The organism is Arthrobacter sp. CAU 1506 (assembly GCF_005047635.1).
In the GTDB taxonomy this organism is placed as follows: domain Bacteria; phylum Actinomycetota; class Actinomycetes; order Actinomycetales; family Micrococcaceae; genus Crystallibacter.
On the sequence record NZ_SUKC01000004.1, the window covers coordinates 56,842 to 172,184 of the forward strand.

At 65.7% G+C, this 115,343-nt stretch carries 100 protein-coding genes (2 of these 100 only partly in view); 28 read left to right on the forward strand and 72 right to left on the reverse strand.

What is annotated here, in order from left to right; translation table 11 throughout:
* Together leuS and glpK are read right to left on the reverse strand one after the other, a co-directional pair.
* Positions 1-2,019, reverse strand: partial view of a leucine--tRNA ligase gene (gene leuS, locus E4J89_RS06595; protein WP_276606336.1) — the 5' portion only. The gene continues 471 nt to the left of window position 1, outside the view; 2,019 of the gene's 2,490 nt are visible here — the first part of the coding sequence; it begins with the start codon at positions 2,017-2,019; the stop codon falls past the left edge of the window.
* Between the two features lie 164 nt (positions 2,020-2,183).
* Positions 2,184-3,698, reverse strand: coding sequence for a glycerol kinase GlpK (glpK, locus tag E4J89_RS06600; RefSeq protein ID WP_136785348.1), 1,515 nt, complete (start codon positions 3,696-3,698; stop codon positions 2,184-2,186).
* A gap of 345 nt (positions 3,699-4,043) precedes the next feature.
* On the opposite strand from glpK, the gene E4J89_RS06605 reads away from it, so the two are divergent.
* Both E4J89_RS06605 and E4J89_RS06610 read left to right on the forward strand, forming a co-directional pair.
* A complete protein-coding gene (locus E4J89_RS06605) occupies positions 4,044-4,922 on the forward strand; it encodes an alpha/beta hydrolase (protein ID WP_240691757.1) in 879 nt (292 codons plus the stop codon).
* Positions 4,919-6,016: a glycosyltransferase family 1 protein gene (locus E4J89_RS06610; protein WP_136785349.1), complete on the forward strand. Its 1,098-nt coding sequence runs from the start codon at positions 4,919-4,921 to the stop codon at positions 6,014-6,016. Before E4J89_RS06605 ends, E4J89_RS06610 begins: the two co-directional genes overlap by 4 nt.
* 143 nt (positions 6,017-6,159) lie before the next feature.
* Here E4J89_RS06610 and E4J89_RS06615 read toward each other — a convergent pair whose 3' ends face one another.
* From E4J89_RS06615 to rpsD, 26 genes are all read right to left on the reverse strand, one after another.
* Entirely contained in the window at positions 6,160-8,115 is a 1,956-nt protein-coding gene (locus tag E4J89_RS06615) for an HNH endonuclease signature motif containing protein (protein ID WP_136785350.1), read from the reverse strand.
* Between the two features lie 286 nt (positions 8,116-8,401).
* Positions 8,402-10,702 carry a primosomal protein N' gene (locus E4J89_RS19695; protein WP_136785351.1) on the reverse strand — a complete coding sequence of 767 codons (2,301 nt, stop codon included), beginning with the start codon at positions 10,700-10,702 and terminating at the stop codon, positions 8,402-8,404.
* Between the two features lie 5 nt (positions 10,703-10,707).
* The gene (metK, locus tag E4J89_RS06625; protein WP_240691758.1) at positions 10,708-11,913 is read right to left on the reverse strand and encodes a methionine adenosyltransferase; all 1,206 of its coding nucleotides are present in this window, start codon (positions 11,911-11,913) and stop codon (positions 10,708-10,710) included.
* A 215-nt stretch (positions 11,914-12,128) separates the two neighbouring features.
* Positions 12,129-13,484, reverse strand: coding sequence for a bifunctional phosphopantothenoylcysteine decarboxylase/phosphopantothenate synthase (locus E4J89_RS06630; protein ID WP_136785353.1), 1,356 nt, complete (start codon positions 13,482-13,484; stop codon positions 12,129-12,131).
* A gap of 29 nt (positions 13,485-13,513) precedes the next feature.
* The gene (gene rpoZ / locus E4J89_RS06635) at positions 13,514-13,777 is read right to left on the reverse strand and encodes a DNA-directed RNA polymerase subunit omega (RefSeq protein WP_136785354.1); all 264 of its coding nucleotides are present in this window, start codon (positions 13,775-13,777) and stop codon (positions 13,514-13,516) included.
* 43 nt (positions 13,778-13,820) lie between these two features.
* On the reverse strand, positions 13,821-14,393 hold the full coding sequence (gene gmk / locus E4J89_RS06640) for a guanylate kinase (protein ID WP_136785355.1): 573 nt from the start codon (positions 14,391-14,393) through the stop codon (positions 13,821-13,823).
* A 12-nt stretch (positions 14,394-14,405) separates the two neighbouring features.
* Positions 14,406-14,723 carry an integration host factor, actinobacterial type gene (mihF, locus tag E4J89_RS06645; protein WP_136785356.1) on the reverse strand — a complete coding sequence of 106 codons (318 nt, stop codon included), beginning with the start codon at positions 14,721-14,723 and terminating at the stop codon, positions 14,406-14,408.
* A 223-nt stretch (positions 14,724-14,946) separates the two neighbouring features.
* On the reverse strand, positions 14,947-15,819 hold the full coding sequence (gene pyrF / locus E4J89_RS06650) for an orotidine-5'-phosphate decarboxylase (protein ID WP_136785357.1): 873 nt from the start codon (positions 15,817-15,819) through the stop codon (positions 14,947-14,949).
* Complete coding sequence (gene carB / locus E4J89_RS06655; protein WP_136785358.1) at positions 15,812-19,111, reverse strand: carbamoyl-phosphate synthase large subunit; 3,300 nt, start codon at positions 19,109-19,111, stop codon at positions 15,812-15,814. The genes pyrF and carB overlap by 8 nt, the downstream gene beginning before the upstream one ends.
* Positions 19,111-20,400 carry a glutamine-hydrolyzing carbamoyl-phosphate synthase small subunit gene (carA, locus tag E4J89_RS06660; protein WP_136785359.1) on the reverse strand — a complete coding sequence of 430 codons (1,290 nt, stop codon included), beginning with the start codon at positions 20,398-20,400 and terminating at the stop codon, positions 19,111-19,113. The genes carB and carA overlap by 1 nt, the downstream gene beginning before the upstream one ends.
* A gap of 8 nt (positions 20,401-20,408) precedes the next feature.
* Positions 20,409-20,909: a hypothetical protein gene (locus tag E4J89_RS06665; protein ID WP_136785360.1), complete on the reverse strand. Its 501-nt coding sequence runs from the start codon at positions 20,907-20,909 to the stop codon at positions 20,409-20,411.
* A gap of 1 nt (position 20,910) precedes the next feature.
* Entirely contained in the window at positions 20,911-22,242 is a 1,332-nt protein-coding gene (locus E4J89_RS06670) for a dihydroorotase (RefSeq protein WP_136785361.1), read from the reverse strand.
* Positions 22,239-23,243, reverse strand: coding sequence for an aspartate carbamoyltransferase catalytic subunit (locus E4J89_RS06675; protein WP_136785362.1), 1,005 nt, complete (start codon positions 23,241-23,243; stop codon positions 22,239-22,241). Before E4J89_RS06675 ends, E4J89_RS06670 begins: the two co-directional genes overlap by 4 nt.
* Entirely contained in the window at positions 23,240-23,836 is a 597-nt protein-coding gene (gene pyrR / locus E4J89_RS06680; protein WP_136785363.1) for a bifunctional pyr operon transcriptional regulator/uracil phosphoribosyltransferase PyrR, read from the reverse strand. Before pyrR ends, E4J89_RS06675 begins: the two co-directional genes overlap by 4 nt.
* Before the next feature lie 335 nt (positions 23,837-24,171).
* A complete protein-coding gene (gene nusB / locus E4J89_RS06685; RefSeq protein ID WP_127512662.1) occupies positions 24,172-24,591 on the reverse strand; it encodes a transcription antitermination factor NusB in 420 nt (139 codons plus the stop codon).
* On the reverse strand, positions 24,591-25,154 hold the full coding sequence (gene efp, locus E4J89_RS06690; RefSeq protein ID WP_136785364.1) for an elongation factor P: 564 nt from the start codon (positions 25,152-25,154) through the stop codon (positions 24,591-24,593). Before efp ends, nusB begins: the two co-directional genes overlap by 1 nt.
* Positions 25,155-25,400: 246 nt before the next feature.
* Positions 25,401-26,498: a 3-dehydroquinate synthase gene (gene aroB / locus E4J89_RS06695; protein ID WP_136785365.1), complete on the reverse strand. Its 1,098-nt coding sequence runs from the start codon at positions 26,496-26,498 to the stop codon at positions 25,401-25,403.
* A complete protein-coding gene (locus E4J89_RS06700; protein ID WP_136785483.1) occupies positions 26,495-27,019 on the reverse strand; it encodes a shikimate kinase in 525 nt (174 codons plus the stop codon). The genes aroB and E4J89_RS06700 overlap by 4 nt, the downstream gene beginning before the upstream one ends.
* 17 nt (positions 27,020-27,036) lie before the next feature.
* Positions 27,037-28,236 (reverse strand): chorismate synthase, encoded by a 1,200-nt coding sequence (gene aroC / locus E4J89_RS06705; RefSeq protein WP_136785366.1) that lies wholly within the window; start codon positions 28,234-28,236, stop codon positions 27,037-27,039.
* Between the two features lie 32 nt (positions 28,237-28,268).
* A complete protein-coding gene (locus E4J89_RS06710) occupies positions 28,269-29,189 on the reverse strand; it encodes a shikimate dehydrogenase (protein WP_346763375.1) in 921 nt (306 codons plus the stop codon).
* The gene (gene mltG / locus E4J89_RS19700) at positions 29,180-30,838 is read right to left on the reverse strand and encodes an endolytic transglycosylase MltG (RefSeq protein ID WP_240691759.1); all 1,659 of its coding nucleotides are present in this window, start codon (positions 30,836-30,838) and stop codon (positions 29,180-29,182) included. Before mltG ends, E4J89_RS06710 begins: the two co-directional genes overlap by 10 nt.
* A complete protein-coding gene (gene ruvX, locus E4J89_RS06720) occupies positions 30,835-31,407 on the reverse strand; it encodes a Holliday junction resolvase RuvX (RefSeq protein WP_205754428.1) in 573 nt (190 codons plus the stop codon). The genes mltG and ruvX overlap by 4 nt, the downstream gene beginning before the upstream one ends.
* A gap of 12 nt (positions 31,408-31,419) precedes the next feature.
* Positions 31,420-34,098, reverse strand: coding sequence for an alanine--tRNA ligase (gene alaS / locus E4J89_RS06725; protein ID WP_136785367.1), 2,679 nt, complete (start codon positions 34,096-34,098; stop codon positions 31,420-31,422).
* A 75-nt stretch (positions 34,099-34,173) separates the two neighbouring features.
* A complete protein-coding gene (locus E4J89_RS06730) occupies positions 34,174-34,407 on the reverse strand; it encodes a DUF6167 family protein (protein ID WP_205754429.1) in 234 nt (77 codons plus the stop codon).
* 18 nt (positions 34,408-34,425) lie between these two features.
* On the reverse strand, positions 34,426-34,809 hold the full coding sequence (locus E4J89_RS06735) for a DUF948 domain-containing protein (RefSeq protein ID WP_136785368.1): 384 nt from the start codon (positions 34,807-34,809) through the stop codon (positions 34,426-34,428).
* A 254-nt stretch (positions 34,810-35,063) separates the two neighbouring features.
* A complete protein-coding gene (gene rpsD / locus E4J89_RS06740) occupies positions 35,064-35,690 on the reverse strand; it encodes a 30S ribosomal protein S4 (protein WP_136785369.1) in 627 nt (208 codons plus the stop codon).
* 234 nt (positions 35,691-35,924) lie between these two features.
* Here rpsD and dtd point away from each other — a divergent pair, with 234 nt between their 5' ends.
* On the forward strand, positions 35,925-36,377 hold the full coding sequence (gene dtd / locus E4J89_RS06745) for a D-aminoacyl-tRNA deacylase (protein ID WP_136785370.1): 453 nt from the start codon (positions 35,925-35,927) through the stop codon (positions 36,375-36,377).
* A gap of 74 nt (positions 36,378-36,451) precedes the next feature.
* Here the strand turns inward: dtd and E4J89_RS06750 are convergent, their stop codons facing one another.
* The 3 genes from E4J89_RS06750 to aspS all read right to left on the reverse strand — a co-directional run bounded on the left by E4J89_RS06750 (position 36,452) and on the right by aspS (position 40,566).
* Positions 36,452-37,870, reverse strand: coding sequence for a replication-associated recombination protein A (locus E4J89_RS06750; RefSeq protein WP_136785371.1), 1,419 nt, complete (start codon positions 37,868-37,870; stop codon positions 36,452-36,454).
* A 180-nt stretch (positions 37,871-38,050) separates the two neighbouring features.
* Positions 38,051-38,668 carry a GNAT family N-acetyltransferase gene (locus E4J89_RS06755; RefSeq protein WP_136785372.1) on the reverse strand — a complete coding sequence of 206 codons (618 nt, stop codon included), beginning with the start codon at positions 38,666-38,668 and terminating at the stop codon, positions 38,051-38,053.
* Between the two features lie 92 nt (positions 38,669-38,760).
* The gene (aspS, locus tag E4J89_RS06760) at positions 38,761-40,566 is read right to left on the reverse strand and encodes an aspartate--tRNA ligase (RefSeq protein WP_136785373.1); all 1,806 of its coding nucleotides are present in this window, start codon (positions 40,564-40,566) and stop codon (positions 38,761-38,763) included.
* A gap of 208 nt (positions 40,567-40,774) precedes the next feature.
* Between aspS and E4J89_RS06765 the strand changes: the two genes are divergently transcribed.
* On the forward strand, positions 40,775-42,025 hold the full coding sequence (locus tag E4J89_RS06765; protein WP_240691760.1) for an APC family permease: 1,251 nt from the start codon (positions 40,775-40,777) through the stop codon (positions 42,023-42,025).
* A gap of 80 nt (positions 42,026-42,105) precedes the next feature.
* Here the strand turns inward: E4J89_RS06765 and hisS are convergent, their stop codons facing one another.
* A complete protein-coding gene (gene hisS, locus E4J89_RS06770) occupies positions 42,106-43,455 on the reverse strand; it encodes a histidine--tRNA ligase (RefSeq protein ID WP_136785375.1) in 1,350 nt (449 codons plus the stop codon).
* A 207-nt stretch (positions 43,456-43,662) separates the two neighbouring features.
* Between hisS and E4J89_RS06775 the strand changes: the two genes are divergently transcribed.
* From E4J89_RS06775 to E4J89_RS06785, 3 genes are all read left to right on the forward strand, one after another.
* Positions 43,663-44,454, forward strand: coding sequence for a peptidylprolyl isomerase (locus E4J89_RS06775; RefSeq protein ID WP_240691761.1), 792 nt, complete (start codon positions 43,663-43,665; stop codon positions 44,452-44,454).
* Positions 44,455-44,518: 64 nt separating this feature from the next.
* A complete protein-coding gene (locus E4J89_RS06780; protein ID WP_240691762.1) occupies positions 44,519-46,321 on the forward strand; it encodes a DUF349 domain-containing protein in 1,803 nt (600 codons plus the stop codon).
* Between the two features lie 96 nt (positions 46,322-46,417).
* A complete protein-coding gene (locus E4J89_RS06785; protein WP_169303933.1) occupies positions 46,418-47,035 on the forward strand; it encodes a type IV toxin-antitoxin system AbiEi family antitoxin in 618 nt (205 codons plus the stop codon).
* Positions 47,036-47,103: 68 nt separating this feature from the next.
* Here E4J89_RS06785 and E4J89_RS06790 read toward each other — a convergent pair whose 3' ends face one another.
* The 9 genes from E4J89_RS06790 to pdxT all read right to left on the reverse strand — a co-directional run bounded on the left by E4J89_RS06790 (position 47,104) and on the right by pdxT (position 57,093).
* Complete coding sequence (locus tag E4J89_RS06790; protein ID WP_136785488.1) at positions 47,104-49,314, reverse strand: bifunctional (p)ppGpp synthetase/guanosine-3',5'-bis(diphosphate) 3'-pyrophosphohydrolase; 2,211 nt, start codon at positions 49,312-49,314, stop codon at positions 47,104-47,106.
* Between the two features lie 399 nt (positions 49,315-49,713).
* Entirely contained in the window at positions 49,714-50,706 is a 993-nt protein-coding gene (gene secF / locus E4J89_RS06795; protein ID WP_136785378.1) for a protein translocase subunit SecF, read from the reverse strand.
* Complete coding sequence (gene secD / locus E4J89_RS06800; RefSeq protein ID WP_136785379.1) at positions 50,706-52,433, reverse strand: protein translocase subunit SecD; 1,728 nt, start codon at positions 52,431-52,433, stop codon at positions 50,706-50,708. The genes secF and secD overlap by 1 nt, the downstream gene beginning before the upstream one ends.
* A 112-nt stretch (positions 52,434-52,545) precedes the next feature.
* The gene (gene yajC, locus E4J89_RS06805; RefSeq protein ID WP_346763376.1) at positions 52,546-52,989 is read right to left on the reverse strand and encodes a preprotein translocase subunit YajC; all 444 of its coding nucleotides are present in this window, start codon (positions 52,987-52,989) and stop codon (positions 52,546-52,548) included.
* Positions 52,990-53,128: 139 nt separating this feature from the next.
* Entirely contained in the window at positions 53,129-54,187 is a 1,059-nt protein-coding gene (gene ruvB / locus E4J89_RS06810; RefSeq protein ID WP_136785490.1) for a Holliday junction branch migration DNA helicase RuvB, read from the reverse strand.
* Positions 54,188-54,215: 28 nt separating this feature from the next.
* The gene (gene ruvA / locus E4J89_RS06815) at positions 54,216-54,851 is read right to left on the reverse strand and encodes a Holliday junction branch migration protein RuvA (protein ID WP_136785380.1); all 636 of its coding nucleotides are present in this window, start codon (positions 54,849-54,851) and stop codon (positions 54,216-54,218) included.
* A gap of 213 nt (positions 54,852-55,064) precedes the next feature.
* Positions 55,065-55,625 carry a crossover junction endodeoxyribonuclease RuvC gene (gene ruvC / locus E4J89_RS06820; RefSeq protein WP_136785381.1) on the reverse strand — a complete coding sequence of 187 codons (561 nt, stop codon included), beginning with the start codon at positions 55,623-55,625 and terminating at the stop codon, positions 55,065-55,067.
* A 26-nt stretch (positions 55,626-55,651) separates the two neighbouring features.
* Positions 55,652-56,407: a YebC/PmpR family DNA-binding transcriptional regulator gene (locus E4J89_RS06825; protein WP_136785382.1), complete on the reverse strand. Its 756-nt coding sequence runs from the start codon at positions 56,405-56,407 to the stop codon at positions 55,652-55,654.
* 2 nt (positions 56,408-56,409) lie between these two features.
* Positions 56,410-57,093, reverse strand: a complete 684-nt coding sequence (gene pdxT, locus E4J89_RS06830) for a pyridoxal 5'-phosphate synthase glutaminase subunit PdxT (RefSeq protein WP_136785383.1) — start codon at positions 57,091-57,093, stop codon at positions 56,410-56,412.
* 156 nt (positions 57,094-57,249) lie between these two features.
* Between pdxT and E4J89_RS06835 the strand changes: the two genes are divergently transcribed.
* Positions 57,250-58,557, forward strand: a complete 1,308-nt coding sequence (locus E4J89_RS06835) for a Mur ligase family protein (protein WP_136785384.1) — start codon at positions 57,250-57,252, stop codon at positions 58,555-58,557.
* Positions 58,557-59,279: a glutamine amidotransferase gene (locus E4J89_RS06840; protein ID WP_136785385.1), complete on the forward strand. Its 723-nt coding sequence runs from the start codon at positions 58,557-58,559 to the stop codon at positions 59,277-59,279. The genes E4J89_RS06835 and E4J89_RS06840 overlap by 1 nt, the downstream gene beginning before the upstream one ends.
* Before the next feature lie 39 nt (positions 59,280-59,318).
* Here E4J89_RS06840 and E4J89_RS06845 read toward each other — a convergent pair whose 3' ends face one another.
* Entirely contained in the window at positions 59,319-60,719 is a 1,401-nt protein-coding gene (locus tag E4J89_RS06845; RefSeq protein ID WP_136785386.1) for an MFS transporter, read from the reverse strand.
* Positions 60,720-60,906: 187 nt separating this feature from the next.
* Between E4J89_RS06845 and E4J89_RS06850 the strand changes: the two genes are divergently transcribed.
* The 3 genes from E4J89_RS06850 (at position 60,907) to E4J89_RS06860 (ending at position 62,348) form a co-directional block, all read left to right on the forward strand.
* On the forward strand, positions 60,907-61,356 hold the full coding sequence (locus tag E4J89_RS06850; protein ID WP_205754431.1) for a hypothetical protein: 450 nt from the start codon (positions 60,907-60,909) through the stop codon (positions 61,354-61,356).
* 175 nt (positions 61,357-61,531) lie between these two features.
* Complete coding sequence (locus E4J89_RS06855; RefSeq protein WP_240691764.1) at positions 61,532-61,981, forward strand: DUF6325 family protein; 450 nt, start codon at positions 61,532-61,534, stop codon at positions 61,979-61,981.
* 13 nt (positions 61,982-61,994) lie between these two features.
* Positions 61,995-62,348, forward strand: coding sequence for an SHOCT domain-containing protein (locus E4J89_RS06860; protein ID WP_136785387.1), 354 nt, complete (start codon positions 61,995-61,997; stop codon positions 62,346-62,348).
* A 489-nt stretch (positions 62,349-62,837) separates the two neighbouring features.
* Here E4J89_RS06860 and E4J89_RS06865 read toward each other — a convergent pair whose 3' ends face one another.
* The 10 genes from E4J89_RS06865 to E4J89_RS06910 form a co-directional block, all read right to left on the reverse strand.
* Positions 62,838-64,223, reverse strand: coding sequence for a hypothetical protein (locus E4J89_RS06865; protein WP_136785388.1), 1,386 nt, complete (start codon positions 64,221-64,223; stop codon positions 62,838-62,840).
* 191 nt (positions 64,224-64,414) lie between these two features.
* Positions 64,415-65,329, reverse strand: coding sequence for a pyridoxal 5'-phosphate synthase lyase subunit PdxS (gene pdxS, locus E4J89_RS06870; protein ID WP_136785389.1), 915 nt, complete (start codon positions 65,327-65,329; stop codon positions 64,415-64,417).
* 131 nt (positions 65,330-65,460) lie between these two features.
* On the reverse strand, positions 65,461-66,072 hold the full coding sequence (pgsA, locus tag E4J89_RS06875; protein ID WP_136785390.1) for a phosphatidylinositol phosphate synthase: 612 nt from the start codon (positions 66,070-66,072) through the stop codon (positions 65,461-65,463).
* 7 nt (positions 66,073-66,079) lie between these two features.
* The gene (locus E4J89_RS06880) at positions 66,080-66,634 is read right to left on the reverse strand and encodes an HIT domain-containing protein (protein ID WP_136785391.1); all 555 of its coding nucleotides are present in this window, start codon (positions 66,632-66,634) and stop codon (positions 66,080-66,082) included.
* Positions 66,635-66,663: 29 nt separating this feature from the next.
* Positions 66,664-68,676: a threonine--tRNA ligase gene (gene thrS / locus E4J89_RS06885; RefSeq protein ID WP_136785392.1), complete on the reverse strand. Its 2,013-nt coding sequence runs from the start codon at positions 68,674-68,676 to the stop codon at positions 66,664-66,666.
* A 211-nt stretch (positions 68,677-68,887) separates the two neighbouring features.
* Positions 68,888-70,708 carry an HNH endonuclease signature motif containing protein gene (locus tag E4J89_RS06890; protein WP_136785393.1) on the reverse strand — a complete coding sequence of 607 codons (1,821 nt, stop codon included), beginning with the start codon at positions 70,706-70,708 and terminating at the stop codon, positions 68,888-68,890.
* Positions 70,709-71,038: 330 nt separating this feature from the next.
* Entirely contained in the window at positions 71,039-74,596 is a 3,558-nt protein-coding gene (gene dnaE / locus E4J89_RS06895; RefSeq protein WP_136785394.1) for a DNA polymerase III subunit alpha, read from the reverse strand.
* A gap of 98 nt (positions 74,597-74,694) precedes the next feature.
* Positions 74,695-75,009: a DUF6504 family protein gene (locus E4J89_RS06900; protein ID WP_136785395.1), complete on the reverse strand. Its 315-nt coding sequence runs from the start codon at positions 75,007-75,009 to the stop codon at positions 74,695-74,697.
* A 285-nt stretch (positions 75,010-75,294) separates the two neighbouring features.
* A complete protein-coding gene (locus E4J89_RS06905) occupies positions 75,295-75,726 on the reverse strand; it encodes an SRPBCC domain-containing protein (protein WP_136785396.1) in 432 nt (143 codons plus the stop codon).
* A gap of 247 nt (positions 75,727-75,973) precedes the next feature.
* Positions 75,974-76,681 carry an SOS response-associated peptidase gene (locus tag E4J89_RS06910; protein WP_136785397.1) on the reverse strand — a complete coding sequence of 236 codons (708 nt, stop codon included), beginning with the start codon at positions 76,679-76,681 and terminating at the stop codon, positions 75,974-75,976.
* A gap of 183 nt (positions 76,682-76,864) precedes the next feature.
* On the opposite strand from E4J89_RS06910, the gene E4J89_RS06915 reads away from it, so the two are divergent.
* The 3 genes from E4J89_RS06915 to E4J89_RS06925 all read left to right on the forward strand — a co-directional run bounded on the left by E4J89_RS06915 (position 76,865) and on the right by E4J89_RS06925 (position 79,000).
* Entirely contained in the window at positions 76,865-77,122 is a 258-nt protein-coding gene (locus E4J89_RS06915) for a glutaredoxin domain-containing protein (protein WP_127512700.1), read from the forward strand.
* A 163-nt stretch (positions 77,123-77,285) separates the two neighbouring features.
* A complete protein-coding gene (locus E4J89_RS06920) occupies positions 77,286-78,374 on the forward strand; it encodes an S-(hydroxymethyl)mycothiol dehydrogenase (protein WP_136785398.1) in 1,089 nt (362 codons plus the stop codon).
* Positions 78,371-79,000, forward strand: a complete 630-nt coding sequence (locus E4J89_RS06925; protein WP_136785399.1) for an MBL fold metallo-hydrolase — start codon at positions 78,371-78,373, stop codon at positions 78,998-79,000. The genes E4J89_RS06920 and E4J89_RS06925 overlap by 4 nt, the downstream gene beginning before the upstream one ends.
* A 33-nt stretch (positions 79,001-79,033) precedes the next feature.
* Here the strand turns inward: E4J89_RS06925 and E4J89_RS06930 are convergent, their stop codons facing one another.
* The 3 genes from E4J89_RS06930 to E4J89_RS06940 form a co-directional block, all read right to left on the reverse strand.
* Positions 79,034-79,459: a DUF4262 domain-containing protein gene (locus E4J89_RS06930; protein WP_169303934.1), complete on the reverse strand. Its 426-nt coding sequence runs from the start codon at positions 79,457-79,459 to the stop codon at positions 79,034-79,036.
* A gap of 159 nt (positions 79,460-79,618) precedes the next feature.
* On the reverse strand, positions 79,619-80,728 hold the full coding sequence (gene moaA / locus E4J89_RS06935; RefSeq protein WP_136785401.1) for a GTP 3',8-cyclase MoaA: 1,110 nt from the start codon (positions 80,726-80,728) through the stop codon (positions 79,619-79,621).
* 40 nt (positions 80,729-80,768) lie between these two features.
* A complete protein-coding gene (locus tag E4J89_RS06940; protein ID WP_136785402.1) occupies positions 80,769-81,563 on the reverse strand; it encodes a lipoate--protein ligase family protein in 795 nt (264 codons plus the stop codon).
* Between the two features lie 147 nt (positions 81,564-81,710).
* Here E4J89_RS06940 and E4J89_RS06945 point away from each other — a divergent pair, with 147 nt between their 5' ends.
* A complete protein-coding gene (locus E4J89_RS06945; protein ID WP_136785403.1) occupies positions 81,711-82,334 on the forward strand; it encodes a uridine kinase in 624 nt (207 codons plus the stop codon).
* 10 nt (positions 82,335-82,344) lie between these two features.
* On the opposite strand, the gene E4J89_RS06950 is transcribed toward E4J89_RS06945, so the two are convergent.
* Positions 82,345-82,947: a DUF1992 domain-containing protein gene (locus tag E4J89_RS06950; protein ID WP_136785404.1), complete on the reverse strand. Its 603-nt coding sequence runs from the start codon at positions 82,945-82,947 to the stop codon at positions 82,345-82,347.
* 113 nt (positions 82,948-83,060) lie between these two features.
* Between E4J89_RS06950 and E4J89_RS06955 the strand changes: the two genes are divergently transcribed.
* On the forward strand, positions 83,061-83,957 hold the full coding sequence (locus tag E4J89_RS06955) for a ribonuclease Z (protein ID WP_136785405.1): 897 nt from the start codon (positions 83,061-83,063) through the stop codon (positions 83,955-83,957).
* 110 nt (positions 83,958-84,067) lie between these two features.
* Here E4J89_RS06955 and E4J89_RS06960 read toward each other — a convergent pair whose 3' ends face one another.
* Positions 84,068-84,709, reverse strand: a complete 642-nt coding sequence (locus E4J89_RS06960) for an NAD(P)-binding domain-containing protein (RefSeq protein ID WP_136785406.1) — start codon at positions 84,707-84,709, stop codon at positions 84,068-84,070.
* A gap of 22 nt (positions 84,710-84,731) precedes the next feature.
* The gene (locus tag E4J89_RS06965; RefSeq protein ID WP_136785407.1) at positions 84,732-85,160 is read right to left on the reverse strand and encodes an Hsp20/alpha crystallin family protein; all 429 of its coding nucleotides are present in this window, start codon (positions 85,158-85,160) and stop codon (positions 84,732-84,734) included.
* A gap of 341 nt (positions 85,161-85,501) precedes the next feature.
* On the opposite strand from E4J89_RS06965, the gene E4J89_RS06970 reads away from it, so the two are divergent.
* Together E4J89_RS06970 and E4J89_RS06975 are read left to right on the forward strand one after the other, a co-directional pair.
* Positions 85,502-86,533, forward strand: coding sequence for a zinc-dependent alcohol dehydrogenase family protein (locus E4J89_RS06970; protein ID WP_136785408.1), 1,032 nt, complete (start codon positions 85,502-85,504; stop codon positions 86,531-86,533).
* A complete protein-coding gene (locus E4J89_RS06975) occupies positions 86,517-89,786 on the forward strand; it encodes an HAD-IA family hydrolase (RefSeq protein WP_240691767.1) in 3,270 nt (1,089 codons plus the stop codon). Before E4J89_RS06970 ends, E4J89_RS06975 begins: the two co-directional genes overlap by 17 nt.
* Here E4J89_RS06975 and E4J89_RS06980 read toward each other — a convergent pair.
* Positions 89,755-92,349, reverse strand: a complete 2,595-nt coding sequence (locus E4J89_RS06980) for a cation-transporting P-type ATPase (RefSeq protein WP_136785409.1) — start codon at positions 92,347-92,349, stop codon at positions 89,755-89,757. The two genes, E4J89_RS06975 and E4J89_RS06980, sit on opposite strands and share 32 nt — an antisense overlap.
* A 4-nt stretch (positions 92,350-92,353) precedes the next feature.
* Positions 92,354-94,234 (reverse strand): heavy metal translocating P-type ATPase, encoded by a 1,881-nt coding sequence (locus E4J89_RS06985; RefSeq protein ID WP_136785410.1) that lies wholly within the window; start codon positions 94,232-94,234, stop codon positions 92,354-92,356.
* Between the two features lie 505 nt (positions 94,235-94,739).
* Here E4J89_RS06985 and ppsA point away from each other — a divergent pair.
* The 4 genes from ppsA (at position 94,740) to E4J89_RS07005 (ending at position 100,591) form a co-directional block, all read left to right on the forward strand.
* Complete coding sequence (ppsA, locus tag E4J89_RS06990) at positions 94,740-97,130, forward strand: phosphoenolpyruvate synthase (RefSeq protein ID WP_136785411.1); 2,391 nt, start codon at positions 94,740-94,742, stop codon at positions 97,128-97,130.
* 75 nt (positions 97,131-97,205) lie between these two features.
* Positions 97,206-97,676, forward strand: coding sequence for a pyridoxamine 5'-phosphate oxidase family protein (locus E4J89_RS06995; RefSeq protein ID WP_136785412.1), 471 nt, complete (start codon positions 97,206-97,208; stop codon positions 97,674-97,676).
* A 236-nt stretch (positions 97,677-97,912) separates the two neighbouring features.
* Positions 97,913-98,281, forward strand: a complete 369-nt coding sequence (locus E4J89_RS07000) for a cupin domain-containing protein (RefSeq protein WP_136785413.1) — start codon at positions 97,913-97,915, stop codon at positions 98,279-98,281.
* 453 nt (positions 98,282-98,734) lie between these two features.
* Positions 98,735-100,591: a glycoside hydrolase family 15 protein gene (locus E4J89_RS07005; protein WP_136785414.1), complete on the forward strand. Its 1,857-nt coding sequence runs from the start codon at positions 98,735-98,737 to the stop codon at positions 100,589-100,591.
* 440 nt (positions 100,592-101,031) lie between these two features.
* Here the strand turns inward: E4J89_RS07005 and E4J89_RS07015 are convergent, their stop codons facing one another.
* Complete coding sequence (locus E4J89_RS07015; protein ID WP_136785416.1) at positions 101,032-101,460, reverse strand: DUF6325 family protein; 429 nt, start codon at positions 101,458-101,460, stop codon at positions 101,032-101,034.
* 494 nt (positions 101,461-101,954) lie between these two features.
* On the opposite strand from E4J89_RS07015, the gene E4J89_RS07020 reads away from it, so the two are divergent.
* A complete protein-coding gene (locus tag E4J89_RS07020; protein WP_205754433.1) occupies positions 101,955-104,276 on the forward strand; it encodes a LuxR C-terminal-related transcriptional regulator in 2,322 nt (773 codons plus the stop codon).
* A 121-nt stretch (positions 104,277-104,397) separates the two neighbouring features.
* On the opposite strand, the gene E4J89_RS07025 is transcribed toward E4J89_RS07020, so the two are convergent.
* The 11 genes from E4J89_RS07025 to E4J89_RS07075 all read right to left on the reverse strand — a co-directional run bounded on the left by E4J89_RS07025 (position 104,398) and on the right by E4J89_RS07075 (position 113,335).
* A complete protein-coding gene (locus tag E4J89_RS07025; RefSeq protein ID WP_136785418.1) occupies positions 104,398-104,631 on the reverse strand; it encodes a ferredoxin in 234 nt (77 codons plus the stop codon).
* Positions 104,628-105,881 carry an NADH-ubiquinone oxidoreductase-F iron-sulfur binding region domain-containing protein gene (locus E4J89_RS07030; RefSeq protein ID WP_136785419.1) on the reverse strand — a complete coding sequence of 418 codons (1,254 nt, stop codon included), beginning with the start codon at positions 105,879-105,881 and terminating at the stop codon, positions 104,628-104,630. Before E4J89_RS07030 ends, E4J89_RS07025 begins: the two co-directional genes overlap by 4 nt.
* The gene (locus E4J89_RS07035; protein WP_136785420.1) at positions 105,878-106,450 is read right to left on the reverse strand and encodes a ferric reductase-like transmembrane domain-containing protein; all 573 of its coding nucleotides are present in this window, start codon (positions 106,448-106,450) and stop codon (positions 105,878-105,880) included. The genes E4J89_RS07030 and E4J89_RS07035 overlap by 4 nt, the downstream gene beginning before the upstream one ends.
* A complete protein-coding gene (locus E4J89_RS07040) occupies positions 106,447-107,436 on the reverse strand; it encodes an FAD:protein FMN transferase (protein ID WP_136785421.1) in 990 nt (329 codons plus the stop codon). The genes E4J89_RS07035 and E4J89_RS07040 overlap by 4 nt, the downstream gene beginning before the upstream one ends.
* Positions 107,437-107,438: 2 nt before the next feature.
* On the reverse strand, positions 107,439-107,732 hold the full coding sequence (locus E4J89_RS07045; protein WP_136785422.1) for a hypothetical protein: 294 nt from the start codon (positions 107,730-107,732) through the stop codon (positions 107,439-107,441).
* A 239-nt stretch (positions 107,733-107,971) separates the two neighbouring features.
* The gene (locus E4J89_RS07050; protein ID WP_136785423.1) at positions 107,972-109,027 is read right to left on the reverse strand and encodes a zinc-dependent alcohol dehydrogenase family protein; all 1,056 of its coding nucleotides are present in this window, start codon (positions 109,025-109,027) and stop codon (positions 107,972-107,974) included.
* 71 nt (positions 109,028-109,098) lie between these two features.
* The gene (locus tag E4J89_RS07055; protein ID WP_136785424.1) at positions 109,099-109,500 is read right to left on the reverse strand and encodes a hypothetical protein; all 402 of its coding nucleotides are present in this window, start codon (positions 109,498-109,500) and stop codon (positions 109,099-109,101) included.
* Positions 109,501-109,656: 156 nt separating this feature from the next.
* Positions 109,657-110,925 carry a wax ester/triacylglycerol synthase domain-containing protein gene (locus tag E4J89_RS07060; RefSeq protein ID WP_240691768.1) on the reverse strand — a complete coding sequence of 423 codons (1,269 nt, stop codon included), beginning with the start codon at positions 110,923-110,925 and terminating at the stop codon, positions 109,657-109,659.
* 75 nt (positions 110,926-111,000) lie between these two features.
* Positions 111,001-112,455: a multicopper oxidase family protein gene (locus E4J89_RS07065; RefSeq protein WP_136785425.1), complete on the reverse strand. Its 1,455-nt coding sequence runs from the start codon at positions 112,453-112,455 to the stop codon at positions 111,001-111,003.
* Positions 112,452-112,730 (reverse strand): SHOCT domain-containing protein, encoded by a 279-nt coding sequence (locus E4J89_RS07070; RefSeq protein ID WP_136785426.1) that lies wholly within the window; start codon positions 112,728-112,730, stop codon positions 112,452-112,454. The genes E4J89_RS07065 and E4J89_RS07070 overlap by 4 nt, the downstream gene beginning before the upstream one ends.
* Before the next feature lie 143 nt (positions 112,731-112,873).
* On the reverse strand, positions 112,874-113,335 hold the full coding sequence (locus E4J89_RS07075) for an ArsI/CadI family heavy metal resistance metalloenzyme (protein ID WP_136785427.1): 462 nt from the start codon (positions 113,333-113,335) through the stop codon (positions 112,874-112,876).
* A gap of 133 nt (positions 113,336-113,468) precedes the next feature.
* On the opposite strand from E4J89_RS07075, the gene E4J89_RS07080 reads away from it, so the two are divergent.
* The 4 genes from E4J89_RS07080 to E4J89_RS07095 all read left to right on the forward strand — a co-directional run.
* On the forward strand, positions 113,469-113,771 hold the full coding sequence (locus E4J89_RS07080) for a metalloregulator ArsR/SmtB family transcription factor (RefSeq protein ID WP_136785495.1): 303 nt from the start codon (positions 113,469-113,471) through the stop codon (positions 113,769-113,771).
* Positions 113,768-114,472, forward strand: a complete 705-nt coding sequence (locus E4J89_RS07085) for an aquaporin (protein WP_136785428.1) — start codon at positions 113,768-113,770, stop codon at positions 114,470-114,472. Before E4J89_RS07080 ends, E4J89_RS07085 begins: the two co-directional genes overlap by 4 nt.
* On the forward strand, positions 114,469-114,867 hold the full coding sequence (locus E4J89_RS07090) for an arsenate reductase ArsC (protein WP_136785429.1): 399 nt from the start codon (positions 114,469-114,471) through the stop codon (positions 114,865-114,867). The genes E4J89_RS07085 and E4J89_RS07090 overlap by 4 nt, the downstream gene beginning before the upstream one ends.
* A 141-nt stretch (positions 114,868-115,008) precedes the next feature.
* Positions 115,009-115,343, forward strand: partial view of a metalloregulator ArsR/SmtB family transcription factor gene (locus tag E4J89_RS07095; protein WP_169303936.1) — the 5' portion only. The gene runs 31 nt beyond the window's last position; 335 of the gene's 366 nt are visible here — the first part of the coding sequence; it begins with the start codon at positions 115,009-115,011; its stop codon lies off the right edge, out of view.

Genomic DNA, 115,343 nt, shown 5'->3' on the forward strand with positions numbered 1-115,343 from the left:
CACCGCACGCAGGGCGCGGTCGCCGCCGTCGTACTCCGTGCCCGGAGCCGAGGCGACGTCCTGGCCCAGCCGCCAGGCCCGGGCCAGGAACTTGGCCGAGCCGGACGGCGATACGTCGGCCCAGTCCACGTCGTCCTCCGGCGGCGAGGCGAAGACCATGGTCAGCCGGACCGCGTCCACGCCGAACTTGTCCAGCTGCTCGCTCAGGTCCACGCCGTTGCCCAGCGACTTGCTCATCGCCTTGCCGCCGTTGAGCACCTGGCCCTGGTTCAGCAGTGCCCGGAACGGCTCGTCGAAATCGATCAGGCCCATGTCCTTGAGCACCTTGGTGAAGAACCGGCTGTAGAGCAGGTGCAGGATGGCGTGCTCCACGCCGCCCACGTACTGGTCCACCGGCAGCCAGCGTGCCGCCGCTTCCTTCTCGAACGGGCCCTCGGTGTAGTCGGGTGAGGCGAAACGCAGGTAGTACCAGGACGAATCCACGAACGTATCCATGGTGTCGGTATCGCGCCGCGCGGCCTTGCCGCAGTTGGGGCAGTCGGTGTTGACCCAGTCCGCGGCTGCGGCCAGCGGAGAGGTGCCCTTCGGCGACAACGCCTCGCCGCGCAGGTCGTCGGGCAGCCGGACCGGCAGCTGGTTGTCGGGCACGGGCACCTCGCCGCATTCGTCGCAGTGGACGATCGGGATAGGTGCGCCCCAGAACCGCTGGCGGGACAGCAGCCAGTCGCGCAGCCGGAAGTTCACTGTCTTCTCGCCGGTGCCGGCAGCCTGCACCAGTTCGATGGCTCGGCTGATGGCCTCCGTCTTGGACAGGCCGTCCAGCTCGCCGGAATTGATCAGGGTGCCCTCGCCGTTGGTGGCGACGCCGGTGACCGCCGGGTCCTCTTCACCGGTGTCGACGACGGCGCGCACGGGCAGGTCGAAGGTCTTGGCGAAGTCCAGGTCGCGCTGGTCGTGCGCCGGGACGGCCATGATCGCGCCGGTGCCGTAGTCGGCCAGCACGTAGTCTGCCGCCCAGACCGGCAGCTTTTCGCCGTTCAGCGGGTTCACCGCGTAGCGGCCCAGGAACACGCCGGTCTTTTCGCGTTCGGTGGACTGGCGTTCGATGTCGGAGAGCGCCTTGATCTTTTCCCGGTAGTCCATCAGCGCATCGTGGTGCTCCGGCGTGACCAGGTCCAATGCCAGGTGGGCGTCGGCGGCCACCACGAAGAACGTGGCGCCGTGCAGGGTGTCCGGCCGGGTGGTGAAAACGGTGACGTCCTTCGCCGGGCGGCCGGCGGCTTCCTCGACGGTGAAGCGGACGTGGGCACCTTCGGACCGGCCGATCCAGTTGCGCTGCATGGCCAGCACGCGCTCCGGCCAGTGGCCCTTGAGCTCGTCCATGTCGTCGAGCAGGCGGTCGGCGTACTCGGTGATCTTGAAGTACCACTGGTTGAGGCTCTTCTTGGTCACCGGGGTGCCGCAACGCTCGCACGCGCCGTTGACCACCTGTTCGTTGGCCAGCACGGTCAGGTCCTTCGGGCACCAGTTGACCGGCGAGTTCTTCCGGTAGGCCAGGCCGCGCTCGTAGAACCGCAGGAACAGCCACTGGGTCCAGCGGTAGTACTCGGGGTCCGAGGTGTGCAGCCGGCGGGACCAGTCGGCACTGATGGCGTAGCGCTTGAACGAGGCGGCCTGGGTGTCGATATTGGCGTAGGTCCACTCGCTGGGGTGGGCATTGCGCTTGATCGCGGCGTTCTCGGCCGGCAGGCCAAAGGAGTCCCAGCCGATCGGGTGCAGGACGTCGTAGCCCTTCAGCCGCCAGTAACGGGCCACCACATCACCCATGGCGAAGGCCTCCGCGTGGCCCATGTGCAGGTCGCCCGAGGGGTACGGGAACATATCCAGCACGTAGCGGCGCTCGCGCGAACCGTCGTCGGCGGGTGCGAAGACATCAAGTTCCTCCCACACGGCCGGCCATTTGGCCTCCATGGTGGAGAAACTGTACTCGTGCTGTTCCGTACCCGACTGCGTACTCACTGTGCTTGCCTCGTCCTCTTGTCTGTACTGCGCACTGGCCTGACTCCCCTAGACACACAAAAGCCCCTCAACATCGGAGGGGCGGGCCGCTGAAGCAGGGCGTGGACCCCGCGGCAGCGGCTAGCTAAGGAGCAGTGCGAACATGGCACCACTTTACCGCACGTTCACAACACATCGTCGTCGATCCAGTCGAAGGTCCGGGTGACCGCCTTCTTCCACAAGCGCAGCCGGCGCTCCCGCTCTTCCGCCGGCATCTGCGGTTCCCACACCTTGTCCTGCGCCCAGTTGCAAGCCAGTTGCTCCGTCCCTTCCCAGAACCCGACGGCGAGGCCCGCCGCGTAGGCTGCACCGAGCGCCGTTGTCTCGGTGACCTGCGGCCGCATCACCGGCACGCCGAGGATGTCCGCCTGGAATTGCATCAGGGCGTCATTGGCGACCATCCCGCCGTCGACCTTGAGGCCGGTCAGCGGCACCGCGGCGTCCGCATTGATCGCATCCAGCACCTCCCGGGTCTGGAATGCCGTGGCTTCCAGTGCCGCACGGGCAATGTGTGCCTTGGTGACAAACCGGGTCAGCCCGACCAGGGCACCGCGGGCATCTTGCCGCCAGTACGGCGCGAAAAGCCCGGAGAACGCGGGCACAAAATAGCAGCCGCCCGTGTCCGCGACGGTGCCGGCCAGCTCCTCCGCCTCCCGTGCCGACGAGACCATGCCCAGGTTGTCGCGCAGCCACTGGATCAGTGACCCGGCGACGGCGATGGAACCCTCCAGCACATACTGCGGTGCCGCGGTGCCGAGCTGGTACCCGACGCTGGTCAGCAGTCCGTGCGAGGACCGGACGATCTCCTGGCCGGTGTTGACCAGCACGAAGCACCCGGTGCCGTAGGTGTTCTTGGCCTCGCCGGGGTTGAACGCCACCTGCCCGAATGTGGCCGCCTGCTGGTCGCCGAGGATGCCGGCTACCGGAACATGGCGCAGCAACTGTGAACCGTGAACGTCCGCGTAGACCTCGGACGACGAGCGGATCTGCGGCAGCATCGCCGTCGGGATGTCGAAGACGTCCAGGATCTCCTTGTCCCATTGCAGGGTGCGGAGATCCATGAACAGCGTGCGGGAGGCGTTGGTGACGTCGGTTGCGTGCGTGCCGCCATCCGGGCCGCCGGTGAGGTTCCAGAGCACCCAGCTGTCGGTGGTCCCGAATAGCAGCTCGCCCGCCTCGGCCCGTTCACGGACTCCGTCCACATGGCGGAGGATCCAGGCCAGCTTGGTGCCGGCGAAGTAGGGCGAGAGCGGCAGGCCGGTCTGCTCGCGGAAGCGGTCAACTCCGCCGTCGGCGGCCAATTCGTCGCAGATCTGCTGCGTGCGCACGTCCTGCCAGACAATCGCGTTGTATACCGGCTTGCCGGTGCTTTTCTCCCACACCACCGTGGTTTCGCGCTGGTTGGTGATGCCGACGGCAGCGATGTCATGGCGGGTCAAGCTGGCCCGGGACAGCGCCGTGCCCACTACTTCGCGGGTGTTGTCCCAGATTTCCAGCGGGTCGTGTTCCACCCAGCCCGGCTGCGGGAAGATCTGCCGGTGCTCGCGCTGGCCGGTGGAGACCGGCGTGCCGCCGTGGTCGAAAATGATCGCGCGCGTGGAGGTGGTTCCCTGGTCGATCGCCAGTACGAAGTCCGCCATCTAAGCCCTCCACCGATTGTCCCGGGCAACTGTGCCCGGCTGCTGTTGAACCTAACCGGCGGCACAGGGCACCGTCAATTGCGTACCGCCACTTGCGTACCGACAGTTGTGGGCTGGCACTTGCGGACCGCCGCTGATGCCGCCGCGTCGCCGGACCTTGCGCGGCCGACCGTCCCACGCCGGGCCTTCCGTGGTCGGACCGTATGCCGCCGGACAGTCCCACGCCGGACCCTCCGCCGTCGACCCTCCGCGTGGCCCGACCCACGCGCCGACATGTCCCGGCTGCACTCTGCCCCGCCGTCGTGTCGGTAAAGTCGAAGTCATGGAACCTGCAGGAAGCCGGACGTGACCACCGTGGCCGAACGCGCACTTCGGCGCGAGATACTGCTCGACGGCGCGTGGGTGCGTTATTGGGAGTATCCCGGGCACGACGACGGCGCGCCCACCCTGCTGATGGTCCACGGCTTCCGCGGTGATCACCATGGGCTGGAACTGGTGGTTGACCAGCTGCCCGGATACCGCGTGATCGCCCCGGACCTTCCCGGCTTCGGCGAGTCCGAACCGCTGGCCGCCGGCAGCCACGACGTCGACGGTTACATCCGGTTCCTGGACCGTCTGGCCGGGGAGCTTGGCTTGGGCCCGCAGACCTACCTCTTGGGCCACTCCTTCGGGTCCATCGTGGTCAGCCATTATCTGGCGGCGCATCCGGGGCGTTTCCGGGCCGCGATCCTGGTCAATCCGATCAGCGAACCGGCGCTCCAGGGGCCGAAGGCCGTCGCCTCCCGGCTGGCCGGGTTCTACTATTGGGCCGGCGCCAAGCTGCCCGAACGGTTGGGCTTTGGGCTGCTGCGCAATCGCATCATTGTCCGGGCGATGAGCATCATGATGGCCAAGACCCGGGACCCGCAACTGCGCTCCTACATCCATGCCCAGCACGATGCCTACTTCAGCGCCTTCGCGAACCGCCGAGTGGTGCTCGAAGCGTTTCGCGCCTCCATCTCCGCCGACGTCGCCCAGGTTGCCGACCGACTGGACCTGCCGGTGCTCCTGATTGCCGGGGAACGCGACGACATCGGCTCCGTGCCGAGCCAGCGCAAGCTGGCCGCGGCGATACCGGACGCCCGGCTGGAAGTGATCCCCGCCGTCGGGCATTTGATTCACTACGAAACCCCGGCCCCGGCCGCCGCCTACATCCGGAACTTCATCGACGGAATGAGTGCATGAAACTCCTGATTGACGCCAGGTTCACCCGTACGGACCAGCTGGACGGCATCAGCCGCTACGGGGCGAGCCTGATTGAAGCGGCCGCCCGGCTGGTGGATGTGGGCATGCTGATCAGCGACGAGCGGCAGCTGCAGTTTTTGCCGGACGTGCCGTGGACCAAGATCAACAGTCCGCTCTCCCCTGCCGAACTTTTCGTGGCACGGCGCGTCAACAAGCTGGGCGCCGACGTGGTTGTCTGCCCCATGCAGACCATGGGCAGCTTCGGCCGCGACTACGGCCTGATCCTGACCCTCCACGACCTGATCTACTACTCGCATCCGAAGCCTCCCGGTTTCCTGCCGAAACCGGTGCAGCTGCTGTGGCGGCTTTACCACAAGGCCTACTGGCCGCAGCGCCTCCTGTTGAACCGTGCGGACACGGTCGCCACGATCAGCCGGACCACGCAGTCTTTGATGGAACGCCACCGGCTCACCCGCAAGCCCATCCGGATTGTTTCCAACGCTGCCCAGCCGCATGGTGCGCCGCGTGACCCGGCCGGCGCCCGCGACAAGACCCTTCTCTACATGGGCTCATTCATGCCGTACAAGAACGTCGAAACCATCATCGACGCCATGGTCTTGCTGCCGGATTACCAACTTCATCTGCTCAGTCCCATCCGGCCGGATCGGCAGGCTGAATTGGAGGCGCGAGCAGCGGATTCCGGCCGCTTGGTATTCCACAACGGCATTTCCGACGCCGGATACCAGCAACTGCTCCAGCGCACCACCGCGCTGGTCACCCTCTCCCGCGACGAAGGCTTCGGCCTCCCGCTGATCGAGGCCATGGCTGCCGGGACGCCGGTGATCGCCAGCGACATCCCCATCTTCCGCGAGGTAGGCGGCGGTGCGGTCACGCTGGTCGATCCGGACCAACCGGCCGACTTTGCCGCCGCGGTGGCAGCACTGGACCAGCCCGGCACCTTCCGTTCCGTCTCCGAAGCCAGCATCGCGCGGGCTGCCGGCTACGACTGGGACGAATCGGCGCGGCAACTGGTGGCAGCAGCCGAGGAAGTCATCGAGCGACGCCGCCGGGTGGGTGTGAAGAACGCGAGGTAAGGCGCAAGCCGTCAGGCCGCCGCGATGAACGCCCGGTGAAGCGCGCACGGTGTCCCTGAGCGGTGAAGCTCGGGCCGTGAAGCAATAGTCTGGCCGTCCAGCCAATCACGTACTCAACGGGTGCACGCTGTGAAGGATGGCGGCTAGAACGGTGGCGGTGTGAGGTCCGTGGCGATTCCGTTGTGGACGGCGTGTGGTGTGGGCGGATGGGCAGCTTGGTGCTTTCGCCAAGCGTCTTTGAGCCGTTCGTTCAGGTCGCTGATTTCGTGCCGTTCGAGGATGTCGGCGAGCTCCCCCGGCGGGGTGACCGTGAGCGGATCTGCCGAAGTGCTGTAGGTAAGGCCGGCTGCAGTAGTCCACTCGATAGTGCCCGGGACCGGTTGGCCTGCCTTCGCGAAGCCCGCAGTCTTCAAGCCGTGGTGGACCTTGCAGAAACAACACATGCAGTCGACATCAGTCTTCCCGCCCTTCGAGTAGGCGTGGACATGATCTATTTCGCAGTGTTCAGCCGCCCTGTTGCAGCCGGGCGCCCGACACGTCCGGTCTCTGGTGCGCAGGAACCGGCGCTGCGCCCTGGTGGGCCGGTACTGTTTGCGGTCGAGCGCGAGCACGGCACCATTGATCGGATCGGTCAGGATTCGTGTGAAGGATGTCCCATCGCCTACAAGCCGGCGTGCCACATCGGGGGCAATCGGACCGTACCCGTCGAGCTCGGCAGGCTCCTCACCGAGTCCCAGCAGCGTCAGCGCCGGGACGGTGAGGCTGGCATGTGCGGCGATCCTAGGTCCCGGTTTACCCATCCTCGGCCCCGGTGAAATGCCGGTCAGCAGTAGGTCGGAGAGAACATCCGCCCGCAACTGGGTCAGTGTCCGGGACTCCTCGGCGTCCTGTAATGAAATGGCGGTGGACTGGATCCGGTTGAACGCCGCGACCGCTTCCTCTGCCGGCAGATATGCATTCAGCCAGGCCATGCCGTCCTCGTCCGGATGTAGCTCGATCCGACGGTCCCGGCGCGCTTTGGAATGGCGGACGGTGATCGATTCGGGGTGTTCCCGCTCGCGCCGCGTCCGGGCGCGGGCTGCAAACTTGGACCGGGTCATAGCGTCCTCGGTCGCGGCCGGCAGCATGACGGCTTCGAAGTCGGTGCGGGCACCCTCAGGCAATGAACCGGCTTGTTCCACCAGTGCCTCGGCAATTCCGGCACTCGTATCCCCGGCAGACAGGGCCGCCAGCGTGTTGCGAAAAGGTCCGTGGAGCTTGAGTGCCAACGCGATCTTGTCCTGTGCTGTCCTCCGCGGAAGCCGCAGCGCGTGGGCGGCCTCATCCACCACTGAGGATTCCGCGTCGTGGCCGCTCGGACGACGCCCTTCCGGTTCGTAGGGCGTGGCCCAGGCGTCTTCCTGACTGTCCAGCGCCTGCAGGTAGAGGGCATTGAGCAGGCTGAACTTGTGCGCCTCTAGCCACGCCAACGCCTGCCCGGTTTGGACCAGCGCGAAGGCAGCCTCCTCGTAAACCATCAGGGCAGGCTCCTGCCGGCCCACTACGTCTAGCAACTCCTGACCGGACAACCGCAACCCGGCACCAGTCCCGCCCGGGCTGGCGTCGGCTGCTGCACCGGAGTCGGCCGCGGCACCGGAGGGAAGACCGGCGCCGCCAGCCGAGACATGCGCGCCAGCCAAGTCTCGTACGCGGATCAGTTCAGGAAAATTCGCGTCAGTGGGCCGATCGCAAGATTCGTCGTCAAAGAACTCCCTCGGCAGCAATCCATTCAGTGGATCCACGCACTGCTGATCCAACGAAGTATTGAGCGACGCTTCCAGCTCCGCCCAGTAGGAATCGGCTTCTGGCGAGGCATCCCAGCGACCCGACAACCAGTCAGGATCTGGATCCAGGGGAATCCCGTCCACATCAAACGCCTGCACCGCTGCATACCGGCGCGCCAACCCCACATGTGGCTCGCCTACGGCGTCGCGTCCGGAACCAGCTTGCGACTGCTCCGCCTGCGACTCGCTGGCAGCCCCCAGGCCGCGGGACGCGCATGGCATACTGCCCTGGCCGGGAGTGTCCGGCTCGCGGGATTCCAGCGGTGCGGGTGCCATGCACCTATTTTAGTAGAATGTGACTTCGAACACAATAGGTGTGGTATAGATACTACGTTCGAAAAGAAGGTGGGTATCCACTTTAACTGAAGGTGGGCTTCACCCGTCAAAGGTAAGCAACGACTTCATCGAAAGGTGGGCAATGGAGATTACGAAGGGTGGGCGACGTCCGTCCAAGAGTGCGCGTGATCGTCATACCAAAAGTGGGCGAGGAACTCGGGAGCAAGCCCGAGTCCGAAAGTAGGCCCCCCATCACGCCCATCTGCACGGGTCCGGGACAAAGCAACTAGAGCAAGTCAACGCCGTCGCAGCGCACCTGCACAGGGTCTGGGACGCGCTTGGCCGCCAGCGCTGCCTTGCGATGGCGCAACGCCGCCGTCACGGTGGGCCCGTCCTGATAGCTGAAGAACAACAGCAACCGGTGCTCGCCGCCCTCCCCCGGCCGCGCTTGAAGCTCGCGCAACTGATGCTCACGCAACTGCCCCTCACGCGCCTGCCCCTCACGCGACGGTAGCTCAACCGGGCCGACGGTGCGCAGACTGCCTGCGAGTTCAAAGTCCGCCATAAACGCTTCGATCCCTGACGCCTTGCCGGTCAGGGCGGCAATCCGGACCGCGGGCGGCAGCTGGAGTTCGCGGCGCAACTGCATCTCCCGGGCCGCGGCGCCCGCGGGGTCCCAGCGGACCAATGGAGCCACCACCGTGTCCTGGTCGGCCGTGACCACCACCAGCCCTCCTTCCGAGGAAGGCTGGACAAGTGATGCGGCACGGAACCAGCGCCGCAGCACGTCTTCCGGCGTCCGCAGGGACTCGCGACTGAGCATCGAGTTTCCGTCCAGCAGCAGCGCCGCGGCGTAGCCGCCGGGGGCTACCGGCTCAGCACCCGGCGTGGCCACGACCAGGGCCTTCTTCGACTCCACAACGGACTTGATGTGATCCCCGGACGACGACACCACGGTGGCGCCGGGAAACGCCCGCCCAAGCTCCTCCGCCGTCCGCAGGGCACCGATCGCCGAGGCGCGGAGCCGCTGCGATCCGCATTCCGGGCAGGAGCAGTGCGTGGCGAGCCTGCCACACCAGCGGCATGCCGGCACCGCGCTGCGGCCCGATTGCGCCAGCGGCCCGTTGCAGTCAGTGCACCGCGCCGGCGTGCGGCAGTCTTGGCAGGACAACGCCGGTGAAAACCCGGTCCGCGCCACCTGCACCAGCACGGGCCCGCGTTCCAGCCCTTCCTTGGCTGCCAGCCACGCGGCGTGCGGCAAACGCGCCTGCCGAAGCATCGGATCGCGTTCCTGTTGGAACGAATCAGCTGTGTTCAGGATGCGTGGAGCGGCTTTCCGCAGGAAAGGCCGGGAGGACGTGAGCGCCGATGCCCAACCGCTCTCGACCAGCCGCTGCGCTTCGCCGCTGCGCGAGACCCCGGCAAACAGTGCCGCACAGCCGATCTGGGCCGTCCGCAGCAGCAACACTTCGCGCGCATGCTGGTAGGGGGCTCGTTGCTCGATCAGGAGGTCATCGCCGTCGTCCCACAGAGCAACCAGGCCAAGATCCTGCACCGGTGCATAGGCCGCTGAGCGAGTCCCGACCGCCACGGAAACCTCGCCGTGCAGCAGCCGCAGGTAGTTGCGGTAGCGGGGCGTCGGGCCGTCCTCGGCGGTCAACCGCACGTACTGGTCTGCGCCCAGTACCTGTTGCAGTTCTGCTTCCAGGCTCGCCAGGTCCTTTGCGTCTGGAACAACGACGACGGCGCCGCGCCCGCTCTGCCGAACGCTGGCGACGGCGTGGGCTACTTGTGCGGACCACGACGCCGGGCCGTAGGACTTATGGCTGGCCAGGACCGCGCGCGGCGCTGCACCAGCTGCCAGCTGGGCCAGGAAGTTCCCCGCCCCTTCGTAGCCGGCATAGGCGTCGGCCGCCCCCGGTGACGGCTCGGGCGAACCGGTGCCATCGGCAGGCTGTGGATGGGGTCCGGCGGTCTCCCATTCCGAGGCGTAGGGATCCGGGCTTGCGACGGTCGGCGCACCGTCGGCTTCCGAAGGCTCAGCCGGAGCTCCGGCCAGGGCCGCGTCTGGCTCCCGAGCGGCGAATTCCTTGTCGGCCTTCGCCTCCGGAGCCCCCGCCGGCGCCGTGCCCAAGGCCGCTTCAGGTTCCCTGGTGGCGAATTCCTTCTCCACTTTCGCCACGCGGGCGGGGATGGCTGCGCGCAGCACGTCGCTGACGTTGCCGGCGTAGCGCTCCGCCACCGCGGTGGCCAACTGCAGCAGTTCGTCGCTGAGCACCGGCTGTGCCGAGACGACTTTGGCCAAGGGGGCCAGCTTGACCCCTTCCGGCGCTTCCGACGTCCGGCGGGTGATGAACCCGCTCATCTCCTGGCCGCCGAAGCGGGCTTTGACCCGCGCGCCGGGAACGGCCTCGGCGTCAAGAGTTTCCGGCACCAGGTAGTCGAAGATGCGGTCGAGATGCGGCAGCGACGTTTCGATCAGCACCCGGGCCACCGGGTTGGTGGCGGCCGCCGGCGACGTACCGGGAGCCTTCTTCGGCGCGCCGAAGCCTTGCAGCAGGCTCAGCTGATGCGGATCAGAGCCCATCGGGCTCAGGCGTTGAAGTAGCTGCGCAGTGCGTCGGCGCGGTCGGTCCGCTCCCAGGTGAAGTCCGGAATTTCGCGGCCGAAGTGGCCGTGCGCTGCCGTCTGCTTGTAGATCGGCCGCTTGAGCTGCAGGTCGCTGATGATGCCCAGCGGGCGCAGGTCGAACACTTCGTTGATGGCCTGGCCAATACGCGCGGGATCCACCGTCTCGGTCCCGAAGGTCTCCACGTAGATGCCCACCGGCCGGGCCATGCCGATGGCGTAGGCAATCTGGATCTCGGCGCGCCGCGCCAGACCGGCGGCCACCACGTTCTTGGCTACCCAGCGCATGGCATAGGCGGCCGAGCGGTCCACCTTCGACGGGTCCTTGCCCGAGAAGGCACCGCCGCCGTGCCGGGCCATACCGCCGTAGGTGTCCACGATGATCTTGCGTCCGGTCAGTCCGGCGTCGCCCACCGGTCCCCCGATCACGAAGTCGCCGCCCGGGTTGAGGATGTGGCGAACGTCGGTGGTGTCCAGGGAACTGGCCGCGAGCACGGGGTCGATCACATGCGTAGCCAGATCGGCACGCAGGTGGCCCAGGTCCACGCCGGCTTCGTGCTGGCTGGAGATCACCACGGAGTTGACGGAGATGGGCTTATCGCCGTCGTAGCCGACGGTCACCTGGGTCTTGCCGTCCGGACGCAGGTACGGCATGGTCCCGTTCTTCCGGACCTCGGTCAGCCGCTCGGACAGTCTGTGGGCCAGCCAGATCGGGGCGGGCATCAGCACGTCTGTCTCATCGCTGGCATAGCCGAACATGATGCCCTGGTCGCCGGCGCCCTGGGCGTCGCGCTCGTCCAGTCCGGTGCCCTCGCGGCTTTCGAAGGAGTTGAAGACACCGGAGGCGATCTCCGGCGACTGCTGGCCGATGGAGACGGAGACGCCGCAGCGGGCGCCGTCGAAGCCCTTGTCCGAGGAGTTGTAGCCGATCTCCAGGATGGTGTCCCGGACGATCTGCGGAATTTCCACGTAGCCCTGGGTGGTGACCTCGCCGGCCACGTGCACCAGGCCGGTGGTCGTCAGTGTCTCGACCGCCACCCGGGAATCGGGGTCCACACGCAGCAGCGCGTCGAGGATGGCGTCGGAAATCTGGTCGCAGATCTTATCCGGATGGCCTTCAGTCACCGACTCGGACGTGAAGAGCCGCAGATTGCTGTCAGAAGAAGTCACAGACATACCTTACTTGCTGGCGGGGACCGCCACGGAACTGTTGACACGGCCCGAGCGCGCCGGTCATGGGACGAAACAGTGGGACATCAGGTGCACGGACGTCGGGGCTGGCAACCTCAGGACTGGTGCGCTGTGTTGGCTCTGGCCGCGCGGGCGTCGGCAGACGTCAGGACTGGCGCTGCCGTGTTGCCCCTGCCCGCGGGCGTCGGCAGACGTCAGCTCGAGAGTTCGGTGACGATGCGCTTGATGACCACGGCGGCGGCGCTGTCCTTGCTGCCGCGGTGCGTCTGCGGTTCGGCGCCGCTGCGTGCCAGCACGGTGATCTCGGTATCGTCCTGGCCGAACACCAGGTCGCGGCCCACGCGGTTGAGCACCAGGAGGTCACAACCCTTGCGTTCCAGCTTGCTGCGCGCGTAGTCCAGCACGTTTCCGCGGTCGTCGCCGGTCTCGGCCGCGAAGCCAATAATCAGCGGCGTGCCGGCGGTGCCGCGCTGCTGCACGATCTCCACCAGGATGTCCGGGTTCCGGACCAGCGTGATGACCGGGTCCTCGGCGTCGTCGCGTTTCTTGATCTTGCTGTCAGTCACTTCGGACGGCCGGAAGTCGGCCACTGCCGCGGCCATAATCACGACGTCGGAGCGCGCCGCTGCTTCAAGCGTCGCCTCGCGGAGGTCCAGCGCGGTCTCCACCGTGCTGGACTTGATCCCGTCGGGGATGGCGACTTCAAGGTGGGCGGCAATCAGTTCGACCTCGGCCCCGGCGGCGGCTGCGGCCCGTGCCAGCGCGACGCCCTGTTTGCCGGACGACCGGTTGCCCAGGAAACGCACCGGGTCCAGCGGCTCGCGGGTGCCGCCCACGGTGATGAGCACCCGTTTGCCGGCCAGCGGGCCCGGTTCCGCAGCGGCGGCGTCCGAAACCGCCTCGGCAGCGCCCTCAGCAGAGCCGGAAGCAGCTGCCTCAGGCGCGGTTACCGCTGACGTTCCCCGCTGGGTGGCGAGGGACGCTGCGGGATCTGGCACCGCCGTCGGACGCTGTTTCAAGGTTCCGTCAGCGAGTCCGCCGGTAATGAACGCGTAGATGTCCGCCGGTTCGGGCAGTCGTCCGGGGCCGGTGTCCTTGCCGGTCAGCCGGCCGACGGCCGGGTCCATGACGGTGCTGCCGCGGCTGCGCAAAGTGGCCACGTTCGCCACGGTGGCCGGGTGCTGCCACATCTCGGTGTGCATGGCCGGCACAAAGACCACCGGTGCGGTGGCCACCAGCAGCGTGTTGGTCAGCAGGTCGCCGGCCAACCCGGCCGCGGCGCGGGCGAGCAGATCCGCGGTGGCCGGACAGACCACCACCAGATCGGCTTCCTGGCCCAGCCGGACATGATTCACCGACTCCACGTCGTCGAACACGCTGTTGCTGACCGGGTTCCCGGAAAGGGCTTCCCAGGTGGCGCGGCCTACGAACTTCTCGGCGGCGTCGGTCGGCATCACAGTGACGTCGTGGCCGGCTTCCTTAAAGAGCCGGAGCAGGGATGCCGATTTGTAGGCGGCGATCCCGCCGCCTACGCCCAAAATGATCCGCATGCCTGCCCCGGTGTTAGACGCTGGTGAAGTTACTCTGCGACCTTCTCAACGGGCTTGCTGACCAGCAGGCCCTCGTTGATCTCGCGCAGTGCGATGGACAGCGGCTTCTCGTTCAGCTTGGTGTCCACCAGCGGGCCGACGTACTCGAACAGGCCTTCGTGCAGCTGCGAGTAGTAGGCGTTGATCTGGCGGGCACGCTTGGCACCGTAAATCACCAGCGCGTACTTCGAATCCGCAGCTTCCAGCAGGGAGTCGATCGGCGGGTTGATGATGCCTTCGAGGTTGGTCGACACAAAATCTCCAATTTGTTCCGGAACAATTTCTTCCAAGACCTGCTCAGCGCGGGTGCGGAAGAAGTCCCATCAGTGAAACGATCTCGTCTGCCGCCCGCTGGACATCGTCGTTAACGACGGTGAAATCGAACTCGGGCTCGGCAGCAAGTTCTAGTTTAGCGGTTTCCAGCCGTTGCTGCTGTTCCTCGGGTGTTTCGGTGCCGCGGCCCACCAGCCGGCGGACCATTTCGTCCCAGCTGGGCGGGGCCAGGAACACGAAGGTGGCGTCCGGCATGGATTCTTTGACCTGCCGGGCTCCCTGCAGATCGATCTCCAGCAGCACCGACTTGCCGTCGGCCATCGCACGCTCCACGGTGCGGCGCAGCGTGCCGTAACGGTTCCGCCCGTGTACCACGGCCCATTCCAGCATGTCGCCGGTGGACACCAGCCGGTCGAACTCGTCCGAGCTGACAAAAAAGTAGTGGACGCCGTCCTGCTCACCGGGGCGCGGCTCGCGGGTGGTGGCGGAGACGGAGAGCCAGACCTCAGGGTAATGGTCGCGGATATAGGTGGAAACGGTACCCTTGCCGACGGCGGTGGGGCCGGCGAGAACGGTCAGGCGGGGTTTGTCGGACATATCTTCCATCTGTTACTGGGATTCCAAGTGGTCAATCAAGGCACGGCGCTGGTGGACGCCGAGGCCGCGCAGCCGGCGGCTGCGCGCAATGCCGACCGTCTCCATGATGGCGGCGGCTCGGACCTCACCGATGCCCGGCAACGACTCGAGCAGTTCGGCGACCCGCAGACGGCCGATCGACTCCATCGAAGCGGCCGCCTCGATCACCTCGGCGACGGTCATGGCACCGGACTTCACCTTGGCCTTGATCTCCGCGCGGTCAGCGCGGGCTGCCGTCGCCTTCAGCCGGGCGGCCGTGCGCTCGCTCTCCGTCAGCGGTCGAAGACCCACAGCTCCTCCAGACAATCCGGCCCTCGGACATGCGGGCCCGGCGGGCACATTTGGGCGTTAACTGAACTTACCAGAAGCGCACCGCTCCGGCTCGGGCCCGAGCGGGACCCGGAGCCGGAGCGGTAGCCAAGGCCGTTGGACGGGATCTGCGCCGCCGGCCGAGTGCCCGGGCCGAAAAGTGGTAGCCAGGTCCGGTTCAGGACCTGGCTACAGGGCCGACCGTTCAGCCTGAGAAGGCTGCCAGGCCGGCCAGCGTCCGTTCGGTCGCTGCCCGCAGGGCGGCGGTGTCCGGGCCGGCTTTGAGGATGTCCCTGCTGGAGGTCGCCAAGACATTCCCGACGGCGGTGCCGAAGGCTGCCGCTATGTCGGCGCCGGTGGCTCCCTGGGCGCCCAGGCCGGGAGCCAGCAGCGGCCCGTTGACCGCCGCCAGGTCCAGTCCCAGCCGTTCCATCACCTCGGCCCGGACCGTGGCGCCGACCACCAGGCCGACCGAGCCCAGCTCGCCAGCCAGGCCGGCGCCCGCGTTGTCGGCAGCGGCCGCTTCCGCGATCCGCCGGGCCACCGACTCGGCTCCGCCCACGTGCTGCACGCTGGCACCTTCCGGGTTGGAGGTCAGGGCCAGCACGAACACGCCGCGGCCCGTCGCCGCCGCCAGGTCCAGTGCCGGCCGCAGCGATCCGTAGCCCAGGTACGGGCTGAGGGTGACCGCGTCGGCTGCCAGCGGCGAACCGTCGCGCAGCCAGGCGTCGGCGTACGCGGCCATGGTGGAGCCGATGTCGCCCCGCTTGGCGTCCGCGATGCTCAGCACCCCAGCCTCGGCCGAGGCCGCCAGCAGCTTCTCCAGTACCGCCATTCCGGCGGAACCATGCCGCTCGTAGAGCGCCACCTGCGGCTTCAAGGCCGCGGCCTGCTCCCCCACCGCGTCCAGCACGGTGAGGGAAAAGCGTTCCAGACCACCGGCGTCGTCGTTCAAACCCCAGGCGGAGAGCAGCGACGGGTGCGGGTCGATTCCCACGCACAGCGGCCCGCGGGCCGCCATCGCCGTCCGCAGCCGCTGACCGAAGCTGGGCAGCGGCCGGGCGTCAGGCTCAGGCATGGATGGCGGCCTTCAGATTCTCGGCATGCTCCTGCAGGCTGGTCACGTCCCACTCGTACTGGCGCATCGCTTCGATGGCCTGGATGGCGGCGCTGAACTCGGACACCGTGGTGATGATCGGCGTGCCGACCGAGGTCGCGGCGGCGCGGATCTCGTAGCCGTCGCCGCGTGCCTGACCACCGGACGGGGTGTTCAGGATCAGCCCGACGTGGCCCTCGGTGATCAGGTCAACGATGGTGCCTTCACCGTCGTCGGAACGCCCCTCGGCAATCTTCCGCACCGTGGTGGACTGGATGCCGTTGCGGCGCAGCACGTCCGCGGTGCCTCCGGTGGAGAGGATTTCGAAGCCCAGGTCCACCAGCAGCTTGACCGGCATGATGATGGAGCGCTTGTCCCGGTTGGCCACCGAGACAAAGACCTTGCCGGACGTGGGCAGCGCGCTGCCGGCCGCGGCCTGGCTCTTGGCGAAGGCGGTGTCGAAGTACTTGTCGATGCCCATCACCTCGCCGGTGGAGCGCATCTCCGGGCCGAGCAGCGAGTCCACCACGGTGCCTTCCGGGGTGCGGAACCGGCTGAACGGTAGCACGGCCTCCTTGACCGCCACCGGGGCTTCCAGCGGCAGCCGGGAGCCGTCGCCGCTTTCCGGCAGCAGCTTGTAGACGCTGCGCAGCATGTCGATGGACACGCCGGTGCCGATCAGCGCCGCGGCCTTGGCCAGCTGCACACCGGTGGCCTTGGAGACGAACGGAACGGTGCGGGAAGCGCGCGGGTTGGCTTCGATCACGTAGAGCACGTCGGCGGCCAGCGCGAACTGGATGTTGATCAGCCCGCGCACGCCCACGCCCTCGGCAATGGCGGCGGTGGCGTTGCGCACCCGTTCCAGCACCTCGGCGCCCAGGGTGATCGGCGGCAGCACACAGGCAGAGTCGCCCGAGTGGATGCCGGCTTCCTCGATGTGTTCCATGATGCCGCCGACGTAGAGGTCCTTGCCGTCGAAGAGCGCATCGACGTCGATCTCGATGGCGTCTTCCAGGAAGCGGTCCACCAGTACCGGATGGTCGGGGGTGATCTCGGTGGCGTTGGCGATGTAGCGGGACAGGTTGGCTTCGTCGTAGACGATCTCCATGCCGCGGCCACCCAGCACGTACGACGGGCGGACCAGCACCGGGTAGCCGATCTCGTCGGCGATCTTCTTGGCCTCGTCGAAGGAGACGGCGGTGCCGTTCTTCGGTGCGATCAGCCCGGCCGAATCCAGCACCCGCTGGAACGCGCCGCGGTGCTCGGCCAGGTCGATCGCCTCCGGCGAGGTGCCCAGGATCGGGATGCCGGCGTCGGCCAGCGCCTGGGCCAGCTTCAGCGGCGTCTGGCCGCCCAACTGCACAAACACGCCCAGCACGCCGCCGGTACGCTCTTCGGCTGCGATGACTTCCAGCACGTCCTCGAGCGTGAGCGGCTCGAAGTACAGGCGGTTGGAGATGTCGTAGTCGGTGGAGACGGTCTCCGGGTTGCAGTTGATCATCACGGTCTCGTGTCCGGCCTTGCGCAGCGCCATGGTGGCGTGCACGCAGGAGTAATCGAACTCGATGCCCTGGCCAATCCGGTTGGGGCCGGAGCCGAGGATGATCACGGACGGCTTGGCGTGCAGCTCAACCTCGTCCTCCTCGTCGTAGGACGAGTAGTGGTACGGGGTGTAGGCGGCGAATTCCGCGGCGCAGGTGTCCACGGTCTTGAACACCGGGCGGATGCCCAGCGCGTGCCGGACGCCCCGGACCACTGCCTCAGTGGTGTTGGTCAGCTTGCCGATCTGCTGGTCGGAGAAGCCGTGCCGCTTGGCCAGCCGCAGGATGTCCTCGGTCAGTGCCGGGGCCTTGCGAATCTGGGTGGCGACTTCGTTGATCAGCTGCAGCTGGTCCAGGAACCACGGGTCGATCGAGGTGGCTTCGAAGACCTGCTCGATGGTCGCGCCGCCCAGCAGCGCACGCTGCACCAGCGAGAGCCGCTCGGTGGACCCGAACTTGGCCTTCTCCAGCAGTTCGGGCACGTCGAAGTCGTTGACCGGGGCGAACTCCAGCTGGGCGCCCTTTTGCTCCAGCGACCGCAGCGCCTTCTGCAGCGCTTCGGTGAAGTTGCGGCCGATAGCCATTGCCTCGCCCACCGACTTCATGGTGGTGGTCAGCGTCGGGTCCGCGGCCGGGAACTTCTCGAACGCAAACCGCGGAACCTTGACGACGACGTAGTCCAGCGTCGGTTCGAACGCAGCCGGGGTCTGCTGCGTGATGTCGTTGGGAATCTCGTCCAGCGTGTAACCGAGCGAGAGCTTGGTGGCGATCTTGGCGATGGCAAAGCCGGTGGCCTTGGACGCCAGCGCCGAGGAGCGCGAGACACGCGGGTTCATTTCAATCACGACAACCCGGCCGGTGTCCGGTTCGATGGCGAACTGGATGTTGCAGCCGCCGGTGTCCACGCCCACTTCGCGGATCACTGCGATGGAGATATCGCGGAGCTTCTGGAACTCGCGGTCGGTCAGCGTCATGGCCGGCGCCACCGTGATGGAGTCGCCGGTGTGCACGCCCACCGGATCGAAGTTTTCGATCGAGCACACGACGACGACGTTGTCGTTCTTGTCGCGCATCATCTCGAGCTCGTATTCCTTCCAGCCCAGGATGCTCTCTTCGAGCAGCACCTCGCTGGTGGGGCTGTACTGGATGCCGGCACCGGCGATGCGGCGCAGGTCTTCCGGGTTGTAGGCCATGCCCGAGCCCAGGCCGCCCATGGTGAAGGACGGGCGGACCACCATCGGGTAGCCCAGTTCCTCGGCGGCGGCGAAGGCTTCGTCCATCGAGTGCACGATCACGGACTTGGCGGATTCGGCGCCGCAGCGTTCGACGACGCCCTTGAACTTCTCCCGGTCTTCGCCGAGTTCGATGGCGTCGATATTCGCGCCGATGAGCTCCACGTTGTACTTCTCCAGCACGCCGTTCTTGTCCAGCGCGATGGCGGTATTCAACGCGGTCTGGCCGCCCAGCGTGGGCAGCAGGGCGTCCGGGCGCTCCTTGGCGATGATCTTTTCAACCACCTCGGGCGTGATCGGTTCAACGTAGGTCGCATCGGCGAACTCCGGGTCCGTCATGATGGTCGCCGGGTTGGAATTGACCAGGATGACCCGCAGGCCTTCCTCCTTCAGCACGCGCAGTGCCTGGGTGCCGGAGTAGTCGAATTCGGCCGCCTGGCCGATCACGATGGGGCCGGAACCGATGACCAGGACGGACTTCAGATCTTCTCTCTTGGGCATTACTTGCTTTCCTTCGTGGTCTCGGAAGCGGGCTCGGCAGCCGTCTCGGTGGCGGTCTCAGCGGGGCTCTCAGCAGGGCTCTCGGCGGCGGTCTCAGCGGGGCTCTCGGCGGCGGCCCCGGTTTGGGAGCCGCGGGCATCCATCAGCTCGGAAAAACGGTCGAACAGGGTCGCCGCGTCGTGCGGCCCGGCGGCCGCCTCCGGATGGAACTGAACGGAAAAGGCGGGGATGTCCAGGCAGGCGAGGCCCTCCACGACGTCGTCGTTCAGGCAGACGTGGCTGACCTCGACCCGGCCGAAGCGCTCCTCAGGGGCCAGCGTCGGCCCGTCCAGGGGTGCGTCGACGGCGAAACCGTGGTTCTGCGAGGTGATCTCCACCTTGCCGGTGCGGCGGTCCATCACCGGCACGTTGATGCCGCGGTGGCCGTAGCGCAGTTTGTAGGTGCCAAAGCCCAGCGCGCGGCCCAGGATCTGGTTGCCGAAGCAGATGCCGAAGAACGGCAGGCCGGCGTCGAGCACCTTGCGCAGCAGCAGCACCTGGCGGTCCGCGGTGGCGGGGTCGCCGGGCCCATTGGACATGAACATGCCGTCGGGCGAAACAGCTTGGACGTCCTCGAAGGTGGCGGTGGCGGGCAGCACGTGCACCCGGATCCCACGCTCGGCGAAGCGGACCGGGGTCATCGCCTTGATGCCCAGATCGAGGGCCGCGACGGTGAACCGCGGCTCGCCCTCCCAGCCGTGGTCTGCCGGTTCGACGACGTAGGCTTCGGTGACGCTGACCTCTTCGGCCAGCCGGGAGCCTTCCATCGACGGCTGCGCGGTGACCTCGGCTACCAGCTCAGCGGCGGGGCGGGCCGCAGCCTCGCCGGAGAAGATGCCGGCCTTCATCGCGCCGCGCTCGCGCAGGTGGCGGGTCAGCGCGCGGGTATCCACGCCCTGGATGCCCACGATGCCCTGGTTGACCAGTTCGTCGTCCAGGCTGCGCTCGGAGCGCCAGTTGGACGCACGCCGGGCAGGATCGCGGACCACGTAACCGGCCACCCAGATCTTGCGCGACTCTGCGTCGTCGTCGTTCACTCCGGTGTTGCCGATGTGCGGTGCGGTCTGCACTACCAGCTGGCGGGCGTAGGACGGGTCGGTGATGGTCTCCTGGTAGCCGGTCATACCGGTGGCGAAGACCGCCTCGCCCAGTGCGGTCCCGCGGGCGCCGTAGCTGCGGCCGCGGAAGGTCCGGCCGTCTTCGAGCACCAGCAGCGCCGGTGCGGTTGCGGAGGTTGTTTCTGCACTCACGATGTTTCCTAGTCTTCCTGTACGGCGGGTAGGTATGTCTGCAGCTGCGCCAGCAGCGGTTGTTTTTCGGCGGCCTGCCGGGTGCGGAAGGCGGTGTCGACGTCGCGCTCCCCCAGTTTCCACGTGATCACGGCGAGCCCTTCGGATTCCACGAACTTGCCCACCATGCCGCTCTCGGTCCGCACGGCGGAGATGGCTTCGGCCGGGATGTAGACGTCGGTGGAGCCGGGACGTTCGATCAGCACGCCGTGTGGATAGGTCCGCAGCGTGGCCTTGGTCCGGATGCCCAGGCCGTGGACGGCCACACGGTCCAGCCAGTCCCCCGCCGTGGTGGTGACCACGTACATGCCTTCGTAGTAGCCGAAAGGGTTGGCGGTGTCCGCCGGGATCTGCGGCAGCGGCGCGATGTCCTGCTGGCGTTTGAGCCGGTTCCGCCAGCCCACCGCCACCAGCACAATCAGCACGACGGCGACGGCGAGCATCACCATGCCGGCTTGGAGTTGGGTCATCTCATCCCTCCTCTGCCGGGCGTGCAGGCGTGTTCAGAGTGCCGTCCAGCACGGTGGGGTGTCCATTGAGGAACGTGGCCACCACGCGGCCGGGCAGCTGCCGGCCGGCGAACGGAGAGTTCCTGCCTTTGGTGGCCATGGCCGACGGGTCCACGGTCCATCGGGCCGCCGGATCCACCAAGGTGATGTTGGCGGCCGAGCCGGTTGCCAGCGGCTGGCCCTGTCCGGTCAACCGGCCGATCCGGGCCGGCATCGCTGAGGTGATCCGGGCGAAGTCGGCCCAGCCGATCAGCCCGGATTCGATCATGGTGTGCTGCACCACGGACAGCGCGGTTTCCAGGCCGGTCATGCCCATCGCGGCCTGCGCCCACTCGCACTCCTTGGCTTCGGACGGGTGCGGCGCGTGGTCGGTGCCGATCACGTCGATGGTGCCGTCGGCCAGGCCGGCCCGCAGCGCCTGCACGTCCTCGTCGGTGCGCAGCGGCGGGTTGACCTTGTAGACCGGATCGTAGCTGCGTACCAGCTCGTCGGTCAGCCACAGGTGGTGCGGCGTGACCTCGGCGGTGACCTTGATGCCGCGGGCCTTGGCCCAGCGAATGATCTCCACCGATCCGGCCGTCGAGACGTGGCAGACGTGCAGCCGCGAATCCACGTGCTGGGCCAGCAGCACGTCGCGGGCGATGATGCTCTCCTCGGCCACGGCCGGCCAGCCGGTCATCCCCAGCACCGCCGAAACGGTGCCTTCGTTCATCTGGGCCCCGTCGGTCAGCCGCGGCTCCTGCGCATGCTGGGCGATCACGCCGTCGAACGCCTTGACGTATTCCAGCGCACGGCGCATCAGCACCGGATCGGAAACGCAGATGCCGTCGTCGGAGAACACCCGGACCCGGGCGCGGGAATCGGCCATGGCGCCCAGTTCGGCCAGCCGTTCGCCGGCCAGCCCCACGGTCACTGCGCCCACCGGGCGGACGTCGGCCCAGCCGGCGGTGCGGCCCAGGGTGTACACCTGCTCGACGACGCCGGCGGTGTCCGCCACCGGCGACGAGTTCGCCATCGCGTGCACCGCGGTGAAGCCACCCAGGGCTGCGGCGCGCGTGCCGGTCTCCACCGTCTCCGCATCCTCGCGCCCCGGCTCGCGCAGGTGGGTGTGCAGGTCCACCATGCCGGGCAGCGCAATCAGCCCGTCGGCGTCCACCACGACGGCGCCTGCCGCGCTGAGCGCGCTGCCGACCTCGGCGATCTTGCCGTCGCGGACCAGCAGATCGGCATGGTCCCCGCCGGTCAGCGAGGCTCCCCGGATCAGGTAGCTGGGCTGGGTGCTGAACTCGGTCACTTGGCCTCCTGGGCGGCGGTCGGTGCGGGGGCGGCGGACGCGGTGCCGCCGGAAAGCAGAAGGTAGAGGGTGGCCATCCGGACGGCCACGCCGTTCCGGACCTGGTCCAGCACGGTGGAGCGCGGCGAGTCGGCTGCCGCCGAGGAGATTTCCAGTCCGCGGTTCATCGGGCCGGGGTGCATGATGATGGTGCCGTCGCGGCCGGAGGCGTCCAGCGCTGCCAGCCGGAGGTCGTTGAAGCCCCAGCGGCTGGAGTACTCCTGCGTGGACGGGAAGTAGGCGGCGTTCATCCGCTCGCCCTGCACCCGCAGCATCATCACGGCGTCGGTTCCCGCGGCCAGCGTGGCGTCCAGGTCGTAGCTGATGGTGCACGGCCAGTCGCGGCTGCCCACCGGCAGCAGCGTGGGCGGCGCCACCATGGTCACGTCGGCGCCCAGCGTACGCAGCAGCCACAGGTTGGAGCGGGCCACCCGGGAGTGCAGGATGTCGCCGACAATGGCCACCTTCATGCCGGCCAGGTCGGTCCCGGTGGAGGCGGTGCCGTTGAGCTTGGCCCAGGTGCGCCGGAGCGTGAACGCGTCCAGCAGCGCCTGGGTGGGGTGCTCGTGCGTGCCGTCGCCGGCATTGACCACGGCGGCGTCGATCCAGCCGGAGCCGGCCAGCCGCGCCGGCGCCCCGGAGGCCCAGTGCCTGATCACGACGGCGTCGGCGCCCATCGCCTCCAGGGTCTGGGCGGTGTCCTTGAGCGATTCGCCCTTGGACACCGAGGATCCCTTGGCGGCGAAGTTGATCACGTCGGCCGAGAGCCGCTTGGCGGCAGCCTCAAAGGAGATCCGGGTGCGGGTGGAGTCCTCAAAGAAGAGGTTGACCACGGTACGGCCGCGAAGCACCGGGAGTTTCTTGACCTCGCGCAGCGACACGGCGGACATTTCCTCGGCAGTGTCCAGGATCTGCACCGCGTCCGACTTGGCCAGGTCCGCGGTGGACAGCAGATGTTTCATGCGCTGAAATCCTCGATGACTACCTCGTCGGCGGCCGGGCTGCCGTTGTTCGTATCGATTTCGGCGAGCCGGACCCGGACCTTCTCCACCGAGGACGTGGGCAGGTTCTTGCCCACGTGGTCGGCCCGGATCGGCAGCTCGCGGTGCCCGCGGTCCACCAGGACGGCCAGCCGGACAATCCGCGGCCTGCCCAGGTCCACCAGGGCGTCCAGCGCCGCGCGGATGGTGCGGCCGGAGTAGAGCACGTCGTCCACCAGCACCACGACCTTGTCGTCAATTCCGGCTGCCGGCAGCTGGGTGGGCAGCGGCGTACGCGTGGGGTGACGGCGGAGGTCGTCGCGGAACATAGTCACGTCCAGCTGGCCGATGATGTCTTCGGCAGCGACGGAAGGATCGGCGGCGGCGATCTTGTCGGCCAGCCGGCGGGCCAGCGGGTAACCGCGGCGCGGAATGCCCAACAGGACCAAATCTTGGGACCCCTTGTTCGCCTCGAGGATCTCGTGGGCGATGCGGGTCAATGCGCGGTTAATGTCCGCTTCGGCAAGTACAACTCGCGACGATGCCGGCTGTTGCGCCGGTGAGTCGGTGTTCATATTTTGCCGCCTCCTTCCCCGCCTCACTGGACGGAATTTAAAGGTTGCTTGCGCCCTCAAAATTACCACGGTCGGCGCGGCCCGGCCGCTTCATGACAGCCGCACGACGGCGATCCGGGGCCGATGTGGGCAACCTCACCGGGCGGCGGACTCAGCATCCGCCGCCGGCACATCCATTGGCGGGACAGAGGTCCGGAGCGGGCGGAGACTCTTCGCATAAGCCGGAACCCGACGGCATCGGAGACCCTACGCACAACCGCAACCCGACGACGGCGGGTGCCCCAGCAAAGTGGGCACCCGCCGTCGTACGTGGGGATGGTGGCTGAACAGGTACCTCAGGCCAGCAGCGTGGGCTTAAGCTGCTGCAACCGGCCCAACAGGCCGTTGACGAAGGACGGCGACTCGTCCGTCGACAGGGTCTTGGCCAGCTCCACGGCTTCGCTCACCGCAACACCGTCGGGCACGTCGTCGTTGTAGAGCAGCTCCCACGAGCCGACGCGCAGGATGATGCGGTCCACTGCGGGCATCCGGTCAAGGGTCCAGCCCTGGGCGTAGGTGGCCAGGAACTCGTCGATGGTGGGCTGCAGAGCGGCGACCCCCTCCACGATCTGAGCCGTGTAGGGATTGATCACCTGGTCCGTCTTGTCCCGTCCGGCCAGAGCCTCGGCGGCACTCACGCCACGCTGCTCGGCTTCAAAGAGGACGTCGACGGCCCTGCGGCGGGCCTTGCCGCGGGCTGAAGTAGGGGCACTCACTAGTCGTTGACTCGTCCCAGGTAGTCGCCGGAGCGGGTGTCGACCTTGACCTTGGTGCCGGTCTCCAGGAACAGCGGGACCTGGATCTGGTAGCCGGTCTCCACGGTGGCGGGTTTGGTGCCGCCGGTGGAGCGGTCGCCCTGCAGGCCGGGCTCGGTGTAGGTGATCTCCATGACCACGGAGGCCGGCAGCTCGATGTAGAGCGGGGTGCCGTCGTGCATGGCGATGTTGACCTTGATGTTTTCCAGCAGGAAGTTCTCGTCGTCGCCGACCACGGCGCCGGGAACGGTGACCTGGTCGTAGTCCTGCACGTCCATGAAGACGAAGTCGTCGCCATCCTTGTACAAGTAGGTGTAATCGCGGCGGTCCACCGTGGCGGTTTCGATCTTCAGGCCGGCGTTGAAGGTCTTGTCCTGGATCTTGCCGCTGACGACATTCTTGATCTTGGTGCGCACGAACGCGCCGCCCTTGCCCGGCTTCACATGCTGGAACTCAATGACGTTCCACAGCTGGCCGTCCAGTTTCAGCACGGTGCCGTTCTTGATGTCGTTGGTTGTGGCCACAGTTTCACTTTCGTCGATGATGGCGGGCCGCCAGCGGAAGGTCCGCCCGGCCCGGAGCGAAGTCCAGCAGACATTCTACCTGCTGACGGCCTGCCCGCCCCAAGCGCTCGGCGTCCCCCGGATCGATGCCGCCGGAGCCGGTGGGTGCGGGAGGCCTGATGGAGTCCCCGGGGACGGTGGGTGCGGGAGCCAGCAGCAGGGCATGTCCTTCAGGGCAGTACTCGCCGCCGCCCCGGAGGCAACGGCCTATTCGGCGATTTCCTGGTAGGCGGCGAACAGCAGAGAGGTGTCCGGCACGTCCAGGATGCCGGGCTTGGCCAGTCCGTCCAGCACCACAAAGCGCAGCAGGTCGCCGCGGGCCTTCTTGTCCCGCTTCATTCCGTCCAGCAGTGCGGCCCAGCGGTCGCGGCGGTAGCTCACGGGAAGGCCCAGGGACGTCAGGATGGCCTGGTGCCGGTCCGCGGTGGCGTCGTCCAGCCGGCCGACCATCCGCGACAGCTCGGCGGCGAAGGCCAGGCCGATCGACACAGCGGCGCCGTGGCGCATCTGGTAGCGCTCGGCCAGTTCGATCGCGTGGCCCAGGGTGTGGCCGTAATTGAGGAACTCGCGGCGCCCGGACTCGCGTAGATCGGCGGAAACCACCTCCGCCTTGACCCGGATGGCCCGCTCGATGATCTCCCGCAGCTGGTCAGACCCGGCGGTGGTGGCAGCCGTGGGGTCGGCCTCGATCAAATCCAGGATGACCGGATCGGCGATGAAGCCGCACTTGACCGCTTCGGCCATGCCGGTGATCAGTTCGTTTGGCGGCAGCGTCTGCAGCGCGTCCAGGTCGGCCAGCACGGCGGCCGGCGGATGGAACGCGCCCACCAGGTTCTTGCCCTCTGCGGTGTTGATGCCGGTCTTGCCGCCGACGGCAGCGTCCACCATGCCCAGCAGGCTGGTAGGAATGTGCACCACCTTCACGCCGCGCAGCCAGGTTGCGGCCACAAAGCCGGCCACGTCGGTGACCGCCCCGCCGCCCACCGCCACGATGGCGTCCGAGCGGGTGAAGTCGTTCTTGCCCAGAACTTCCCAGCAGAACGAGGCCACCTGGATGTGCTTGCCTTCCTCGGCATCCGGGATCTCGGCGGTCAGCGCCTCCATTCCGTTCGCGGCGAGGTCCTCGCGCACGGCGTCGCCGGTGGCCCGCAGCGCCCGCGGGTGGATCACCAGCACCTTGCGGACCCGCTCCCCCAGCAGCTCCGGCAGCCGGCCCAGCAGCGCATGGCCAACGACGACGTCGTACGCCTCCTGGGGAGTGCTCCCGGTGACGGGGATGACGGTGGCCTCGGGGGTGTTGCTCACGGTTCGTGCCTTTCCTCAAGCAGTTGTCTCAGTTCGGCCAGCAGCTGCTGCTGGCTTTTGCCGCGGGTGTCCAGCACCAGATCGGCCAGTCGCTCGTACACCGGCCGGCGCTGCCGGAAAGTTTCGGTCCAGCGGCCCACGGGGTCGCCGGCGAGCAGTGGCCGCCCGGTGTCCTTGATGATGCGCGGACGCACCGTGTTCACATCGATATCCAGGAAGACCACGGTGCAGTTGGCCAGCAGCTGCTGCGTCCCGGTATCCAGGATGGCGCCGCCGCCCAGCGAGACCACGGCAGGCGGTTTGCCTTCGGCGAGCAGCGCCGCCACTTCGCGGGCCTCGAGCTCGCGGAAGGCATGCTCGCCCAGCGAGGTGAAGATCGCGGGAATCGGACCGTGCCGTTCGACCAGCCGCTTGTCGCTGTCGGCGAAGGCGAGGCCGTGACGGTTGGCAAACTGGCTGCCCAGCGTCGACTTGCCGGACGCCATCGGTCCAATCAGCACCAAGTGGCGCCGCAACCGCATCGGTTCAGCGGATGCCACTACTGGCCGATCGAATCCAGCGACTCCGGAATGGCCGCCAGATAGGACCGCAGGTTGCGTGCCGTCTCGGCCACGGAGTCGCCGCCGAACTTCTCGGTGACGGCCTGGGCCAGCACCAAGGCCACCATTGCCTCGGCGACGACGCCGGACGCCGGCACTGCGCAGACATCGGAACGCTGGTGGTGGGCTTTCGCCGGCTCGCCGGTGCTCACATCGATGGTGGCCAGCGCGCGAGGCACCGTGGCAATCGGCTTCATGGCCGCGCGAACGCGCAGGGTCTCGCCAATGCTCATGCCGCCTTCGATGCCGCCGGCGCGATTGGTGGCGCGCACAATGGTGCCGTTCTCGTCGCGGACGATTTCGTCATGGGCGGCGGATCCACGGCGGGCGGCGGTGAGGAAGCCGTCGCCGACCTCCACGCCCTTGATCGCCTGGATGCCCATCAGGGCGGCGGCCAGGCGTGCGTCCAGCCGTCGGTCCCAGTGCACGTAGCTGCCCAGGCCCGGCGGCAGCCCGTAGGCCAGCACCTCGACCACGCCGCCCAGGGTTTCGCCTTCCTTGTGCGCCTGGTCCACTTCCTGCACCATGGCCAAGGAGGTCTCGGCGTCGAAGCAGCGCAGCGGATCTTCGTCCAGGGCCAGGACGTCGTCCGGCACCGGAAGCCGGCTGCCTTCGGGCACCGAGACGCGGCCGACGGCGGTGGTGTGGCTGACCAGCCGGATGCCCAGCGCGGAGAGGAACTTCGCGGCCACAGTTCCCAGGGCTACACGCGCAGCTGTCTCGCGGGCGCTGGCGCGTTCCAGCACCGGACGGGCTTCGTGGAAGCCGTATTTCTGCATGCCGGTGAAGTCTGCGTGGCCTGGCCGCGGCCGGGTCAGCGGGGCGTTGCGGGCCAGGTCCTCCAGCTGCGCAGGGTCGACCGGGTCGGCGGACATGACGGTTTCCCACTTGGGCCATTCGGTGTTGGCCACTTCGATGGCAACCGGACCGCCCTGGGTCAGGCCGTGGCGGACGCCGCCCACCAGGGTGACCTCGTCCTGTTCGAATTTCATCCGGGCGCCGCGGCCGTAGCCCAGACGCCGCCGCGCCAGCGCATCCTGCACCTCGGCTGCGGTCAGCTCGACGCCGGCGGGGACGCCTTCGATAATTCCTACCAGGGCCGGACCATGGGATTCACCGGCGGTTAACCAACGCAACATGGATTCAATACTGCCATGCATCTGCGGGCGGTTTAGCGCCGCGGTGCACCCACGGCGTCACACATCACATTTGTGACATCGGCGCTGTTGGTGAAGCGGTCGCCGGCGAACAGCCGCACCTGCTCCACCGCCTGGTAGATGAGCATTTCCAAGCCATGCACCACCGAGCCGCCCTGTGCCCGCCAGGCGGCGGCCAGCTCGCTGGGCCAAGGATCATAGGCCACGTCCAGCAGCACGCTGCCGGCGCGGTCCGCTCCTGTCTGGGCCGCCAATTCGGCAGCCAAGGAGTCAGCGGAGTTCGGCGGCAGGGTGCAGACCACCGTTCCGGCCGTTCGCACGGCGGACGGCGCCTGGTCCCAGCCGGCAACATGGAGCGGGAGCCCAAGCTCCCGGGCGATCTCCTGCACGTTGCCCGACTTCGCCGGGTCCCGCAGGCACAGGATGACGCCGGAGGGTTTCAGCTCCGCCAGCGCGGCAGCAGCAGCGGCGGCCGTGCCGCCGCCACCCAGAATGACTGCCGGCTGGCCCTCCCGCGCTCCGCCGTGGCGCAGCGCGCCGACGATCCCGGCCACGTCCGTGTTGTGGCCGGTCAGCGTTACCCGTCCCTCGTCGTCGTACTCGGGAACCACGGTGTTGAGCACGCCGAGCAGATCCACCAGCGGGCTGGTGCGGTCCATCTCGGCGACCATCGCGGCCTTCAGCGGCATGGTCACCGACAGCCCCGCCCAGCCCCGTTCGCTGCGCAGGGTCCGGACGAACTGCGGCAGCTGGTCCACGGTCACGTCGATGGCCCGGTAGCTGCAGTCGAAGCCGATTAGCTCATACGCGGCACGGTGCAGCGCGGGCGACCGGGAATGGCCGATCGGATGCCCGAGCACTGCGGCCTGGTACTGATAGGCAGCCGGCAGCACGCCCTCAGCCACGCCGTCGGCAGGACCGGCGATCAACTGCACCGGCCTTCTTTCTGCGTGCTGCACCACTGCTGGTATTCCTTGGTGTACGCGTTGTGCTGTTCCAGCGTCTCCGCGAACTTGGTCTCACCGGTGTCCAGGTTGACCGTCACCCAGTAGTAGTAGGGCACGTCGGCCGGGCTGGCGGCCGCGTCGATGGCCGGTCCGCCGGGTGAATTGATCGGTCCCGCAGGCAGCCCGGTGTGCGCGTACGTGTTGTACGGGTTCGACTTATCCGCTTTTTCCTCGGGCGTGATGTCGTAGCCCTTGCGCCCCAGCCCATAGGTCACCGTGGCGTCCGACTGGATCAGGCCGTTGGTCTCGGTGTTGTCCGGCTTCAGCCGGTTCTGGATCGCGCCGGCTACCGTCGCGTAGTCGGCTTCGCCCGCCTCGGCTTCAATGATGCTGGCGATGGTCAGCACCCGGAACTGCTCTTGCGGGTCGGAGATACCGTCCTTGGTCAGCCGATCCACGGTGTTGCCCACCAGTTCGGTGAGGATGTCCTTGGCGCTGGTCTCCAGCGGCCAGCGGTACTCGCCCGGGAAGAGGTAGCCTTCCAGGTTGCGGGCTTCCTTCGGCAATCCGAACTGCTGCGGGTCCTTGGCGAGCTCGGCGAACTCGGACGCCGGAATGTTGGTGCCTTCGCTCAGGGCCGCGAAGACCTCTTCTTCGCGCCAGGTGCGGTTGATCGCGGCGTAGGAGACCTTCTCCCCCACGTCTTCCAGCAGGATGGCGGCGGCGTCCGCGGCTGGCAGCTTGTACTGCATCTGGTACTCGCCCGGCTGCACCTCGCGGCCGTCCGCCTGGCTGGCCAGTTCACCCAGGAAAATCTCGCTGTTGGAGATGATGTCCTGCTCCACCAGCGCACCGGCGATCACCAGCGGGCCGGCGCCCTCTTGAACGGTGAAAGTCACCTGTCCCTCGCCGGGGCCGGCGTAGTCTTCAGGGCCGCCGCCCATGCCCAGCAGGTTCTGCAGGAACAGCACCACGCCGACCAGGCCTGCGGCGAAGACCGCGAAAACCACCAGCATGATGGTGTTGCGCCGGCGGCGGGCGCGTTTCTTGGTGCGGACCGGGCGCTTCCGGCCAGCGGCAGGCTCGTCCTCGAAAAAGTCCAGCCGGCCGTCGTGGTAGACCTGGCCATCGTCGGCGTAGCCTTGGTTCGCGTCCGCGTAGCCGTGATCCGCCGCGGCGTAGCCCCGGTTATCCGCGTAGCTGTGGGCGTCGTCCGCCGCTTCCCAGCCGCGGTCAGTGGTGCCGGCGGCGTAGTGTGCGTCCTCTGCCGCAGTATCGGCGGCGTAGTCTGCCTGCGGCTCTGCCTCGGGTGCTGATTCCGGCCGAGGACGACGGCGGTGCTCACCGGGAGCGGGTACGTGGTGTTGGACGACGGTGGCTGGCTCCGGGTCGTTCCAGTCGGCGACCGGTTCGTCCGCTGCGGCTGCCTGAGCTGAGGCTGCGTCAGCTGGTTGCGCTGCAGCCGGCTGGCCGGCCGGATCGGGCCAGGCCTCCTCCGCCGGCTCCTCCCACTCGGGCACCGCGTCGTCGTCCCAGTAGGGCGGAACGGTGTCGTCAAAGCGCGGATCAGCGGCCTGGCGTCCGCGTGCGGCCCGCCGGGAAGGGAGATTGGTCCAGTCGTCGGGGTGCTTGCTCACGTTCCCGGGTCCCCGCTTCGGTCATGTCCGTGCGTAATCGTCGGCTCCTCATGGCTGGCGTCCGGCGCTGGTCGGCCGGCGGGTGGTGCGACAGGTGTCCCCACGTCCTGTCCTTGGGCCCGTTGCATGTCGATAGCCTGCTGCAGGATACCTACGGCAGCTACCTGATCAACCACTTTACGATGTTGACGCGTATCCATGCCAGCATCGCGCAGTCCCCGGTGCGCCGCCACGGTGGTCAACCGTTCATCGATCAGGTTGACGCTGGCCTCGGAACCTGCGGCGGCCAGCGCTGCGGCAAGCTTGCGGGCGTAGCTGCGGGCCATCTCGGTGGAGGCTGAGTCGCCGCCGGACAGCGTGCGCGGCAGCCCGACGAAAACCTGCACGGTGCCCCGCTCGGCGGCCTCGCGCACCAGCACCCTGATGTCGCTGTCCTTCTTGGCGTCGCGCTTCAGGGTGCGTACCGGCGTGGCCAGGATCCCGTCCGGGTCGCAGCTGGCCACGCCGACGCGCACCGCTCCGACGTCGACACCGAGTTTGGTGCCGCGCGGATAGCCGGTGGAAGACACGCTGCCGGGCCCCTAGCGGTTCGCGACCGCGGCAGTCACGGCGGCCAGTGCTTCGTCGATCTTGGCCGGGTCGGACCCGCCGCCCTGGGCCACGTCGTCCTTGCCGCCGCCGCCGCCACCGAGCACGCCGGCAGCGGTCTTGACCAGCGCGCCGGCCTTCACTCCGGCGGCGCGGGCGGCCTCGTTGGTCGCCACCAGGATCAGCGGGCGGCCGTTGGCGACGCCGGTCATCGCCACGGTCACCGGCTCCGAGCCCAGCCGGGTGCGCAGGTCCAGGGCCAGGTTGCGCAGGTCGTCGGCACCGTTGAGGTCACCGACGTTGTGCGCCAGCAAGCGGATGCCGGCCACGTCCTGCGCCTGGGCGACCAGCGAGGCGGCGGAGGCTGCCAGCTGTTCCTTGCGCAGCTTGTCCAGCTCCTTCTCCACGGACTTCAGCTTGGCCAGGGTGGCGGCAATCCGCTCGGGCAGCTGGGCGCCGGGGACCTTGAGCATCTCGGACAGCTCGGTCACCAGCGCGCGCTCGGCGGCCATGTGGCGGAAGGCTTCCATGCCCACGAAGGCTTCCACGCGGCGGTTGCCCGAGCCCACCGAGGCCTCGCCCAGCAGGGTCAGCGAACCGATCTGCGAGGTGGCCTCCACGTGGGTGCCGCCGCAGAGCTCCCGGGACCAGGCGCCGTCGATCTCCACCACGCGCACGGTGTCCCCGTAGGCCTCGCCGAAGAGCGCCATGGCGCCCAGCTCGCGGGCCTGGGCCAGCGGCATCACGCGGGTCTGTACCTCGAAGTTGTTGCGGATAGCCAGGTTGGAGACCTCTTCGACCTCCGACTTGGCGGCGTCGGAGAGGCCTTCGCCCCAGGAGAAGTCGAAGCGGAGGTAGCCGGCCTTGTTGAACGAACCGCGCTGCAGCGCCTCCGGGCCGAGGATCTGGTGCAGGGCCGCGTGGATGATGTGGGTACCGGAGTGGGCCTGCTCGCCGGCGTGGCGGCGCTGGGCGTCCACGGCGGCCTGGACGGTGGCGCCGGCGGGCAGTTCGCCTTCGCGGACCACGGCCTTGTGCACGCTCAGGCCCTTGACCGGCTTCTGCACGTCCAGCACCTCGACCACGAATCCGTCGCCGGTGATCAGTCCGACGTCGGCTGCCTGGCCGCCGGCCTCGGCGTAGAACGGGGTGGCGTCGAGCACCAGCTCGATTTCCTCGCCCTGACCGGCGAAACCGCGCACTTCGCCGCCGCGGACGATGCCGCGCACGGTGGACTCGGTGTTCAGCTCGTCATAGCCGGTGAAAACGGTTTCGCCCTCGGCCAGCATCTCGCGGAAGACGGTCACGTCGGCGTGGCCCAGCTTTTTGCCGCGGGCATCGGCCTGGGCACGCTGGCGCTGTTCGGACATCAAAGTGCGGAAGCCGGCCTCGTCCACCTGCAGGCCCGCTTCTTCGGCCATTTCCAGCGTCAGGTCGATCGGGAAGCCGTAGGTGTCGTGCAGCGTGAAGGCGTCCTCACCGGAAATCGGCTTCGAGGCAGCCTTCGATTCCTTGACGGCCTCTTCCAACCGGGCGGTGCCGGAGGCGATGGTGCGCAGGAAGGCCTTTTCTTCGGCGTAGGCAATCCGGCTGATCCGCTCGAAGTCGTCGGCCACCACCGGGTAGGTACCCTTCATGGCGTCGCGGGAGACCGGCAGCAGCTCGGGCAGGCAGGCGTTTTCCACGCCCAGCAGGCGCATGGCGCGCACCGCACGGCGGATCAGGCGGCGCAGCACGTAGCCGCGGCCCTCGTTGGAGGGGGTCACGCCGTCGGAAATCAGCATCAGCGCGGAACGGATGTGGTCGGCGACCACGCGCAGCCGCACGTCGTCCGCGTGGTGCGGGTCGTCGTCGGACTCGGCGCTGGTGTATTCCTTGCCGGAGATCTCCGCGGCCTTGTCCAGCACGGGACGGACCTGGTCCGTCTCGTACATGTTCTCCACGCCCTGCAGGATCATCGCGAGGCGTTCCATGCCCAGGCCGGTGTCGATATTCTTCTGCGGCAGCTCGCCCAGGATTTCGAAGTCTTCCTTGCCGATGCCGGCGCCACGCTGGTACTGCATGAAGACCAGGTTCCAGATTTCGATGTAGCGGGTCTCGTCGGCGATCGGGCCGCCTTCGATACCGTACTCGGGGCCGCGGTCGTAGAAGATTTCCGAGCACGGACCGGCGGGGCCGGGTTGGCCGGTGGACCAGTAGTTGTCCTTCTTGCCGGACTTCTGGATCCGGTCGACCGGCACACCCACCTGGTCGCGCCAGATGGCGAGGGCTTCCTCGTCCTCTTCGTAGACGGTGGTCCAGAGCTTCTCCGGCGGCAGACCGTAGCCGCCCTGCTCCACCGGGCTGGTCAGCAGTTCCCAGGCCATCGCGATGGCCTGTTCCTTGAAGTAGTCGCCAAAGGAGAAGTTGCCGCACATCTGGAAGAACGTGCCGTGCCGGACCGTCTTGCCGACCTCTTCGATGTCAGCGGTGCGGATGCACTTCTGCACGCTGGTGGCCCGCGGGTACGGCGGCGTCTCGCGGGCGGTCAGGTAGGGGATGAACGGCACCATGCCGGCCACGGTGAACAGCAGCGAAGGATCCGGCGACACCAGGGACGCCGAGGGGACCACGGCATGGCCCTTTTTCTCGAAGAAGTCGAGCCAGCGGCGGACAATCTCGTGGGATTTCATGGTGCCTGTGTCTTACCTTCCAGGGTACAAACGGCCCGTGCAGGCCGGGGCTTGGCGTGAATGCCGTGAAAAAACTTAGCGCGTGCGGACGTCGTCTGCGGAATCGATGCCCAGGGCCAGGCGCAGGTCGCTTTCGCGTTCCTGCATGCCGTCCCGGACCGCGTCGGCAAAGTTGGCCACCGAATCGGCCACCTGTGCCAGGGCGCGGTTCAGTCCAACCGGTCCCAGCGCCTCGCGCGTCTGGGAGACCTTGCGGACCGCCAGCACGCCGATCGCCACTCCGGCGGCCATCCAGATCATTCGCTTCATGTCGGTTCCTCTCGCGGATTAGCGGCCGCGGCGGCGCTTGCCCTCGGGCGCGCCCTTGCCGGCGGAGTTGAAGGCGCTGCGCACGCCGTAGGAGAAGGCTGCCACCTTGATCAGCGGCGAGCCGAGGGTCGCGGAGAGCAGCGAGGTGAGGGCGGAAACGTTGGCCGAAGCGTCCGAGACGTTGTTGGAGATGCCGTCGACCTTTTTCAACTGTTCGTTGGTGGTGCTGACGGTGGTCGTGACCTCGCCAATCAACGGGGTGGTGCCGTCGCTGAGCTCGCGGATGGCCTGGCGCAGTTCATCAAACACTTTGCCGAGCTTCCACACCGGGATGGCCAGCAGGGCCACCAGCACCGCGAACACGCCCGCGGCGATCAGACCGGCGATATCTCCACCTGACATAGGTTCAAACGCTCCTCTTGTTGGTTGACGGCGTAACTCCGGTCCGCGCGCAGCGCAAGGATGCCGTGTGCTGCGGGGGGCCGGCTAACGACGGCGGGGCGCACCTTGTGCAGGCACCTTCCCGCCACTGAACAACACCTTACCTACTGAACAGCCCGCGGCCGATGCCGCGGGCTGTTCAGCGCTGCCTCCACGCACGGAGGCAGCATCTCGCAAAGGTACTTCCGGGATGTTCAGGCCCCGGAACTACTTATTTAGCGAGCGTAGTATTCGACCACCAGCTGCTCTTCGCAGGTCACGGGAACCTCGGAGCGCTTGGGGCGGCGGACCAGGCGGGCCTGCAGCTTCTCCAAAGCAACATCGAGGTACGCCGGAACGTTGGGGAGCACGTCGCGGTGAGCGCCGGCAGCTGCCACCTGGAACGGGGGCATCTTTTCGGAGCGCTCGTGCACGTGGATCAGCTGGCCTTCGGAAACGCGGAAGGACGGACGGTCCACGCGCTTGCCGTTGACCATGATGTGGCGGTGCACCACGAGCTGGCGGGCCTGGGCGATGGTGCGGGCGAAGCCGGCACGCAGCACCAGGGCGTCAAGACGCATTTCCAGCAGCTCGATCAGGTTTTCACCGGTCAGACCGGCGGTGTTGCGGGCTTCCTCGAAGACACGGGTCATCTGTGCTTCGCGGATGCCGTACTGGGCACGCAGACGCTGCTTCTCGCGCAGACGAACGGCGTAGTCACTGTCCTGCTTGCGGCGGGCGCGTCCGTGCTGGCCGGGGCCGTACGGACGACGCTCCATGTACTTCTCAGCCTTGGGCGTCAGGGCAATGCCAAGGGCACGCGAAATGCGGACCTTGCGGCGGGCTCGTGTGTTGTTAGCCACGATGTCCTTCCAGTTATGTGCGGTGTAATGGTTTGCTGGCCTCCAAGTCCCGGAGAGCGTTGGTCAACCGCTACCTTCAGCTACAGTCCGTCCGGGCACACGCCTCTCCCCTTCGCTGAACGGCCTCAGTCGGCTGGACTACTCGTGGGATCGACGGCGCAAGAACGGCTTGCCAGTCAGCCAACCATTCTAGCATCAGCCGGTCGGGTGCCTTGCCACGTCTAGGCTGGCTGGATGCGAGCCATTCTCCAGCGCGCGAGCCGCGCCAGCGTCAGTGTCGACGGCACCGTGGTGGGCGCCCTGCCCGGCCCGGGATTGGTGGTCCTGGTCGGCGCCACGCATTCCGACAGCACCGAGGACGCCGCGGCGCTGGCGGAGAAGATCTGGCGGCTGCGCATCCTGGACGGCGAACTCTCCTGCGCCGATGCCGGAGCCCCGCTGCTGGTGGTCAGCCAGTTCACCTTGTACGCCGATACCCGGCGCGGCCGGCGGCCGTCCTGGTCCGCGGCCGCCCCCGGCGAGGTCAGTGAACCGCTGCTGGAACACTTTGTCTCGGCCCTGCGCGGGCTGGGCGCCCAGGTGGAAACCGGTGTCTTTGGCGCCATGATGGAGGTGGAACTGGTAAATTCCGGCCCGTTCACCATCAGCCTGGATAGCGAGGGCTTCACCAAGCCACGCCGCAGCTGAGGCGTGGCTGACGTCCGAAAAGCCCGGCCCCGCCGTTGGAAAAGCCGGGCAGCTGCCGTCAATGCCCGCCGTCGTTATGACCCGCGGATGATCTTGCGCAGCCGGTCCACCCTCGCCGAGATCTCCCGTTCGGCGCCGTTCGTGGTGGGTTCGTAGTAGTTCCGGCCCACCAGGTCGTCCGGCGCGTACTGCTGGGTGGCGATTCCGTGCGGGGCGTCGTGCGAGTAGACATACCCCTTGCCGTGGCCCATCCCCTTCGCCCCCGCGTAGTGGGAATCGCGCAGGTGAAGGGGAACCCCCTGGCCGCGGCCTGCCCGGACATCGGCCACCGCGGCGTTGATCGCGTCGTGGCAGGCCGGCGACTTCGGCGCGGTGGCAATGTGGACCACGGCCTGGGCCAGGACCAGCCGGGCTTCGGGCATGCCGATCAGCTGGACCGCCTGCGCGGCGGCGACGGCGGTCTGCAACGCGGTGGGATCGGCCATTCCGACGTCTTCGGAGGCGTGCACCATGATCCGGCGGGCCACGAAGCGCGGGTCCTCCCCCGCCTCCAGCATCCGGGCCATGTAGTGCAGCGCGGCGTCCACGTCGGAGCCGCGCATGGACTTGATGAAGGCACTGGTGATGTCGTAGTGCTGGTCGCCGGCCTTGTCGTAGCGCAGGGCGGCACGGTCCGTGGCGCGCTCGGCGTGGCTGAGCTCCACCCGAACCGGGGCGCCGTCTTCGCCTTCCCCGCCGGACTCGCCCCAGGCCACACCAGCCGCCGCCTCCAGCGAGGTCAGGCCGCGGCGGGCGTCGCCGGCGGCCAGCCGGACCAGATGTTCCAGTGCCTCCTCGCTCAGCTCCACACGGCCGGCCAGCCCGCGCTCGTCCTGGACCGCGCGCACCAGCAACTGCTCAATGTCGTCGGCGGTCAGCGGTTTCAGGGTCAGCAGCAGCGAGCGGGACAGCAGCGGCGAGACCACCGAGAAGGATGGATTCTCCGTGGTGGCGGCAACCAGCACCACCCAGCGGTTTTCGACGCCCGGCAGCAGCGCGTCCTGCTGTGCCTTATTGAACCGGTGGATCTCGTCCAGGAACAGCACGGTGGTGGTGCGGTGCAGGTCGCGGGCGGTCAGTGCCTCGTCCATCACGCGGCGCACGTCCTTGACGCCGGCGGTGATCGCGGACAGCTCCACGAACTTCCGGCCCGGGCCGCGCGCGATCACGTGCGCCAGCGTGGTCTTTCCGGTGCCGGGCGGACCCCACAGCATGACCGACGACGGTCCCGCCGGTCCGGTGGCCGCACCGCCGGCCGCCAGCATGCGCAGCGGCGACCCGGGCTGGAGCAGGTGCTGCTGGCCCACCACGTCGTCGAGGGTGCGCGGCCGCATCCGGACCGCCAGCGGGCTGCGCGGCCGCGAGGAGCCGCCGCCGTCGGCGGTCCAGGAATCCTGGCCACCGCCGTCGTATTCTTCGTCGTCGTCCGCGGCTGCACTGAACAAATCACTCACACCGTCAAGGCTATCCGTTCCGCGGCGCCGTGCTGGCGGCACCCCCCGCGCGGAAGTTCCGGCATCACCCGCGCTCTGCCCTGCCTGAGCCCCGTTCCCGTCCCCGGGCAAGGCGGGCAACCCTGCTTACAGCGCAGTTACCCGGGCTGGGGTGCGAAGTCGATCCGCATCACGGCCCGGCTAGGACTCGAAGTCGATCCGCATCACGGCCCGGCGGGCGGTGGGGCGGCTGACTTCGCGGAAACCGGCCGCGGCGAAGATGCTGTGGCTGCCCACATAGAGTTCGCCCCACGTCATCTCCTGCCCCGGCTTCAGGACCAGCGGGTACCCCTCGACGGCGCGGGCCCCGTTCTCCTCCGCCCAGTCCGGCACGGCTGCGGCCAACGCCCGGCTGATGCCCCGGCGCCGGAAACCCTTCCGGGTCACGAAGCAGACAGCTGCCCAGACGCTGCCGTCGTCCGGATCCTCGTCGCGGCCGGTCCACACCACCCGGCTGGTCCGCAAGCGACGGTAGGCCGTCCGCGGTTCCACCGCGCACCAACCGGCCGGTTCACCGTCCAGGTAGGCGATCAGGCCGCTGGTGGATCCGGCCGCGGGATCGCCACAGGCGGTCCCGGCCCGAAGCCGGCGGGCCCGTTCCTCGATGTGCTCCTCGCGCCATTGGGACGGAGCCGACTGGAACCACTGGCACTGGCAGCGGGCAGCCTCGCCGCGGACGCCCAGCACTAACTGCAGTTCGTCCCACGACGCCTCGTTCGCAGGCACAATCGCAACGGCGGCGCCGGTCTCCGTAGTCATGCCCCCAGCAGACAACACAGCGGGCGCGCACCACAAGAGGTACGCGCCCGCCGTCGTCCGTCAATGCCGAAAGGGATGCTGGCTGTGCCGGTTTACTTGGCCCCGGCTTCCTTGGCAGACTCCTTGGCTGCCGGTTCCTTGGGCTGCGGCTTGGCGTCCACGCCGGCTTCCTTGCGCTGCTGCGGCGTGATCGCTGCGGGTGCCGCGGTCAGCGGGTCGTAGCCGCCGCCGGTCTTCGGGAAGGCGATGACTTCGCGGATCGAATCCTCGCCGGCCAGCAGCGCCACCACACGGTCCCAGCCGAACGCGATGCCGCCGTGCGGCGGGGCGCCGTACTTGAAGCCTTCCAGCAGGAAGCCGAACTTGGTCTGCGCCGATTCCTTGTCCAGGCCCATCACCTTGAACACGCGCTCCTGCATGTCTCGCTGGTGGATACGGATGGAACCGCCGCCGATCTCGTTGCCGTTGCAGACGATGTCGTAGGCGTAGGACAGCGCCGACTCCGGGTCGGTGTCGAAGGTGTCCATGAACTCCGGCTTAGGCGAGGTGAAGGCGTGATGCACGGCCGTCCACTTGCCGGAACCGACGGCCACGTCGCCGGAGGCCACGGCGGCTTCGGCGGGCTCGAACATCGGCGCGTCCACGATCCAGACGAACGCCCAGTCGCCGTCGTTGATCAATCCGGTGCGGTGGCCGATTTCCACCCGGGCCGCGCCGAGCAGCGCCCGGGACGAGGGCCGGTCGCCGGCGGCGAAGAAGATGCAGTCACCGGGCTTGGCGCCGACCGTGCCGGCGAGGTTCTCGCGTTCGAAGTCGGTGAGGTTCTTGGCTACCGGACCGGTGAGCTCTCCGTCCTCCTGGACCAGCACGTAGGCCAGGCCCTTCGCGCCGCGCTGCTTGGCCCATTCCTGCCAGGCGTCCAGCGTCCGGCGGGCCTGCGAGGCGCCGCCGGGCATCACCACGGCGCCCACGTAGGGGGCCTGGAAGACGCGGAAGGTGGTGTCTTTGAAGAACTCGGTCAGCTCGGTCAGCTCCTGGCCGAACCGCAGGTCAGGCTTGTCCGAACCGTACTTGTCCATCGCCTCGGCGTAGGTCATCCGCGCGATCGGGGTGCTGATCTCGACGCCGATCAGCCGCCACAGCGCCTGCACAATCCGCTCGCCCAGCGCGATGATGTCGTCCTGGTCCACGAAGCTGGCCTCGATGTCCAACTGAGTGAATTCCGGCTGCCGGTCGGCGCGGAAGTCCTCATCGCGGTAGCAGCGGGCAATCTGGTAATACTTCTCGAAGCCGCCCACCTGCAGCAACTGCTTGAACAACTGCGGGGACTGCGGCAGCGCGTACCACGAGCCGGGGGCCAGGCGTGCCGGCACCAGGAAGTCGCGGGCGCCTTCCGGCGTCGAGCGGGTCAGCGTCGGGGTTTCGATCTCCACGAACCCGTCGGCGTGCAGCAGATCACGCGCCACCCGGTTGACCTCCGAACGCAGCCGCAGCGCCTTCGACGGACCGGGCCGGCGCAGGTCCAGGTAACGGTGCTTGAGGCGGGCTTCCTCGCCCACCTCCACATGCTCATCCACCTGGAACGGCAGCGGATCGGCGGTGTTGAGAACGACGACGTCCTCCGCGATGACCTCTACCTCGCCGCTGGCAAGGCCCGGGTTTTCGTTGCCCTCGGGTCGCTTCTCCACGGTGCCTTTAATCTGCAGCACATACTCGTTGCGCAGCGCATGGAAGACGTCCTCTTCGCGGACCACCACCTGGGCCACGCCGGAGGCATCGCGCAGATCCAGGAAGGCCACACCACCGTGGTCGCGGCGGCGGGCCACCCAGCCGGCGAGGGTAACGGTTTGTCCGATGTGCTCGGCCCTGAGGGTGCCGAGGTCGTGTGTGCGCAGCACAACAGTCCTTCCGGTAGAACGAATTGCTCAGCTGTCCGCCTGCTGTTGTTTACCTGTGCGGCTGCGGCGTACGGCTATGGTTAGTGGAGACGTACACGAGTTTACCGTTGATCACGCGGCGCCCCGGACCCTTGCCTCCGCACCATGCGGCACAGCGGCCCGAGAGGCCGGAGACCCTGCGGGCCCGCAGCTAGGAGCTGTGGCATCTGTGAGTAGTGAATCATCGCTGGAACGCCGGTTGGGCGGGGTAGACGCCACCACGGTGGGCGTCGGCTCCATGATCGGCGCGGGCGTTTTCGTCGTCTTTACGCCGGCTGCCGCCGCGGCCGGGCCCTGGCTGCCGCTGGCGCTGGCCATCGCCGGCATCGTGGCGTACTGCAACGCCAGCGCCACGGCGCAATTGGCCACCCTCTACCCCACCAGCGGCGGCGCCTACATCTACGGCCGGAAGCGCCTGGGCGAATGGCCCGGTTTCCTGGCCGGCTGGAGCTTCGTTACCGGCAAAATTGCGTCCTGCGCCGCCATGGCGCTGACCTTCGGCATTTACGTTTTCCCCGACTATGCCACCGCCGCCGCCGTGGCCGCCGTGGTGGTGCTGACCACGGTCAACCTGCTGGGCATCACCAGGACCGCCTGGGTGACCCGCTGGATCGTGGCTTTTGTGGCCGCCGTCCTGGTGTTCGTGGTGGTGGTGGCGTTCGACGCCGACCCGATCGGCGGGCCGGCAACCCAGTCCGAGGTGTCCGCCTACGGAGTCCTGCAGGCCGCCGGGCTGTTCTTCTTCGCGTTCGCCGGCTACGCCCGGATTGCGACCATGGGCGAAGAGATCCGCGAACCGAAGAAACTGATCCCGCTGGCTATCTTCTCCGCGCTGTTGATCACGTTCGTCCTCTACGTGCTGATCGGCCTGGGTCTGCTGCGCTATCTGGGACCGGAATTGTTGGCCATGACCGAAGCCCCGCTGCACGCGGTGATGGAGGAAGTCGGCGGCGGAGTGGGCACCACGGCGATTGCCCTGGCCGCTGCCCTGGCGAGCCTCGGCGCGCTGCTGGCGTTGATCGCCGGCGTGGGCCGGACCACCTTTGCCATGGCCCGGGAAGGGGACCTGCCCCGGATCTTCGCCAGGGTGGGCACGCGCTTCAAGGTTCCGTGGGCAGCGGAAGTGGTGGTCGCCGTCGTCGTGATCTTCCTGCTCCTGACCCAGGACGTGCTGGCCGTGGTCGGCTTCTCCAGCTTCGGCGTGCTGATCTATTACAGCGTTGCCAATGCCGCTGCCCTGACCCTGGACGAACGGCCGTGGCACGCGCCGAAGCTGCTGAATGTTGCCGGGCTGGTCGGCTGCCTGCTGCTGGCGTTTACGCTGCCGATTACCTCGGTGGTGCTGATGGTCGCGGTCCTCGCCGTCGGCGTGATCGGCCGGGCCGTACTGGCACGGCTGCGGCGCCGGCCGGAAGCCTAAGTAACGGCCCCGCCAGCACGTCCGCACTCGCCCACCGGAGAACCCGTTGGGCGAGTGCGGGTCGGTCTAAACCGCCAGGATTAGTGGGCGACGGCGGTGACCTGCGGAACCAAGTCTTCGGCCGGCGGCGTCCAACTGGCCGGATCGGCCGCGGTCTGGTCGCCGGAACGGATGTCCTTCACCTCGTGGCTCAGGCTGCCGTCCTCTGCCACCGAGGTGAACCAGACGAACGGGATGCCGCGGCGGTCGGCGTACTTGATCTGTTTGCCGAACTTGTCGGCCTTCGCTGCCACTTCCACGCTGATGCCGCGTTCGCGCAGCTGACCGGCCACGTCCTGGGCCTGCGACCAGCTGTCCTCGTTCGCCAAGGTGACCAGCACCGCCGTCGGGACATGCCGCGACGCGGTGGCGAACTCCTGGCCCAAAATCCGCATGACCAATCGGGTGACCCCGATGGACAGCCCGACGCCGGGGAACGTGCGGTTGCCCTTGGTTGCCAGCGCGTCATACCGGCCGCCCGAGCAGATGGATCCGAGCTGCTCGTGGCCCACCAGCACGGTTTCGTACACGGTGCCGGTGTAGTAGTCCAGGCCGCGGGCGATGCTGAGGTCGGCCATGACCTTGCCCGGGGCGCGCCGGTGCGCCTCGCCGATGACTTCCTCAAGTTCGGCCAGGCCGGTTTCCAGCAGTTCGTGCTGGACGCCCAGGGCACGGACCTGGTCCACGAAGGATGTGTCCTCAGTGCGGATGGAGGCCAGCTTGAGCGCGGCCTGCGCCTGTTCGTCGGTGGCCCCGAGTTCTTCCTGCAGCAGCGCGGCAACCTTTTCCGGGCCGATCTTCTCCAGCTTGTCGATGCTGCGCAGCACGCCGGCGGTATCGGTCAGGCCGATGCCGCGGTAGAAGCCCTCGGCAAGCTTGCGGTTGTTCACCCGCAGCTTGAAATCCGGGATGGGCAGGGCGCCGAGGGCCTCGACGATCACCAGTGCCAGTTCCACGTCGTAGCGGAACGGCAGCTCGCCGTCGCCCACCACGTCGATGTCCGCCTGGGTGAACTCGCGGGCACGGCCCTCCTGCGGGCGCTCCCCGCGCCAGACTTTCTGGATTTGGTAGCGGCGGAACGGGAAGGCCAGATGGCCGGCGTTCTCTACTACATAGCGCGCGAACGGCACGGTGAGGTCGAAGTGCAGGGCCAGTTTGTCGTCGCCCTTGCCGTCGGCTTCATCGGCCTGCAGCCGATGCAGGCCGTAGACCTCTTTATCGATCTCGCCCTTGCGCAGCAGCTGGGCTACGGTCTCGACGGCGCGGGTCTCAATGGAGGAGAAGCCGTGCAGCTCAAAGGTCCGGCGCAGCGAATCCAGCACGTGAAGTTCCACAAGCCTCTCCTGCGGAAGCCATTCCGGGAAGCCTGACAGCGAGGCCTTGCGTGCCATACGGACGTATCTCCTAGTACATGAGGGGTGAAGAAGGGCTGATCGTTCTGAAGCCGGCGACCGCGCAGCGGCACTGAATCGCTAAACTGGCTGCTGGACCATTTTAAGGCCTGCCACGGCAGCGGAACCAATCCGCGCTGCCGGTGCGGCCGCCGCCGGCGGGGCGGACCCAGTCAGCGTAGACGTCAGCGGAGACCAGGAGGAGCTTTGGCACGGAAAAGTCCGGACCGCGAAGCCCGGCGGCGAATTGCCCTTATGGAAGCCAAGCGCGACCTGCGCCGGCAGCAATCGGCGCGGCGCAAAAGGGACAATATTGCGGCCGGCGTGGCGATCGCAGCCTTGGTGGCCGGTGCCGTAACCGTGCAGCTCACCGTGTTCGCCTCGAACCCCACTCCGTCCCAAATGGACCAGGTCCGCAAAGGCCTCGAGGACCCGGCAGCCGTCCCCTCGCCGTCGTCCTCCGGCAATGCGGCGCATATCCCGTCGCCAGAGCTTGCCGCCGGCAAAGTCTTCAACGGCACCATCGCGACCAATGAGGGCGATATCGGCGTGGAATTGGATGGCAAGGCCGCTCCCCAGGCAGCGGCGGTCTTCAGCACGCTGGCAAGGGACGGATTCTTTGAGGGCAAGTCCTGCCACCGGCTCACCACAGCCACCAGCATGGGCGTGCTCCAGTGCGGCTCAGTGGACGGCGCAGGCAGCGGCGACCCGGAATACCAGTGGGGGCCGGTAGAGAACACCCCGGACGACGGCGTGTACCCCGCCGGCACGATCGCCGTGGCCCGCGGCGCGAGCACCTACAGCAACGGCACGCAGTTCTTCATTGCGTGGAAAGATTCGACGATCCCGCAGGATACCGGCGGCTACACGATTATGGGTAAGGTAACCGAAGGGCTGGACGTCATCGAGCAGATTGCGGCCGGCGGCGTCGAGGATGCCGCCAGCCAGGACGGACCGCCTAAAATACCGGTAACAATAAAGTCGTTCACCATCCAGTGAGCCCAACACCACGACGGTGCCGCCTCAAAAGGCGGTCCCGGACACAAGCGAAAGAGTTCTAGCGGTGACACCCAGTCAACAATCCGACGAAACAGCTCAGACCACCGAGACCGAGCAGGCCGCGGCCGCTCCGGCATCGGTTGATCAGGCACAGACCGAGCAGACCGGGCAGTCGCCCGAGGAGCACGCCGAGCAGGCTACGGCCGAGCCGGCCGCGCAGGAGCACGCCGAGCAGGCGCAGGCCGAGCAGGCGCAGGCCGAGTCGGCCGCTCAGGAGCAGGCCGAGTCGGCCGCTCAGGAGCAGGCCGAGACCGGACAGGCACCGGCAGAGCAGGTTGAGCCGGCCGCACAGGCCCAGACTGAGCAGGCTAAGCCGGCCGCTCAGGCCCAGACTGAGCAGGCTAAGCCGGCGGCTCAGGAACCGGCTGACCAGGCCAAGACTGAGCAGGCACCGGCTGCTGCTGAAGCTGCGCCCTCGGCCCCGAGCCAGGCTCCCAAGCCGACGCCGAAGCCCATGCCCGGCCCGAAGCCCACGCCCGCCGCCATGTTCGGGAAGAGCGCCACTGCGGCTTCCGCACAGCAAGTCATCTCGGCCCCGACGGTCACCTCCACGCCGTTGTCCGAGGCGTCCAAGTGGGCCCGGGTGACCGACGACGGCCACGTGTTCCTGCTGATCGACGGTCAGGAACACCCGGTTGGGCAGTACCCGGATACCAGCAAAGACGAGGCGCTGGCCTACTTTGTGCGTAAGTACGACGACGTCGCAGCCCAGGCGGCACTGCTGGAGCAGCGTGTGGAAGCCAAGGCGCCGTCCACCGACATGCACAAGACTCTGGAACATCTGAAGGCTCAGACGGCAGAACGCCACATGGTGGGCGACATCCCCGCACTTGAGACCAGGCTGGAATCACTGGGCACTGCCATCAGCGAACTGCAGAAGGCCGAGAAGGCCGGGCAGGAGGCCCAGCGGGCCGCTGAACTGGCTGCCCGGGAGGCCATCGTCGCCGAGGCCGAGGAGATTGCGGGCAAGGAACCGTCGACGGTTCAGTGGAAGACCAGCAGCGCACGGATGAACGAGCTTTTCGATGCCTGGAAGTCCGCCCAGAAGAGCGGCGTCCGGTTGGGCCGCAGCACCGAGGATGCGCTGTGGAAGCGGTTCCGCTCCGCGCGCACGGTCTTCGACCGGCACCGCCGCGCCTTCTTCAGCCAGCTCGACAGCGACAACGCCGCGGCCAAGGCTGCCAAGGAAGCCTTGATCGCGCGTGCCGAAGAGCTTTCCAGCTCGACCGACTGGGGCCACACGGCCGCCGAGTACCGCAAGCTGATGGACGAGTGGAAGGCCTCGAAGCGCGCCAGCCGCAAGGACGATGACGCCCTGTGGACGCGGTTCCGTGCGGCCCAGGACAAGTTCTTCGCTGCTCGGCAGTCCGCCAATGAGGCGATCGACCAGGAATTCTCCGCCAACTTGGCGGTCAAGGAGGCGCTGGTAGTCGAGGCACAGGCGCTGCTGCCGGTGACCGACCTGGCCGCGGCCAAGAAGGCCCTGCAGTCGATCCGCGATCGTTGGGAGGAAGCAGGCAAGGTTCCCCGCGGCGACATGCAGCGGATCGACGCCGGCCTGCGCAAGGTCGAGGATGCCGTCAAGGCTGCCGAGGACGACCACTGGCGCCGGACGAACCCGGAAACCAAGGCCCGCACCAACAGCGCACTGTCCCAGCTTGAGTCCGCCATTGCCGGGCTTGAGGATGATTTGGCTCAGGCCGAGCAGGCCGGAGACCAGCGGCGGATCACCGCGGCACGCGAGGCCTTGGAGGCGCGCCGCCAGTGGCTGGACACCCTCCAGCGCTCCGCAGAGGACTTCTCCTAGCAGCCACGACCTACACAACCGGAGGGGCCGGGACCGCTTTCCACAAAGCGGTCCCGGCCCTTCGGCTGCCGGACGCCGTTTGGCATGCTGGCTGGCATGGCCCTTCACCCTTCCCCTGCTTCGCCGGCTGCTGTCTCCACGGTGCAGGTGCCGCCGATGGTTCTGAGGCCCGGCCACCCGTTCAGTCGCAGCGAGCTCGAGTGCATGAGGTTGGACGGCCTGCTGGTCAACGTTTATGGTCCGGGCTTCGCGTTGCCCTGGGACCAAGTCACGCCCCGGCACCGCGCGGCTGCCGCCTTCTTCAGCCTGCCCGAGCAGGTCCGCCGGAAGGTGGTGCTGGGCAGGTTGACGGCGGCCTGGGTCTACGGCTGTGCCCCGGAGCCCCAAAAGCTCTCGGTCCTGCTGGATCACCGGCACAGGGCAACCTCGCAGGGCCGCTATCGCCTGGCCCTGATCCATGAGGTGACGCTGGGACCGTTGGATACGGTGACCATCGGCGGCGTCCCGGTCAGCACCCCGCTGCGGACGGCGCTGGACGTAGCTCTGCACGCACCGGAACCAGACGCGGTCCGCGTCTTGTGCGCGCTGGCGCAGGCCAAGTCGCTCGGCTGTCGGCTGGACGTAATTCGGCAGGCGATCGAGGCCAAACCCAGGTTGCCTGGCAAGGCCCGCGCGCTAGAGCGCATCGACACGGCACTAGGCGCGAACCCTTAGCCCAGCCCACGCCAGCCCGCGCCCGCGGACGCTGCCCTGCACCGGCGAGTCAACGGCCCGGCATTGGATCAGCGGCGCTGCGAGCCCGAGGTGCGGTAGACGTCGTACACACCGTCGATGCGCCGGACAGCACTGAGGACGTGGCTCAGGTACTTCGGATCGCCCATCTCGAAGGAGAACCGCGAGATGGCCAGCCGGTCGCTGGAGGTATGCACGGTCGCGGAAAGGATGTTGACGTGGTTCTCGGCCAGCACGCGCGTGACGTCGGAGAGCAAGCTCTTGCGGTCCAATGCCTCCACCTGGATCTCCACCAAGAACACGCTGGACTGGGTGGGTGCCCACGCGACGTTGACGATCCGGTCGGGGCTTTCCCGCAGCTCCGCCACATTGCGGCAGTCGGACCGGTGCACCGAGACGCCCGAGCCACGGGTCACGAACCCGACGATCGGATCCGGCGGAACCGGGGTGCAGCACCGGGCCAGCTTGACCCAGACATCGCCCACGCCGACCACCGTGACACCGGAGTCCGGATGCTTTGGCCGCCTGACCACGGTCGAAATGGACGGCTCGGTTTCCTCGACGGCTTCCTGTCCGCCGAGCAGGCCGACCAGGTGCTCGATGACGTTTTGCGCGGACGTGTGGCCGTCGCCCACCGCGGCATACAGCGCGGACACGTCGGCATGGTGCAGTTCCTGCGCCACCGACATCAGCGCATCGTGCGTCATCATCTTCTGCAGCGGCAGGTTCTGCTTCCGCATGGCGCGGGTGAGGTGTTCCTTGCCCTTTTCGATCGCCTCTTCGCGGCGTTCCTTGGTGAACCACTGCCGGATCTTGTTCCGTGCCCGCGGGCTCTTGACGAAGCCCTGCCAGTCCTGGCTCGGGCCCGCGCCCTCCGCCTTGGAGGTGAAAATTTCCACCCAGTCGCCGTGGTTGAGCTCGCTGTTGAGCGGGACCAGTTTGCCGTTGACCCGGGCGCCGATGGTGCGGTGGCCCACTTCGGTATGCACCGCGTAGGCGAAGTCCACCGGCGTGGAACCGGCCGGCAGCGCCATGACTTCGCCCTTGGGCGTGAAGACGAAGACTTCCTTGGCGTTGATTTCAAACCGCAGGGAGTCGAGGAACTCGGCCGGATCGCTGGTTTCCTGCTGCCAGTCGACCAGGCTCCGGAGCCATCCCATGTCGCCGCCGTCGGCAGTTCCGCCGCGCGCAATGTCCTTGTATTTCCAATGCGCCGCAACGCCGTACTCGGCGCGACGGTGCATCTCGTGGGTACGGATCTGGATCTCCACCGGCTTGCCGCCCGGCCCGATCACTGTGGTGTGCAGCGACTGGTACATGTTGAACTTGGGCATGGCGATGTAGTCTTTGAACCGGCCGGGCAGCGGGTTCCACCGCGAATGCAGGGCTCCCAGCGCGGCATAGCAGTCGCGGACCGTGTCCACCAGCACCCGGATCCCCATCAGGTCGTGGATGTCGTCGAAGTCCTTACCCCGCACAATCATCTTCTGGTAGATGGAGTAATAGTGCTTCGGCCGGCCGGTGATCGTGGCCTTGATCTTCACTGCACGCAGATCATCGCCGATCTTGGTGCGCAGCGTGGTCAGGTACTTCTCGCGCTCGGGGGTGCGCTCCCCCACCATCCGCACGATCTCCTCGTAGACCTTGGGATGCAGGGCCGCGAACGAGAGGTCTTCCAGCTCCCACTTGATGGTGTTCATGCCCAGCCGGTGGGCCAGCGGTGCGAAGATCTCCAGGGTCTCACGGGCCTTTTTGGCGGAAGACTCCGGGGACACGAAGCGCCACGTGCGGGCATTGTGCAGCCGGTCGGCGAGCTTGATCACCAGGACGCGGATGTCCTTGGCCATCGCCACAACCATCTTGCGCACGGTCTCCGACTGCGCCGCGTCGCCGAACTGCACTTTGTCCAGCTTGGTGACGCCGTCGACCAGCATGGCGACTTCCGGGCCGAACTCTTTCTTGAGGTTGTCGAGGGTGTATTCCGTGTCCTCGACGGTATCGTGAAGCAGCGCGGCGGCCAGGGTGGTCCCGGTCATGCCCAGTTCAGCCAGAATGGTGGCGACCGCCACCGGGTGCGTGATGTAGGGATCGCCGCTCTTGCGCTTCTGTCCGCGGTGGCTGCGTTCGGCCACAACAAAAGCGCGCTGGATCAGGTCAAAGTCCTCGCGGGGATTGTTCGCCCGCACGGTGCGCAGCAGTGGCTCGAGGATGGGCGAATAGCCGGAACCACCCCTGCCGGCCAGCCGGGCCAGCCGGGACATAGTGCGTTCCCGGCGGCCCGGGAAGGCATGGCGGACCGGTGCGGTAGCCGGAGTGTCCTTGACCGCAGGCACTACAGAAGAACCAGGATCCGGCTTCACGCCGCTATCACTGGCCTGCTCGGTCGACCTGAGGTTCTCGGCCAATCCTGCCCGCCTTTCCAACTTGTCCTGAAGCTGACGCTGGCGCCGGTTATCCCACTCGCCAGCCGAAGCACCACCTGCATGTTGCTCCGCAACGTCCAGTCTATGCCCGCCCCTGCTGCCCCGGCACCCGGAGCCGCGTCACACTCCCCCGGCCCGGCAGGGACGCCTCACAGCCTTGGGCCCCCAGCAGCACACAAGCCGGGGCCCCGGGACAGCGCCACTGACCGTCACACTTCGCCAGAACGCGGAGCGCCGTCAGACGGTGACAGCCTCGTTCCGGCGTCGTTCTTCTACCCGCTGGGCCTGCTTGACCAGCGCCGGTTCCTTCACACGGATCCGTGCGTACATCGGTGCCGCAATGAAGATGGTGGTCGCCGCGCCGATGATGATGCCGATGAAGAGGGCCAGCGACAGGTCCTTCAGCGTGCCAGCGCCCAGGACGAACGCACCGATGAACAGAATGGCGGCCACCGGCAGGACGGCGACAACGGAGGTGTTGATGGACCGGACCAGCGTCTGGTTCACGGCAAGGTTGACCTCCTCCGCGAACGTCCTCCTGGTGGACTTGTCCAAGTCCTTGGTGTTCTCACGGATCTTGTCGAAGACCACCACCGTGTCATACAACGAATAGCCCAGAATGGTCAGGAAACCGATGATCGCCGAGGGCGTGACCTCGAAGTCGCTGAGCGAGTAGATGCCAGCGGTCAGGACCAGCACCACCACCAGCCCGCTGAGCGCGGAGATGGACATCTTCCACGTCCGGAAGTACATCGCCATCATGAACGCCGCCAGCACAACGAACACTACTAGGCCCCAGAGCGCCTGCCGTGTCACGTCTGCGCCCCAGGTGGGACCGACGTACGAGGAGGTCACTTCGTTGGCCTGAACGCCGTAGGCACCAACCAGCTCATCGCGCAGTTGCAGGGTCTGATCATCGTCCAGCCGTTCGGTCTGGATCCGCATGGTGCCCGGCGCGATGTTGGTCACCCGAGGATCGGACTCCGAAGCGACCTTGGCGACGGCAGCTTCGCCCGGTCCGGCGTCGGTGTTCTGAACGTTGGACACGGTGAACTCGGAACCGCCGCGGAAATCGATGCCTAGGTTAAAGCCGCCCTTGACGAAAGGCACCACGATGGAGAGGAGGATGCCGACGATGGCGATGGCGAACCAGACCTTGTACTTGCCGACAAAGTCATAGGAGCGCTTGCCGGTGTAGAGATCGTTACCCCACTTAGCAAAGTTGGCCATTAGTTGCTCTCCTTGTTGGCCCCGCGGCCTGCGCCGCTGGTCGCCTGCTGCTTCTCGGCCGCACGGCGTTCGGCGATGGTCTGGCGGCGGCCCGCTTCGGCAGCTGCCGCGGTGTTCTTGGCCCGGACCGGGGTAGTGCGTTCGCCCGGCTGGCGGACGCGCCCCGCACCTCGGTAGAGCGGCACCGCACCCAGCAACCGCGGGTCAAGGCCGGAGAACCGGTGGCCCTCGCCGAAGAACTTGGTCTTGGCCAGCAGCACCATGGTCGGGTGGGTGAACAGGAAGACCACCAGAAGGTCGGCCACCGCGGTCAAGCCCAGCGTGAAGGCGAACCCTCGCACGTTGCCCACTGCCACGAAGTACAGCACGACGGCGGCCAGCAGGTTGACTGCCTTGGAGGCCAACACGGTCTGCCGTGCACGCTTCCAACCGTTGTCCACCGCGGAGACCAGGCCCCGGCCCTCGCGCAGCTCATCGCGGATGCGTTCGAAGTAGACGATGAACGAGTCTGCAGTCTGGCCGATGGCCACAATCAGGCCGGCGACGCCGGCCAGCGAAAGCCGGTAGTTTTCCGTCCAGCCCAAAATCGCAATGGCAAGATACGTGATCAGGCCCGCCACCACCAGCGACGCAATCGTGACGAAGCCGAGCGCCCGGTACTGGAAGAGTGAGTAGCCGGCGACCAGCACCAGGCCGATGAGTCCGGCGATCAGGCCCATCCGCAGCTGGTCGGCGCCGAGCGTTGCGGAAATCTGCTGCTCGCTTTGGATCTCGAAGCTGATTGGCAGCGCGCCGTACTTCAGCTGTTCGGAAAGGCCGCGCGCGGACTCTTCGGTGAAGTTGCCGGTGATCTGCGGTTTACCGTCCGGGATGACGGCGTTCGTGGTCGGTGCGGAGATGACCTGGCCGTCCAGCACAATCGCGAACTGGTTCCGGGCTCCGGAGAGCCCGAACAGACGTTCCGTGACCGCCTTGAAGGTCCGGGTACCTTCGCCGTTGAACTCGATGTTGACGGCCCACTGGTTCAGGGTCTGTCCCTGCTGGCCGCGGGTCTGTCCGAAGCTGGAGTCGGCGATGTCGGTGCCGGGTACTTCCACCGGGCCCAGGATGTACTTCATTCCGGTGTCCGGTTCGCAGGCAACCATCGGCTTCGCCGGGTCTGCGGGTTCGGCCTCGTTCGCCGCAGCGGCGGGGTCAAGGCAGTCGAGCGCTTCGAATTCCTGGAAGAGTTCGGGTGTGATCCAGTTCGGGTCGCTGAAGTTCTCCGGCTTGGCCGTCGGTTTCGGAATATCCTTCACCGGTGTCCGCTCCGCTTCGGGAACAGCCGCGCCCGTCGCAGCGGTTAGGACCGGGCGGAATTCCATGTCGGCTGATGCCTGGATCAGTTCGCGGGTGCGCTGGTCCGGAATGCCGGGCAGGCTGACCACCACATTGCGGCCGGACTGGGTGGTGATTTCCGCTTCTGCCACGCCGGAGCCGTCAACGCGCTGGCGGATGATCTCCACGGCCTGGTTCAGTTGCTCACCGGTGATCTGGCCTCCGGCACCCTGCACCTTCGGCGCCAGGATCATCTGGGTGCCGCCCTCAAGGTCGAGCGCCAGTTTCGGCGCCCAGCTCGCTTGGTTGGTGAAAACACCGCTGCCGAGGATGACGGTACCGGCGGCAAGCAGCACACCGAGCCATATAAGTGTCCGCCGAGCAATGCTGGTGGAACCGGATCGTGCCATGGAAGATCTTTCTCTCATCGACTCAGGCGGCCGGCCAAACCGGCCGGTACACGGCGAAGTGGCGGGGGCATGCCCCGCCACTGCACGCCGATGTGGCTAAGCCGTCGCTGGCCTACTTGGTGTCTTTGTTCTGCTCTTCGTTGAGGCGCTTCAAGGTCTCCTCGGCGGTTTCCTCCGGGCGGTCGGCCTGCTCGGCGGTCAGCGAAGACGCATCGTCCGGAACCTCGGGGGTCTCCGGCGTCACCACTTCGTTGACGGCCTGCGTGTGCACCGTGGCGGTGTTGCCCGGAGACAGTTCGAGGACAACCTTGTTGTTGTCGGCGTCAACGGAAACGACGGTGCCGAAGAGACCGAACTGCGTCATGACCTCGGTGCCGGGAACCATCTGTTCCTTAAGGCGCTCGGTCTTTTCGCGCATCTGGGCCTGGACCTTCTTCTGCTTGCGGAACATGAAGAAGATCAGCAGCGCGAAAACCGCGAACAACCCAATGGTCATCACGTCGATGCCACCGGACTGCTGCTGGGTATTGGTAGCAGCGAAGAGATTTACGAACACAGGAAATTCCGTCCTAGATGTCTGGGGCGGACCGGCAGGAAATGTCGGACCGTGTACGCAGCCTGCCGGGTTCCTGATGGAACGGCGCACTCCGCACGTTCCTACCATTCTACGCGGTGACCGCGCTTACACGGCCACTTCAGTTGTCGGCGAAATCCGTGTCCGGCTCCAAAAGCTCGGCGAGCAGGTCCCCGGTCTGGCCCGCGGCCAGATGATCGGGCACCGCCAGCCCCAGATGTTGCCACGCGGCGGCTGTGGCGATCCGCCCGCGCGGCGTCCGGCCCAGCAGGCCTTCCCGGACCAAATACGGCTCGGCCACGGTCTCCACCGTCTCCGTTTCCTCGCCGACGGCAATGGCCAGGGTGGACAACCCGACCGGCCCGCCGCCGAACTTGGTAATCAGCGCGGTCAGAACCGAGCGGTCCAGTCGGTCCAGACCGCGCTCGTCGACTTCATACATGTCCAGTGCGGCGGCCGCGGCGCGCGAATCGATTTCGTCGATCTTGTGCACCAACGCCCAGTCCCGGACCCGGCGGAGCAAACGGTTAGCGATCCGGGGCGTGCCGCGGGAGCGGCCGGCGATCTCGGCAAACCCTGCGGAACTTACCTTCAAGTCCAGCAGCATCGCCGAGCGGCGAAGCACCAGCTCCAGTTCTTCGACGGCGTAGAACTCCAGGTGTCCGGTGAAGCCGAACCGGTCGCGCAACGGGCCTGGGAGCAGACCGGCCCGGGTGGTGGCTCCCACCAGCGTGAACGGCGGCAGATCAAGCGGAATCGCCGTGGCGCCGGCCCCCTTGCCCACCACGATGTCCACCCGGAAGTCTTCCATGGCCATGTACAGCATTTCCTCTGCCGGACGGGACATCCGGTGGATCTCATCCAGGAAGAGGATTTCCCCTTCGGTCAACGAGGACAGAATCGCGGCCAAATCGCCCGCATGCTGGATCGCCGGACCGGAGCTGATCCGCAGCGGCGCGTTCATTTCCGCCGCGATGATCATCGCCAGCGTGGTCTTGCCCAGCCCGGGCGGACCGGACAACAGCACATGGTCGGCGGTCCGCTCGCGGATCCGGGAGGCTTCCAGCACCAGCGACAGCTGCTGCCGGACTCTGGCCTGGCCCACGAAATCGTCAAGGTTCTTGGGCCGCAGCGCAGATTCGATGGCCCGTTCCTCGGCCTCCGACGCGGTGGAGACCAGCCGGCCTTCCCCGGCGTCCTCCGCCACGCTACTTCACCCCCGCGGTGCGTCGGGGCGAACCGGTCCGGGCGCCGTCCTGGCCCAGCCGCCGCAGGGTCAGCCTCAGCAGGTCGCCCACATGGCCGGCGGCAGCCGCCTCCGGATTCTCCTCGGCGGTGGTGTCCACGGCCGCCGCGGCGTCCTTGTCCGACCAGCCCAGACCGGAGAGGGCCTGCTGAACCTGGCCCTTCCAACCAGCCGCCTGCTGCGGCGCCACGTCGCCGGTGGGAACCAGTTTGCCGGCGAGCTCCAGCACAATCCTGCCGGCGAGCTTGGGCCCGATGCCGGGGACCTTGCTGAACGCCTTGTTGTCGCCGTCCGCGGCGGCAATCCGCAGCGCTTCGGGCGAGTGCACCGACAGCGCCGCCAACCCCAGCCTCGGACCGACGCCGCTGACCGAGATGAGGGTCTCGAAGACTTCCCGCTGTGCCGCGTCCTCAAACCCGTAAAGGGTCATGGAGTCTTCGCGCACAATCATGGTGGTGGCCAACTGGGCTTCCCGCCCGACGAACAGCGTGCCAAGGGTCTGCGGCGTTGCCTGGACGAGCATCCCGAAACCGTTGACGTCGATCACGGCCGAATTCAACCCCACATGAGCGACGACGCCGCGCAACGAGCTAATCATGATCCAACTCCCAAATCCGGCACTGGCGATGGCCCGGAACCCACCCTCGGAGCGGAGCACGCGAGGGATTGTCCGAACATACTTACGAATAGCTTACGGGCCGCCGCCGACATTACCGGCAACCGCCACACCCGTGACACCCTCCGGCCGGGCAGGTCCAGCCCCGTTCGGGCGCGTTCCGGTCCGGTCAAGTTCGGGCGAAGTTCAGGCGACTCAACGGTGGGTGCGCTTGGCCTTTGCCTCGGCTTCCGCCCAGAGCTTCTGGGCGGCGGTCATGCCGCCGCCCGCCGTCGGCTTGGTGGCTCCGCCGCGCCACGCGTGGGTGATCGCCAACGCCAAAGCATCGGCGGCATCGGCCGGACGGGGCGGAGTGTCCAGCCGCAGGATCCGCGTCACCATCTTGGTCACCGCCGCTTTGTCCGCCTGCCCGTTGCCAGTCACCGCCGCCTTCACCTCGGTAGGAGTATGCAGGGCGACGACGATCCCCCGCCGCGCTGCAGCGGTCATCACCACACCGGAGGCCTGCGCCGTGCCCATCACGGTGCTGACATTGGTCTGGCTGAAGACGCGTTCGACGGCGAGTACGTCCGGTGCGTGGGCATCAAGCCATTCGTCGATGGTCTCGGCGATCTTCAGCAGGCGCAGTTCCAGCGGCATGTCAGGGGTGGTCCCGACGACGCCCACTTGCACCAGCGTGGAGCGGCGGTTCGGCTCGACGTCCACCACGCCCAGCCCGCACCGGGTCAGGCCGGGGTCGACACCCAAGACACGCAAGGCTGTTGCCTGCCGGCTGTCGGGCGTCAGTCGTTCTCGAGTTCGGCGAGGACGTCCGGGCTGATATCGGCGTTGGAGTAGACGTTCTGCACGTCGTCCAGGTCCTCCAGGGCGTCGACCAGTTTCAGGAACTTCCGCGCGGCGTCGGAGTCGAGCTCCACGGCCATCGAGGAAACGAACTCGATTTCATCGGTTTCGTACTCGATGCCGGCTTCTTCCAGACCTGCCACCACGGCGCGCAGATCGGTGGGGTCGGAGTGGACCTCGAAGTTTTCGCCCTGGTCCTTGACCTCTTCTGCGCCGGCATCCAGCACGGCCATCAGCAGATCGTCTTCGGTGAGCTCGTTCTTGGGCAGGGACACCACGCCCTTGCGAGCGAACATGTAGGAGACCGAGCCGGGGTCAGCCACGGTGCCACCGTTGCGGGTGATGGCCAGGCGCACTTCGGAGGCGGCGCGGTTCTTGTTGTCGGTTAGGCACTCAATCAGCACAGCGGAGCCCTGCGGTCCGCGGGCTTCGTAGATGATTTCGGTGTAGTCGATGGTTTCACCGGTCAGGCCGGCGCCGCGCTTGATGGCGCGGTCGATGTTGTCGTTGGGCACCGACGTCTTCTTGGCCTTCTGGACGGCCAGTTCCAGCCCGGGGTTGCCGGAGAGGTCAGCACCGCCGGCGCGGGCCGCCACTTCGATGTTCTTGATCAGTTTCGCGAACGACTTGGCCCGCCGGGCGTCGATCACGGCCTTCTTGTGCTTGGTGGTCGCCCACTTAGAGTGTCCGGACATGCTTAGGCCTCTCCTCTGACGATGCGGATGAATAGTTCGTGGATCCGGCGCTCCCCCGTCACTTCCGGGTGGAAAGAGGTCGCCAGCAAATGCCGCGAACGCACTGCCACAATTCTAGCTGTCCCGTGCAAAGTCTCCGTATGGGATGCCTCCGAGGGTTCCACCGTGGCGAGGACCTCCACGCCCTCACCTACCCGTTCCACCCAGGGAGCCCGGATGAAGACGGCGTGCACGGGCGCCGGGTTCTGCTCCGGGGACGGGGCACTGAACTCCAGACCGCGGAAGTCCAGATCGGTTTCAAACGACTCACGCTGCCGGCCAAAGGCGTTGCGCCGCACCGTAATATCCAGGCCGCCCAGTGTTTGCTGGGGTTCGCCCTTCAGATCGGTGGCCGGATCCGCGATTTCCTCTGCCAGCATGATCATGCCCGCGCAGGAACCGTACACCGGCATCCCGGCCGCGATCCGCTTCTTGAGCGGATCAGCCAGTTCGAAGATCCGCGTCAGCTTGTCGATCGTTGTCGATTCGCCGCCGGGGATGACCAGTCCGTCGACGGCGTCCAGTTCACCCGGCCTCCGCACCGGCATGGCTGCGGCGCCGCTGTGTTCCAGGGCGGATATGTGTTCGCGGACATCGCCCTGCAGGGCGAGCACACCAATCGTGACCACGGTGACGTTTCCTCGGATTCAGAATCGGGCCGCGCGCGTGGCGGCCGTACCGAAAAACACTAATACCATCCGGCCCTGCGGCGTTAAACCACGCCTGCCGCCAGCGCGGGGCCCGCCACCGGCCAGCGGGGTCCGGCGGCGCGCCGGTGCCGGCGGCTTGTATAGTTTCTAGTCATGCGACACCTCTTTGCGACCGTTGCCGGAAAGGCCGTGAAGGCGGTGGCCAGGCTCCGCGGCGGCGGCTCCGCCTTGCCGGGCCTCGTGGCCGAGAGAATCGACCCGCAGTTCCTGCCCCGCACCCTCGGCAACCTGCCGCGCGGCGTCGTCGTGATCAGCGGGACGAACGGCAAGACCACCACCACCAAGATGGTGGTGGAACTGCTGCAGGGCCAGGGCCTGAAGGTGTTCACCAACCGCACCGGCAGCAACTTCACCCGCGGCGTAGTGGCTGCCGTGTTGGGAGATTCGGACGTGCGCGGCCGGCTGGATGCGGACATCGCCGTGCTGGAACTGGATGAAGCCCACGCCGTGCACTTCGTCAAACTGGTGCGGCCCCGCTACAGCCTGCTGCTCAACGTCATGCGTGACCAGTTGGACCGCTTTGGCGAGATTGAGACGACGGCGGGATTCCTCCGCCAGATCGCCGCTGCCACCACCGACGCTGTGGTGCTCAACCGTGAGGACCCGCGCATCCTGGCCTTGGCCAACGCCGTGACGGCGCCGCGGATCGAATACTTCGGCCTGGCCCCGCAGCTTCGCCACATGTTCCCGCACGACGACGAGATGCGGAACGCCGTTGCCGCGGAAGTTCCCGGCGCCACGCCCGGACTCGAGGGAGGCCAACCCGAGGGGCCCCGCGCCGACGTCGTGCTGACCGCCTGCGAGGGTTCCGCCGCCACGTTCCAGGCGGACGGACACCCGATCGAGGTGGAACTGAAGCTGACCGGCGTCTACAACGTGTTCAACGCCGCCGCTGCACTGGTGCTGGCACGCACCGTGCTCGGGCCCGCCGTCGATGAGCCGGCGCTGCTGGCGTCGCTGCAGAATGTCACCCCGGCTTTCGGGCGCGGCGAATCGCTCACCGTCAACGGCCAACCGTTGGATCTGGTGCTGGTGAAGAACCCGGCCGGCTTCCGGCTGGCGCTGAAGTCGTTCCCGGCCGCGGGTTCACGGACCATGATCGCGATCAATGACAATTACGCCGATGGCCGGGACATGTCCTGGCTCTGGGACGTGGACTTCGATTCACTGCGAGAGACCGGCGTTGCCGAGGTCAGCGGTGTCCGGGCGCAGGACATGGGGCTGCGACTGTTCTACGAAGACGTCCCCGTAGGCCGCGTCGACACGGACCTCAATGCTTCGCTGCACCGGTTCATCGCCGACGATCCTGATTCGCCCAAGCGCATCTACTGCACCTACACCGCCATGCTGGCGCTGCGCCGCGAGCTGGGCAAACTGACCGAAGTGGAAGTGGTCTCCTGATGGACGCACCCGTGATCGACCTGCTCCAGCTGTACCCGCGGGACATGAACATTTACGGCGACTGGGGCAACGTCCTGGTCCTGCGCAAGCGGCTGGCCCTGCGCGGTTATGACGTCCGGCTGCATGAGTACAACCCCGGAGACACGTTCCCCGAGCAGGTAGATCTGGTGGTGGGCGGCGGCGGCCAAGACTCCGGCCAGAACAAGATCCAGGCAGACCTGCTGGCCCAGGGCGGCCGGCTCCGGGAACTGGCAGACGACGGCCTGCCCATGCTCGCCGTGTGCGGCCTCTACCAACTGTTCGGCCACCGGTTCACCACCCACACCGGCGAAGTGATCACCGGCATCGGGCTGCTGGATGCCGAAACAGTCGGCGGGCCCACCCGCCTGATCGGCAATACCGTGCTGGACAGCGACGAGTTCGGTACCGTCATTGGGTATGAGAACCACAGCGGCCTGACCACGCTGGGCGTCGAGGTCCAACCCTTCGGCCGGGTCACCAAGGGCGACGGCAACAACGGCACGGACGGCACCGAAGGCGCCCGTTACCGCAACGTCATTGCCACCTACCTGCATGGGTCCCTGCTGCCCAAGAACCCGGCCGTGGCGGATTACTTGATCCGGCATGCAGCAGAACGGCGCTACGGCAGCTTCAACGATGTGGCGCTGGACATCCCGCACGAGGCGGAAGCCCGGACCGACGCCGCTGCCCGGCCGCGCTAGAACACGCAGGTCCCAGCCGCGTTGCGGCGCCAAAGGATCTCAGATCGCCGTTTCTTCGACCGGCGTCGGAATCTTTCGAGGGATGAACACCGCTGCGGCAATGCCGATGATGCCCACAGCGGCCAGCACTATGGTCGAAATCGCGTAGTTGTTGCCAGGTGTGGATGCGATACCGGCGACAAGGATGGTGCCGGCGATCGCCGTGCCGAAAGAGGAACCCAAGTTGGAAACGCTTCGGGACAGCCCCGAGATCTCGCCCTGCTTGGACTCCGGAAAACTGGACTGCACCACGTTCACCGAGGGCGTGAGCATCAAGCCAACGCCCAGGCCGGTGAGCAGCAACCCAGGCGCGAAGGCCCAGGCGACCTGCGTGCCCTGCACAATCCAAAGCCCCAGCAACATACCGGCAACGGTGAGCGCAAAGCCGGTGATAATGAGATCGCGCTGCGCGAACTTCTTCGACAGCGGCCCGGCGGCCAGCGACGATGCCAGCAAACCGACCGTTGCTGCTGTGAAGATTATGCCGGTTTCGATGGCGTTGTAGCCGCGCACCACCTGCAGGAAGCTGGCGACCACGAAGGAGAATCCCAGCAGCATCAGCCATTGCGCATTTTGCGTGATCAGGCCGAGGTTGGACGTGCGGTTGCGGAACAGGCTGAGCGAGAGCAGGGGTTCGTGCCCTGAGCGCTCTTTCGCCCGCACCGACACGAAGAAGCCCACCAGCACCAGCGCCCCGGAGGCGAGCAGGATCAGCATCAGCCAGAGGCTGTTGTCGGCGGCCAGGATGCCCATCACGATCAGGATGAGACCTCCGGCTGAGAGGATCGCTCCCCGCACATCGAATTCACGGGTCGGATCCGGCGGAACGGGGTCTTTCAGGCTGCGGCTGAGCAGCGCGATGACCGCAATAATTAAGGCCTGGAAGACGAACGCTGCACGCCAACTGATCGCCGATGTGATCAGGCCGCCGATCAGAGGACCGGCCGCAGATCCGATGCCGCCCATCGCGCTGATCGCACCGAACGCCTTCGCGCGGGAGCCAAGGTCGCGGAAGATCATGGTCGTGAGGATGTAGACCGGGGGGATGAGCAGCGCAGTGCCGATCCCCTCAAGGATCGAGTTACCCAGGATCAGTACGAGGAGACCAGGTGAGACTGCACTTATCAGTGCGCCGATGCCATAGACAATGAGGCCGAGAAGGAACAAGCGCTTGCGGCCGTAGCGGTCGGTGAGCTTGCCACCCGGAATCATCAACGCGGCCATCACCAGCAGGAAGATGGTGATCGCGACCTGGATCCCCTGCACGGTGGTGTCGAGGTCCTCGCTCATGTCGTTGATCATCACGTTCATGTTTGAACCAGCGAAGCTGCAGATGAATTGTGCGAGTGCGAGTGGGAGCAGCACCCCCCTTGTCTGGATCCGGGCTGCCGGCTCAGTCATGTCGCTGTCCCGTCCTCGCTCACAGAAATACGGTCACCACGGCCCAAAATACGGCGCACGAGAGCCATCAGGATCACCCAGAAAGGATGAGGAAAGTCCACCGGGCGCGGAGAAGACTTTGCTGAGGGTGGGCCGCGTCTTCGGTGACACCAGTCACCACCGGCGCACCGCACGAGGGAGGACCACCATGGCAAACGCTTCAGCTGGGCGGACCGCCGATCCGGGCCGGCCCATCGATCCGGATTACAACGTCGCGGCCGCAGGGACAATCCTCTTCGGCGGGATCATCATGATCGTGGCCGGCGCCTTCCACATCATCCAAGCACTTGTGGCACTGTTCAATGATCAGTTCTACGTGGCTGGTGAGGAGTACATCTTCCACTTCGATCTGACCTCGTGGGGCTGGATCCATCTGCTCGGAGGCATCATCTTGGTGCTCGGCGGGATTTTCCTCTTTCGGGGAGCAATGTGGGCCCGCATCCTGGCGGTTGTACTGGCGTCCCTGAGTGCGATTTTGAACTTTATGTGGCTGCCGTATTACCCCCTCTGGGGCATCATCATCATCGTCCTCGACGTGCTCATCATTTGGGCCGTGCTGGCCCACGCCCGCGACCTGCGATACGCCACGCAGGCCTGACACCTCTGGTTCCACAACGCCGACCGCATCCTGTGCCGCTCAAGCAGGACAGACGGGTGACCTACTCAACTGACGGGAGACCAAGATCATTCGGCCGGGGTGATGCCCCGGCCGTACACGGAAAACTACTCTGGGCGGGTTCTGGACAGCCAATCAGATTGCAAGGGTGATGTTCGTGGCAACAACAGATGTACACGGCCCAATCGACTTTGTGTTGATCGAGTTTCCATTGGAGAAGACTGGCAGCGGCGCCACCGTTGCCGCCTTGATGGACCTGATTCAGCGGAAGGTGGTTTGGGTCTATGACCTCATCATCATTAAGAAAGACGCCGACGGTTCGACCGGCAGCGTCGAGTTGACCGAAGACTCAACCGAAGGCCTGGACGGCTTCGCGTCGCTCGCGTCGGTTCGTTCGGGGCTCTTGGGCGACGATGAAATCGCCGAAGCAGCCTCGGCCATGGAACCGAATACCGCTGCTGCGCTCATCGTTTATGAGAATTTGTGGGCGATTCCTTTCATTTCAGCAGCCCGCGAGGCCGGCGGAGACGTCATCGCGAGTGCACGTATCCCCGCTGAGGACGTCATGGCCGCGCTGGACATGCTTGAGTCGGATTCGACGGTCTGAGGAGGACGCAGACATGGGACTGTTACGAGGAGTAGCTCGCACGGCCGTCGTTGCCGGGACAGCGACGGCTGTGAGCGGACGTGTGCAGCGCCGCCAACAGGCGCGTTGGGATGCCCAAGAGCAGCAACAGTATGAGCATCAACAGTATGAGCAACAGCAACAACAGCAGCAGTACACGCAGCAGCAGCAGTACGCCCAGCCTCAACAGGCATACGTGCAGCCGCAGTATGAGACAGCGTCCGCCCAAGCGGCAGCGCCGGCCGGTGATCCACTGGAACGGCTCAAGACTTTGGGCGATCTCAAGGCGCAGGGACTTCTGTCCGAGGCAGAATTCGAGGCACAAAAGGCGAGGATCCTGGCTGGCTGAATCTAGTCGGCTGACCCGGCCACCACCCACATCGTGCCCTGCAAACTCCGGTCTGCAGGGCACGACGGCGCCCGGCACGCGGCTGTCACGGGCACAGCGGCAACACGGCCAGGGGCGGTCACCACGGCAGTCAGGGCACGACGCCGGCGCGGCCGTTAGGAGTAGAGCGGCACGTCGTCCGCCCGGGGCACGTAGGCAGCACTACGTCGTCCGTCTGGGGTGCGGCAGCGGCACAACAGCCCATCAGGGCCCCGACGCACCACGACTCCCGTCAGGGGCACAGCGGCAGCCGGGAACACGACTGTCAGGGGCACCGGGGCGGCGCGGCCGTCAGGAGTTCAGCGATAAGACCTCGGGGGCTGGCCACCACGCCCGACAGAGGCTCCCCGGCATCCAGGAGCCCGTCAGGTTCCCCGCGGCATCACGGCGTCCGTCAGGGTCGCGGCGGCACGACGGCCCATCAGGGCCCCGACGCGCCATCGGCGCCCGTCAGGGGTTCGGCGGGACAGCTACCCCGCCCGAGGGCTCGACGGGTGCATCGCTGGAGGGCTCGGCGTCCGCCAGCTGATGCGCGGGCGGAGTTCCGATGAACTCGATGAGCGCAACGATGACCACCACGATGATGGTGATGGTGATGACGACGCCAATGGTCGGCTCGGACCAGAACACGAGCACCAGGCCGCCGACGATGACCGTGGCCACCCAGAGCAGTCGCTTGTACCGGTAAATCCAGTTCCCGACCCCGCCAGTGTGCATGCCGGCATGCTCCGCCGATCCGCGCAGCCGAGCGATCCCCCTCGAGGCGGAGGCACGCGCCTTCACGGCCGATGCAGAGGTGCCGGTGAAGTACGCGGCTATCGCCACCACCAGCGCAATCACGGCGGTCAGGCGAAGCGAGTCACGAAGGAAACGCACCAGGGTATCGAAGACCGTCCCAGCCGAATCGCGCGAGAGCACCACTCCCGGCAGCGCCTGAAGGTAGGCAATGCGGCCCACTGCGAGGGCAATCCCCAGCGCCAGCATCGCCGCTACGATGCCGAGGGCCCCCAGCATCACGGCGCGGGCGCGGTGACGCGCAGTCAGCACGCCGGCAACGAACAGGATGCCGGTGATGATCGGCAGCCAGATGCTGAGCGCATTCAGTATCCGGTAAGCGCTCTGGGCTTGCGTGACGGCGTCCGACTGCACCAGGTCGTAGGAGACATCAACGTTGGGGATGTTCTGCGCCAAGCTGAACCCTTCGGCTATGAGGCGCTCCTTCACCTGCGCGACGATCGGCCCGAGGTTGACCGAGATCGTGTCGTTCTGGGCGCTGATGGCTCCGCCCTGGTTGCCTTCCAGCAGATTCACCAGCTGCTGGTGGGCGATCTCGTTTGATCGGTCCCACACGGTGTCGAACTGCGGGCTGCTGATCGTTTGCTGCACCCGGCTGTGAACAAAGTTTTCGACACCCGAAATCATCGGCTGTTGCAAGGCAGTCAGCGCGGCTTCGGCACGTGGCGGCAACCCGAGGTTGGAAATGGCGTTGAACGCTTCGTCGGTGATCGCCTTCAGGTCCACATGGGTGAAGATGGCGTTAGTGACGGCGTCGGTCAGGTCCGCCTGCACGGAAGGGTCGTTGATCAGCGGGCTGACCGTTTCTACATAGCGGTCGGTGTCAGACACCACGCTGCCTGCCCACACGCCCACCACCGAGATCGGCGCGAGCACACACGCCAGCGTCAGCAGTACTGCTGAGCCGACCGATCGCCAACGGTGCCTTTCGGCCCGTCCGTGCCCGCCGTCCAGCGCCTGAACACGTTCGGCTTCAAGTTCGGCCACCCGGGCCCGCAGCCGTTGCAGCTCCGCGGCATCGGTCATTCCTGGATCCGTCATCGCTGGCTCCGTTCAGGCGCACTGTCGTTCCGGCGGGCACTGTTGCCACAGGATTCATCCGTTGACTTCAGTCTCCCGCCGGGATGACTGCCTGTTCATCATCTGGGAAGGATGAAATCGTGAAGCCGCACAAAGCAAAACGCCCGGTGCCGCACCTTCGTGCGGGACCGGGCGTTCGCCGTCGTTAGTTCTTACCAGCCGCGCTCCGCGAGGCGGTGCGGCTGCGGGATTTCGTCCACGTTGATGCCGACCATTGCTTCGCCCAGGCCGCGCGAGACCTTGGCGATGACGTCCGGATCGTCGTGGAAGGTGGTAGCCTTCACGATCGCGGCGGCACGCTCGGCCGGGTTGCCGGACTTGAAGATGCCGGAGCCAACGAACACGCCGTCGGCGCCCAGCTGCATCATCATCGCGGCGTCGGCCGGGGTGGCGATGCCGCCCGCGGTGAAGAGCACCACCGGCAGCTTGCCGGTCTGGGCAATTTCCTTGACCAGTTCGTACGGGGCCTGCAGTTCCTTGGCCGCCACATAGAGCTCGTCTTCGGGCATCGCGGACAGGCGCTTGATCTCAGAGCGGATCTGGCGCATGTGGCCGGTGGCGTTGGAGACGTCGCCGGTGCCGGCTTCGCCCTTGGAACGGATCATCGCGGCGCCTTCGTTGATCCGGCGCAGCGCTTCGCCCAGGTTGGTGGCACCGCAAACGAACGGAACGGTGAAGTTCCACTTGTCGATGTGGTTGACGTAGTCGGCCGGAGTCAGCACCTCCGACTCGTCGATGTAGTCCACGCCAAGCGACTGCAGCACCTGCGCCTCGACGAAGTGGCCGATGCGGGCCTTGGCCATTACCGGGATGGAGACTGCTTCGATGATGCCGTCCACCATGTCCGGATCGCTCATCCGGGACACACCGCCCTGTGCGCGGATATCCGCCGGCACCCGCTCGAGGGCCATCACGGCCACGGCACCGGCGTCTTCGGCGATGCGGGCCTGTTCGGGCGTTACGACGTCCATGATGACGCCGCCCTTCAACATCTCGGCCATGCCCCGCTTTACCCGGCTGCTGCCGGTCACGGGGGCGTGAGTTGACGTTGCTTCACTGCTGGACACTAAGAGCCCCTAGGAGTCGGTCGAAATCGTACATCTCATCATACGTCCGGCCCCGTGGACCGGCTCACCGGTGACGTAACCTTCTTGAACGCCCGACGGCGGCGGCCCGCCTTGCGTCGTCGTCCCGCCGTTCAGGCAGCCAGTCGGGTCTGCCGGTAGACGGTCATGATCCGCTGGATTACGGTCAGCAGGCTGGCCGCGGCAAGCAGCACCAGGACCACCAGCAGCACCACTTCCGGCAGGCCCAGTCCGGTGAACCCGGTGAAGACCAGGACGGCGACCAGCCGCTCGGAGCGTTCGGCGAAGCCGACGGCGGCGGTGCATCCGAGCGATTCGGCTTTGGCCCGGGCGTAGGAGACCAGAGAGCCCAGCAACAGGCACACGAGTGCGAAGACGGCGATGGCCGGGTTCTCTCCCCCGGTAAAGAACCAGATGGCCACCCCGGCGAACACTGCGCCGTCGGCCAACCGGTCAAGCGTGGAGTCCAGAAAATTGCCCCAGCGGCTGCTGCGCTCCAGCATGCGGGCCATCAGGCCGTCCACCATGTCGGAGAAAACGAACGCGGTGATGAAGACCGTTCCCCAGAACAGCTCCCCCATCGGGTAGAAAACCAGCGCCCCGACGCAGACTCCGAGCGTGCCGATGATCGTGACGGCGTCCGGTGAGACTCCCATCCGGATCAGGACACGGGCCAGCGGGGTAAAGAGCTTGCCGAAGAATCCGCGCGCGTACTTGTTCAGCATCGCCGCGTTACCGTGCAGGCCAGGCGTCGGCTACCTGCTTGCGGACCTCGTCCAGGGTCTGGGTGATCGCTTTGGTCTGCGCGATGATCGGGAAGAAATTCCCGTCTCCGCCCCACCGCGGCACCACGTGCTGGTGCAGATGCGCCGCAACGCCTGCTCCCCCGGCTTCGCCTTGGTTCATGCCCAGGTTGAAGCCGCTGGGGTTCGCTACCTTCCGCAGTACGCGCATGGCGGTCTGGGTCAGCTCGGCGAACTCCGCGGTCTCCTCTGGGGTGATGTCCGTGTAGTCGGGCACATGGCGGTAGGGGCAGACCAGCAAGTGGCCGGGGTTGTACGGGAACAGGTTCAGCACCACGTAGGCGGTCTCGCCGCGATGGACAATCAGCGATTCCTCATCCGGCCGGGACGGCGCGACGCAGAACGGGCACTCGTCCTTGTTCTTGAACTGCCCCTGGCCGCCCTTGACGTAGGCCATCCGGTGCGGCGTCCAGAGCCGCTGGAATGCATCCGGGACTCCGGGCAGCTCGAAGCCGTCCGTTGTCTCGTCATCCGTGCGGTCCATCTCGGCTTCCCTGGTCGTCCCGGCCATGGTCAGTTGCCGCGCCTGGCGACAGCCTGCACAATGCGCGACACTGCCTCGTCCACCGGAATGCCGTTGTCCTGGCTGCCGTCGCGGAAGCGGAACGAGACCGCTCCGGCTTCGGTGTCCTCGCCGCCGGCGATCAGCACGAACGGCACCTTGTCCTTGCTGGCGGTTCGGATCTTCTTCGGGAAGCGGTCGGACCCCAGATCGGCCTCGGCGCGGATGCCTTGGGCCCGCAGCTTCGCCACGATCTCCAGCATGTAGTCGTTGAAGCTCTCCGCCACCGGAATGCCGACCACCTGCACGGGAGCCAGCCAGGCCGGGAAGGCTCCGGCGTAGTGCTCGATCAGCAGACCCATGAACCGCTCCACAGACCCGAACAGCGCGCGGTGGATCATGACAGGCCGCTGCCGGGATCCATCGGCGGCCTGGTACTCCAGCTCGAAGCGCTCGGGCAGGTTAAAGTCCAGCTGGATGGTGGACATCTGCCAGGTCCGGCCGATCGCGTCCCGCGCCTGCACCGAGATCTTCGGGCCGTAGAAGGCGGCTCCGCCCGGATCCGGCACCAGTTCCAGGCCGGATGCTTCGGCCACCTCGGCCAGGGTGCGGGTGGCTTCGTCCCAGACCTCGTCGGAGCCCACGAACTTTTCCGGATCCTTGGTGGACAACTCCAGGAAGAAATCGTCCAGTCCGTAGTCCTTGAGCAGGTCCAGCACGAAGTTCAGCGTGGTGGTCAGCTCGTCCTTCATCTGCTCGCGGGTGCAGTAGATGTGGGCGTCGTCCTGAGTCATGCCGCGCACTCGGGTCAATCCGTGGATCACACCGGATTTCTCGTACCGGTAGACCGAACCGAACTCGAACAACCGCAACGGCAGCTCACGGTAGGACCGTCCGCGGGAGCGGAAGATCAGGTTGTGCATGGGGCAGTTCATCGGCTTCAGGTAGTAGTCCTGGCCGGGCTTGACTACCTCGCCGGTCTCCGGGTCCCGGGTTTCGTCCACGTGCATCGGAGGGAACATGCCGTCCCGGTACCAGTCCAGGTGGCCGGACACCTCGTACAGATTGCTCTTGGTGATGTGCGGGGTGTAGACGAATTCGTAGCCGGCCTCGGTGTGCCGCTGCCGCGAGTAGTCTTCCATCGACTTGCGGACAATCCCGCCCTTGGGGTGGAAAACGGGCAGGCCGGAACCCAGTTCGTCCGGGAAGGAGAACAGGTCCAGTTCGGCTCCCAGCCGGCGGTGGTCGCGGCGCTCGGCCTCCGCCAGCCGCTCCTGGTAGGCCTTCAGGTCGTCCTTGGTGGGCCAAGCGGTGCCGTAGATGCGCTGCAGCTGCTTGTTCTTCTCGTTGCCGCGCCAGTAAGCGGCGGCCGAACGGGTCAGCGCGTACGCGTTGGAGATCAGCTTGGTGTTGGGCAGGTGCGGGCCGCGGCAGAGGTCCTTCCAGACCACTTCGCCGCTCTTGGCGTCCACGTTGTCGTAGATGGTCAGCTCGCCGGCGCCAACTTCGATGTTGGCTCCTTCACCGGCCTCATCGGAGTGGCCCTTGAGCCCGATCAGCTCTTCCTTGTACGGCTCCCCGGCCATCTCGGCCAAGGCCTCGGTCTCGGAGACGCTGCGGCGGACGAATCGCTGGTTGGAATTGACGATCTTGAGCATCATCTTTTCCAGCTGCTTCAGGTCCTCCGGAGTGAAGGGCTCATCGACGTCGAAATCGAAGTAGAAGCCGTCGGTGATGTACGGCCCGATGCCAAGCTTGGAGTCTTTGCGCAGCTGCTGCACGGCCTGGGCCATGACGTGGGCGGTGGAATGGCGCAGCACGTTCAGCCCGTCGGGCGAATCGATGGTCACGGCTTCCACCTTGGCGCCGGCCGGAATGGGCTGGTCCAGGTCTTTCAGCTCGCCGTCAACGCGGACGACGACGACCTCCCGCCGGGTGCCGAAAAGGTCGGCTCCCGTCGTGCCCTCGGTCACCTGGTTCTCTTCGCCGTCGACGATGAGGGTGATGTTCTGGGGCGCTGACACAGAGGTCTCCTAAATGTTTGGCTGCGGCCGTCACTGCAGCGACATACGTGGGCGCTGCAAGCCTCTACGATCGTATCCGCTGACGAGTTGCCGGACCAACATCGGCGCGGCCAGACCGGGGACGACCACCGCGCCGCATCACGGGGCCTGTCATACGCGAGGCCGGTTCGCTGCAAGGCATGTTCGTCGCAGCATCAAGGCCAGGCGGAGCCTAGAAGGGCGGTGTCTGCGGCTGAGCTGGCCAACCTTCAAAGGGACTCGACGTCCTGTCCGGGCTGGCGGATTCGGCGGGGTCCCGCATGCTGATAGCGAGTTCTTCCTGCCTCGGGGCCTGCGGCGCACTGACCCTGTCAGCCGAGGGATCCGGGGCATTCGGCCGCAAAGTTGGCTCGCTTCCCGGCAAAGGACCGCCGGAGTGCCCGGCCCCTTGCCCATCCGTTGCCGGTCCCGGCTGGCGTTCGGGCAGTTGGGCGTGTTTGAGCCAGACGTGGTTGCGTAGTGGTTTTTGCGTAGGATCCACATCGGGCGGCGGGAAGAACCATGCGATGCCATTGATGACTTCGATCCGCCAGTGTCCTTCGTGGATGAGGTGGTGGTGGTGACTGCACAGCAGGACGCCGTTGTCGGTGGATGTCGGGCCGCCCTTTTCGAACCATTGGATGTGGTGCACTTCTGTCCACGTTGAGGGTGCGGTGCATCCGGGGAAGGCACAGCCTCCGTCCCTGGCGATGATTGCCAGCCGCATGTACTTCGGAAACAGTCGCTGGGACTGGCCGACGTCGAGGATCAGGCCCATGCCGGCGAGGACCACCGGAATGATGTCCGCATCGCAGGCCATGCGGCGGATGGTCTTTGCGCTGAGCGGGCCGGAGAATGTGCTGGCTCCCGGTCTGCCGAGGTCGGAGGCTAGGTCCTGGTAGTCAATGGTGACCAGCAGTTGGGGACGGAGTCCGCCCGCCGCCGGCAGCAGGTCCGTGGCAAGAGCGACGTTGCAGGCACCGACCAAACCGTCAAGGTGCCGCTGCTGTCGGGTCCGACCGTCTAGCTCCTGGCCAGATGCGGCGTCGGGATCAGTATCGTCCGGGTGGTTCGCGTCCCCGATGACGCTGCGCGGATCGGCGGCTGTCGGCCGGAGCGCAGGCGCGTTTCCGACACAAGCGTCTTCGCCGGCTGCGTCTTCACCGGTAGCAGGGCTGGCGCCGGTACCGAACCCGATAGTGCCGGCGGTAGCAGTGCCTTCCCGCAGGCGGGGATTGGTAGCCGTGTTGTACACGGTTGCCAGGACCTCATTCTGCTCATCGGTGGCGTTGATTTCGTAGCAGTGCAGGCCGTTGCGTCGGCCTCGGTAGAACAAGCCCTGACGCGCCTTCAGCTCCGCTGCCGTCAGATCGGTGCCGCCGGGATGTAGGCCACCCTCCCACTGCCGGATCAAGAGCCTCAGGGAGTCGACATCGTAATCGGCCGCGTGCTTGACCAATGCCTCTTCCATCTGGCGCAGCTGGTCGGGTGCAGCGATCCGACGCAGCCCGTCCACGGCCCTCCGGATCAGGTTCGCGGCCTGGCCGGACACCTGCCCTTCATCCAGCGCACGGGCCAAGACCGGCAACCGGGGCGGCGGGGCCGGTGTGCCTTCGGGAACCGGCCGCGGTTCCGTAGCCTCAGCCAGCTGAAACCTGCGCGCGGCCTCCTGCCGGCCAATGCCGAGCTTCGCCCGCAGAAAATCCTCATTCGACTTGAAGGCGCCACGCTTCGGCCGGTGCGGGTCGTCCGGATCATGTGGCTGATCTGTTTCTCCCACAGCCGCGATGTTCTGCGCCTTGATAATCCGGGCCAGGATCAGCTGGGTCTGGGCCACTGTATTGGCCAGCTCTTCCACCTGCGCTGCTGTGCTGGCCACCCATTTGGTGCTGCGGGTCAGGCCGTCAGCACGGAGCCGATCATTAACACCGGCGACCTCGGCACGCAGTCGGACCAACAGAGCGGAATCATCCTGCCCTGCTCCCGGAGCCGCATCCAGCACTTCGATCGCCATAAATCCAGCCTATGAAGCGCTGGAAAGCGGCAGCAGTGGCGTGAGCACTGATGTGGACGCGCTGCAGCAAAAAGGCGGATGTGTAGGTAGGGTGGGCGCGGTTCGAGCTACCGGTGGCGTGGGGAGTCCGCTCCACGGGCTCGATCCTGATGGTCAGGGTAAAGACGAACAGCAGCAACAGTCACGCCAACCTCTGGCAACATCACGGAGCAGCATAAACAGGGGCGTTGCGCCGCGCCTTGGAGCAGTACCGCCAGAACCCACGCGGCACCCATCATCCGCCCGGCCTTTACCCGGCCACCTGACCCGCCAGACTCCGTCCGGCCGGCTTCACCCGGCCCGGGACGGACGGCTTCCGGCCAGCCAGGGTTCTGCCGGGCCGCGGTTGTCGAGGCCTTCCTCGGCCATGCGGCGGGCGAGCTCGGCGGTACTCAGTGGTCTGGAAGGGTGTGCTGCCGGCGGTGCGTCAGGGGCCCGAACGTGCGTCGGTTCGGGACGGACCGTGTTTCCCGGCAGCGGCAGACGGGCAGTATCGGATAGGTCCCAGGCCTCAAGTGCCTGCAACCCGAGTCCCTTGGGGCCGGTCCGGCGAGTGAGCCCGCGGATGAGCAGCAGCTCGGTCCCGAACAGCAGTGGGCCGGAGCGTTCCTGTGCCTCCTGGAAAAACGTGGCGTCTACACAGCCGGTGCCGTCGTCCACACTGATGAAAACCACCCGGCGGCCGCCGCGCATAGGCGGGGTTTGGGTAGCGACCCGGATGCCGGCCACCATCACTTCGCTTCCGTTGCGCAAGCCCAGCAGGTCCTTGGCCGGTGTGACCCCTAGTTGTGCCAGCAGCGGCGCGTAGCTCTCCATCAAATGGGAGCTGGCGTCGATCGAGAGCAGGTCGAGTTCGGTGCGCACCATGTCCACCGCCGTCGGTTCGGGGAAGACCGGGACCAGGTTGCGCAGCTCCAGATCACCCAGCGGCAAGGACAGCTGGCCTTCGCTGGGCTGGTAGCGCTTGGGCACCGGGCGCGCGGCTGGCTGGTCCAGGTGATAAACCAGGTCCGTCCGGCTGGCAGCTCGTCCGCCGCGTTGGCCGGTAGCCCGGTTCAGTTCATCGAAGGCTCCCAGCTGGGCCAGGCGTTTTAGCGCAGGTTTGCTGACCTTGCCCCGGGCCCGGAGGTCGGCCAAAGATTCGTACGGCTGTCCGGCGACAATGCGCCGGAGCTCTGTAGCTGAGAGCCCGTAGATGCCGGCAAGGCTGAGCCGGATGCCCAGCTTTTCTCCGGCAGCTGACGAAACACGTTCCACCCGGTAGCGGTCAGTGCTGCGGTTGATGTCCAACGGCAGAATCGGAATACCGAGGCGCCGCGCCTCGGCCACCAACAGGCGGCGCGGATACATCCCCGGGTCGTGCTCCCAGAGCCCGGCAAGGAAGGCCTCCGGATGGTGTGCTTTCAACCACGCGGTCTGGTAGGTGGGGACGGCGAAAGCGGCACCGTGGGCTTTGCAGAAGCCGAAGCTGCCGAAGGACTTCAAGGTGGTCCAAACCGTATCCACTACGTCCGGCGGGTATCCCCGGTCCAGCGAAGCTTTGCGGAAATAATCCTCCACCGCCGGTTCCGCTTCCTCGTTGCCCAGCAGCCGGCGGAATTCGTCCGCCTTGGCCAGCCCGCATCCGGTAAAGACATCAAAGGTCCTCAGGACTTGTTCGTGGAAAACAGTCACTCCATGGGTTTCTTTCAAAACCGGGATCAGGTCCGGATGAGGGAAGCGCTCCGGAGCCCAACCGTGGCGCTGCTCCAGGAACGGCCGGACCATGTCAGATTGCATGGGTCCTGGCCTGAACAGCGAAATGTCGATGATCAGGTCGTTAAAGTCCCGCGGCGCCATCTTGCCCACCAGTTCGCGCTGGCCCGGGGATTCGATCTGGAAGCATCCCAGAGTGTGGGTGCTGCGGATCAGCTCGTAGGTCGGCTCGTCGTCCAGCGGGACCTGTTCCAGGTTGATTGTCCCGTCCGCGGCAATGTACCCGGGCCCTTCCCCGTCCTCATCCACCGGATGTTTTCCGGCCGCTGTCACAGCTTCCTTGGTGGGGTGAATGCGGGCGATTTCGGCGAGCGCGTAAGCCATCGAGCTCTGCATCCGCACACCCAGCACATCCAGTTTGAGCATGCCCATCGGGTCCATATCGTGTTTGTCGAACTGGCTCATCGGCAGTCCCAGTCCGCTGGGCTGGGTTGGGGTACGGTCCAGCAGCGAGGTGTCTCCCAGGATTACCCCGCAAGGGTGCATGGAGATATGCCGGGGCAGCCGGTCCAGCCGTTCGGTCAGATCCACCAGCAGATCCAGTTGCTGGTTCTGCTCAACCTGGGCCGAGAACTCGCGCAGTTCAGGCTTCTCTGCCATTGCCTCACGGAATTTGCGCGCGGAGAACCGCCAGAGCTGCTTGGCGATACCTGAGATTTCGTCCTCCGGCAGACCAAGTGCAAGGCCGGCGTCACGGACCGCTCCGCGGGCGCGGTAGCCGTTCTGCATACTCATCAGCGTGACCCGCTCGCTGCCGAATCGGTCGAAGATCTTCTGGTAGACGTTGTGCCGTTCTGCGCTTTCCACATCAATGTCTATGTCCGGCAGGGTTGAGCGGTCCTGGGAGAGGAAGCGTTCGAAGATCAGCCCGTGGTCCAGCGGGTTTACGTGACTGATATAGAGCAGGTAGTTCACCAGGCTGGAGGCGCCGGAGCCCCGGGCTGAAGCCCGCACGCCCATGCCGGTAATCATTCGCGACACTTCGGCCACCGTCAGGAAGTAGGAGGCGAAGCCCAGCCGGGAGATGATGCCCAGTTCATGTGTCAGCCGGTCCCGCAGTTCCTGTTCTGCCCGTCCGGACATTCCGCCAAAGCGCTCTGCGATGCCGGTTTCACAGCGCTGTAGCAGCTCGGCCATTGGCTCCCCGTCGATTCCGATCACCGAGGCTTCCGGGACCACGGGATGTTTGAAGCCCATGTCTTGGTACGGGTCCATCCGGCACCGGTCCGCCACGGCTTCGGTCGTGGACAGCAGGCGGTGCACGTCCCGGCTACCGCCGCCGGCTGCCTGGACGATCTCCCGGGCCAGCGCCTGCATCTGGGCAGGCGATTTCAGCCAGCCCTGGGCGCTGGGCTGCAGGTCAGGCAGTTTGGACAAGGCGGTCAATGTCCTGGCCGAGTCCAGCACATCTGCGGTGGCTGCTCCGTCTTCTTCGCAGTAGCGCACGGCATTGGTCAACACGGCTGGAATCTTCAGCTCGCCGGCAAGGTTGAGCATCCGCACGGCATGGGCGGTGCTCAGGTTCTCGCCGGGGGCACTGAGATGGGAGACGATCTCCATGGCCAGCGATCCGGCAGGCAGTACTGTGCGCCAGTGGCCGGCCAATCTGCGGGCTTCGGTGTAGCTGCGGCGGCGCAGTGCCTGACCGACCTCGGACATCGGACCCAACAGCACCGTAAGGGCAGTTCCGCCGTCCGGGGTACCGGCATGCCGGGCGAGTTGCTCCAGCGTCACCCCGGGCGTCCGGTGCCTGCTCCCCCGTCCGCTGCCAGCCGTACCGTCATGCGCTGCCGAAATCAGGCGGCAGAGCGCATGGTAGCCGCTGCCTTGGTTCCCACCATGTGCCAGCACCACAACGCGCCCGGTGTCCCGGCCGCCGTCGTCCTGGACTGCCAGATCCACGCCGACTATCGGATCAATCCCTACGGCCAGGCAGGCCTTGAGGTGCTTGACCGTTCCGTAGAGCCCGTCACGGTCCGTGCAGGCCAATGCATCCGCCCCGAAGGAAGCGGCTGCATTGGCCAGCTCATCGGGCCAGGAGACACCGTAGTGGGCGCTGAACGCCGTGGAGACATGAAGATGGGTAAAGCTCATTGGTCATTCCAAACGCCTCATTCAAGGCTCAGGATCGTTATCCGGCAGAAGCCGCAAACCGGGCGGGAAAATACTGTTTGGCACCAGCGTGTTTGCGCTCAGGCGCTCAGTTCCCGGACCGCATCATGTACACGGATCAGTCGCCAGCGGTCAGCATCCACCTGGTGGGAAAGATCCAAGGTGCGGATTTGGGATCTGCCGTTCAGCCGTGCCTGAACGCGCCAGATTTCATGGTCCACCAACCCGGCTCCCCTGCCCCGCTCTGCACGCAGCTCTTCCGCCCACCATTTGCGGCGTTCATACCAACGCACTGGCTCAGCGACGATCCGGTAGCTCCTGCCCTGCCACCGCAGCCGCAGCGGCTGTCCGGCAGGGGAACAAACAACTTCGACAGCTTCACTGAAAACACCCATGTCCCAGTCACCTTTCATCTGGACAACGGGTCAGAGCTTGCAGCACGCGCCCCTGCACCAACACGCCTGCCGTAAAACTTGACCCTTTTATTCTATTCGAATATGTGTTCGAATCCAAGATCAAGCGTAGGGTCAGGCACTGACAAAATCAGAGCGGGAAGAAGGCCCTGTGGATGGACGCCGCGGGCCATCCTTAGCCTTCGACGGACGCCGCGGGCCATCCTTAGCCTTCGACGGACGCCGCGGGATCTTCCCCTGCCCTGGATGGACGCCGCGGGCCCCTCCCTAGCCTTGTTCGGCCAGGTACTTCACATCGCCCACCAGTTTGTCCCACATCAACTTGGAGTGTTCGGCATCTTCAGCACTGGCGTTGTTGTCCTGCGACAGCGTGAACTCGGTTCCGCCGGGAACCTCCTCCAGCGTCCAGACGAGGCGGTGGTAGTTCTCCGGCACGTCCTCCAACCCGGTCAGCGGGCTGAAGTGCGTGACGACCAGTCGCCTACCAGGTTCGAATTCCACCACCTGGCCCTTGTCTTCGTAGGCTTTGCCTTCCCACTCACCCCGCCAGCGGATGGGGCCGCCAACACTCCAGTCGGTCTGGACCTCGGTACCGAACATAAAACCCTTGATGGCTTCGGGGTCGGTAATTACTGACCAGACGCGATCGCGCGGTGCCGCGATGGTCGTCGTCGAACTGGCGACAAATTTTCCCGTCATGGGTTTCCTCCCGCAGACAGCGCCGAAGCAGTGCATCCGGCTATTCCCCAGCTTTCAGCAGAGGCGGCCGGTGCACAATAAGTCCGGCGCAAATGCTGCGGACAAACGCTGACAAAGGGGCGGCTGCTAACCGGGGCAGTACGCGGGATCGGAAAACCGCCAAAGGTCCCGCCGGTCGGAGCGAGCGATCAGGCCAACAGCGCGAGGTCGGCCGGAAAGCCGCTCCTCCGAACCGCCGAAACCGCGCTCATGCTGCCTCGTCGATGAGATCGGGTCCGTTATTGCGCACATTGTTGACCTTGGAGCTGACCCTCCGCGGCACAAGGTGCGGCTCGGGCATGGCGGCCAGCAACTGCTGCACATCGGCCTCTGACGTTGTTTCCGGATCCAGCCAGTCCGCATAGAGGTCGCCCGGGACGATCAGCGGCGTCCTGTCGTGGATATGCCCCAGTGAATCGGAAGCCTGGGTGGTGATGATGGTACAGGTCCGCAGCCACTTGTCCGGATGATCCTCAGGCAACGCAGGATCGGGCCAGTTCTCAAAGAGAGCCGCGAAGGCCAACATCTCTTCGTGTTCGCCGTGCAGATAGGTCGGTATCTTGCCGTCCGAGGTCTTTTGCCACTCAAAGTACCCATCGGCAACGAGCAACCCGCGCTTTCTCGCCGCTGCCTTACGGAACGATGGTTTTTCCGTGACGGTCTCCATGCGCGCATTGATCAGGCGTGCGCCGGAACGAGGATCCTTGGCCCACGGAGGCACCAGGCCCCAGCGTGCCATGATGAGTTTTCTGGACACCCCGTCACCGCTGGCCGCTCTTCGGTCGATAATCAGGGGAACTTGGTCGGTCGGTGCAATGTTGTACGAAGGCTGGATCTCTTCGACATAGGACTCATCGACGTCGAACGAAGCCACCAGGTCGCCGGTTCCCCGCGCCATCACGTATCTGCCACACATGCCTCCATTATGATGCAGGTCAGCAGGCCCCGGGCGCGGAAGGGCCCCGGCATCCGATGGCAGGCCCCGGGCCCCGGCACCGGCGCCAAGCCCCGGGCACCGGCCCCGCTATCCAGCACCGGGAATGGCCGCGGCCGGGGCAGCGTTGACATGTACACAAGCTTTCACACAGAAGGAGCCACCTTGGATTACACACCTGCTGCCGGAACCGTCACCATGTTCTCCACCACGTGGTGCGGCTACTGCCGTCGCCTGAAGACCCAGTTCGATGCGCAGGGCATCGGCTACACCGAGATCAACATCGAAGAGGTCCCGGGCACCGCCGAGCTGGTCGAGAAGCTCAACGACGGGAACCAGACGGTTCCCACCCTGCTCTTCCCTGATGGCAGCAGCGCAACGAATCCGCCGCTCTCGCTGGTCAAGGAGCGCCTGGGCGTCTAGCAACCCCAGGCTCTCCGCCGAAATCCGCCGTGTAGGCAACAGGGGCGCCACAGTTTTCATAACAATCGTTTTGGAAATTGTGGCGCCCCTGTTTTCTTCCTAGGATGGGCAAGGTGGCCGACGACGGCCCCGCCAGACTTCGCTAGGAAGGAATCACTCCCGCATGGTTCACAAGGTACGGGCAGTAGTGGCCCTGGAAAAGAATGCGCCGGTCTCCATCGAAACCATCCTGGTGCCGGACCCGGGCCCCGGCGAGGCACTGGTGGACATCCTCACCTGCGGCGTTTGTCATACCGACCTGCACTACAAGCAGGGCGGCATCAACGATGACTTCCCGTTCCTGCTTGGCCACGAAGCCACCGGCGTGGTCAGCGCCGTCGGCCCCGATGTCACCAACCTGGCGCCCGGCGACCGTGTGATCCTGAACTGGCGCGCGGTCTGCGGCGAGTGTCGGGCCTGCCAGCGCGGCCAGGCACAGTACTGCTTCAACACCCACAACGCCACCCAGAAGATGACGCTGGAGGACGGCACCGAGCTCTCCCCCGCCCTGGGCATCGGCGCCTTCGCCGAGAAGACCCTGGTGGCCGCGGGCCAGTGCACCAAGGTGGACGACAACGTCGATCCGGCCGCCGTCGGCCTGCTCGGCTGCGGAGTCATGGCGGGCATTGGCGCGGCCATCAACACCGGTGAGGTCAAGCGCGGCGAATCCGTCGCCGTGATTGGCTGCGGCGGAGTTGGCATCGCCGCCATCGCCGGCGCCAAACTGGCCGGGGCCACCACGATCATCGCCGTCGACATCGACGACAACAAGGTGGAGTTGGCCAAGTCGCTGGGTGCCACGCACGGCATCAACTCCAAGGAACAGGACCCGGTGGAGGCCATCCAGGCGCTGACCGGCGGCAACGGCGCCGACGTCGTGATTGAAGCCGTGGGCCGCCCGGAAACCTACAAGCAGGCCTTCTACGCCCGCGACCTGGCCGGCCGCGTTGTGCTGGTCGGCGTTCCCACCCCGGATATGAAGCTCGAACTGCCGCTGCTGGACGTGTTCGGCCGCGGCGGCTCGCTGAAGTCCTCCTGGTACGGCGACTGCCTGCCGTCCCGGGACTTCCCCATGCTGGTCAGCCACTACAAGCAGGGCAACCTGGACCTGGACGCCTTCGTCACCGAGCGGATCAAGCTGGAGGATGTGGAGGCCGCGTTCGACAAGATGCACGAGGGCAAGGTCCTGCGTTCGGTGGTGGAAGTAGCATGAGCGCCACCATCGAAAACCTGGTCACCTCGGGCACCTTCTCGCTGGACGGCGGCACCTGGGATGTAGACAACAACGTCTGGATCGTCGGGGACGACGCCGAGGTGTTCGTCATCGACCCGGCACACGACCCGCAGGCCATCGCCGCCGCGGTCGGTTCCCGGACCGTGAAGGCCATCCTGCTGACCCACGGCCACGATGACCACATCCGCGCCGTCGGCGAATTCCGTAACCTGGTGAAGGCCCCGGTCTACCTGCACGACGACGACCGGATGCTCTGGGCCGCGGTCTTCCCGGACAGCACACCGGACCACTCGATCAAGGACGGCGACACGTTCGAGGTCGCGGGAACACAGCTGAAGGCCATCCACACCCCCGGCCACTCCCCCGGCTCGGTCTGCTTCCACCTGGAATCGGCAGGCGTGCTGTTCAGCGGCGACACGCTGTTCAACGGCGGCCCCGGCGCTACCGGCCGCAGCTACTCCAGCTTCGAGACGATCATCGAATCGATCAAGGACAGGCTGCTGACGCTGCCGGCCGACACCACGGTGAACACCGGCCACGGCGATGCCACCAGCATCGGAGCCGAAGCACCGCAGCTGGACGAGTGGATTGCCCGCGGTCACTGATCAGACCGCAAAACCTTGACGCACCGCCCGTGCTCAATCCGGCTTCGGCTGGAGCACGGGCGGTGTTCCATACAGGGGCTGGGTCAGCACGTCCGGGACGTCCTGTTGCCACGGAAACAGCCCTTGCTCATCCGCCCAGATAGCCTGCAGGCCGCGCAGCCGGCCTTTGTAAAGGTCCGCGGCGACCAGCAGCACATCCTGCGGCCGCTCAATCCTGGCCAGTGCCACTTTGCGCGGTCGCAGCGCTACTCCCATACCGGCAACCAACGTCAGGTTGTGGTGGAGCACCCGATGCACCAGCAGGCTGAGGAGGGCGTGCGTTTCCGCATGCATCCGTCCAGTGACAAGGATCTCGGGATGCTGCTGCTGCGTCAGCCCGATGGTGTAGCCAAAAGCGGTGTTATCCGCATCGCCCTCGACGATCATGCACTGCCAGCCATACTTGTCGATGGTGCGCAACGTCTTCTCTCTGGCCTCCCGATGGGTCAGGCCATCGCATATGTCGCACACCATAGGCTCCTCTGGTCGGGTTGCTGTCCAGCCAGTCTGCGGCCGGATCCGCCCCGGGGACACCGCCGATTGCGCCGATGTGGATAAGCCGATGTGGATAAGTCACCCTCAGCCGCCGATATAGTGCATCTCCACTTTTCGCCCCGGCCAGCCGGCAGCCGGCGGAGCGCCCCTCCGGGCCGACGCGTCTCCGGGTGGGGCACCAACGCCCGGTGTCTCGGCGCTGCGCAGCTCCGAATAGCGGTCCGACCGGCGGCGCCACACACCGGCAAGCACGCCGGCCAGTTCGTCGTCATCGGCGCCACCGCGCAGCAGAGCCCTCAAGTCGGTGCCTCCGACGCCGAACAGGCAGGTGAACAGCTTCCCGTCGGTACTCAGCCGCGCCCGGGTGCAGCCGTGGCAGAACGCCTGCGTGACACTGGAAATCGTTCCGATCTCGCCGCCGCCGTCGCGGTACCTGAACCGTGCTGCGGTCTCGCCTGCGTAGCGAGGGGCCAGCGGTTCCAGCGGGAACTCGACGTCGATCCGGCGCACCACGTCCGCCGAAGGGAGCACTTGGGCCAGGTTCCAGCCGTTGGTTGAACCGACGTCCATGTATTCGATGAACCGCACCACATGCCCCGTACCGCGGAAGTGCTGCGCCATGGCGAGGATGCCGTCGTCGTTCAGTCCGCGCTTGACCACCATGTTTACCTTCACCGGGCCCAGCCCGGCAGCTGCCGCGGCCCCAATCGCCTCCAGCACCGTGGCCACCGGGTAGTCGACGTCGTTCATCTGGCGGAAGGTGGCGTCATCGACGGAGTCCAGCGAGACCGTTACCCGTGACAGCCCTGCGGCTTTCAGTGCCTCCGCCTTGCGTGCCAGCACCGAACCGTTCGTGGTCATCGCGAGGTCCAGGGGCCGGCCTTCGGGCGTGCGCAGTTCGGCCAGCCCGGCCACCAGATGTTCGATGCCACGCCGCAGCAGCGGTTCGCCGCCGGTCAGCCGGATCTTTTCCACCCCCAGTGCGGCCGCTATCCGGGCTACCCGGGTGATCTCTTCGAAGCTGAGCAGCTCGTCCTTCGGTAAGAAGACGAAGTCGCGCCCGAAGATTTCCTTGGGCATGCAGTAGACGCAGCGGAAGTTACACCGGTCGGTCACGGAGATCCGCAGATCCCGCAGCGGCCGGCCCAATGCGTCGTTCAGAATGTTCGGACCGTGCTGTGCTGGCCCGTCCATGGTGCGCCTCCACCGTGCCGGGACTTGAAGTCCTTCCAGACTAGGCGGGCTGCACCCGGACTACAACGGGCGCCGGCACCCGTCCGACCAGCTCGCCGAACGCCCCGTCCCGCACCTCGGCGTGGCCGGAGTAGGCGGTCCGCAGCGACTGTTCCACCGTGGCGACGCTCAGCCCGGGTACCAGGTCCTCGGCCGAGCCGGCGGTCGCCGGATCCCAGTCCAGTCCGAGCGCGTCGTAACTGGCCGTGAGCACTTCCCGCAGCGGAGCCGAATCCTGCACCACCACCACCGAGGAAAAGAGCCACGCCCCGGCAACTACCCGTTGGGCGGTCCCCACCAGCTTGACCCGTCGCAGCGGATCGAGGGCGTACGCGCCGTGAATACTGAACTCGCCGGGGCAGTACTCCCCCGGGATTTCGCCGACGGCGGCAAGCACCCCCGCGTCGCGCAAGCCACCGGCGATGAGCTCGCCGAACTGGCTGAAGCGCCGCTTCGCGCCGGCAATGGCGTCCGCCAGCGGTTCCACATGGTCCAGCACCAGGCAACCCTCGTGGTACGCCGCGGCACGGCCGCCTGCTTTGCGAACCAGCGGCTCGAAACCGAGCTCGCGGCAGCGCCGTGCTGCCTCCTGAAAACCGGGCAGGTGTGCGTCACGCTGGCCAAACGCCACCGTCGGCGCCGGACGGTAGACGCGCATTGTGGGGCCCAGCCGTCCCTGCTTCGCGGCGGCCAGCAGTTCCAGCCCGTACTGCAGGTCCGCTTCCGCACCGAACGATGCCGGCTGGTGGACCCATTCCAGTCCGCCAGCGGCCTGCGCTGCCTGCTCCAACGTCATGCCTGCTTCCTCAACGTGCTCATCCGCGTGCCGGGCGGGGCGGAATACCTTTGCCATCTTACGGCCCGGCCAGCCGCCCGCGCCCTCCTGCCCGCGTCCCGGCGCGTATGGATCCGTCCGGGGCGGCGGACACGGAATAATAGCCATGTGCCTTCTCCCCAAACCCCGCTTATTTTGCTCGGCGGCGCCTCCGGTTCCGGCAAGTCCTATCTGGCGGCCCGGTTCGGCAACCCACACGTAGAGCTCGACGGGTTCTACCGGGAGATCGGCGAGCACACCGCTGCGTCGCCGCTGCCGCAGACACCTTACGGAGAGATCGACTGGGACCATCCCGGCACCTGGAACAGCGACGCCGCGGCCCGCGCGATGGTGCAGTTGCTGCAGACCGGGCACACCGAGATCCCCAACTACTCCATCGCCACTTCCAGCTACAGCGGATACCGCACGGTGGCTCTTGCCGCTGGCCCGGTGGTCGCCGAGGGCATTTTCGCCGATTCCGTCCTGGCCCCGCTGCGCGGCCTCGGCGTGGAGGTGGACGCCATCTTCATCAAGGTCCCTCCCATCACGACGGCGGTGCGCCGACTGGCCCGCGACCTGCGCGAGCACCGCAAACCGCTGCCGTTCCTGCTCAAGCGCGGCTGGGCCCTCTTCCGCTCCGAACGAGGCGTGCGGGAACGCTACCTGAAAGCAGGGTTCCGTGCCGTCGCTAAGCGGCAGGTGAAGAAGGAATTGGCCGCCTTGCAGCCGCTGTCGGTCGGCGGGCGGCAGTAAGCTACCGGAACTACTCGGTGACGTCCCACATCCGGCGCCACCAGCGGCGCTTCGGCTCGGGCTCCGGGCTCTCTTCTGCCTCTGCTTCGGCCCTGACGGCCCGGCGTTCGCGCCAGCGTTCGACTTCATACTCCAGGTCGCGGGTCTTGGTGATGACCGGCGGGCCGCCCTGCAATTGGCGCCGCGCGTTGACCACGCGGGCGTTGAAATCCTCCAAGATCTCGCGCACCTGCCGTTCCGCGACCTGTTGGTCCAGCCGGCCATCCAGCTCTGCGTCCTCGGTGCGCAACAGCAGGGCTTCGGGTCCCAGCCCGGTGAGGTGTTCGCGCTCGATCAACCCCTTGAGCCACCAGTCGGGGTCGTATCCGTTTCCCAGGTTCGGGATCGGTTTTCCGGCATATTTCAGGTCGTCGAACTCGCCCCGCGCCATGGCCTCCCGGACCAGGTAATCGGCTCGCCGGGAGGCGTCCATCTCGCGGATTTTCCGCTGCTTCTCCTCTTCCGCAGCGGTCAGTTCTTCATCCTCCGGGCTGGCCTGGCCTTGTTCCCGCGCGGCGCGCAACTCGGCGGCCCGTTCCCATCGCCGGCTGTTGTCCTCCGCAGCCCTGCCCATCTCTCCTCACCGCCTCCGTAGAGCCTCTGCCCGGTTGCTCGGTCACCGAGCAATTGCTGATATTTTCCCAGCCCGGTCCACACGCGGCAATGTGCGGTGGCAGACTCGGAGCCATGCGCACCTTCGTTGTCCTCGGCACCGCCTCGCAGGCCCCCACCCGGACCCGCAATCACAACGGCTACCTGTTGCGCTGGGACAGCGAAGGGCTCTTGTTCGATCCGGGCGAGGGAACGCAGCGGCAAATGATCCTGGCCGGAGTCTCGGCCAGCCGGATTACCCGGATCTGCATCACGCACGTGCACGGTGACCACTGCTACGGCCTGCCGGGCGTTCTCTCCCGGATGGTTCTGGATGGGGTTGAGCATCCGGTCCATCTGCACTACCCGGCCTCGGGCGAGGAGGTGGTTCGGGCGTTGGTCTCGCTCGCTACCCCGGGATTGGACCTCCACCTGCACCCGCACGGCGCGGCCGGCGCCGTTGCCGAAGGACTGGACGTACAACCGCTGGACCACCGGATCGAGGCCTACGGTTACCGGTTGACGGAGCCCGAGGGCCGCAGCTTGGTGCCCGAACGGCTCGCAGCCGCCGGGATTGCCGGCCCCGACGTCGGACGCCTCCAGTACCAGCGATCCCTGAACGGTGTGCGGCTGGAAGATGTGAGCGTACCGCGGCCGGGCCAGAGGTTCGCCTTCGTCATGGACACAGCAGTCTGTCCCGGTGCCGAGGAACTCGCGGACGGCGCTGACCTGTTGGTGGCCGAGTGCACCTTCAGCGACGACGACGGCGTGCTGGCGGCGCGATACCGTCACCTCACGGCGGGACAGGCAGGCGATCTAGCTGCCCGCGGCGGTGTGGGCTTGCTGGTGCTCACGCACTTCTCGTCGCGCTATGCCAATGTGTCCCCGCTGGCTGAGCAAGCCGTCGCCCGTGCAGGGAACACCGCCGTCGTCATGGCGCAGGATTTGGACGTGATCCCCTTTCCGAAGCGCCGGGAGTCTGCCGCAACCTAAGGACATGCGCCAGTACGGAGGCCTCGGTTGTCGCCGCCTCCGCCACTGAAGTGATTCTCGGTCAGCAATCCAGCACGCCTCGGCCGGCGGCACAGGACCAGTCCGTCTGCCTAGGGAAGGATCTTCAGCGCCGTATCCCAATTGAAGTGCTGATGCTCCGGATTCGTCTGCAGCGCCATGACCAGCAGCATGAACGCCTCCAGTTCCCGGGCCCACCGCAGCGGACCGGTATCTATCGGACGCATGCCCGAGCCAGCGACGAGAGCACTGACTTTCTCCTTCGCCTCTTCGGAATCACCCGCGATGAAGACGTCGAGGGGTTGGCCGGCCACGTTGCCGGCCAACAGGGTCTTGGCAAAGGTGGTGTTGAACGCCTTCACTACCTCTGCACGCCCGGCCAGCATGGCCGCGGTTTCCTCGGCCGCCGAAGACCCGGGTGCCGTGGTGAGCCGGTCCATGGTGGCGAAGTCAACCGGGTTGCTGATGTCGACAACCACCTTCCCGTCCAGGCCGTCGCTGTATTCCAGAATCACTTCCCTGGCCGCGCCGTGGGGAACCGCCAGGATCACCACGTTGCTGGTCAAAGGGCTCCCCATATAGGCGCCGGTGACGCCTGCTCCAAGCGACTCGATCAGGTCCCGCATCTGGTTGTCGTTCCGGCCAATGATTCGCACGTTGTTTCGGCCGTGGAGCAGTCGAGTAGCAATACCGCGGGCCATTTGGCCGCTGCCAATGATGTCAATTTCCGCCATGATGCTTCACTTCGAGGTTCGATTAGTTAATCGGGATCCGCTGGTGCGGGGGCTCCTCGCCGGCCCGCGGAATGGGTGCCCGGATTTCAAGCACGCCGTCCTTGTAGGTCGCGGTGATGTCCTCACTCTTAACCCCCGGAGGCAGCGGCACGCTGCGGAAGAAGGAGCCGTAGCGGAATTCGGACCGGTAGTTGCCTTTGTCCTTCTGCTCGGTCCGCTCCTGCCGTTCCGCACGAATCTGGAGCTGCCCCTCGGAAAGCGTGACTTGCACGTCCTTTGCCGGATCAACGCCTGGAAGTTCGGCGCGAATCGTCAAGGTGTCGTCCTTGACTTCCTCCTCGACGCGGATCATGGATTTCTCCGTGTCGCCTTCGAAGAATCGGCGGAACGGCTCCATCAGTTCAAAGGGCGAACGGCGCTCAAACGGCGACCACCTCAGCAAATCACTCATTATCTTCACTCCTCAGGCACCAGGCGCAGACAGAGCGCCTGCGCTCAGATCTCGGTCCATGGTGCGGCCGTGAAAAGCTGAAAAATTCACGGCCGTAACCGCTATCGTTTTTCTTGCCCCCTCAGATACGCATGGAGTTTATCCCTGCTCCCGCCTCGCGTGAAGGGCCCCATGAGAACTCGCAGGTCAGGTGCCTTGGTCGCAAGCTGCCGGACCGTGCACCCGCTGCACCGGTGCCTGCCCTGCAATCCGCATTCTGGCTAAACTGAAGGCCTGAGACTGGCCGACCAGCCACTCGACGATGTCAGGCCAGCGCTGTCGGCAGCCCGTGAGGGGGAGGCATGCGTGCTTGGTGGATCGATCGCCCGGGCCCCGTGTCCAGTGTCGGCAACGGAGCGTCGCTGGTTTTTGGCAGCCGCCCAGATCCCGTTCCCGGTGCCGGCGAGTTACTCATCAAGGTCCGGGTGTGCGGCGTCTGCCGGACCGACCTCCATCTTGCCGAAGGCGATCTGCCCGCGAAGAGAGAGCATGTGGTGCCAGGCCATGAGGTGGTTGGCGAGGTGGTCGGCACAGGGCCCGGCTGTGCCCGGTTTGAGATCGGCGAACGGGTAGGGATCGCTTGGCTCCGCGGGACGTGTGGCAGTTGTCGCTTCTGCTTGCGGGGGGACGAAAACCTCTGCCTTGAGCCACGGTTTACCGGCTGGGATGACGACGGCGGATATGCGGAACTAGCCACGGTGCCGGAAGCATTCGCCTATTCCATACCGGACGTCTTCTCCGACGATCAAGCAGCCCCACTGCTATGCGCAGGCATCATCGGTTACCGGTCGCTCCGCAGATCCCGAGTGAAGCCCGGCGGGAGGCTGGGCATCTACGGCTTCGGGGCCTCCGCCCACCTCGCCGCCCAGGTGGCGCTGTTTGAAGGCGCCGAGGTTTACGTCATGACCCGGTCCGAGGAAGCCCGCAGCTTGGCCAGAGACCTCGGTGCCACGTTCGTCGGAGACGCCGCGGCGGAACCTCCTGAGCTGCTGGATGCAGCAATTCTTTTCGCTCCAGCCGGGGACCTGGTCCCCAGTGCCCTGCGTGCCTTGGACCGCGGCGGAACGCTGGCGGTGGCCGGCATCTACCTGACCGACATTCCGCAGCTGAACTACGGCGCCGAGCTGTTTCAAGAACGCCAACTGCTGAGCGTGACCGCCAATACCCGCCAGGATGGCCGAGAATTCCTCGCTCTCGCGGCCCAAATTCCGCTTCGGCCAACCACGACGGCTTACCCCTTTGCACAAGCGGACACGGCCCTGTCAGATCTGGCAGCGGACCGGGTCAACGGGGCGGCCGTCCTCCACATCGCGGCCGATGACGATGCGTCCTGAGTTGCCCTCGGCCTCACGCACACCGCAGGGCGAAGGAACCCCGTCGGATGCCGCCCGCTACATCGGCTCCCCCACCGTGGCGGGTGCCGTCTCACCTTTCGACGCCGTGATTTTCGACCTTGACGGTGTCGTCACAGATACTGCGTCGGTGCACCGTGCAGCGTGGAAGAGGCTGTTCGACAGCGTCCTCTCGGACGCCCGGGTTCCTGCTTCGGCACATGCCGCCCCGTATCACGAGGGCGACTACTTCACTTTTCTCGACGGCCGGCCCCGGGAACAAGGAATACTCGAATTCATGCGGTCCCGCAGCATCGATCTGCCGCCGGGCGAGCCGTCCGATCCGCCAGGCGCTTGGACCGCGGTTGGGCTGGGAAAAAGCAAGAACGCATTGTTCCTTGAGGAACTGGGACGGCATGGCGTGCAGACCTTTCCGGGGACGGTGGACCTCATCACCCGGTTGCGGGCGAGCCAGGTGCCGATCGCCCTGGTGAGTTCGAGCCGCAACACCTCAGCGGTGTTGGCTGCTGCCGCTCTGGAGAACATGTTCACCGTCGTCGTCGATGGAACTGTAGCCTCACAACTCCATCTGCCCGGCAAGCCCGCCCCTGCGGCCTTTCTTGAGGCGGCCCGAAGGCTGAAGGTTCGGCCCGCCCGGATCGCAGTGGTGGAAGACGCAACGGCAGGCGTGGCAGCCGCCCGCCGGGGTGGTTTCGGACTCGTCGTGGGGATCGACCGGACCTCCCAGCGCACGAATTTGGAGGACGCCGGGGCTGACATAGTCCTCCACGATGTAAGCGAGCTCGACATCGGCCTGGTCATCACCCACCCGTGGCGCCTCGTCTACAACGGTTATGATCCGTGGCACGAAGGTCACCGCGAAGCCCTGACCACGCTGGGCAATGGCCGGATGGCCACCCGAGGTGCTTCCCCGGAGGCGAGGGACGACGGCGTGCACTACCCCGGCACGTACCTTGCGGGTCTCTACAACAGGGTTCCCCAGGTAGTGAACGGTGAAACCACAGAGTCAGAGCACATGGTCAATCTGCCCAATTGGCTTCCTCTCGATCTCCGCTTCGGCGCAGCCGGGTGGTGGTCCGACGGAGGACCTAAGACTCTTCGTGAACGCCGGGAGCTGGACATGGAGGGTGCAGTTCTTTCCCGCCTCGTCCAGTTAGACGACGGGCAGGGTCTGCAGCTTGAGGTGTCGCAGCGCAGGATCGTTTCCATGGCCCAGCCCCGGCTGGCAGTGTTGGAAACCACCCTCACCCCCCGAGGCTGGAGCGGCTCCGTTCAGCTGAGGACCGGCATCGACCGGGACATCATCAACGCCAACGTAGTGGAAGATCCGGCGTGGGGAAGCCGCCACCTGACCGTCCATAGCGCCGCTGTTCAGGACGGGGTGGAGATCGTCGACGTCGAGACGAACCAAAGCCAGATCCGCGTAGCCGTGGCGGTCAGGACGTCCTTCGCCGGGCCCACCGCCGGCACTGCGCGCAGCCGGCCCTCCCCCACGCCGGCAGAGGCCGCGGCCGGCAGCTCCTGCTGGCTCCAAGTGCACGTGGCTGACGTGGTCGACGGGGTACCGCTGGTGGTCTGCAAGACCGCGGCGATCGTCAGCTCCCGGGACAGGGGCGTGTCCTCCGCCAAGGCCGGTGCCCGCGCGGCACTGGACCGGACTCCTGACAGTTTTGGCGCGCTGTTCGTCAGCCATGAAGCCACGTGGCGGCGGCTGCTCGACTTGTTCACGTTCGATCTGCACGCCGACCGGGAGACGCAACTGGTGCTGAATCTGCATGTGTTCCACCTGCTGCAGACGATTACGCCAAACACGGAGGGCCTTGACGCTGGGGTGCCGGCGCGCGGGCTGCACGGCGAAGGCTACCGGGGACACATCTTCTGGGATGACCTTTTCGTATTGCCGCTGGTCACCTCCCGCACGCCTTCGGTCACCCGGTCCCTGCTCGATTACCGCTGGCACCGTCTCGATGCCGCCCGGGACGCGGCACGCGATGCCGGGCTGCCCGGAGCGATGTTCCCGTGGCGGAGCGGCAGTGACGGGACCGAGGAGACACCCAGATGGCTGTACAACCGCTTCTCCGGCCAATGGATGGCAGACCACTCCCGCCTCCAGCGCCACGGCGGTCTGGCCGTTGCTTACAACGTCTGGCAGTACTTCGAGGCAACGGCGGACCGCGACTGGATGATGGCCCGCGGCACGGAAATCATTGTTGAAGTTGCCCGGCTTTTCGCTGCCATGGCGGAGCGCGGCCCGGATGGGCGGTTCCATCTCCGCGGTGTGATGGGTCCGGATGAGTATCACGACGGCTACCCGGAGCGCCCCGGCCAGGGGCTCGACGACAACGCCTACACGAACGTGATGGCGGCTTGGGTGTGTTCCCGCCCCGCCAAAATCCTGGCCGCCCTGCGAGGCCAAGACCGGCGGGACCTGCGTAAGAGCCTCGGGATATCCAGCGCCGAGCTTGGACACTGGGATTCGCTGGGGCGGTTCCTGCACGTCCCCTTCCACGATGGAATTATCAGCCAGTTCGAAGGATTCGACCGGTTGCAGGACCTCGATTGGGAGCGCTACCGGCGGACCTACGGCAATATCGAACGGCTGGACTTGATCCTGGCCGCAGAAGGCGACAGCACGAATCGGTACAAACTGTCCAAGCAGGCCGACGTCCTGATGCTTTTTTACGTCCTCGGCGAGGACCAATTGCTGCAGCGCCTGCGCAGGATGGGCTACAGCGCAACCGCCTCGCAGCTGGCCCGGACCGTCGATTACTACTTGGCGCGGACGGTGCACGGCTCCACCCTGAGCCGGGTGACCAACGCTTCGGTGCTGGCCGCATCCGATCCGGAGCAAGCCTGGGCCACCTTCCGGGACGCCCTGGACGCCGATCTCGACGACACGCAGGGCGGCACCACACGCACCGGCATCCACTTGGGGGCAATGGCCGGAACCATCGACGTCGTACAGCGCAGTTTCGCCGGGCTCAGGATGAGTTCCGACACTCTCGTCTTTCATCCGCGTCTGCCAGCCGAGCTGAAAAAGGTCTCCTTCTGCATCAGGTACCGGGGACACTTGCTCGACGTCAGCTTGGAAGAATCCATCCTGCAGGTCGAGTCGGCCGAAGGCACGGCGGCTCCCATCCGCATCAAAGTGGGAAAAAATACCTCCCTGATGGCGCCCGGAGGCACCATCGCCATGCGCGTGCCTAAACCCGCTCCGCGGCATGCTGGGGCTTGAACTTCTTGTACAGATAGTCGGAGGCGAGCAAGGCCGGCATGGAAAGTACCGCGGTCAGCAACCCGATGGTGGTTGGTGGAGCCTGCCCCAGCATGGCCGCTATCGGAGGGATCGCAAGGAACGCCACCAAGGCAGCAAGCTCCACGACCACGGCCCACAGCAGCATCCGGTTGGTCCCCCACCCCAAGCGCCATGGTGGAACTGATTCGCTTCGGCAGGCAAAGGCGTTGGCCAACTGCGCCAGCACGACGGTGGTAAACGCAGCCCCGGACGCGGCAGCCAGCACCTCCCAATCCGGTAAGGCCGATCCTGGCCGCCAGCCGGCCAGCCAGATGGTCAGGGTGAATGCCGTCATTTCGCAGACCGCTTCAACCGGCCCGAGCACCGCGAACACCCGAACCAGAAGTGCCGAGTCCATCAGATGGCGGCGCTCCGGCGGCCGCTGCAAGACGCCCTTGCCGGCTCGTTCGCTGCCGAGTGCCAATGCCGGCAACAGATCCGTCCCGATGTCCAAGAACAGGATTTGCAGCACACCAAGCGCCAGCGGGAAACTGCCGCCGGAAAGAGCCCAGACCACAAACGGGGTGAGTTCCGCAACATTGTCCGTGAGGTGATAGGTGAGGAATCTGCGGATGTTAGCGTAGGTAGCCCTGCCTTGCTCGACCGCGGCGATGATCGTGGCAAAATCGTCGTCCAGCAGGACCAGATCTGCCGCTTCTCTCGCAACATCTGTGCCGCTGGCGCCCATCGCGACGCCAATGTCCGCTTCCTGCAGCGCCGGGCCGTCGTTGACCCCGTCGCCGGTCATGGCCAGCACATGGCCGCGCAACTGCAGGGCCCGGGCCACCCGCAGCTTTTGCTCCGGCGAAACCCTGCTGACGACCACCCCGTCCCGGTCCAGCAGCGCCCCAAGCATATGGTCGTCGTCGGGAAGATCCTTTCCCTCAACGACCCTTTTCTCGGGTCCCAGCAGCCCGATCTCTGCGGCGATGGCAGCCGCCGTCGAGGGGTGGTCGCCGGTGACCATGGCGACTTTCACGCCAGCCGTCCGTGCCGCCCTGAGCGCTGCCGGCACCGACTCCCGCGGTGGGTCGTGCAAGCCCACAAGCCCCAGCAGCGTCAGCTGGTTCTCATACGTCAGGGCTTCGTCGGAAGAGAACTGCTCCTCCCCCGCGTGAAGGTCCGCGAGCGCTCGCTCGGCCACCGCGAGGACCCGAAGTCCGCGGGCCGCCATGTCTTCCAAGGCCCGCTGACAGGCCGCAGCATCCGTGGATGCCACGCAGAGCGGCAAAACGCTCTCGGGTGCGCCTTTGACCAGGAGCTCAGCGCCGGCGGCAACGGATTCCCGTTTGCGCACGGGGTCAAAACTCCAGCGGAAGTCCACCGGAACCTCCTCGATGGCCGCACCGCGTGCCAACCGGTGGGCCAGAGCGTCCAAAGCTGCCTCCATCGGGTCCCCGTCCGCGGTCCAGCGCTCCTGACGCCGGACGATGCGCCCCCGTGAAGCTGCTCGCGCCGCACGTGCCAGGCGGCGTGCTTGTTGCACTGCGAGCGCGCTTCCGGTGATCTCCGCCGTCGGGGAATACCCCTCGCCGTTGAGCCTGACGATCCCCGCTTGTGTCCACGTTTCGACGGCGCTCATGCGGTTCTGCGTCAGCGTTCCCGTTTTGTCGGTGCAGATGAACGTGGTGGACCCCAACGTTTCGACTGCCTGCAGATGTCGAACCAGGGCATTGCGACGCGCCATCCGCTGGGCACCCATCGCCAGCGAAAGCGTCACGGTCGGCAGCAGGCCCTCCGGTATCAAGGCGACCGCAACACCGATGGCAAACAGAAACGCGTCCCGCCACGAAAGACCGGTCAGCAGCGAAACGGCAAAAAACACGCCTCCGAAACTCAGCGCCACGACCGAGATCAGCCGGACAACCCGTCGCAGTTCCTTGTTGAGCGGACTTTGCGGCGGCTGCGCGGTTGCCGTCAACGACGCAATGGAAGCCAATCTTGTCCGCGAGCCGGTGGCAGTGATCAGCGCCTCGGCGTTCCCATTCACCAGGAACGTACCGCCATAACCACCATCACCACGGTTCTTCGCCACCGGTTCGCTCTCGCCGGACAGCATTGACTCGTCAACGGTGCAGGATTCGGCCACGGCGAACTCGACATCACCCGGAATCCTGTCCCCCGCGGTCAGCAGCACAACGTCGCCGCGCACAATCTCAGCGGCCGCCACCTGCACCGCTTGGCCGTCCCGTTTGACCAGGACCTGTGCGGGCAGCATGGCCCGTAGCTTGGACGCAGCCTGCGCGGCCCTCGCTTCCTGCACGTAGGAGAACGTTCCATTGATGACAACGACGACGACGACCGCGGTACCCAGCTGGGCCATTCCGGCGAGAAAAGCCAGCGCAGCGGCGACCCACAGCATCAGGGCAAAGAAATGAGTGAACTGTGCCGAGACCTGGCGCCACTTCGGGACCGTGTTCATCAGCGGCAGGAGGTTAGGCCCATCCGACGATAGCTGCCGGGCAGCATCAGCTGTGCTGAGGCCAGCTGCCACCGTCGTCATCACGTCACCGTGCCGACCGTGGAAAGACACGCTCGGGGCGTGCCGGGGCACTGGCTGCGGCGCGGCGCGTCGGCGATAGGGCGCGAAGGGAATTGAGGATGGTGGCGAGGTCGACCAGTTCCTGCGAAAGAGCCCCGGCCACGGCGGGAATATGACCGAAAGCGGCGGCAATCATCAACGCGACGCTGAATGCCACCCCTACCCAGATGCTTTGGAGCGCCACCCGCACCGTACGCTTGCCGATGGCGACGGCCTCGGCCACCTTGGACAGGTCATCGAGCATGACGACGACGTCCGCAGACTCGCTGGCCGCCGTCGACCCCTTGGCGCCCATCGCCACTCCGATGTCGGCCACCGCCAACACGGGTGCGTCGTTGACCCCATCACCGACCATCATCACCGGCCGGTACGGCAGGGCTTTGACCAGTTCCACTTTGTCCGTTGGCGTGCATTCGGCCTCAACCTGCTCGATTCCCAGTTCCATGCCGATATGTTCGGCGGTCTCCCGGGCGTCACCGGTGAGCATCAGGGTTTCCCCGACGCCCAGTTCCCGCAACTGGTGCAGCGTCGTTCCCGCCTCCGGCCGGGCGGCGTCGCTCATGATCAACGAACCGGCGTAAACGCCGTCGACCGCTATATAAACAGCCATTTGTCCGCCGGAAAGTTCCGTCTTGTCCACGGAAGCGGCGTGTTGCGATACGAAAGCGAACTTTCCCACGCTCACCTCCCGGCTGGGGAAGACAGCGTGGACACCCTGCGTCGCATATTCATCTGCCTGGTCTGCCGGCATCAGGACCAGACCCCGATCGGTAGCAGCCGCGATGACAGACCCGGCTAGGACATGCGAGGAGTACTGTTCGGCCGATGCGGCGAGCTGCAACAGTTCCTCGCTCCGAATCCGGGGAGGGTTTCCGGCGGGACGGATTTCCAGGAGTACCGGCTTGCCGCCGGTGAGCGTGCCCGTCTTATCGAAAGCAGCCGACTTCACCCGGCTCAGCTTCTCCAGTGTCCCGCCATTCTTGATGATGATGCCCGATCGGGAGGCGCGGCTCATTCCGGCGACAAGGGCCACCGGGGCGGCGATCAGCAGCGGGCAGGGTGTGGCCACCACAAGAACTTCGGCGAACCGCACGGGATCGCCGCTGATCCACCACGCTCCAGCAGCAAGGGACAGCGCAAAAATGGTGAATGGCACGGCGAAACGGTCCGCCAACCGGACCACCGGAGCCCGGCTCGCGGACGCTTCTCGAACGAGCGTCACTATTCGGCTGTACTGCGAGTCGGCCGCTGGCGCCGTGGCTTGGACGCGAACTGCCGCCTCGCCATTGACCGACCCGCTCATCACCGCGTCGCCCGCGGACTTTTCGGCCGGCAAGCTCTCGCCGGTCAGTGCCGACTCGTCGAAAGAGGCAAAATCCGAGATCAGCAGGCCGTCCACGGGCACAACCTCAGCCGGCCGGACCAGAACCACGTCCCCCACACGGATCTCATCCACGCCCACGTCTTCCGGCGTACCGTCCGTTTCACGATGCGCGGTCTGTGGTGCCAACTCCAGGAGGGCGGTCAACTCACGCTGCGCCCGGCCCTGCGCATAATCTTCCAGTGCCCTGCCGCCCGACAGCATCAGCACGATGATCATCGAGGCCAGGTACTCGCCAACGGCTACCGTGCTGACGACGGCCAACAAGGCCAACAGATCCATCCCCCGGCGCCCACGGGCAGCCGCCCGCACCATTCCCACAGCCAGCCAGGCCGCCACGAGCAGAGCGAAAACGGTGGCCAACCACTGAGCCGCCGCCGCAGCCCCGCCCAGCAGCAGCCCAAGCACAGCGAGCAAACACAGCAGCGTGGCCAAAACCAGCGGGTACCGGCGAGCGAACCCCATTGCTGCCTCCACTATGACCAAGGCATTTTGCAGCCGGCCCTGCGCCTATCACCGGCAGCAGCAGCCTTCCTGCATCGGTTCGGCGGCCCCAAAGCGAACGGACGCAGCTCTTTGGCATTCTCCGCTCCGCCCGGCCCCAGGACAGCCGGCACATCTCCCTCCAGTATCCACGTCCGGCCCGAGGATGGTAGGCCCCTCGACACTCCTTTCAGGCGGGCAGCGCCGCCTACCACCGGTCCTGCAGTCGTTCGCCAGATTCTCTGGTGCCGCTGCGGCACGGCGAGTAGATTATGAGCGCATACCGGCCTGATTGGGGAGGCTCGCGTGACTGACCGACGGAATGATCGGGTCGTCGACGGTGTTGATGGTCCGGCCGCCTGGGAAACGCTCTGCCCGGCTCCCAGACTCGCCCTTGCGGCGAGGGGGCCAACGACGGCGGTAAAGCGGACTGGCGTAGCCCATCCCGGATCTGAACGTGAGCGACCGACGCTTGACTGGAGGCAGCATGGAACAGCGCTACGCAGTGTGGTTCGAAGAGACCGGGATTCAGGACATTGGGATAGTCGGGGGGAAAAACGCGTCTCTCGGCGAAATGCAGCGTGCCTTGGCCGGCCAAGGCGTCCGCGTGCCCGACGGATTCGCCACCACCTCGGCGGCATATCGCGAATTCGTCACCGCCAACGGTCTTGAGACGGCGATCAAAGAACACCTCGAGCTGTACAGACGCGGCGAAAAACCGTTAAGCACGGTCGGCGAAACAATCCGCCGCCTCATTCTCGCCGGCAAGTTTCCGGACAGAATGTCCGACTCCATCCTGGAGTTCTACGGCCAGCTCGGGACACGCGCCGGAACCGGCAACCTCCCCGTGGCCGTTCGCAGCAGCGCTACCGCCGAGGACCTTCCCGATGCCAGCTTCGCCGGACAGCAGGAAACCTTCCTCAACGTCAGCGGGAACGACGCCCTGCTGGATGCTTGCCGGCATTGTTTCGCGTCCTTGTTTACTGACCGGGCGATCAGCTACCGCGCCATGAAAGGGTTCTCCGATCTGGATGTGGCACTCTCGATCGGCGTCCAGCGAATGGTCCGTGCAGACGTAGGTGCCTCCGGCGTCATGTTCTCGCTGGACACGGAAACGGGCTTCCCTGACGTGGCGGTGATCAGCGCGACCTGGGGGCTCGGCGAAACGGTTGTCCAGGGAACCGTAAACCCGGACAAGTACGTGGTCTTCAAACCCCTGCTCGACACGGCAGGATGCTTCCCGATCATCGAAAAAACGTGCGGCGCCAAAGAACGGAAACTCATATACGGGCGAGGCGGCACCGCCCGTACCCGCATGGTCCAAACCACGGAACGGGAGCGGACCTCACTGGTCCTCTCCGACGACGACATCCTGCAATTGGGTCGATGGGCCGCAGTCATCGAGGAGCACTACGGCCGGCCGATGGACATGGAGTGGGCCAAGGATGGCCTGACCAGCGAACTGTTCGTCGTCCAGGCACGTCCGGAGACGGTGCAGGCAAGCCGGAGCAATACTGTCTTTACCACGCACCGTCTCACGGGACGCGGTCCGGTTCTCGCCGCCGGGGCCGCCATCGGCGACTCGATTGCCACTGGTCCTGCCTGCGTCATCCGCAGCACAGCTGAGATCGATCGGTTTCGTGACGGCTCCATCTTGGTGACGGAGATGACCGACCCGGACTGGGTTCCCATCATGCGGCGCGCGGCCGGAATCGTCACCGAGCACGGCGGACCCACCAGCCACGCGGCCATTATCAGCAGGGAATTGGGCGTGCCGGCCGTCGTGGGCACCGGTAACGCAACGGAAAGCATCCAGGACTCAGAGATGCTCACCATCTCCTGTGCCGAAGGCGATGAGGGGCATGTTTTCCAAGGTGCGCTCGAGTTCCACACCGAACAGGTCGATTTGAAGGCGCTTCCTCCAACAACCACCAGGGTGATGACCAACGTCGCCAGTCCGTCCTCCGCCTTCAAATGGTGGCGGCTGCCCGTGGCCGGCGTCGGTCTGGCCCGGATGGAATTCATCATCAACGAACTGATCAGGATCCATCCCATGGCGCTGGCTGAACCCCAACGTGTCACTGATCCAGACGAAGCAGCGCAAATCAGGTCCCGCACCAGGTCCTTCTCCGACCCACGCGACTACTTCGTCGAAACGCTGGCATCAGGGCTGGCCAAGATCAGCGCCCCCTTCTACCCGGACCCGGTCATCGTGCGTCTCAGCGATTTCAAAAGCAACGAATACGCGCGGCTGCTGGGCGGCAGCGCTTTTGAGGAGGCAGAGGAAAACCCCATGCTCGGGTTCCGCGGAGCCTCCCGCTACTACAACGATCGCTACCGTCAGGGCTTCGACCTGGAATGCCGGGCACTGAAACGGGTCAGGGAGCATTTGGGCTTTCGGAACGTCATCATCATGGTCCCGTTTTGCCGAACGGTAGCCGAAGCAGACCGGGTTTTGGCAGCCATGGCCGAGAACGGCTTGGCCCGGGGGGAAGCCGGATTGCAGGTCTACATGATGTGCGAGATACCCTCCAACGTCATTCTGGCGGCTGAATTCGCCACCCGGTTCGATGGCTTTTCCATCGGCTCCAACGACTTGACGCAGCTTGTCCTCGGCGTTGACCGCGACTCCGAGTTGCTGGCGCCGCTGTTCGACGAACGGGATGACGCGGTCAAACACATGATCCGGGACGTCATTGCCCAGGCCCACCACGCCGGAATCAAGATTGGAATTTGCGGACAAGGACCGAGCAACCACGCCGACTTCGCCGAGTTCCTCATTGAGCTCGGAATCGACTCTGTTTCGCTGAATCCGGACACCGTGCTCAAGACCATCCCGGTCATCGCCGCTGCCGAACGCCGGAGGGAAGGCTCCTGACAGGTCAAGCCTCATCGCAAAAACCGTCCAACCCGGCACTGGCTCGCCCCTTGGGTTCGGAGTAGGCTCGCCGCCATGGAAAACAAGTCCGCACCGCCCACAGTTGAAGTTTTGGAAGCAGAGGACTGCTGGCGGCTGCTTCGAGGTGTTGCACTGGGCCGTCTTGCTGTCTGGGTCAACGACCACCCGGAACTGTTTCCGCTTAACTTCCGGATCGACAAAGAGACCATCGTTTTTCGCACTGCACCCGGCACTAAACTGTCCGCGGCATTGGAGGGAAAACCGGTGGCCTTGGAAGCCGACCACATCAATGGCCACACCAATGTGGCGTGGAGTGTCGTCGTCAAAGGACAAGCGGCAGAGGTGGAACAGACCGAAGAATTCCGGACCAACGTTGCCCAACTCCTGTTTCCCTGGAGTCCGGGCGCCAAGGACCATTTCGTTCGGATCACCCCCGACGCCATCACTGGCCGCCGCTTCACCATCGCTCCCCCGCAGACATGGGAAATCACCCTGGACAACGCGACGAGGGCGGGATTCGAATAGGGTGCTGGTGTTCCCCCGACTCGACAACCGGTGATCCCCGTCCCCCACTACATGGGCGGTTTAGTGAGGCCGGACGATGAATTCTCCCCTCCGACAGGCCGCTTCGCTGACCGGCACAAAACCGGCTGTGCAGGCCGACCCGCCCTTCACTTGAAGCCCATTCCCGGCGCATTGACCCGCTCCCGGGAGGCTGCCACACTTTGACCATTGCACCTTTTGGTTCAAAGGAGATCCTCATGGCTGGCATGATCCGCAAGAGCCTGAACGAACCCGAAGAAACTCGGCCCTTCGAGGATGGCAAAGGAAAATTAGACCTGGTCCATCTTGAGGCCGGCGGCGTCGGGCGGGCCGTATTCGAACCCGGCTGGCAATGGTCCAAGCACGTGAAGCCCATCGCCAAGACCGACAGTTGCCAGGCAAACCATGCCGGCTACGTGCTGTCCGGACGGATGAAGATCGTCATGGACGACGGCGAAGAAAGCGAATTCTCCGCTGGTGATTACATGTCGGTCCCGCCAGGCCACGATGCATGGGTCATCGGCGACGAGCAATGCGTCGTCATCGACTGGGCCGGCTACGCCGACTACGCCAAGCGACGCGACTGAGTTTTCCCGCGCTTCCGGGCGACACCATAGAACGGGCTGCCCCTTCCTGTCGGCCCGGACAAGTGCGCCTATCCTCCGCCATCCATCGACACGGCACCGAGTCCATCGCCAGTCACGTCTGGCGGCCACCGACGGTTACTGATGCACCGGATCCCCGCGCGCGGGCGGCGATCCCCCAAGCGCGGGCGGCGCGCTGAAGCTGTTCGCGCCGAAGCTGTTGAGGCCGAGCGGCGCCGGCTGAGTGCATTCCGGGGCACTGGTTTCCGAGAAAGCTGCAGTGGCGCATCAGCTGGTTGCTCATCCTCAGGGGATGATGACACCGGCCGCGGACGCCCAGACCATTAAGACGAGTCGCCAAGATTCCAGCCTGACGTCACGATGCCGCCACGCTCTTCCTTCCCCCAGCATCCGACGTCAGCACAGCCTCAGTTAACTGACGAAAAGGTCTTCGTGATGAACACACACCCACTGATTGCCGACCATGGTCTTATCGGTGACCTGCAGACGGCAGCGCTGGTTGCAACCGACGGCACGCTTGATTGGTTCTGCAGCCCACGCTTCGATTCGCCCAGCATTTTCGCTTCCCTGCTTGACCCGGCGCGTGGGGGCTACTTCACCACGCGGCCCCGCGAAGAGGCATTCGAGACAAAACAGCTCTACTTCCCCGACACAGCGATCCTGATTACGCGTTTCCTGACGGAGGCAGGGGTCGGGGAACTCATGGATTTCATGCCAACGACCGGCACCGACCCCAGCCAAAAGCACGACCTGGTGCGAATGATCCGATGCGTTCGAGGAAGGATTTCATTCGACATTGAGGTTGCACCCCGGTTTGACTACGGGCGGAAGAGCCACGAGCTGACGGTCTCCGAAGCAGGCGCCGTCTTCGACGCGGGGGACATGCGTCTGAGCCTCAGCCTCATCCGGGAGGAGGGCGACGAACAGCTAGGCCGTCAAGTCTCCACCACTGACGAAGGTTCGCTGCGGGCTGTCCTCACTTTGGAGGAAGGTCAAATGCGCGGCGTCGTGCTGGAGACAGGTCCGGATGTAGCACCCAAGATGATGCGGCCTGCCGAGGCTCAGCAATTGGCGGACGACACAGCGCACTTTTGGCATGACTGGCTTAGTCAGTCCACGTATACGGGAAGGTGGCGGGCGGTGCTGGAGCGGTCGGCCATCACGCTAAAGCTGCTGACCTATGCTCCCAGCGGAAGCCTGGTGGCTGCTCCCACAGCAGGGCTTCCCGAAGAGGTCGGCGGGGAACGCAACTGGGACTACAGATTCACCTGGGTCCGCGACGGCTCCTTTTCGGTTCATGCACTGCTGCGAATGGGGTTCATCGATGAGGCTGTCGCCTTCAGCCGATGGCTCCACGACCGCGTTAGCGAGTCCCGGCCCGAAGGCTCTTACCCGCTGGATATCATGTATCGCGTTGACGGCAGCACAGACCTCCACGAGGAAGTCCTGACGGATTGGAAAGGTTATCGCGGTTCATACCCGGTGCGAATCGGAAACGGAGCCGCTGATCAACTGCAGCTGGACATTTACGGCGAAGCGCTCGACGCGGTGTACTACCTCGACGGGGTGGGCGTCGGCATCGGACAAGCTGGCTGGATTGCCATCTCCGACTTGCTCACTTGGCTAGCCGATAACTGGGACCAACCGGAGGAAGGAATCTGGGAGACCAGGGGCGGCCGTAAGGACTTCACATACGGAAGACTCATGTGTTGGGTCGCGTTTGACCGCGGAATCCGACTCGCAACGTCGCATGGACGGCCGGCGCCAATCGACCGGTGGATAGCTGAACGAGACGCCATCTACCAGCAGATCATGGAAAAGGGGTGGAGCAGCGAACGCCAAGCGTTCGTCCAGCAGTACGGAGACAATGTCCTCGACGCCGCCCTGCTGAAGATGCCTCAAGTCGGCTTCGTGTCCGCGCACGATCCCATGTGGCAGTCGACCCTCCGCGCAATGGATGCCGAGTTAGTCTCAGATAGCTTGGTCTACCGTTACGACCCGAGCGCCTCCCCTGACGGGCTGCGCGGTTCGGAGGGGACGTTCTCGCTCTGTACATTCCTCTATGTAGACGCCTTGGCCAGATCAAACCGGCTCGAAGAGGCACGATTGACCTTCGACAAAATGCTCACCTACGCGAACCACGTCGGGTTGTACTCCGAGGAGATCGCTGCCACCGGGGAACAGATTGGCAACTTTCCGCAGGCGTTCACTCACCTGGCACTGATCGACGCCGCTATCACTCTTAACGAGCGCCTGGACGCCGCGCAGAAAGGCCGTCGATTCCGCGGCTAGGCAGGCCACGTCTCGCACCAGTGCCTCGCTCCAGGGCGAGGCACTGGTGCGAGAAAGAAAAACTCACTGGTAACTCACTTGGTGCAGAAATCAAACCCAGATTTAGGCCGTCTTGCCCCGCGAATGACATCGTCCTGGGTCTTCAGGACAGGAGCCGCGCTTTCGCAGCAGCGAATTCCCTATCCGTCAGCACGTGGGCGGCATGAAGCTCCGCAAGAATTTCGAGCTGATCGGCCAGCCACTCTTTACCGGCAGGTGATGCTGACGGGACTCCCGGTGCGCGTTGCTCTGCAGCCCGACGGGAACGTACACGCTCATCGAGGGAACCTGCCGCTACGCGCGCGGCGCCCGAGATCGCAGCGGATCTCGCAATGGTTCCGAGCAGCCCGGGGAGGCCGCTTCTAGCAAAAGTCATCGGAATTCTCGGGGTCGATGTGTGTTCAGGTCGCTGAAATGCCGGCGGCTTCGACGGCGGCGACCACTGTTTCGTGGGGAATTCTCGCGTAAAGGGTGGTCACTCCTCCTGAATCCTGTACCGCATCAGATAGGTGCTGTGCCCAACGATGTTCTAAAGCCAACACCAAAGCTGTTTCGTCATTTCCTATTGATTCGGCTGCGACTTCGAGGTCCGCGTCACTGAGCAGCGTCAGCAGCTGCGGATAATCCACGAGGCCGGACCAAGCCTCCTGAAGGTGGTCTTCCAGATCACGAACATGCACAACTCCATGCCGGTCTCTCGATAGCAATACCAGATCGATGATGGCCACCGCACCGGGCCGGACCGCTTCCCTCAGGGCATCGATGACTCGAGCGTCGACCTCCGATCGCCGAAACGCACAAATCATCACTTCAACCGGTCCGACTTTCATCTGTGACTCCTGTGTGCCGGAACTGCAGGTCCTATAAATATTCCCCGTACCGACCCGGTCCGACCTCACCCACCCCGGATGATCTGTAGACGATGCGGCCTTGCGATCCTCCGCTTCCCCCGACCGGCAGGATGACGCATTTTGGAAACAGCGTAAGCCCTTGTTGTATCTCGGGGACTGCGCCTACCATGAGCGACGTGGGACATACCTCACCCAGTCCCCAGTTCAAGATCAAGCCTCCGCGGCGCGTGGAGTTGGCCATCGAACGTCCACGTTTGTGCGAGGCCCTTTCGCTTGCCGCCGATTCCCACAGGCTCATCCTCGTCGAAGCTCCGGCTGGTTACGGGAAGTCCACCATCTTGAGCGACTGGGCTCGGAATGGAACCATGCGTTCAGCGTGGCTCACCCTCGACCGTTTTGACGCGCGGCCCGAGCGCTTGTTCCACGGTGTGCTAGCCGCTATACAGTCGGCAGCCGCAGGAATGTCCTCCACCGTGGACGAAGTCCTGCTGGCCGCGGATCGGACTCAGGCCCACGACCAGGTCGCTGCCTATGACCATCTGCTCGCGGCGCTCGACCTGCTTGAGGAACCGCTTGCCCTGGTCATCGATGACCTGCATTTGGCCGGATCTGGACTCGCCGACGGAATTGTGGGCATCCTCACCGGCTCAGCGCCTCCGGCATTACGGCTAGTTCTCTCCGGCCGTGACCATTCTTCGCTGCGCTTGGAGAAACTCCGCTATGGCGATGGGCTGAAGGAGTTCCGCACGTCGGATTTAGCTTTTACGTTGCCGGAGGCCATGGAGCTGGCGCGTAACCTTGCACCATCTGCCGAAGTGGACGTGGAAGCGGTCTGGAGGGCCGCCTCCGGGTGGCCGGTGGCCCTTCACGCCGGCTTTGTTGGCCCGGCCGTCTACAAAGACCAGGAAGGCGGTTCCGGCGGCGTCGTACCGGGGCGAGCCTTCACCGAATACATTGCCGAAGAAGTTCTCGGCCAACTTGACCCATCTCTCGCCGACTTCGTCCTGCGGGCCACAACCTGCGACTGGCTCGAGCACGAACTCGCTATCGCGCTGTCCGGGGCGCAAAGTGGCGGTGTCCTCCTCCAAGAATGCATTAGAAAGGGCCTGTTCATCGAGGAGAAAGACGTCCGATCAGACGGGCCCGTCTATCAATGGCAGGCCCTGTTTGCGGCCCAATGCCGGGAGATTTTGGAGGAACGCAATCGGGTTCTCGCAGAGCAGCTCCACCGCGTTGCTGCACGCTTCTACCAGGACTTCGACGTTACCGAGAGCGTCAGCCAAGCCCTGCAAGGACGAGAACCTCAGCAGGCTGTGACCTCCCTTGTAGCCCATTGGCAGGACTATCTGCTGCGCAACGGCCTTTCCTCCCTCGAACAGCTGTGTCTCGACTTGCCGGGCCCGTGGTCTGATCACGCCGGAGTCCTGATGATCAGATCCATCTGCCGTGCCCTTTCGGGCGATTCCCCGTCAGCCGTGGACCTTGCGCACCGCGCGTTCACCGGGCTGTCTGCACTGGAGTCTGGCCGTCGGAGGCGGTTCGAGCTGTATGTGGACTTGCTGGGTCTGATGCCCAACGATGGCAGTTTTGAAGTGTACGGGATTTCCGGGAGCCCCCTTGAAGACCCACAGGCTACAGGGCGCCAGCCGGCCGCGCTGGACAGCAGCCGGCCGCTTCTAGGAGGCCCCGGATTCAGCGAGCAGGAGGAAGAGCCCCTCACCCTCCTGGCCTCCCCGACCGCAGACGTTGCCGACCGAGACCATCAGGCTGTGGCTGATGAGGTCATCATTACCTCGGAGATCGCGTTGGCGTACGTATTGGCGGGCGATTTCGTGGCGGCGGATGAGCGCGTGGTGGACGCTATAAACGGAGCCGATGAACTCGGGTGGAGTCCGGACGGCCAGATGCCCGGCCTTTGGCTGGCGCAGGGTATCTCGAGTTACTGGATCAACGATCTGGCGGCCGCCCGAACCCACTTGGACAAGGTTTTGCCGGCGGGGGGCCGGGAAACCTCAATCGACAAATTGTGCGCCGTCTACCGTGTCCTGGTCGATTGCGCGCGGGGTGAACCGACCCAGATCCCCGATACAACCCACCTGCTGACCTCCCTCCGAGACACTGGACTGAACGGACCTTCGTGGAGTGCGCTGTCGACGATAGCAAAGGCCAAAATCGCTGAAGCCGAAGGAGACCTGACCGGTGCGCTGGCGATGGCAAAGCCCCTTGAGGACCGCGAAAATCCTGCTCTAGTGGACGCCCTGCTGGCTGAGTTACTCCGGCGCGGCGGAAGATTTGCCGAAGCACTGAACCGCACAAAGGCCGTGACGGAGCGGCAGCGTGTTTCCTACACGGGCACAAGCATCGCTCTGACCGAGGCGCTATTGGCCTCCAAAGACGGTGACATGGCCGCAGCGCACGAACGCGTTGAATACGCGGTCGCCCTCGCGGAACCGCAACACATCATCCGTCCATTCGCAGAACGCAGAGACGAGCTTGCCGGACTTCTCACGCAGCACGCGGTCTGGGGAACAGCCCACGAGGCTTTTGTTGCGGCACAGTTGAAGGAGAATACGCACAGCGACAATCTGACGACCTTCCTCTACTGGCGTCTCACGGAGCGTGAACTCGAAGTCCTTGCGTACATGCGCTCGATGATGACCGCGGCCGACATTGGAAAGGCACTGTTCATCTCTGTGAACACCGTCAAGACGCACCAACGATCTATTTACCGCAAACTCGGCGCGGCAAGCCGGCGGGATGTGCTCAAAATTGCCGCAGCCCGCGGGATCATCTAAAGCTCTGGCAGGCCGATCAACCCGGATTAAGGTTTCATACTCAAGGGGTGAGGCCTCGGTTCCATCCAAGAGACTCTGCCTTGCCGGCATCGTCCGCGGGGCGCAACCAGAGGTGCTCCGCTCAGCTGCTTTTGGCAGGAGGCCGGAGAGTGAGCGCGAGTTTCGGACAGAGGATCACGGCCTCTCTGGCAGCTTCTTCGTGGCCGGGGGCGATCGGCACCTCTCCCCTGATCCCATCGCCTCGGCGGGAGATGGGATAGCCCCAGTCGTCGCGTGTCAACAAAGTGGCCAGTAGCTCGGTGCAGAGGCCTCTGCCGTCGCACCGCGTCCAGTCAATATGAAGGGAACCAGTCATCGCGTGCCCCGCTGAATTCTGGTGCAGCGGCCGATGAGGTGTTCCCTGACGTCGTCGGAAAAGGTTTCCAGGGCGCTGCTGACCATCCGGACGGTGCCGTCCGGATGGTGGCACGACCCGCGCCCGGACACTATGCGACCCAGCCGTTCGAGCTCAGCTACCAGCCTGGGGTCCCGCTCGCCATCGGCAAGCCGGTTCAACACGTCTGCCATTGCCCGAAGGCCGAACATGCATGGGCCGCATTGCCTGGCGCTTTGACCGGCCAGGTATTCGGTGATCTGTGCCGTGACTGCGAGCCCGCACTGATCCGGGGACAATACGTAGATGACGCCCACTCCCGGCCGAACCAAAGTTTCGGGCGAACCGGCGGGTGAGAGTCGGTAGTCCAATGGCCTCACCCACCGGCCGTGGTATCCGCCAACGAGGACGGCAGACAGCTCCTCTGGATGAATCCCGGAACTGCGGAGAATGCCGTGTAGGGACGCGTCGCCGGGTACTTCAAGTACCTGGTCCGTCCCCGCACCTGCCACGGTCACCAGCCGAGTGCCCGGATCCCGTGCCGTGCCGACGCTTCTGAACCAGTCAACACCAAAGCGCGCAAGCAGCCCGATGTGGGCCAGCGTTTCAACGTTCAGCACAAGCGTTGGGCGTCCTCTGAGCCCTGCATCGCTGAGCCGGCGGAGCTTGTCCAGCGGAAGCGACGGGCCTCCCTGGATTTTGTTCACTACCGCGCTCGCTTCGCCGGAGATGAATGTATCGTCGGCCTCCACCGGCCGGATATGGCGCGCGTCGGTGCGCTCCGCGAGGGCCGATTGTACTGAGGGCATGGTTTCCGCGGTGACGTATATGTACGCGTGGGATGTCTGCAACGCGGCAGCCGCCACTAAAACTCCGTCCAGCACCACATGGGGTGCGTGCGCCAAGAGGGCAGCGTCTTTATGACTCAGCGGTTCCCCCTCGGCACCGTTGGCTATCACCACTGGGCGCGCTGAAAACAATCCGCGGCCGCCCGCTTGGGCCGCGGCGGCCATCTTCCGCCACGAAGCAAAAGCAGCTCCGCCGCGGCCGGTGAGGCCGGATGCCTCCACCACGTCTAGGAAGCCCGGGGCCACGGCTCCGACGTCGATGCTTCCGTAGGCCTGCAGATGCTGGGAGTAACCGGCACGGGAACCGGCCAGGAAAAGCCGTGCCGCACCAGCCGGAGGCGGCACGGGGTGAACGTTCCGGAGGGCCGCCGAGGGCGTTGTCATCGGGGTCTTTCCTCTCCGGCCAGACTTTGACGCGCCCGGGCCGTTTCCAGGAAGGTGGGCGACAGCCGCCACAGGACGGCTCCGGCGACCGCCGCTACCGAAGCGGCTGCGGAGACCAAAAAGAGCTTGTCGGTTCCGTTGGTGCCGTTGCCGACGGCATGGGCCAGCGCGACTGGCCACGCTACATAGGTGAACCAGTGCGCGGCTTTGAACGCACGTTGTCCAATGCGGTGACGTAGGAATGCGGTGATCACCACCGCCAGCACCAGATCCAGTGCTACGGTCCCCAGGCCCTGCCAGAACGGGCGGAACGCCCCCAGGAATGGAACCAGCAAGTCGATGGGATTGAGCCGGGCCAGTGGATCCAGCAGCAAGGTGCCCACGTGCAACGCCAGGAAGACGGTCCCCAACAACGCGACATTGCGGTGCAACAAAGTCACCGAGAACCTCGGTAGGCCAAATACCGGCCGTCCGGAACGTGAGGCGATACCCAGGAGAACGGAGCCGGTGAACAGAAACAGTGCTACAAAGCCGCTCACTCGTCCAACCGCCCAGGCTGCTTCATTCATGACAGCCGCTCCCCTGCCACGTGTTGCTGGTCGGAAGGCCAGTCTCCGGTCGTCGTCGTCCGCCCGTGGCTATCCACAAAACGCCCTGAAATTCCGCGACGGTGGAACCATCCCACCGCGCCAAGGCCTCGCACGACGGCGGCAGTACTGAAGGCATTCGCCACAAGGCAGGAGGGCGCAGCCACCGTGACTGATCGCCACACCGCCTCGGCAGGAAGGCCGAAGCGGGGATCCAATATATGGTGCACGGACGTTCCCGACTGTTGCCAACGCCGCTTCTGCGTGCTGGAGGTTGCCATGCCGCAGCCGGTCGGCAGGGAGACCTGCTGGGCAGGATCCGCTGGCATGTCCTGCACCAAAATCTGCCAGCCGCCTTCCGGCGCTGGGCCGGCGGCGGTCAGATCCCCGCCCAAGGAAACCAATGCGCCGGTCCCAAGGTCGGCGAATATTTGGGAAGACGCCCGATCCGCGGCGACGGCTTTTGCTGTGGCACCCAAGTCCAGCCGGACGTCGTCGGGAACCGTCAGAATGCCATTTTGGAGAGTTATCCGGGACCAGCCGGAGACATTTCTTTTCCGCAGCGGTTTCACCGGCTCCGGGTCTGCCCCCTGGTTGCTGGTTCCAGCTGGCCAGATATGGATTTCGCCAATGTCCCGGTCGTAGCCGAGCGCTTCAAGATCCTTTCCGAGAGTAGGATCCACATCGCCGTCCGTCCATTGGGCAGCGGCGAGGGCACTCTTGACCAGGCTGCCCAGCAAGGGGCTGACCGCAGCCCCGGCCGCTAAACGCGGCTGAAGCCGGGCCAACTCCGAGTCGGACCGGAACCGACTACATGCCTCGTCCACCGATGCCGTGACAGCCCGGACAATTTCCTCGGCCGCGCCCACAACGCCGGATTCGCACACTACTACGGAGGCTTCCACGCCCCACACGGACCAATCGGAGCGGAACGTTGCCGGCCCTGATGGTGCTGGCTGATGCAACATGTTCACGATCCCGAGGAAAGGCCGTGGACGTTTCCGCCGTTGCCGGGCTGGACCGGGCTGGCCCCAAAATCCCCGCCAGGCGCGGGAAGCCCGGTGCCGGAGTCGTCGCCGTCGCCATTATTTGTCCCTTGGCTCTGGTTGTCAGAGGTCCCGGGAGTGGTCGTGATGGTGCTCGTGCTCGGCTGCGTCGCCGCATAGACCACGGCTGAACCAATACCGAGGACGGCCACGCTTCCCAGACTGACGGCCACCGTCACGGCGTTCGCCAGCCGTTTCCCTCTGCTTCGTGTATCCACGATCCGATCCCCTCATCCGCGCTGCTTGCCTCGATTCCATCCTGGGCGCGGTTGCTGTGAAGATCCTCTGGTCAGTCTGTGGGCGCTCCCTCGGTTTGCTGCCAGAATCCTGGGAACATTCCCGGACCCGGCTGGAGATGAGTATTGCTGCTGGCAGGGAGCATTATTGCGGAAGGAAGGGCCGGCAATCGGAACAGGTGCCGATCATCGAAAATGGACGTCTGCGCTGCTCATCATGCTCACTGGGTGAGGACTACTTTGAGGGCTTTCGTTTCCGCGGCACGCGAGAAGGTGTCGTAAGCATCCACTATTTCCGTGAGTCGGAAATGATGCGTCGCGAACTTTTCCGCTGGAATCCGGTGTTGGGCAACCAGTTTCAGCAGCATGGGAGTGGTGTTCGCATTAACTAATCCCATGCTGATGTTGATGTTCTGGATCCACAGATTCTCCAGATGAAGTTCTACTGATCGCCCGTGAACGCCAACGTTTGCTACGTTTCCTCCCGGGCGCACTAGCTCCACGGCCATCTCGAAGGTTTCGGGGATTCCGACGGCTTCTATGGCGACGTCGGCCCCATGCCCCTCGGTCAGCGCGAATACCTGCTCTTTCCAGTCCGACGCCCGCGACGAGATGGCGCTGGTGGCACCGAAGTCCCGTGCTTGCTGTAGACGGTGCTCGTCCACGTCGATGGCAATGACCGACGCTGCTCCGTACAGGCCTGCTGTGGCGATTGCAGCCAAGCCGACCGGGCCTGCTCCGACCACCACGACCGTGTCTCCCGGCTTGACCCGACCGTATTGGACTCCGATTTCAAACCCGGTGGGCAGGATGTCCGACAGCATCACGGCTTGTTCGTCCGTCACCCCCTCGGGGAGCTTGTGCAGCGAGTTGTCGGCGTAAGGGACGCGGACGTACTCGGCCTGCGTACCGTCAATCAAATGACCGAAGATCCATCCGATACCGGGCGCCCCTTCTTCACCCTGACAGTGAGAATAGAGCCCGGTCTTGCAACTGCTGCAGTGACCGCAGGATTTGATACACGAGATGATGACACGGTCCCCGGCGCGGAGGCCCGTAACGGAGGACCCGGTCGCTACGACCGTTCCTACACCTTCATGCCCGAGAATTCTTCCGCTCTGAACGGCGGGGACATCGCCTTTGAGGATGTGAAGATCCGTTCCGCAGATGGTGGTGGTATCCACCCGGACGATGGCATCGGTCGGGTTTTGGACGGAGGGATCAGGAACGTCGGTCCAGGATTTCTGCCCGGGACCGTCGAATACCAGTGCTTTCACTTTCTCTTCCTTTCTCAGGGAAATTCCGGTTGATCAGTAACCAGCGCGGTTCGGCCGCGCAGATCGTGGCGTCAAGTGCGAGGAGAAAGCCGTCGCGATAAGCGAATCAGCAAGACCACTTGGACGATGATGCTGATGCAGCATCCGACTAACGCGAACCCGAGCAGGACCCGGGTCACCAGGTCCCAGGTCACGGTAGAACCATGGAAGTCGAACGGGAACACTGCCCAGGTACGCAGGATGACGGCTGCTGCGAGCGCGGACGTCACGAGTTCACCGAGGATCTTGAGCTTCTCCGAGTCGAAGACCAAGTTGAGGACGTTGCTGACGACGCCGACGACGAGCGAGGCATTGAAGATCGGCAAGACTTGGGGCGTCTCATCGGTCAGAATGGGCACGGACTGCCAGCCGGGCCAACCGTTGACCGCGCCGAGCAGGGCCGCGTTGACGACGACCGCTACTGTGTAGCCCATTCGACGCTGATTCTTACCGGGCTTGGCTTTCCGCTTTCTAGACCACGGCTCCTCTCCAGCCATGGTTAGATTTTGGCCCGAACTGACGGACGTGCCTAGAGGGCAATGTCGCTTGTTCCTTCTGGTGCAGGACGGCGACGGCGAGCTGGCGGAACGTTAGGTGGCCAAGCGCGCCAGCTCGTCGCCCATGGCCGCAGCGAAAATTCTTCCGGGCACGTTACCCGCGTCGAAATGGATGCCGCAGCGGAGCCGTCCCACGTAGGAGACGGCGGCGACTCCGAGTCGGACGTTGGCGGCGAGCACGGCCACCGGCCAGATCGCGACAACGGGAGCGCCTGCGAGGCGGAAAATGTCCGTCTGACCCGGCACATTAGTGACGAACCCGGCGACAAGATGCTGCCGTCGGCCGATACGGTCCATCATGCGCGCGCCGACCGGGCCACGCATGAACTCCAGCGTTCCCTGCTCCCTGGCCAGGGCCTTCTCCTCCCGGGTCTGTCCAGCAATGACCCGGGCCCGAACGTCTGGATCGATTTCGCCGAGGGGCAGCCGCACGAGCATGACCCCGACCTGATTCCCTGCTGTCCCACGGCGCTGCAGCGCCACCGGCACCGAGACAGGCAGCCGCGCGGGGATCCGCTCGCCAGCGGCAGACAGCACCGCTCGGTACCCCGCCGACACTGCAGCGAGCAGGCCATCGTTGACGGTGGCCCCGAGCGGCCGAACATGTGACTCGAGCACAGCTAGGTCGACGTCGAGGAATTCGACCCCGCGATGCGGACTCAGCGCACCGAGCAGCACTGTGGGGCCAACCTCACGACCGCTAACGGTCATGCTGATGCGCCGTAGACCGTACCGAAGCCTCCCGAGGACACGCCGCACGTCGCGGCTGGCAAACTTCGCCGTTGATCGGACAAGTGGCACGTACGAAGTCGCAGACAGGGCTCCCGCGGGATCGAAGAGCTGCTGCACGATCGCGGCCGCCGCCATCCCATCGGCGACCGCATGGTGGATGCGCAGCACGATCCCGAGAGCCCCCGCCGCGGCACCCGGCACCACCAGAATTTCCCAGAGCGGGCGCTCCAGTCCCATCGGAACATTCATCAGCTCTCCGCACGTGCGTTCCAAGCCAGTGAGTCCGTCGACGGCACTGACGAGCCGGATGTGGTAGTCCAGGTCGGGCTGGGCTTCGACCCAGCGGTGCCGGCGGCCCGTGGGCAACGGTATCTTCCGGAGCTGCGGCAACGTCTTGATCCGCTCCCGAAGGCAGGTGCGCAGCGCTTTCAGATCAGGGCTGCCATCGGACCCAACGAAGCCGCCCGGCATCATCAGCCCGGCAACGAGAAACACATTGACCTGGCCGGCATGGTCAAGCACCAAATTCGCCTCATCGACCGCCGCGAGCCGGCGGGCCACCGGGCACATGCCAACAGAGTAGCAGCCGGTCCTTCCGCCTGATGAGGGCGGAAACTGCTCGGGGGATGCTTCGCGAAGGTATTGCTAGCGGGCTTCGACGACCCCCATCATGCCCCTGTCTTCATGGTCCAGAATGTGGCAGTGGAAAACCGAGCGCCCAGGAAAGTCATCGAAGGCGACGAGGACTTTGACTTCGCTGCGGGCCGGGATGTTGACGACGTCCTGCCACCTGGGGCCGGGAATGCTTTGGCCGTCCTGCTGAATGACCTGCATCGGCCATACGTGCAGATGCATGGGATGGTCCATCGGGCTGCTGTTGGTGAGAGTCCATTCCTCCACGCTGCCTACGCTGACTATCTCGTCGATACGCCCTGCATCAAAAACCTCGCCGTTGATGGTGAAGCTCATGCCGCCCGGGCCCATCCCGGACCCCATGCCCATTCCCATCGAAAAGTCGAGCCTGCGGCGCGCTGCCACCGGTTCCTTCCGAAGATCCCTCGGACGTCCGGTACCGGTGACCGGAGGCAGGCCGCTCCGTTGTGTTCCACTCGTATCCAACGAGAGCAGGTCCACGGGTTCGGTACGCGGGCCCTGGCCGCTGCCCATCATGCCGGTCATACTTCCGCGGTCAAAGGACGCAGCTCGCAGGGTCGTCGTTCCGTAGACCGCCTCTACCAGCAGATCCGTCCGGTTTCCCGGCGCCAAGACGACCTCGTCCACCGGTGCAGGAGCGGCCAGCGAACGACCATCAAAAGCCAGCACCTGAAGCTGGCTTCCCTCGAGCTGAAGCCGAAGGTAGCGGGCAGGGCAGGCGTTGATGACGCGCCAACGCTCTCGGTCACCGGCTGTTGCAGAGAGCAACGGCCGGACCTGCCCGTTCACCAGCACGATCTCCCCCTCGCGGCCCATCACCTGCTCTGCCGCCGAGGGTGGCCGAAGACTGCCGGAGCCGGTCAGGCTGATGTCGGAGACGACGAGGAGCCGCTCGCGGGTGACCGGAAACCGCTCCGGGTCTTCCACGACAATCGCCCCGTACAAGCCAGCCGCAAGCTGATCCGCCACGCTCCCGTGATGATGCGGGTGGTACCAGAAGGTGCCAGATGGGTGGTTGGCCGGAAGGTCGTACTCATAATCGAAGGATTCTCCCTGCTCGACCCTGACAAAGGAGTTATCGCCGTTCCCCGTCGGTGAGACATGCAGTCCATGCACATGCAGGTTCGTAGCCATGTCGAGCCTATTGACCAGGACGACCCGGAGCCGGTCCCCCGGCCGCAGGCGAAGCGTCGGTCCGGGGAGGGAACCGTTGTAGGCGGCCACGGACGCCGGCCTGCCAGCGACCATGATTCGCGCCGGTGCGGCCTCAAGACGCAGCTTCAGCACTCTTCCCTGGCTGCTGAGATTCCCCGGTTCTTTCAGCCGCTCACCAGTTTCAGCACGGAACGGTGCTTGGGCCCAGAGCAGACCTCCGCCTCCGACGGCGACAGCCGCAGTCCCGGCGGCGCCGAGGACTAGGGCTTGCCTGCGGCTGAGGGTCTTCATCCCCCGGTCTCACCGAGAGTCCGGAGTGCCTCACGGTACTCCTCTGCCGTGAGTTCTCCCCGAGCGTAGCGCTCCGCCAGTATTTCCCGGGCCCGGGTGTCTCCAGCAGTCCTGACGCCGTCAGCTCCGCGGTCCGGCATTCCGGCGCCGCGGCCCGGCATGCCGCCCCCAATCAGCCGGACCAACAGGATGATGAGCAGGACCAGTCCAACGATGAGCAGGACCCAGAAGATCCACATCCAGCCCATGCCCGACCAGCCGTAGGAATCCATCATGGCTTCACTCCTGACACTGGGCCACCGCTGCCGGCCTCATTTCAGCCTGCACCTGAAATTAGGTCGATAGTAAGCCCAAATTGCCCTTCTGCAACGCTAAAAGAGCGGAAATGTCTCGCCGCCACCGGCGCCGGTCTGAAGGGTCAGCAACAGCTATCGGTGACCGCCTGAGAACTTGATGTTGGAGTGCTGCTGCAGCATCCCATCGCTTCGCCTCGGGGAACCGCGGAGAATGTTTGGCTGTCGGCCAGCACGGTGTAAATTTCCCACTGTTCGCCGTTCGGGGTGTTCTGGACCCAGAATTTGTCCTGCTTGGCGTAGCAGCACGTGCTTTCTCGCTCATCGGTGGTGGCGAAACCGTGTACTGCCAGCCGGTTCTGCTCGGCATTGACTGCATCGGTGTCGGGCACTTCCACACCCAGATGGTTGAGCGATCCTCCCTTGCCGGGGTTCTCGATGAGCACGAGTTTCAGCGGCGGTTGGGCTACTGCGAAGTTGGCGTAGCCGGGCCGCCGCTTGGCCGGTTCGGTACCGAAGAGCCGGGAGTAGAAAGCGACGGACTCATCGAGGTCATTGACGTTGATGGCAAGTTGCAGGCGGGACATGGCGTCTCCTAGAGATAGATGAATGTCTATATCTGGCAGATTGCCACCTGATATTGATATCTGTCAATATTGATGGGTGTCTAATTCTCTTCTCGAACTGACCCCCGTTGAGGCGGTTGCATGCTGCACGCCAATGACCCGTGAACCGATGACGAGCGAGCAGGCTGATCGTGTCTCCGGGCTAATGAAGGCCTTGGCGGATCCGGTCCGCCTGCAGCTGCTCTCCCTGGTCGCGTCCCACGAAGGCGGTGAGGCCTGCGTGTGCGACCTGACAGAAGCCTTCGACCTGTCCCAGCCCACGATCAGCCACCACCTGAAGGTGCTGCACCGGAGCGGGCTGTTGGAGCGCAGCAAGCGGGGCGTGTGGGTCTACTACAAGGTACAGGCAGACGTGCTGGACTCGCTGGGGAAACTGATCTCCAGCGCGGGGGCATGAGCGCACTCGCCCGGCGGGCACTGGCTGAACTGGTCGGGACTGCACTGCTGGTGGCCACGGTGGTGGGCTCGGGCATCGCGGCCACCCGCCTGTCTCCAGACGACGTCGGTCTGCAGCTGCTGGAAAACTCCTTGGCCACCGGGGCGGTCCTGGTCGCCCTGATCATCGCCCTGCAACCGGTTTCCGCGGCCTTCAACCCTGTGGTGACCTTGGTTGAACGATGGCTCGGTGTCATCGGCTGGCGCGAGGCTGCGGCCCTAATTGCAGCCCAAATGGCCGGCGGCATCGCGGGCAGTGTCTTGGCGAACCTGATGTTTGAACTGCCCGCCGTCACCATCGCAGCCAAGGAGCGCACCGGGTCCGGGCTTTGGCTGGCCGAAGTCGTCGCGACGGCCGGGCTGCTGCTGGTGATCTTCGGCGCCGCCCGGTCCGGACGCAAGGACATGGTTGCCGTGGCGGTCGGTGGCTACATCACCGCCGCCTACTGGTTCACCAGCTCCACCAGCTTCGCCAACCCCGCGGTGACGGTGGCGCGCATGTTCTCCGACACTTTCGCCGGAATCGCCCCGACCTCGGTCCTGCCGTTCATCGCCATGCAGCTGATCGGCGGCGCCCTCGCAGCCGGGCTGATCCACCTCCTATACCCCCGCGCCGAACGGGCAGCGGCCGAATTCACCACCATCGAAGGACAGACCCGATGACCAGCAAACCCACCGTCCTCTTCGTCTGCGTGCACAACGCGGGACGCTCGCAAATGGCCGCCGGTTATCTGCAGCACCTGGCCGGCGACCGCATCACCGTCCTCTCGGCAGGCTCCGCACCCGGCAACCAGATCAACCCTGTCGCCGTGCAGGCCATGGCCGAGGAAGGCATCGACATCAGCCGCGCCGTCCCCAAAATCCTCACCACCGGCGCCGTCCAGGAATCCGACGTCGTCATCACCATGGGCTGCGGAGACACCTGCCCCTACTTCCCCGGCAAACGCTACGAGGACTGGGTGTTGGACGACCCAGCAGGCCAGGAAATCGACATGGTCCGCGGCGTCCGCGACGACATCAAGAACCGCGTGCAGGCCCTCATCCGCAGCTTGGCCTAGAAGGCTGTCTTAGTCCGGTGGAACTCGCCGCGTCCGCCTCGCAGAGACCGACTTTCGGCCGCTCGGGATAAATGGGCGGGCTGGCGCAGCACGATGGATGAGTTGGTTGATCTCGGCTGATGGATATGCAACTATCTACGCATGAATGCAGATAAGCAGAAATGCGGGCTAAGCGTGGACAGCCAATACGTTGAGCTGGCGGTGGAAGTCTTTTCCATGCTGGCCGACGCAACCCGCGTCCGCATTATCCTGGCCCTGCGCGATCGGGAGCTGCCGGTCAACGATCTGGCTGAAATGGTGGGCAAATCCCCGGCAGCGGTGTCGCAGCATCTGGCGAAGCTTCGGTTGGGCCGTATCGTGGCAACCCGCCAGGAAGGGACAAGGGTCTTCTACAGGCTGGAAAATGAACATGCCCGGCAATTGGTCACCGATGCGATTTTCCAAGCGGAGCACAGCCTCGGCGGAACGCCTTGGCA

Excerpts from the sequence above, each read along its gene's own strand:
- E4J89_RS07035 (WP_136785420.1), bottom strand. The coding sequence starts at position 106,450 with ATGAATGAAGCAGCCTGGGCGGTTGGACGAGTGAGCGGCTTTGTAGCA.
- E4J89_RS06890 (WP_136785393.1), bottom strand. The coding sequence starts at position 70,708 with ATGGCGATCGAAGTGCTGGATGCGGCTCCGGGAGCAGGGCAGGATGAT.
- E4J89_RS06940 (WP_136785402.1), bottom strand. The coding sequence starts at position 81,563 with ATGACGTTGGAGCAGGCAGCGCAGGCCGCTGGCGGACTGGAATGGGTC.
- secF (WP_136785378.1), bottom strand. The coding sequence starts at position 50,706 with ATGGCCAACTTTGCTAAGTGGGGTAACGATCTCTACACCGGCAAGCGC.
- E4J89_RS06965 (WP_136785407.1), bottom strand. The coding sequence starts at position 85,160 with ATGAGTGATTTGCTGAGGTGGTCGCCGTTTGAGCGCCGTTCGCCCTTT.
- E4J89_RS07015 (WP_136785416.1), bottom strand. The coding sequence starts at position 101,460 with ATGAAAGTCGGACCGGTTGAAGTGATGATTTGTGCGTTTCGGCGATCG.
- E4J89_RS07070 (WP_136785426.1), bottom strand. The coding sequence starts at position 112,730 with ATGATGGATTCCTACGGCTGGTCGGGCATGGGCTGGATGTGGATCTTC.
- dtd (WP_136785370.1), top strand. The coding sequence starts at position 35,925 with ATGCGAGCCATTCTCCAGCGCGCGAGCCGCGCCAGCGTCAGTGTCGAC.
- E4J89_RS06880 (WP_136785391.1), bottom strand. The coding sequence starts at position 66,634 with ATGGACCGCACGGATGACGAGACAACGGACGGCTTCGAGCTGCCCGGA.
- E4J89_RS07025 (WP_136785418.1), bottom strand. The coding sequence starts at position 104,631 with ATGACTGGTTCCCTTCATATTGACTGGACGCGGTGCGACGGCAGAGGC.
- E4J89_RS06860 (WP_136785387.1), top strand. The coding sequence starts at position 61,995 with ATGGGACTGTTACGAGGAGTAGCTCGCACGGCCGTCGTTGCCGGGACA.
- E4J89_RS06900 (WP_136785395.1), bottom strand. The coding sequence starts at position 75,009 with ATGGGTGTTTTCAGTGAAGCTGTCGAAGTTGTTTGTTCCCCTGCCGGA.
- E4J89_RS06905 (WP_136785396.1), bottom strand. The coding sequence starts at position 75,726 with ATGACGGGAAAATTTGTCGCCAGTTCGACGACGACCATCGCGGCACCG.
- E4J89_RS07055 (WP_136785424.1), bottom strand. The coding sequence starts at position 109,500 with ATGGGCTACACAGTAGCGGTCGTCGTCAACGCGGCCCTGCTCGGCGCG.
- E4J89_RS06975 (WP_240691767.1), top strand. The coding sequence starts at position 86,517 with ATGACGATGCGTCCTGAGTTGCCCTCGGCCTCACGCACACCGCAGGGC.
- E4J89_RS06980 (WP_136785409.1), bottom strand. The coding sequence starts at position 92,349 with ATGACGACGGTGGCAGCTGGCCTCAGCACAGCTGATGCTGCCCGGCAG.
- E4J89_RS07065 (WP_136785425.1), bottom strand. The coding sequence starts at position 112,455 with ATGAAGACCCTCAGCCGCAGGCAAGCCCTAGTCCTCGGCGCCGCCGGG.
- E4J89_RS06960 (WP_136785406.1), bottom strand. The coding sequence starts at position 84,709 with ATGGCGGAAATTGACATCATTGGCAGCGGCCAAATGGCCCGCGGTATT.
- E4J89_RS06840 (WP_136785385.1), top strand. The coding sequence starts at position 58,557 with ATGGACGCACCCGTGATCGACCTGCTCCAGCTGTACCCGCGGGACATG.
- E4J89_RS06920 (WP_136785398.1), top strand. The coding sequence starts at position 77,286 with ATGGTTCACAAGGTACGGGCAGTAGTGGCCCTGGAAAAGAATGCGCCG.
- E4J89_RS07090 (WP_136785429.1), top strand. The coding sequence starts at position 114,469 with ATGACCAGCAAACCCACCGTCCTCTTCGTCTGCGTGCACAACGCGGGA.
- secD (WP_136785379.1), bottom strand. The coding sequence starts at position 52,433 with ATGGCACGATCCGGTTCCACCAGCATTGCTCGGCGGACACTTATATGG.
- pyrF (WP_136785357.1), bottom strand. The coding sequence starts at position 15,819 with ATGCCTGAGCCTGACGCCCGGCCGCTGCCCAGCTTCGGTCAGCGGCTG.
- E4J89_RS06665 (WP_136785360.1), bottom strand. The coding sequence starts at position 20,909 with ATGACCCAACTCCAAGCCGGCATGGTGATGCTCGCCGTCGCCGTCGTG.
- hisS (WP_136785375.1), bottom strand. The coding sequence starts at position 43,455 with ATGGCACGCAAGGCCTCGCTGTCAGGCTTCCCGGAATGGCTTCCGCAG.
- E4J89_RS06785 (WP_169303933.1), top strand. The coding sequence starts at position 46,418 with ATGGCCCTTCACCCTTCCCCTGCTTCGCCGGCTGCTGTCTCCACGGTG.
- aroC (WP_136785366.1), bottom strand. The coding sequence starts at position 28,236 with ATGTTGCGTTGGTTAACCGCCGGTGAATCCCATGGTCCGGCCCTGGTA.
- gmk (WP_136785355.1), bottom strand. The coding sequence starts at position 14,393 with ATGTCCGACAAACCCCGCCTGACCGTTCTCGCCGGCCCCACCGCCGTC.
- E4J89_RS07085 (WP_136785428.1), top strand. The coding sequence starts at position 113,768 with ATGAGCGCACTCGCCCGGCGGGCACTGGCTGAACTGGTCGGGACTGCA.
- alaS (WP_136785367.1), bottom strand. The coding sequence starts at position 34,098 with ATGAAATCCCACGAGATTGTCCGCCGCTGGCTCGACTTCTTCGAGAAA.
- moaA (WP_136785401.1), bottom strand. The coding sequence starts at position 80,728 with ATGGACGGGCCAGCACAGCACGGTCCGAACATTCTGAACGACGCATTG.
- E4J89_RS06755 (WP_136785372.1), bottom strand. The coding sequence starts at position 38,668 with ATGACTACGGAGACCGGCGCCGCCGTTGCGATTGTGCCTGCGAACGAG.
- E4J89_RS06610 (WP_136785349.1), top strand. The coding sequence starts at position 4,919 with ATGAAACTCCTGATTGACGCCAGGTTCACCCGTACGGACCAGCTGGAC.
- E4J89_RS06950 (WP_136785404.1), bottom strand. The coding sequence starts at position 82,947 with ATGGGCAGGGCTGCGGAGGACAACAGCCGGCGATGGGAACGGGCCGCC.
- pyrR (WP_136785363.1), bottom strand. The coding sequence starts at position 23,836 with ATGAACACCGACTCACCGGCGCAACAGCCGGCATCGTCGCGAGTTGTA.
- E4J89_RS07000 (WP_136785413.1), top strand. The coding sequence starts at position 97,913 with ATGGCTGGCATGATCCGCAAGAGCCTGAACGAACCCGAAGAAACTCGG.
- E4J89_RS06955 (WP_136785405.1), top strand. The coding sequence starts at position 83,061 with ATGCGCACCTTCGTTGTCCTCGGCACCGCCTCGCAGGCCCCCACCCGG.
- E4J89_RS06835 (WP_136785384.1), top strand. The coding sequence starts at position 57,250 with ATGCGACACCTCTTTGCGACCGTTGCCGGAAAGGCCGTGAAGGCGGTG.
- pgsA (WP_136785390.1), bottom strand. The coding sequence starts at position 66,072 with ATGCTGAACAAGTACGCGCGCGGATTCTTCGGCAAGCTCTTTACCCCG.
- E4J89_RS06995 (WP_136785412.1), top strand. The coding sequence starts at position 97,206 with ATGGAAAACAAGTCCGCACCGCCCACAGTTGAAGTTTTGGAAGCAGAG.
- ppsA (WP_136785411.1), top strand. The coding sequence starts at position 94,740 with ATGGAACAGCGCTACGCAGTGTGGTTCGAAGAGACCGGGATTCAGGAC.
- dnaE (WP_136785394.1), bottom strand. The coding sequence starts at position 74,596 with ATGAGCTTTACCCATCTTCATGTCTCCACGGCGTTCAGCGCCCACTAC.
- E4J89_RS06910 (WP_136785397.1), bottom strand. The coding sequence starts at position 76,681 with ATGTGTGGCAGATACGTGATGGCGCGGGGAACCGGCGACCTGGTGGCT.
- carB (WP_136785358.1), bottom strand. The coding sequence starts at position 19,111 with ATGCCCAAGAGAGAAGATCTGAAGTCCGTCCTGGTCATCGGTTCCGGC.
- E4J89_RS06865 (WP_136785388.1), bottom strand. The coding sequence starts at position 64,223 with ATGACGGATCCAGGAATGACCGATGCCGCGGAGCTGCAACGGCTGCGG.
- E4J89_RS07075 (WP_136785427.1), bottom strand. The coding sequence starts at position 113,335 with ATGTCCCGCCTGCAACTTGCCATCAACGTCAATGACCTCGATGAGTCC.
- E4J89_RS07005 (WP_136785414.1), top strand. The coding sequence starts at position 98,735 with ATGAACACACACCCACTGATTGCCGACCATGGTCTTATCGGTGACCTG.
- E4J89_RS07030 (WP_136785419.1), bottom strand. The coding sequence starts at position 105,881 with ATGACAACGCCCTCGGCGGCCCTCCGGAACGTTCACCCCGTGCCGCCT.
- E4J89_RS07080 (WP_136785495.1), top strand. The coding sequence starts at position 113,469 with ATGACCCGTGAACCGATGACGAGCGAGCAGGCTGATCGTGTCTCCGGG.
- E4J89_RS06985 (WP_136785410.1), bottom strand. The coding sequence starts at position 94,234 with ATGGGGTTCGCTCGCCGGTACCCGCTGGTTTTGGCCACGCTGCTGTGT.
- E4J89_RS06615 (WP_136785350.1), bottom strand. The coding sequence starts at position 8,115 with ATGGCACCCGCACCGCTGGAATCCCGCGAGCCGGACACTCCCGGCCAG.
- E4J89_RS06925 (WP_136785399.1), top strand. The coding sequence starts at position 78,371 with ATGAGCGCCACCATCGAAAACCTGGTCACCTCGGGCACCTTCTCGCTG.
- E4J89_RS06970 (WP_136785408.1), top strand. The coding sequence starts at position 85,502 with ATGCGTGCTTGGTGGATCGATCGCCCGGGCCCCGTGTCCAGTGTCGGC.
- E4J89_RS19695 (WP_136785351.1), bottom strand. The coding sequence starts at position 10,702 with ATGGGCTCTGATCCGCATCAGCTGAGCCTGCTGCAAGGCTTCGGCGCG.
- E4J89_RS06825 (WP_136785382.1), bottom strand. The coding sequence starts at position 56,407 with ATGTCCGGACACTCTAAGTGGGCGACCACCAAGCACAAGAAGGCCGTG.
- E4J89_RS07060 (WP_240691768.1), bottom strand. The coding sequence starts at position 110,925 with ATGTGCCCGGTGGCCCGCCGGCTCGCGGCGGTCGATGAGGCGAATTTG.
- E4J89_RS06850 (WP_205754431.1), top strand. The coding sequence starts at position 60,907 with ATGGCAAACGCTTCAGCTGGGCGGACCGCCGATCCGGGCCGGCCCATC.
- E4J89_RS06790 (WP_136785488.1), bottom strand. The coding sequence starts at position 49,314 with ATGTCCCGGCTGGCCCGGCTGGCCGGCAGGGGTGGTTCCGGCTATTCG.
- E4J89_RS06700 (WP_136785483.1), bottom strand. The coding sequence starts at position 27,019 with ATGCGGTTGCGGCGCCACTTGGTGCTGATTGGACCGATGGCGTCCGGC.
- E4J89_RS06675 (WP_136785362.1), bottom strand. The coding sequence starts at position 23,243 with ATGAAACATCTGCTGTCCACCGCGGACCTGGCCAAGTCGGACGCGGTG.
- E4J89_RS06730 (WP_205754429.1), bottom strand. The coding sequence starts at position 34,407 with ATGAAGCGAATGATCTGGATGGCCGCCGGAGTGGCGATCGGCGTGCTG.
- ruvA (WP_136785380.1), bottom strand. The coding sequence starts at position 54,851 with ATGATTAGCTCGTTGCGCGGCGTCGTCGCTCATGTGGGGTTGAATTCG.
- E4J89_RS06735 (WP_136785368.1), bottom strand. The coding sequence starts at position 34,809 with ATGTCAGGTGGAGATATCGCCGGTCTGATCGCCGCGGGCGTGTTCGCG.
- E4J89_RS06630 (WP_136785353.1), bottom strand. The coding sequence starts at position 13,484 with ATGCGGATCATTTTGGGCGTAGGCGGCGGGATCGCCGCCTACAAATCG.
- E4J89_RS06845 (WP_136785386.1), bottom strand. The coding sequence starts at position 60,719 with ATGACTGAGCCGGCAGCCCGGATCCAGACAAGGGGGGTGCTGCTCCCA.
- E4J89_RS07040 (WP_136785421.1), bottom strand. The coding sequence starts at position 107,436 with ATGTTGCATCAGCCAGCACCATCAGGGCCGGCAACGTTCCGCTCCGAT.
- glpK (WP_136785348.1), bottom strand. The coding sequence starts at position 3,698 with ATGGCGGACTTCGTACTGGCGATCGACCAGGGAACCACCTCCACGCGC.